General features: G+C 72.0%; 98 protein-coding genes and 1 riboswitch (2 of these 99 cut by a window edge). Of the genes, 53 read left to right on the plus strand and 45 right to left on the minus strand.

All coding sequences use genetic code 11. The features are described from left to right. Positions 1-9, plus strand: partial view of a DUF2550 domain-containing protein gene (locus tag AB0L33_RS13130; protein WP_020207372.1) — the 3' end only. It extends 438 nt beyond the left edge of the window; 9 of the gene's 447 nt are visible here — the last part of the coding sequence; its start codon lies beyond the left edge, outside the window; it ends in the stop codon at positions 7-9. On the opposite strand, the gene AB0L33_RS13135 is transcribed toward AB0L33_RS13130, so the two are convergent. Further along, entirely contained in the window at positions 6-1091 is a 1086-nt protein-coding gene (locus AB0L33_RS13135; RefSeq protein ID WP_365680590.1) for an alpha/beta hydrolase, read from the minus strand. The two genes, AB0L33_RS13130 and AB0L33_RS13135, sit on opposite strands and share 4 nt — an antisense overlap. A gap of 102 nt (positions 1092-1193) precedes the next feature. Here AB0L33_RS13135 and AB0L33_RS13140 point away from each other — a divergent pair, with 102 nt between their 5' ends. Continuing rightward, positions 1194-1940, plus strand: coding sequence for a TetR/AcrR family transcriptional regulator C-terminal domain-containing protein (locus AB0L33_RS13140; protein WP_365680592.1), 747 nt, complete (start codon positions 1194-1196; stop codon positions 1938-1940). An 85-nt stretch (positions 1941-2025) separates the two neighbouring features. On the opposite strand, the gene AB0L33_RS13145 is transcribed toward AB0L33_RS13140, so the two are convergent. The 3 genes from AB0L33_RS13145 to AB0L33_RS13155 all read right to left on the minus strand — a co-directional run bounded on the left by AB0L33_RS13145 (position 2026) and on the right by AB0L33_RS13155 (position 5923). Then, entirely contained in the window at positions 2026-3909 is a 1884-nt protein-coding gene (locus tag AB0L33_RS13145) for a glycoside hydrolase family 18 chitinase (protein WP_365680594.1), read from the minus strand. A gap of 179 nt (positions 3910-4088) precedes the next feature. Beyond that, positions 4089-4739, minus strand: a complete 651-nt coding sequence (locus tag AB0L33_RS13150) for a response regulator transcription factor (RefSeq protein WP_365680596.1) — start codon at positions 4737-4739, stop codon at positions 4089-4091. Then, positions 4736-5923 (minus strand): histidine kinase, encoded by a 1188-nt coding sequence (locus tag AB0L33_RS13155; protein WP_365680598.1) that lies wholly within the window; start codon positions 5921-5923, stop codon positions 4736-4738. Before AB0L33_RS13155 ends, AB0L33_RS13150 begins: the two co-directional genes overlap by 4 nt. 93 nt (positions 5924-6016) lie before the next feature. Here AB0L33_RS13155 and AB0L33_RS13160 point away from each other — a divergent pair, with 93 nt between their 5' ends. Then, positions 6017-6571, plus strand: coding sequence for a hypothetical protein (locus tag AB0L33_RS13160; protein ID WP_365680600.1), 555 nt, complete (start codon positions 6017-6019; stop codon positions 6569-6571). Positions 6572-6581: 10 nt separating this feature from the next. On the opposite strand, the gene AB0L33_RS13165 is transcribed toward AB0L33_RS13160, so the two are convergent. The 3 genes from AB0L33_RS13165 to AB0L33_RS13175 are packed head-to-tail and all read right to left on the minus strand — an operon-like array spanning position 6582 to position 8713. After that, the gene (locus AB0L33_RS13165; RefSeq protein ID WP_365680602.1) at positions 6582-7154 is read right to left on the minus strand and encodes a cob(I)yrinic acid a,c-diamide adenosyltransferase; all 573 of its coding nucleotides are present in this window, start codon (positions 7152-7154) and stop codon (positions 6582-6584) included. 13 nt (positions 7155-7167) lie between these two features. Next, on the minus strand, positions 7168-7917 hold the full coding sequence (locus AB0L33_RS13170) for an ABC transporter permease (RefSeq protein WP_365680604.1): 750 nt from the start codon (positions 7915-7917) through the stop codon (positions 7168-7170). Positions 7918-7933: 16 nt separating this feature from the next. After that, entirely contained in the window at positions 7934-8713 is a 780-nt protein-coding gene (locus AB0L33_RS13175) for an ATP-binding cassette domain-containing protein (RefSeq protein ID WP_365680606.1), read from the minus strand. Positions 8714-8793: 80 nt separating this feature from the next. Here AB0L33_RS13175 and AB0L33_RS13180 point away from each other — a divergent pair, with 80 nt between their 5' ends. The 4 genes from AB0L33_RS13180 to AB0L33_RS13195 all read left to right on the plus strand — a co-directional run bounded on the left by AB0L33_RS13180 (position 8794) and on the right by AB0L33_RS13195 (position 13695). Next, the gene (locus tag AB0L33_RS13180; protein WP_365680608.1) at positions 8794-9435 is read left to right on the plus strand and encodes a TetR/AcrR family transcriptional regulator; all 642 of its coding nucleotides are present in this window, start codon (positions 8794-8796) and stop codon (positions 9433-9435) included. Between the two features lie 132 nt (positions 9436-9567). Then, positions 9568-10416: a 3-hydroxyacyl-CoA dehydrogenase family protein gene (locus tag AB0L33_RS13185; protein WP_365680610.1), complete on the plus strand. Its 849-nt coding sequence runs from the start codon at positions 9568-9570 to the stop codon at positions 10414-10416. Positions 10417-10653: 237 nt separating this feature from the next. Next, positions 10654-10977, plus strand: a complete 324-nt coding sequence (locus AB0L33_RS13190; protein WP_003966237.1) for an STAS domain-containing protein — start codon at positions 10654-10656, stop codon at positions 10975-10977. A gap of 246 nt (positions 10978-11223) precedes the next feature. Next, positions 11224-13695 carry an ATP-binding protein gene (locus AB0L33_RS13195; protein WP_365680613.1) on the plus strand — a complete coding sequence of 824 codons (2472 nt, stop codon included), beginning with the start codon at positions 11224-11226 and terminating at the stop codon, positions 13693-13695. A gap of 66 nt (positions 13696-13761) precedes the next feature. On the opposite strand, the gene nucS is transcribed toward AB0L33_RS13195, so the two are convergent. Next, a complete protein-coding gene (gene nucS / locus AB0L33_RS13200) occupies positions 13762-14433 on the minus strand; it encodes an endonuclease NucS (protein WP_018550058.1) in 672 nt (223 codons plus the stop codon). 266 nt (positions 14434-14699) lie between these two features. Here nucS and AB0L33_RS13205 point away from each other — a divergent pair, with 266 nt between their 5' ends. Next, positions 14700-15092 carry an SCO5389 family protein gene (locus AB0L33_RS13205; protein WP_018102614.1) on the plus strand — a complete coding sequence of 131 codons (393 nt, stop codon included), beginning with the start codon at positions 14700-14702 and terminating at the stop codon, positions 15090-15092. 99 nt (positions 15093-15191) lie between these two features. On the opposite strand, the gene AB0L33_RS13210 is transcribed toward AB0L33_RS13205, so the two are convergent. Then, positions 15192-16232, minus strand: coding sequence for an LLM class flavin-dependent oxidoreductase (locus AB0L33_RS13210; protein WP_365680615.1), 1041 nt, complete (start codon positions 16230-16232; stop codon positions 15192-15194). A gap of 196 nt (positions 16233-16428) precedes the next feature. On the opposite strand from AB0L33_RS13210, the gene AB0L33_RS13215 reads away from it, so the two are divergent. Then, the gene (locus AB0L33_RS13215; protein ID WP_365680617.1) at positions 16429-16758 is read left to right on the plus strand and encodes an ATP/GTP-binding protein; all 330 of its coding nucleotides are present in this window, start codon (positions 16429-16431) and stop codon (positions 16756-16758) included. Between the two features lie 12 nt (positions 16759-16770). On the opposite strand, the gene AB0L33_RS13220 is transcribed toward AB0L33_RS13215, so the two are convergent. From AB0L33_RS13220 to mce, 7 genes are all read right to left on the minus strand, one after another. Then, positions 16771-17634 carry an ABC transporter permease gene (locus tag AB0L33_RS13220; RefSeq protein ID WP_365680619.1) on the minus strand — a complete coding sequence of 288 codons (864 nt, stop codon included), beginning with the start codon at positions 17632-17634 and terminating at the stop codon, positions 16771-16773. Continuing rightward, positions 17631-18818: an ABC transporter ATP-binding protein gene (locus tag AB0L33_RS13225; protein WP_365680621.1), complete on the minus strand. Its 1188-nt coding sequence runs from the start codon at positions 18816-18818 to the stop codon at positions 17631-17633. Before AB0L33_RS13225 ends, AB0L33_RS13220 begins: the two co-directional genes overlap by 4 nt. Positions 18819-18953: 135 nt before the next feature. Beyond that, entirely contained in the window at positions 18954-19733 is a 780-nt protein-coding gene (locus tag AB0L33_RS13230; protein ID WP_365680624.1) for an ABC transporter permease subunit, read from the minus strand. Positions 19734-19735: 2 nt separating this feature from the next. Beyond that, the gene (locus AB0L33_RS13235) at positions 19736-20728 is read right to left on the minus strand and encodes an ATP-binding cassette domain-containing protein (protein WP_365680626.1); all 993 of its coding nucleotides are present in this window, start codon (positions 20726-20728) and stop codon (positions 19736-19738) included. Positions 20729-20817: 89 nt separating this feature from the next. After that, positions 20818-21753 (minus strand): cellulose-binding protein, encoded by a 936-nt coding sequence (locus AB0L33_RS13240; RefSeq protein WP_365680628.1) that lies wholly within the window; start codon positions 21751-21753, stop codon positions 20818-20820. A 186-nt stretch (positions 21754-21939) separates the two neighbouring features. Continuing rightward, positions 21940-25737 carry a polarized growth protein Scy gene (gene scy, locus AB0L33_RS13245; RefSeq protein WP_365680630.1) on the minus strand — a complete coding sequence of 1266 codons (3798 nt, stop codon included), beginning with the start codon at positions 25735-25737 and terminating at the stop codon, positions 21940-21942. A 132-nt stretch (positions 25738-25869) separates the two neighbouring features. Further along, on the minus strand, positions 25870-26298 hold the full coding sequence (mce, locus tag AB0L33_RS13250; protein ID WP_365680632.1) for a methylmalonyl-CoA epimerase: 429 nt from the start codon (positions 26296-26298) through the stop codon (positions 25870-25872). 134 nt (positions 26299-26432) lie between these two features. Here mce and AB0L33_RS13255 point away from each other — a divergent pair, with 134 nt between their 5' ends. The 4 genes from AB0L33_RS13255 to AB0L33_RS13270 all read left to right on the plus strand — a co-directional run bounded on the left by AB0L33_RS13255 (position 26433) and on the right by AB0L33_RS13270 (position 33470). Beyond that, a complete protein-coding gene (locus AB0L33_RS13255) occupies positions 26433-27635 on the plus strand; it encodes an acetyl-CoA C-acetyltransferase (protein WP_365680634.1) in 1203 nt (400 codons plus the stop codon). Between the two features lie 39 nt (positions 27636-27674). Then, positions 27675-28634, plus strand: a complete 960-nt coding sequence (gene meaB, locus AB0L33_RS13260) for a methylmalonyl Co-A mutase-associated GTPase MeaB (protein ID WP_365680636.1) — start codon at positions 27675-27677, stop codon at positions 28632-28634. 120 nt (positions 28635-28754) lie between these two features. Then, entirely contained in the window at positions 28755-31205 is a 2451-nt protein-coding gene (locus AB0L33_RS13265; RefSeq protein ID WP_365680638.1) for a PQQ-binding-like beta-propeller repeat protein, read from the plus strand. A gap of 33 nt (positions 31206-31238) precedes the next feature. Then, a complete protein-coding gene (locus AB0L33_RS13270) occupies positions 31239-33470 on the plus strand; it encodes a protein kinase (RefSeq protein WP_365680640.1) in 2232 nt (743 codons plus the stop codon). 76 nt (positions 33471-33546) lie between these two features. Here the strand turns inward: AB0L33_RS13270 and AB0L33_RS13275 are convergent, their stop codons facing one another. The 4 genes from AB0L33_RS13275 to AB0L33_RS13290 form a co-directional block, all read right to left on the minus strand. Further along, the gene (locus AB0L33_RS13275) at positions 33547-34014 is read right to left on the minus strand and encodes a MarR family transcriptional regulator (protein ID WP_365680643.1); all 468 of its coding nucleotides are present in this window, start codon (positions 34012-34014) and stop codon (positions 33547-33549) included. A gap of 119 nt (positions 34015-34133) precedes the next feature. Further along, positions 34134-34898, minus strand: coding sequence for an AIM24 family protein (locus AB0L33_RS13280; RefSeq protein ID WP_365680645.1), 765 nt, complete (start codon positions 34896-34898; stop codon positions 34134-34136). Beyond that, positions 34895-35545 (minus strand): AIM24 family protein, encoded by a 651-nt coding sequence (locus AB0L33_RS13285; protein WP_365680647.1) that lies wholly within the window; start codon positions 35543-35545, stop codon positions 34895-34897. Before AB0L33_RS13285 ends, AB0L33_RS13280 begins: the two co-directional genes overlap by 4 nt. Then, positions 35545-36177: an AIM24 family protein gene (locus tag AB0L33_RS13290; protein WP_365680829.1), complete on the minus strand. Its 633-nt coding sequence runs from the start codon at positions 36175-36177 to the stop codon at positions 35545-35547. The genes AB0L33_RS13285 and AB0L33_RS13290 overlap by 1 nt, the downstream gene beginning before the upstream one ends. Positions 36178-36425: 248 nt before the next feature. On the opposite strand from AB0L33_RS13290, the gene AB0L33_RS13295 reads away from it, so the two are divergent. After that, a complete protein-coding gene (locus AB0L33_RS13295) occupies positions 36426-36776 on the plus strand; it encodes a DUF3817 domain-containing protein (RefSeq protein WP_018102592.1) in 351 nt (116 codons plus the stop codon). After that, positions 36773-37066, plus strand: coding sequence for an MTH1187 family thiamine-binding protein (locus tag AB0L33_RS13300; protein WP_365680649.1), 294 nt, complete (start codon positions 36773-36775; stop codon positions 37064-37066). Before AB0L33_RS13295 ends, AB0L33_RS13300 begins: the two co-directional genes overlap by 4 nt. 47 nt (positions 37067-37113) lie before the next feature. On the opposite strand, the gene AB0L33_RS13305 is transcribed toward AB0L33_RS13300, so the two are convergent. After that, positions 37114-38097 carry a DUF5937 family protein gene (locus AB0L33_RS13305; protein ID WP_365680651.1) on the minus strand — a complete coding sequence of 328 codons (984 nt, stop codon included), beginning with the start codon at positions 38095-38097 and terminating at the stop codon, positions 37114-37116. A gap of 73 nt (positions 38098-38170) precedes the next feature. Between AB0L33_RS13305 and AB0L33_RS13310 the strand changes: the two genes are divergently transcribed. The 4 genes from AB0L33_RS13310 (at position 38171) to AB0L33_RS13325 (ending at position 42251) form a co-directional block, all read left to right on the plus strand. After that, positions 38171-39550 (plus strand): MFS transporter, encoded by a 1380-nt coding sequence (locus AB0L33_RS13310; RefSeq protein ID WP_365680653.1) that lies wholly within the window; start codon positions 38171-38173, stop codon positions 39548-39550. Positions 39551-39560: 10 nt separating this feature from the next. Beyond that, the gene (locus tag AB0L33_RS13315; protein WP_365680831.1) at positions 39561-40070 is read left to right on the plus strand and encodes a MarR family transcriptional regulator; all 510 of its coding nucleotides are present in this window, start codon (positions 39561-39563) and stop codon (positions 40068-40070) included. 65 nt (positions 40071-40135) lie between these two features. Further along, entirely contained in the window at positions 40136-40471 is a 336-nt protein-coding gene (locus AB0L33_RS13320) for a DUF3817 domain-containing protein (protein WP_365680655.1), read from the plus strand. 79 nt (positions 40472-40550) lie between these two features. Then, positions 40551-42251 (plus strand): methylmalonyl-CoA mutase family protein, encoded by a 1701-nt coding sequence (locus AB0L33_RS13325; RefSeq protein WP_365680658.1) that lies wholly within the window; start codon positions 40551-40553, stop codon positions 42249-42251. Here AB0L33_RS13325 and AB0L33_RS13330 read toward each other — a convergent pair. Next, positions 42227-42886 carry a TetR/AcrR family transcriptional regulator gene (locus AB0L33_RS13330; protein WP_164400279.1) on the minus strand — a complete coding sequence of 220 codons (660 nt, stop codon included), beginning with the start codon at positions 42884-42886 and terminating at the stop codon, positions 42227-42229. The genes AB0L33_RS13325 and AB0L33_RS13330 overlap by 25 nt on opposite strands. 316 nt (positions 42887-43202) lie before the next feature. Here AB0L33_RS13330 and AB0L33_RS13335 point away from each other — a divergent pair, with 316 nt between their 5' ends. The 6 genes from AB0L33_RS13335 to AB0L33_RS13360 all read left to right on the plus strand — a co-directional run bounded on the left by AB0L33_RS13335 (position 43203) and on the right by AB0L33_RS13360 (position 49199). Continuing rightward, positions 43203-44174, plus strand: a complete 972-nt coding sequence (locus AB0L33_RS13335) for a tetratricopeptide repeat protein (RefSeq protein WP_365680661.1) — start codon at positions 43203-43205, stop codon at positions 44172-44174. 678 nt (positions 44175-44852) lie between these two features. Further along, the gene (locus AB0L33_RS13340; RefSeq protein ID WP_365680832.1) at positions 44853-45458 is read left to right on the plus strand and encodes a DUF6230 family protein; all 606 of its coding nucleotides are present in this window, start codon (positions 44853-44855) and stop codon (positions 45456-45458) included. A gap of 96 nt (positions 45459-45554) precedes the next feature. Next, entirely contained in the window at positions 45555-46124 is a 570-nt protein-coding gene (locus tag AB0L33_RS13345) for a DUF6114 domain-containing protein (protein ID WP_365680662.1), read from the plus strand. Then, positions 46114-47403, plus strand: a complete 1290-nt coding sequence (locus tag AB0L33_RS13350; RefSeq protein WP_365680664.1) for a hypothetical protein — start codon at positions 46114-46116, stop codon at positions 47401-47403. The genes AB0L33_RS13345 and AB0L33_RS13350 overlap by 11 nt, the downstream gene beginning before the upstream one ends. 91 nt (positions 47404-47494) lie before the next feature. Then, positions 47495-48451 carry a hypothetical protein gene (locus AB0L33_RS13355; RefSeq protein ID WP_365680834.1) on the plus strand — a complete coding sequence of 319 codons (957 nt, stop codon included), beginning with the start codon at positions 47495-47497 and terminating at the stop codon, positions 48449-48451. Beyond that, the gene (locus AB0L33_RS13360; RefSeq protein WP_365680666.1) at positions 48435-49199 is read left to right on the plus strand and encodes a hypothetical protein; all 765 of its coding nucleotides are present in this window, start codon (positions 48435-48437) and stop codon (positions 49197-49199) included. The genes AB0L33_RS13355 and AB0L33_RS13360 overlap by 17 nt, the downstream gene beginning before the upstream one ends. Before the next feature lie 69 nt (positions 49200-49268). Here the strand turns inward: AB0L33_RS13360 and pyk are convergent, their stop codons facing one another. From pyk to pta, 3 genes are all read right to left on the minus strand, one after another. Next, on the minus strand, positions 49269-50693 hold the full coding sequence (gene pyk, locus AB0L33_RS13365; protein ID WP_365680667.1) for a pyruvate kinase: 1425 nt from the start codon (positions 50691-50693) through the stop codon (positions 49269-49271). A 74-nt stretch (positions 50694-50767) separates the two neighbouring features. After that, positions 50768-52006, minus strand: a complete 1239-nt coding sequence (locus tag AB0L33_RS13370; protein WP_365680670.1) for an acetate kinase — start codon at positions 52004-52006, stop codon at positions 50768-50770. 5 nt (positions 52007-52011) lie between these two features. Beyond that, entirely contained in the window at positions 52012-54084 is a 2073-nt protein-coding gene (gene pta / locus AB0L33_RS13375) for a phosphate acetyltransferase (RefSeq protein WP_365680672.1), read from the minus strand. A gap of 263 nt (positions 54085-54347) precedes the next feature. Here pta and AB0L33_RS13380 point away from each other — a divergent pair, with 263 nt between their 5' ends. Next, positions 54348-55373 (plus strand): ATP-dependent 6-phosphofructokinase, encoded by a 1026-nt coding sequence (locus AB0L33_RS13380; RefSeq protein ID WP_365680674.1) that lies wholly within the window; start codon positions 54348-54350, stop codon positions 55371-55373. Positions 55374-55378: 5 nt separating this feature from the next. Here the strand turns inward: AB0L33_RS13380 and AB0L33_RS13385 are convergent, their stop codons facing one another. The 3 genes from AB0L33_RS13385 to AB0L33_RS13395 all read right to left on the minus strand — a co-directional run bounded on the left by AB0L33_RS13385 (position 55379) and on the right by AB0L33_RS13395 (position 58487). Then, complete coding sequence (locus AB0L33_RS13385; protein ID WP_365680836.1) at positions 55379-56008, minus strand: helix-turn-helix transcriptional regulator; 630 nt, start codon at positions 56006-56008, stop codon at positions 55379-55381. Positions 56009-56205: 197 nt separating this feature from the next. Beyond that, complete coding sequence (locus tag AB0L33_RS13390) at positions 56206-56880, minus strand: response regulator (RefSeq protein WP_365680676.1); 675 nt, start codon at positions 56878-56880, stop codon at positions 56206-56208. Beyond that, positions 56877-58487, minus strand: a complete 1611-nt coding sequence (locus tag AB0L33_RS13395) for an ATP-binding protein (RefSeq protein WP_365680678.1) — start codon at positions 58485-58487, stop codon at positions 56877-56879. The genes AB0L33_RS13390 and AB0L33_RS13395 overlap by 4 nt, the downstream gene beginning before the upstream one ends. Positions 58488-58623: 136 nt before the next feature. On the opposite strand from AB0L33_RS13395, the gene AB0L33_RS13400 reads away from it, so the two are divergent. From AB0L33_RS13400 to trxA, 3 genes are read left to right on the plus strand one after another with little or no spacing between them, the layout of a single operon-like run. Further along, positions 58624-59997: a cation:dicarboxylase symporter family transporter gene (locus tag AB0L33_RS13400; RefSeq protein ID WP_365680838.1), complete on the plus strand. Its 1374-nt coding sequence runs from the start codon at positions 58624-58626 to the stop codon at positions 59995-59997. Positions 59998-60039: 42 nt separating this feature from the next. Continuing rightward, positions 60040-60444: a MerR family transcriptional regulator gene (locus AB0L33_RS13405; protein WP_365680680.1), complete on the plus strand. Its 405-nt coding sequence runs from the start codon at positions 60040-60042 to the stop codon at positions 60442-60444. A 3-nt stretch (positions 60445-60447) separates the two neighbouring features. Further along, a complete protein-coding gene (gene trxA, locus AB0L33_RS13410; protein WP_365680681.1) occupies positions 60448-60780 on the plus strand; it encodes a thioredoxin in 333 nt (110 codons plus the stop codon). A gap of 54 nt (positions 60781-60834) precedes the next feature. Here the strand turns inward: trxA and glgB are convergent, their stop codons facing one another. From glgB to AB0L33_RS13430, 4 genes are all read right to left on the minus strand, one after another. Beyond that, entirely contained in the window at positions 60835-63258 is a 2424-nt protein-coding gene (glgB, locus tag AB0L33_RS13415) for a 1,4-alpha-glucan branching enzyme (RefSeq protein ID WP_365680683.1), read from the minus strand. Positions 63259-63311: 53 nt separating this feature from the next. Then, positions 63312-64703: a maltokinase gene (locus tag AB0L33_RS13420; protein WP_365680685.1), complete on the minus strand. Its 1392-nt coding sequence runs from the start codon at positions 64701-64703 to the stop codon at positions 63312-63314. Positions 64704-64930: 227 nt separating this feature from the next. Further along, positions 64931-66637: a maltose alpha-D-glucosyltransferase gene (treS, locus tag AB0L33_RS13425; RefSeq protein WP_365680687.1), complete on the minus strand. Its 1707-nt coding sequence runs from the start codon at positions 66635-66637 to the stop codon at positions 64931-64933. After that, positions 66634-68667, minus strand: coding sequence for an alpha-1,4-glucan--maltose-1-phosphate maltosyltransferase (locus AB0L33_RS13430; protein WP_365680689.1), 2034 nt, complete (start codon positions 68665-68667; stop codon positions 66634-66636). The genes treS and AB0L33_RS13430 overlap by 4 nt, the downstream gene beginning before the upstream one ends. Positions 68668-69222: 555 nt before the next feature. Between AB0L33_RS13430 and glgP the strand changes: the two genes are divergently transcribed. After that, positions 69223-71826 carry an alpha-glucan family phosphorylase gene (glgP, locus tag AB0L33_RS13435; protein WP_365680691.1) on the plus strand — a complete coding sequence of 868 codons (2604 nt, stop codon included), beginning with the start codon at positions 69223-69225 and terminating at the stop codon, positions 71824-71826. Between the two features lie 112 nt (positions 71827-71938). On the opposite strand, the gene AB0L33_RS13440 is transcribed toward glgP, so the two are convergent. The 3 genes from AB0L33_RS13440 to AB0L33_RS13450 all read right to left on the minus strand — a co-directional run bounded on the left by AB0L33_RS13440 (position 71939) and on the right by AB0L33_RS13450 (position 78108). Next, positions 71939-73981, minus strand: coding sequence for a M4 family metallopeptidase (locus AB0L33_RS13440; RefSeq protein ID WP_365680693.1), 2043 nt, complete (start codon positions 73979-73981; stop codon positions 71939-71941). Positions 73982-74374: 393 nt separating this feature from the next. Beyond that, on the minus strand, positions 74375-76240 hold the full coding sequence (locus tag AB0L33_RS13445; RefSeq protein WP_365680695.1) for an ABC transporter ATP-binding protein: 1866 nt from the start codon (positions 76238-76240) through the stop codon (positions 74375-74377). Then, complete coding sequence (locus tag AB0L33_RS13450) at positions 76237-78108, minus strand: ABC transporter ATP-binding protein (RefSeq protein ID WP_365680696.1); 1872 nt, start codon at positions 78106-78108, stop codon at positions 76237-76239. The genes AB0L33_RS13445 and AB0L33_RS13450 overlap by 4 nt, the downstream gene beginning before the upstream one ends. A gap of 175 nt (positions 78109-78283) precedes the next feature. Here AB0L33_RS13450 and AB0L33_RS13455 point away from each other — a divergent pair, with 175 nt between their 5' ends. The 4 genes from AB0L33_RS13455 to AB0L33_RS13470 are packed head-to-tail and all read left to right on the plus strand — an operon-like array spanning position 78284 to position 81953. Beyond that, positions 78284-79213 carry an ABC transporter ATP-binding protein gene (locus AB0L33_RS13455; protein ID WP_365680698.1) on the plus strand — a complete coding sequence of 310 codons (930 nt, stop codon included), beginning with the start codon at positions 78284-78286 and terminating at the stop codon, positions 79211-79213. 7 nt (positions 79214-79220) lie between these two features. Beyond that, entirely contained in the window at positions 79221-80012 is a 792-nt protein-coding gene (locus tag AB0L33_RS13460; protein WP_365680700.1) for an ABC transporter permease, read from the plus strand. Positions 80013-80030: 18 nt separating this feature from the next. Continuing rightward, on the plus strand, positions 80031-81284 hold the full coding sequence (locus AB0L33_RS13465) for a sensor histidine kinase (protein ID WP_365680702.1): 1254 nt from the start codon (positions 80031-80033) through the stop codon (positions 81282-81284). Positions 81285-81302: 18 nt separating this feature from the next. Next, positions 81303-81953 carry a response regulator transcription factor gene (locus AB0L33_RS13470; protein ID WP_365680705.1) on the plus strand — a complete coding sequence of 217 codons (651 nt, stop codon included), beginning with the start codon at positions 81303-81305 and terminating at the stop codon, positions 81951-81953. Positions 81954-82124: 171 nt separating this feature from the next. Here AB0L33_RS13470 and glgX read toward each other — a convergent pair whose 3' ends face one another. Continuing rightward, positions 82125-84383 carry a glycogen debranching protein GlgX gene (glgX, locus tag AB0L33_RS13475; RefSeq protein WP_365680707.1) on the minus strand — a complete coding sequence of 753 codons (2259 nt, stop codon included), beginning with the start codon at positions 84381-84383 and terminating at the stop codon, positions 82125-82127. A gap of 152 nt (positions 84384-84535) precedes the next feature. Here glgX and AB0L33_RS13480 point away from each other — a divergent pair, with 152 nt between their 5' ends. From AB0L33_RS13480 to AB0L33_RS13500, 5 genes are all read left to right on the plus strand, one after another. Continuing rightward, complete coding sequence (locus AB0L33_RS13480; RefSeq protein WP_365680709.1) at positions 84536-85762, plus strand: Ig-like domain-containing protein; 1227 nt, start codon at positions 84536-84538, stop codon at positions 85760-85762. A 177-nt stretch (positions 85763-85939) separates the two neighbouring features. After that, a complete protein-coding gene (locus tag AB0L33_RS13485; RefSeq protein ID WP_365680711.1) occupies positions 85940-87193 on the plus strand; it encodes an Ig-like domain-containing protein in 1254 nt (417 codons plus the stop codon). Positions 87194-87323: 130 nt separating this feature from the next. Then, entirely contained in the window at positions 87324-88091 is a 768-nt protein-coding gene (locus AB0L33_RS13490) for an enoyl-CoA hydratase-related protein (RefSeq protein WP_365680713.1), read from the plus strand. A 274-nt stretch (positions 88092-88365) separates the two neighbouring features. Next, the gene (locus AB0L33_RS13495; RefSeq protein WP_365680715.1) at positions 88366-88881 is read left to right on the plus strand and encodes an ATP-binding protein; all 516 of its coding nucleotides are present in this window, start codon (positions 88366-88368) and stop codon (positions 88879-88881) included. A 420-nt stretch (positions 88882-89301) separates the two neighbouring features. After that, positions 89302-89517 carry an EF-hand domain-containing protein gene (locus AB0L33_RS13500; RefSeq protein WP_365680717.1) on the plus strand — a complete coding sequence of 72 codons (216 nt, stop codon included), beginning with the start codon at positions 89302-89304 and terminating at the stop codon, positions 89515-89517. Between the two features lie 160 nt (positions 89518-89677). Here the strand turns inward: AB0L33_RS13500 and AB0L33_RS13505 are convergent, their stop codons facing one another. From AB0L33_RS13505 to gcvT, 7 genes are all read right to left on the minus strand, one after another. Then, on the minus strand, positions 89678-90658 hold the full coding sequence (locus AB0L33_RS13505) for a terpene synthase family protein (protein ID WP_365680840.1): 981 nt from the start codon (positions 90656-90658) through the stop codon (positions 89678-89680). Positions 90659-91206: 548 nt separating this feature from the next. After that, positions 91207-92535 carry an SGNH/GDSL hydrolase family protein gene (locus AB0L33_RS13510; RefSeq protein ID WP_365680719.1) on the minus strand — a complete coding sequence of 443 codons (1329 nt, stop codon included), beginning with the start codon at positions 92533-92535 and terminating at the stop codon, positions 91207-91209. Between the two features lie 194 nt (positions 92536-92729). Continuing rightward, entirely contained in the window at positions 92730-94436 is a 1707-nt protein-coding gene (gene metG / locus AB0L33_RS13515; RefSeq protein WP_365680722.1) for a methionine--tRNA ligase, read from the minus strand. A gap of 100 nt (positions 94437-94536) precedes the next feature. Further along, on the minus strand, positions 94537-95919 hold the full coding sequence (locus AB0L33_RS13520) for an L-serine ammonia-lyase (RefSeq protein WP_365680724.1): 1383 nt from the start codon (positions 95917-95919) through the stop codon (positions 94537-94539). Between the two features lie 177 nt (positions 95920-96096). Then, positions 96097-97356 (minus strand): serine hydroxymethyltransferase, encoded by a 1260-nt coding sequence (gene glyA / locus AB0L33_RS13525; protein ID WP_365680727.1) that lies wholly within the window; start codon positions 97354-97356, stop codon positions 96097-96099. Between the two features lie 19 nt (positions 97357-97375). Then, positions 97376-97753, minus strand: a complete 378-nt coding sequence (gene gcvH, locus AB0L33_RS13530; protein WP_365680730.1) for a glycine cleavage system protein GcvH — start codon at positions 97751-97753, stop codon at positions 97376-97378. 101 nt (positions 97754-97854) lie between these two features. Continuing rightward, on the minus strand, positions 97855-98970 hold the full coding sequence (gcvT, locus tag AB0L33_RS13535) for a glycine cleavage system aminomethyltransferase GcvT (RefSeq protein WP_365680732.1): 1116 nt from the start codon (positions 98968-98970) through the stop codon (positions 97855-97857). A gap of 144 nt (positions 98971-99114) precedes the next feature. Continuing rightward, positions 99115-99208: riboswitch (glycine riboswitch) on the minus strand. 184 nt (positions 99209-99392) lie between these two features. Between gcvT and AB0L33_RS13540 the strand changes: the two genes are divergently transcribed. The 10 genes from AB0L33_RS13540 to AB0L33_RS13585 all read left to right on the plus strand — a co-directional run bounded on the left by AB0L33_RS13540 (position 99393) and on the right by AB0L33_RS13585 (position 109883). Next, positions 99393-100076 (plus strand): AAA family ATPase, encoded by a 684-nt coding sequence (locus AB0L33_RS13540; protein WP_365680734.1) that lies wholly within the window; start codon positions 99393-99395, stop codon positions 100074-100076. 125 nt (positions 100077-100201) lie between these two features. Next, positions 100202-100972: an enhanced serine sensitivity protein SseB gene (locus tag AB0L33_RS13545; protein ID WP_365680736.1), complete on the plus strand. Its 771-nt coding sequence runs from the start codon at positions 100202-100204 to the stop codon at positions 100970-100972. A 112-nt stretch (positions 100973-101084) separates the two neighbouring features. Then, the gene (locus AB0L33_RS13550; RefSeq protein WP_365680738.1) at positions 101085-101852 is read left to right on the plus strand and encodes an enhanced serine sensitivity protein SseB C-terminal domain-containing protein; all 768 of its coding nucleotides are present in this window, start codon (positions 101085-101087) and stop codon (positions 101850-101852) included. A 282-nt stretch (positions 101853-102134) separates the two neighbouring features. Beyond that, positions 102135-103127 carry an ABC transporter permease gene (locus AB0L33_RS13555; protein WP_365680740.1) on the plus strand — a complete coding sequence of 331 codons (993 nt, stop codon included), beginning with the start codon at positions 102135-102137 and terminating at the stop codon, positions 103125-103127. Positions 103128-103171: 44 nt separating this feature from the next. After that, entirely contained in the window at positions 103172-104935 is a 1764-nt protein-coding gene (locus AB0L33_RS13560) for an ABC transporter substrate-binding protein (RefSeq protein ID WP_365680742.1), read from the plus strand. Between the two features lie 89 nt (positions 104936-105024). After that, on the plus strand, positions 105025-106014 hold the full coding sequence (locus AB0L33_RS13565; RefSeq protein WP_365680744.1) for an ABC transporter permease: 990 nt from the start codon (positions 105025-105027) through the stop codon (positions 106012-106014). Beyond that, positions 106011-107099, plus strand: coding sequence for an ABC transporter ATP-binding protein (locus AB0L33_RS13570; protein ID WP_365680746.1), 1089 nt, complete (start codon positions 106011-106013; stop codon positions 107097-107099). The genes AB0L33_RS13565 and AB0L33_RS13570 overlap by 4 nt, the downstream gene beginning before the upstream one ends. Beyond that, entirely contained in the window at positions 107096-108310 is a 1215-nt protein-coding gene (locus AB0L33_RS13575; RefSeq protein WP_365680749.1) for a dipeptide ABC transporter ATP-binding protein, read from the plus strand. The genes AB0L33_RS13570 and AB0L33_RS13575 overlap by 4 nt, the downstream gene beginning before the upstream one ends. 18 nt (positions 108311-108328) lie before the next feature. After that, positions 108329-108988 carry a trimeric intracellular cation channel family protein gene (locus AB0L33_RS13580; protein ID WP_365680751.1) on the plus strand — a complete coding sequence of 220 codons (660 nt, stop codon included), beginning with the start codon at positions 108329-108331 and terminating at the stop codon, positions 108986-108988. A gap of 58 nt (positions 108989-109046) precedes the next feature. Then, positions 109047-109883, plus strand: a complete 837-nt coding sequence (locus tag AB0L33_RS13585; RefSeq protein WP_365680753.1) for a thioesterase family protein — start codon at positions 109047-109049, stop codon at positions 109881-109883. A gap of 18 nt (positions 109884-109901) precedes the next feature. Here AB0L33_RS13585 and AB0L33_RS13590 read toward each other — a convergent pair whose 3' ends face one another. Further along, the gene (locus AB0L33_RS13590; RefSeq protein WP_365680755.1) at positions 109902-110537 is read right to left on the minus strand and encodes a TetR family transcriptional regulator; all 636 of its coding nucleotides are present in this window, start codon (positions 110535-110537) and stop codon (positions 109902-109904) included. Positions 110538-110649: 112 nt separating this feature from the next. Here AB0L33_RS13590 and AB0L33_RS13595 point away from each other — a divergent pair, with 112 nt between their 5' ends. The 3 genes from AB0L33_RS13595 (at position 110650) to AB0L33_RS13605 (ending at position 112325) form a co-directional block, all read left to right on the plus strand. Further along, positions 110650-110802 (plus strand): hypothetical protein, encoded by a 153-nt coding sequence (locus AB0L33_RS13595; RefSeq protein WP_361019877.1) that lies wholly within the window; start codon positions 110650-110652, stop codon positions 110800-110802. Further along, entirely contained in the window at positions 110799-111068 is a 270-nt protein-coding gene (locus AB0L33_RS13600) for a DUF4190 domain-containing protein (RefSeq protein WP_365680757.1), read from the plus strand. The genes AB0L33_RS13595 and AB0L33_RS13600 overlap by 4 nt, the downstream gene beginning before the upstream one ends. Before the next feature lie 87 nt (positions 111069-111155). Beyond that, the gene (locus AB0L33_RS13605) at positions 111156-112325 is read left to right on the plus strand and encodes a cysteine desulfurase family protein (protein ID WP_365680759.1); all 1170 of its coding nucleotides are present in this window, start codon (positions 111156-111158) and stop codon (positions 112323-112325) included. Here AB0L33_RS13605 and AB0L33_RS13610 read toward each other — a convergent pair. After that, positions 112322-113002, minus strand: coding sequence for an N-acetylmuramoyl-L-alanine amidase (locus tag AB0L33_RS13610; protein WP_365680761.1), 681 nt, complete (start codon positions 113000-113002; stop codon positions 112322-112324). The genes AB0L33_RS13605 and AB0L33_RS13610 overlap by 4 nt on opposite strands. A gap of 61 nt (positions 113003-113063) precedes the next feature. On the opposite strand from AB0L33_RS13610, the gene mnmA reads away from it, so the two are divergent. After that, positions 113064-113998: the 5' portion of a tRNA 2-thiouridine(34) synthase MnmA gene (gene mnmA / locus AB0L33_RS13615; protein ID WP_365680763.1), read on the plus strand. It continues 196 nt past the right edge of the window; 935 of the gene's 1131 nt are visible here — the first part of the coding sequence; the start codon lies at positions 113064-113066; its stop codon lies beyond the right edge, outside the window.

A 113998-nucleotide genomic window follows, 5' to 3' on the forward strand; every position in this document is an offset into this window, starting at 1 on the left:
GTCGCCTAGCGCCTTACGTCCGATGCCCCCGCGACCGCCGGGCGGACTCGGGTCAGCATCAGCTCCAGGAAGCGGTCCGGGTGCCGGAACGACGCGAAGTGGCTCGCCTCCTCGATGAGCGCGAAGTCCTTGGCCGGTGCCGTGACGGCCTCGTAGAACGCGCGCGCCGGGCCCGGCGGCGTCAGGACGTCCTGCGCCCCCTGGAAGACGAAGAACGGCAGGGCGAAGTCGGTGCCCTCGGCCCCCTCGTCGATCGTCACGGCCTCCGGCGCGACCCGTTCCGAGAAGGTCATCGCGCCCATGTACGCGCGCAGCCCGCGCAGCGTGTGCAGCGGTGAGAACCACAGCGAGCGGACCACCACGGTCTTCATGGTGTCGTAGGTCAGCGGATCGGACGTGGTGACGGTCTTGGCGTGGGCCGCCCACTGCTTCGGGGTCCAGGCGGTCGGGTCGGGGCCCATGGCGAGGGCGGCGGCCAGTTCCTTGCGCTTCCCGGCCGCCCGCAGCCGTGCCAGCAGGGCGTCGAAGGCGCTGTGGTCGCGGCCGCCCCCGTTGATGTTCTGGTCGGTGCCCACGTACGCGGAGTACCGCTCGGGATGGCGGCGGGCCAGCCGCAGTCCGATGACCGTGCCGAACGAGTTGGCCACCAGCAGGACCTTGTCGACGCCCATCCGGGACCGGATGTGGTCGGTGACCTCCAGGGCGTCCTCGTACAGCCGGTCCAGGGTGCATTCCCCCTGGCCGTCGGGGCCGTGGGCGGCGAAGGTGCGGCCCGCGCCGCGCATGTCCCAGCGGACGACGGTGAAGTGCTTCTCCCAGCCCCGGGTGCGCGGCAGGAAGATGTGGTTGGAGGCGCCGGGTCCGCCGTGGATCTCCAGGACGACCGGGTTGGCGCGGTCGTCGCCCCGTACGGAGATCCACTGGTCGATGCCGCCGATCCGGACGAAGCCGGACTCCTCGATCCCGCCCGGGGCGGTGATGCGCAGGGCCCTGGCGGCGGCGGTGCGTCTGATCTGGCGGTAGCCCAGCATCCCGGCGACGGGGCCTGCCACCAGGGTGGCGGCGGATGCGGTGATGAGCGTGGTCAGCACGGCCGACTCCTTAAACTGTTTATGGCATAAGCAGAAGCGTTTAAGGTATATACAGTTGTTCAGGGGGGTGTCAACCATCCGACCGAGACCAGGGAGAACGCGATGGCCGGGGCAGCCGGGAGAGGCAAGCGGGCGGAGCCCAGGGACATGCGGGCGGGCGTCGAACTGCTCTGGGGCGAGCGGGACCGGCCCGCCCGGGGCCCCAAGCCCTCGCTGACCCCGCGGCGGATCGCCGACGAGGCGGTCGCGGTCGCCGACGCGGAGGGCCTGGACGCGGTGTCGATGGGCCGGGTCGCGGCCGGACTCGGGGTCTCCGGGATGGCGCTCTACCGCTATGTGCCCGGCAAGACGGAGCTGGTCGAGCTCATGGTGGAGGTGGTGCTCGCCGGCGTACCCGACCTCACGGACGCGGGCCCGGGGTGGCGGGAGCGGCTGGCGGCCTGGAGCCGCCGGTCCTGGCAGGTGTACGCGGACCACCCCTGGCTGCTCGCGGCCACCGCGATGCGCCGTCAGATCATGGGCCCCCACCAGCTGGGCTGGCTGGACGCGGCACACGCGGCGCTGGAGCCGACGGGGCTCGGCGCGGCGGACCGGCAGCGGGTCGTCCTGCTCCTGATCGGCCAGGTGCGCAGCCTGGCCCAGCAGAGGGCGGACTTCGACGCGGAGCACGCCCGGGAGTGGGGCCGGCTGACCGGTGAGCTCCTGGAACGGCACGCCGACCGGTTCCCCGCGCTCACCCGGGCCATCGCCGCCGGGGCGTTCGAGTCGAACGGCGCCGAGTCGCTGGACTTCGGCCTGGACCGCATCCTCGACGGTGTCCAGGCGCTGATCGCCGAGGCGTCACCGTAAGGGGCGGCGCGGGCACGCGAAAACCGGGGAGACAGGGGGCGGACCTGTCTCCCCGGCGTTTTTCGGGGGTTGAGCCTCTAGGGGGTTACTTGAGGCCGGTGTTCATCGCGCTCACGAGTTCACCGTTGCTGGTGTCCCCGCTGAACTCCCAGAAGAACGCGCCTCCCAGGCCCTGCGTCTTCGCCCAGGCCATCTTGGACTTGATGGTGGCCGGGGTGTCGTAGCTCCACCAGTTGGTGCCGCAGTGGGCGTACGCGGTGCCGGCGATCGTGCCGGTGGTCGGGCAGGTGTTCTTGAGGACCTTGTAGTCCTCGATGCCCGCCTCGTACGTGCCCGGGGCGGCGCCGGTGGCGGTGCCGCCGGGCGCGTCCTGGGTGACGCCGGTCCAGCCGCGGCCGTAGAAGCCGATGCCGAGCAGCAGCTTGGACGCGGGGACGCCCTGGGCCTTCAGCTTGGCGATGGCGTCGGCGGAGTTGAAGCCGGCGATCGGGATGCCGTCGTACGAGTTCAGCGGGGAGTGCGGAGCCGTCGGGCCCTTCGCGTCCCAGGCGCCGAAGAAGTCGTACGTCATCACGTTGTACCAGTTGAGCGACTGCGCGGCGCCGGCGTAGTCCGCCAGGTCGATCTTGCCGCCCTGGGAGCCGTCGGCCGTGATGGCGGCGGTGACCAGGTAGTCCTTGCCGAACTTGGTGCGCAGCGCCGAGGTGAGCTTCTTCAGGGCGTCCGGGCCGCTGGTGTCACAGGTCAGGCCGCAGGCGTTGGGGTACTCCCAGTCGATGTCGATGCCGTCGAAGACATCGGCCCAGCGCGGGTCCTCGACCAGGCTGTAGCAGGAGTCGGCGAACGCGGCCGGGTTCTGCGCCGCCTGGCCGAAGCCGCCGGACCAGGTCCAGCCGCCGAAGGACCACAGCACCTTGATGTGGGGGTACTTCGCCTTCAGCTTGCGCAGCTGGTTGAAGCTGCCGCGCAGCGGCTGGTCCCAGGTGTCGGCGACGCCGTCGACGGACTGGTCGGCGGTGTACGCCTTGTCGTAGTCGGCGTAGGAGTCGCCGATGGTGCACTTGCCGCCCTGGACGTTGCCGAAGGCGTAGTTGATGTGCGTGATCTTCGAGGCCGAACCGGACGTGTCCAGGTTCTTGACGTGGTAGTTGCGCCCGTAGACGCCCCACTCGGCGAAGTAGCCGAGGTTGACCTTGTCGCCGGTCTCGTTGCCGCCGTCGTCACCGCCGCCGGTGGTGTGGACCTTGACCGCGCCGCTGACCGGGCCGGTCTGGCCGGCGGTGTCCCGCGCCTGCACGCTGTACGAGTAGTCCGTGCCCGCGGTGAGGCCGGTGTTGGTGTACGTGGTGCCGGTGACCGTGGCGACGACCGCGCCGTCCCGCAGGACGTCGTAGTTCTTGATGCCCTTGTCGTCGGTGGCCGCGGTCCAGCTGAGCTTCACCGAGGTGTCGGTGATGCCGCTCGCGGTGGGGGTGCCCGGCGCCGAGGGGGCGTTGTCGCCGGGAACGGTGGGACCGCCGTCGCAGGAGGCGCCGTTCAGCGTGCAGTTGGTGGCCGAGCCGCCACCGGAGCCGGTGCCGTTGAAGCCGAAGGAGACGCTGGCACCGGGGGCGATGGTGCCGTTCCAGCCGACGTTCTTGGCGGTCCAGTGGTCGCCCGTGTGGGTGACGGTGGCGTCCCAGGCGGAGCCGACGGCGGTGCCGCTGGGGAAGTCCCACTCGATGGTCCAGGAGCTGAGGGACGTGGTGCCGGTGTTCTTCACCGTCCACTGGCCCTCGAAGCCGGAGCCCCAGTCGGACTTCTTGAGGTACGTGGCCGTGGCGGAGGTCGCCGCCTCGGCGGGGGAGGCCAGGCCGACCATCGCGGCGAGGGGAAGGAGCAGTGCGGAGAGGCCCGCGACGGCTCTGGTTCTGGTGGCTCGACCGGTCCCGAATCTGAATCGGGTCCGGCGGGGGGTCTCAGTGCTCAACGGTGCTCCTCGGGTGAGGTCCGGACATACGGGGTGGTCCGTGAACTGCTGCCCTGCGCCGCCCAGAGCCCGCTTTTGTCATGGCAGGCTCACCGCAGTGTGTTCGGTGAGATTAAGAAGGTCTGGACCAATCGTCAAGAGGTCCAGACCAAAGATCGTGGCCGTCCGCTGAATAAACCTCAGACGCCCAACTCCTGGGCCAGCACCGCCGCCTGGACCCGGCTGCGCAGTTCCAGCTTGCCCAGCAACCGGCTGACGTGCGTCTTCGCCGTCGCCTCCGCCATGGAGAGCCGCTCCGCGATCTCCGCGTTCGACAACCCCTCGCCGAGGCACCCCAGCACCTCGCGCTCCCGCCGGGTCAGCGCCTCCAGCACCGACGCGTCCGGCGCCTGTGCCGCCCGCCCGGGGCCGGTCCCCGCGAACTCCGCGATCAGCCGCCGCGTCACGGCCGGGGCGATCAGCCCCTCGCCGCGGGCCACCGTGCGCACCGCGTCGAGCAGCCCGGCCGCCTCGGTGTCCTTCAGCAGGAAGCCCGAGGCCCCCGCCCGCAGCGCCCCGAACACGTAGGCGTCCAGGTCGAACGTCGTCAGCACCAGCACGTCCGCCAGCCCTTCGCCGGTCACCTGCCGGGTCGCCGACACCCCGTCCAGGCGCGGCATCTGCACGTCCATCAGCACCAGGTCCGGCCGCAGCTCACGGGCCAGCCGCACCGCCTCCTCGCCGTCCCCGGCCTCCCCGACGACCTCGATGTCCGGCGCGCTGCCCAGGATGAGCACCAGCCCCGCCCGTACCGCCGTCTGGTCCTCCGCGACCACCACCCGGACCGTCATGACCCCGTTTCCCCTTCGTCCGCGGGCAGTTCCGCCCGCACCCGCCACGTGCCGTCCACCGGGCCCGCCTCGAACTCCCCGCCGAGCAGCGCCACCCGCTCCCGCATTCCCACCAGACCCGCTCCCGACCCCGGCGCGCGCGGCCCGGCCCGCTCCCCGAGCACGCTGCTCACCTCCACCGTCAGCCGCCGCCCCGCCCGTCCCAGCCGCACCGTGACCGGGCCCGGCGCCGCGTGCTTGAGCGCGTTGGTCAGGGACTCCTGCACGATCCTGTACGCGGCCAGCCCGACCGGCGCCGGGAGGCGCGCCCCGCCGTCCCCGGCGTCCTCCAGCACGAAGCGGAGCCCGGCGTCCGCGGCGGCGGCGCGGTGCTGCTCGACCAGCGCGTCCAGTGAAGCCAGGGACGGCGAGCTGCTGGGCTCGGCGTCGGCGGCTCCGGTGCGCAGCAGCCCGATCAGGCGGCGCATTTCGGCCAGACCCTCGACGCTGTTCTCGCGGATGACCCCGAGGGCGTCGCGCGAGGTCTCCGGGTCGCCGAGGGAGAGCGCGGCGGTGGAGTGGATGGCGATGGCGGACAGGTGGTTGGCGACCAGGTCGTGCAGCTCGCGCGCCATCCGGGCCCGCTCGGCGGTCACCGCCTGGGCGCGGTCCATCTCGGCGAGCAGGGCGGTCTGGTCGGCGCGCAGCCGGGCCGCGGCGGCGGCGTCCCGGTGGTTGCGCACGCTGACCCCGGTCAGGGCGGGCACGAAGACGACGAGGGCGGTCACGATGCCGACGAGCAGGGCCTCGGGGCTGCGCGTCCAGGCGAGCGAGCCGACGGTGACGACGAGGGAGATCAGGAAGGTGATCACCGGGATGCGGCGGGCGGCCGCCGGGGTCCCGTACAGCACCGCCGCGTACATGACGTCGGTGTACATCGCCACGGTGGCCAGGCTGCCGTGGGTGCACTGGTCCGCGACGAGCGCGACGGAGCCGATGGTCAGGGCGGTGCGGGGCGAGGTCCTGCGCAGCAGTTCCGCCGCCGACATCACGACGAGCGGGACGAGCGGCAGGCGGGCGTCCCCGAGGACGTCACCGGTCCGCATGGGGAGGCCGAGCAGCCACAGCATCAGTCCGCCGAGCAGCCCGAGGGCCGCGATGAGCACGTCGTCGCGGTGCGGGCGGGGCAGGGACAGGGTCGGCACTACATCGAAGTATGCAGCCGGCTCTCGTCACCTGGGCCGATGATCCGGGCCCGCGCGGCGGCCAGGCTGGAAGGGAGAGAAAGGGAGCGGACCGTGATCGTCACACTGATCGTCGCCTGCGAGATCGCCTTCTGGGTGCTGCTGGCCGCCGGGCTCGCGCTGCGTTACGGGGCGCGCAAGCCGCGCCTGGGCGCGGCCGTGCTGCTGTGCGAGCCGGTGCTGGAGCTCGTCCTGCTCGCGGTGACCGCCGTGGACCTGAAGAACGGCGCCGAGCCGGACTGGAAGCACGGGCTCGCCGCGGTGTACATCGGCTTCACGGTCGGCCTCGGGCACTCCACCATCAAGTGGGCCGACGCCCGCGTCGCCCACCGGTTCGCCGGTGGCCCGCCGCCGGTGAAGCCGCCGAAGTACGGGAAGGCGCGGGCGGTCCACGAGTGGCGGACCGCCGCCCGCTGGACCGTGGCCGCCGCCACCGCGCTGGCCCTGCTCCAGGCGGCCGTCTGGTACGTCGGCGGTGACGGGGACGTGAGCTCGCTGCGGTCCTGGCAGCGGACGATGCTGCTGGTCATCGGGATCAACCTGGTCATCGCGGCGAGCTACACGCTGTTCCCGAAGCAGGAGCCCAGCAAGGACCCGGCCGGGCGGTGAGCCGTGCCGCTCAGCGCTCGCCGCCCGGCACCCACAGCACGTCGCCGACCTCCTTGTTCGCCACCCGGGCCAGGATGAACAGCAGGTCCGAGAGGCGGTTGAGGTAGGTCGCGGTCAGCGCATTCATCACCTCGCCGTGCACCTCCATCGCCGCCCAGGTGGACCGCTCGGCGCGCCGGACCACGGTGCACGCCTGGTGGAGCAGCGCGGCGCCCGGCGTGCCGCCGGGGAGGATGAAGCTGCGGAGCTTCTCCACCTGTTCCAGGTAGTGGTCGCAGTCGGCCTCCAGCTTGTCGACGTACGACTGCTCCACCCGCAGCGGCGGGTACTTCGGGTCCTGGACCACCGGCGTGGACAGGTCCGCGCCCACGTCGAACAGGTCGTTCTGCACGCGGACCAAGACCTTCACGACGTCCTCGTCCAGCTGCCCGAGAGCGATGGCGGTGCCGATGACCGCGTTGGCCTCGTTGGCGTCGGCGTACGCGGAGATCCGCAGATCGGTCTTGGCGGTGCGGCTCATGTCGCCGAGTGCGGTGGTGCCGGTGTCGCCGGTGCGGGTGTAGATGCGCGTCAGATTGACCATGCGGCCAGAGTAGTTACGCCCCGGCCTTCCGGAAGACACGTGTGCCCACCGTCACGGCCAGCGCGGCGAAGCCGAGGGCGACCAGGACCCCGTACAGCATGTGCCCGGTGGCGTACGAGCCCGCGTACGCGTCCCGCACCGCGTCCACCAGGTAGCGGAACGGCGTGAAGTGCGAGAGGACGTCGAGCCACTTCGGGCCGAGGGTCATCGGCAGCATCAGGCCGGACAGCAGCATGGCCGGCATCGTGAGCGCGTTGATGACGGGCCCGAACTCCTGCGGCGTCGAGACCCGCATCGCGAGCGCGTACGAGAGCGAGGCCAGCGAGACCGTCAGCAGGCCGACGAAGACGAAACCGGTCAGCACCCCGGCCAGCGGCGCGCGCAGCCCCATCAGTACGGCGACGAGCACCAGCAGCACCGCCTGGAACACGAAGAGCAGCGCGTCCCGCAGCACCCGGCCCAGCAGCAGCGCCGCCCGGCTCAGCGGGGTCACCCGCATCCGCTCGACCACACCGGTCGACTTGTCGATGATGAGGCCGAACCCGGCGAACGAGGCGCCGAACAGGCCGAGCTGGAGCAGCAGTCCGGGCACCAGGATCTGCCAGGAGTCGGTGTCCCCGCCGAGCGGCAGTCCGGTGAGCAGGGGGCCGAAGAAGAGCAGGTAGAGCAGGGGCATCAGGATGCCGAAGAGGATCTGGAACCTGGAGCGCAGGGTCTGGCGGGCGTAACGCCCGAAGACCAGCGCGGTGTCGTGCAGCAGCATGGCGTTCCTGAGGGGGTCAGACCGCGAGGGGAGCGGTGTCGGCGGCGGGGCGGCGTCCGGTGAGGGCCAGGAAGGCGTCCTGGAGCGTGGCGTCGGGCGAGCCCGCGTAACGGGTCTTCAGCGCGGCCGGGGTCCCCTCCGCCGCCACCAGGCCGCCGTCGATGACGACGAGCCGGTCGGCGAGCGCGTCCGCCTCGTCCAGGTAGTGCGTGGTGAGCACGACGGTGGTGTCGTGCGCGTCGCGCAGCCGGCGCACCAGGTCCCAGAGGTCGGCGCGGCTGCCCGGGTCGAGCCCGGTGGTCGGCTCGTCCAGGAAGAGCACGGCGGGACGGTGGGTGAGCCCCATCGCGATGTCCAGGCGGCGGCGCTGGCCGCCGGAGAGGGTCGCGGTCCGCCGGTCGAGCAGCTCCGACAGGCCGAGTTCCCGGGCGAGTTCGGCGGCCCGGGCGATCGCCGCCGCCTTGCCGAGCCGGTACATCCGGCCCTGGGTGACCAGCTCCTCCCGCACGCTGGTGTGGGGGTCGACACCGCCCGACTGGGCGACGTACCCGCACTGCGCGCGTACGCCCGCCGGGTCGGCGACCAGGTCGCGACCGGCGACGGTGGCCGCGCCGCCGGTGGGGGAGAGCAGCGTGGTGAGCATGCGCAGGGTGGTCGTCTTGCCCGCGCCGTTGGGGCCGAGCAGGCCGACGATCTCGCCGGCCGCGACGGTGAGGTCGAGGCGGCGGACGGCCTCGACGGGGCCGGACTTGCCCATGAAGGTCCGGGCGAGCCCGGACGTGCTGATGACGGTCATGGCCTCCACGAAAACAGAGTCACTGAAAAAATGCAATGACTCCAAATTTGCTCGAACCCCAGACGATCTACGATGGACCCATGGCTGAGGGACTCAGGGAGCGCAAGAAGCGGCAGACCAGGCAGCACCTCTCGGACGTGGCCACCGGCCTCTTCCTGGAACGGGGCTTCGACGCGGTGACGATCGCCGAGATCGCCCACGCCGCCGACGTCTCGGTCAACACCGTGTACAACTACTTCCCCGCCAAGGAGGACCTGTTCCTGGACCGGAGCGCGGGCGTCGTGGAGCGCCTCTCGCGGTACGTCAGGGGCCGCGACAAGGGCGAATCCGCGGCCGACGCCGTGCTGCGGGAGCTGCGCGTCCAGGTCGAGGGCGTGTCGCCCACCGTCGGCCTGATGGACGGGTACGCCCGCTTCATGCGGGTCATCGAGGAGGCCGACAGCCTCAAGGCCCGCCTCTGGCACATCCAGCAGGAGGCCGCGCAGCACCTGGAGGCCACCCTCGTGGAGGTGAGCGGCGCCGGGGCGGGGGACCGGACGCCCGTCCTGGTGGCCGGTCAGCTCTCCTGGGTCCACGGCACGCTCATGGGGTACATCGGGCAGGAGATGGTGGCCGGCGGCAAGCCCGCCGAGGTGTCCAGGCGCGCGCTCGTCCTGCTGGACGACATCGAGGACCTGCTGGGCGAAAAGGTGCTCAACTACGCCCGGCGCGCCGCCGAATGACGCCCCCTGGTGTGATGTCCGTCATTTGAGACGTGACGCGCATCTCTTCGCGGCCCCAGCGCCCGCCCCGGGTACTAACCTCCGCCGGAGGGCATGGACCAGAACCAGCGACACATACAGAGGGGTGCCAACGTGGCCAGGAAGCTCGCCGTCATCGGAGCCGGACTCATGGGGTCCGGCATCGCGCAGGTCTCCGCCCAGGCCGGCTGGGACGTCGTGCTGCGCGACGTCACCGACGAGGCCCTGACCCGCGGCCGCGACGGCATCAAGGGCTCCTTCGACAAGTTCGTCGCCAAGGGCAAGCTGGACGCGGCCGACGCCGAGGCCGCGCTGGGCCGGATCACCACGACCACCGACCTGGACGCCGTCGCCGACGCGGACATCGTGGTCGAGGCCGTCTTCGAGAAGCTGGAGGTGAAGCACGAGATCTTCCGGTCGCTCGACAAGATCGTCCGGGACGACGCCGTGCTCGCCTCCAACACCTCCGCCATCCCGATCACCAAGATCGCGGCCGTGACGGAGCGCCCGGAGCGCGTCGTCGGCGTGCACTTCTTCTCGCCGGTCCCGATGATGCAGCTCTGCGAGCTCGTACGCGGCTACAAGACCAGCGACGAAACCCTGGCCGCCGCGCGGGAGTTCGCCGAGTCCGTCGGCAAGACCTGCATCGTCGTCAACCGCGACGTGGCCGGCTTCGTCACCACCCGGCTGATCTCGGCGCTCGTGGTCGAGGCCGCCAAGCTGTACGAGTCGGGCGTCGCCACGGCCGAGGACATCGATGTCGCGTGCAAGCTCGGTTTCGGCCACGCGATGGGGCCGCTCGCGACCGCGGACCTCACCGGCGTCGACATCCTGCTGCACGCCACGAGCAACATCTACACCGAGTCGCAGGACGAGAAGTTCGCCGCCCCTGAGCTGATGCGCCGGATGGTCGATGCAGGTGACATCGGGCGCAAGAGCGGGCAGGGCTTCTACACCTACTGATCATTTTCGGTCCGGTCCGGCTGATCCGCTGTCAGCCGCACCGGGTGCCGTTCGGGGAACGCCGTCCGGATCCACCGGGTCCACCAGCGTTCGCGACCCTTCCACATCACTCCTCGGAGTGAATTCGGTATCGGTTCGCTTACAGACGGCAACTACCCTGTCGCTGCCGCAGTCAGTTGGGGCAGAGACAGTTTCGGACAGACGGACCGGGCCACGGAGCATTCCAGGGGAGCGCATATGCACATCAGGGGCGACCACGCCGAGCTGGTCGTCGGGGGCCGCCTCGACGTCCGAAGCGCGGCGGACGCCCGTACGGTCCTGCACTCGGCCGTGGACGACGGCGTCGGCGATCTGGTGCTCGACCTGACCGAGCTGGATTCGTGGGACGCCACCGGTCTCGGCGTCATCATGGGCGCACACCGCAGGGCCGGGCGCGCCGGACGGCGTCTCGTGCTGCGCGGAGTGCCTCCGCAGATGCAGCGCCTCCTGGTGGCCACGCGGCTGCACCGCATCCTCGCCATCGAGGGCGGGATCGCGGCGGAGTCCCTGCCCCGCGTCTGAGGGCCGTACGGGAACACCCCGTGCCCCCTCGGTGACCGTACGGCGAGAGGGCACACAATCCTCACGAGACCGTGATCTCGGGGCGGCGCGCCACCCCGGATGGTCGTGGATACTGTGCGAAGGTTTAGGGTTCGGCCGTCTGCCGATAGACGGACCCGACCCGGCGGACACCGGACCGTGGGCGGCATCTGGACGTGCGAGGCCGGGAGGGACAACCGCGCTCGACGCGTCTTGGGAGCTTTGGCGATGGACCCGATACACCGGGGGCCGGAAGAGTTCGGCCACGACAGCAAGGACTTCGCCGAGGAGGCCGGCCGACGCCGCCCCTCCCGCGATCCACTGACCCCGGATTTCGGTCAGCAAACGCCGCAGCAGGTCCGCATGGTCACCCTCGTCACCGGCGACCTGAAGCTCACCGTCAACCCCGTCGACGGCAGCGAGGTCGAGCCGTGCCCGCCCGGTGAGCGGCCCTCGGCACCCGTCCGCCGCACCCCCGCCGAGCGCGCCGCCCGCGCCCGCGCCGCGACGCCCCCCGTCCCGCCCGGCCCGACCGCGCCCCGGCTCCCGCTGCTGCGGCGCGACGAGGAACGCGAACGGCTGACCCGCCTCCTCGCCCGCGGCCGCTCCGTCCGGCTCACCGGACCGGCCGGTTCCGGCCGTACCGCCCTGCTCGACGCCGTCGCCGCCGACTGCGCGGACTTCGCGCCCGACGGGGTCGTCCGCCTCAGCGGCCACAAGCGCACCGCCACCGATCTGCTCCACGCGCTCTTCGACGCCGTGTACGACGCCCCCCTGCACCGGCCGGACCGTGCGCTCCTGCTGGAGACGCTGCGCACCACCGGGGCCGTCGTCGTCCTGGACGACCTGGAGTTCGGCGGCGCAGCCCTGGACGAACTCCTCGACGCGACCCCCGAGTGCGCCTTCCTCCTCGCCGCCACGCCCGAGGTCGCCGCGCCCGGCGCCGACTCCGCACTCGAAGAGGTCTTCCTCACCGGCCTCGACCGCGCCACCTCCCTCGACCTGCTGCGCAAGGTGGTCGAACGGCAGCTCACCGAGGAGGAGGCCAACTGGGCCGGAGACCTCTGGTTCGAGTCCGAGGGTCTGCCCCTGCGCTTCGTCCAGGCCGGTGCGCTGCTGCGCCAGCGCGACCAGCTGCGCACCGACGCCTCCGCGTACGACGAGTACGGCTATCTGGAGAACCGGCCCGCCGACGCGCCGCCCGCGCCCGAGGCGGGCGGGGAGTCCGATGTGCCGCTGCCCAGCCTCGGCGAGGGCGCGGCGCCCGCGAGCCTGCTCGCCTCCCGGCTGAGCGAAGCCGCCCGCGACACGCTGCGGTTCGCGGTGGCCCTCGGCGGCGAGGTGCCGCACCAGGCCCATCTGCCCGCCCTCGTCGGGGACACCCACGCCGACGCCGCCCTCGGCGAGCTGGCCGGCTGCGGGCTGCTCTCCCCGTCCGGCTCCCGCTACCGGCTGGCCGCCGGGGTCCTGGCCCAGCTGGCGGCGGCCGGTTACGAGGACGACGCCGCCGACCGCGCCCGCACCGCCGCCCAGCACTACGCCTGGTGGACCGGTCACCCCTCGGTCACCCCCGAACGGGCGGCCGCCGAGGCCGACGCGATCGTCGCCGCCATGAGCCGGCTGGTGCCGGGGGAAGCGGCCGGAGGGACGAGCGCCGCCGTGCTCCTCGCCCGCAGCGCGGCGCCCGCCTTCGCGGCCGGGCTGCTCTGGGGGGCCTGGGAGCGGGCGCTCCGGATCGGCCAGGAGGCCGGACGGCTCGCCGGGGAGGTCGCGGAAGAGGCGTACTTCCACCACGAGTTGGGCGTCCTCGCCCTCTGCACCGGTCACCCCGACCGGGCCAGGGCGGAGCTGGAGACCGCGATCAGCATGCGCGGGGCGCTCGCCGACAAGAGCGGCGCGGTGGCCGGGCGGCGGGCGCTCGCCCTGGTCGAGGACCGGGCCGCGGGCCGGCCGGAGGGCGACGGGTCGTTCGAGGCGTCTCCGCCGCTGGGGGTGCCGGCCGTCGTGCCGGTCTCGATGACGAGTGCGTTCGCCGACACCGCCGTGGTGCCCCGGCAGGAGCCGATGACGGTGCCCGTGCCCGCGCCGGCCGCGGGCGGCGGAAAGGGTGCGGCGCGGGGCGGGCCGCTGGCCCTCATCGGCGGCGCCCGGCGCAATCTGGTCGCCGCCGGGGCGGGCGTGCTGCTGGCCGGGGTGCTCGGCACGGTGGTGACGCTCGGGCTGACGTCGAGCAGCGACCCGCAGGGCGGGGCCGGTACGTCGACCGAGCAGGAGCTGCCGGACGACGACAGCATCTACGACGACGGTGACGTGGAGACCGGGGAGCCGGCGGACGGGCCGTCCACCACCGCGGCCCCCTCGGGGTCCGCGTCCTCGTCGGCCTCGGTGACGCCGTCCGCCACGGGGACCGGGTCGGCGCCTGCGGTGTCGCCCTCGGCTTCGTCCTCGGCGCCGGGTACGCCGTCGTCCCCGGGTTCGCCGTCGTCGCCCCGGGCGACGGAGTCGTCCCACAAGCCGTCGACGTCCTCGTCGCCGACGCCCACGAAGTCGGCGTCCTCGCCCACGCCCACGGAGACCGCGACGGACTCGCCGAGCCCGGGGGAGACGGAGACGGACGAGCCGGATCCGGACGAGCCGGGAACCCCGGAGCAGGCGAGCGGCTCCTCCGACGCAGCCGGCGGCAGCCCTTCCGGGGAGTAACCCTGAGAGGGCGCCGACCCCCGGCCCGAAGGCATCACGCGAGCGAAGGGCCCACCGGGCCCCCGCTCAGAACAGGCGCAGCTTGTCGTCCTCGATGCCTCGCATCGCGTCGTAGTCCAGGACCACGCAGCCGATGCCGCGGTCCGTGGCGAGGACCCTCGCCTGCGGCTTGATCTCCTGGGCGGCGAAGATGCCCTTCACCGGGGCCAGGTGCGGGTCGCGGTTGAGGAGTTCGAGATAGCGGGTCAGCTGCTCGACGCCGTCGATGTCGCCGCGCCGCTTCAGTTCGACGGCCACCGTCTGCCCGTCCGCGTCGCGGCACAGGATGTCGACCGGGCCGATGGCCGTGAAGTACTCGCGGCGGATCAGCGTGTAGCCCTCGCCCAGTGTCTCGATGCGGTCCGCGAGCAGTTCCTGGAGGTGCGCCTCGACGCCGTCCTTGATCAGCCCCGGGTCGACGCCCAGCTCATGGCTCGAGTCGTGGAGGATTTCCTCCATCGTGATGATCAGTTTTTCGCCCGCCTTGTTCACCACGGTCCAGACGCCCTCGGTGTCGCCGCTGCCCTCCTTCAGGGTGCAGGGCGGCGACATCCAGTTGAGCGGTTTGTACGCCCTGTCGTCGGCGTGAATCGATACGCTCCCGTCCGCCTTCACCAGGATGAGGCGGGGAGCGGAGGGCAGGTGGGCCGTGAGCCGGCCGGCGTAGTCCACGGAGCAGCGGGCGATGACGAGACGCATGGTCGGCAACGCTACTCGACGTCGGGGGCCCGGCGCGATTCACCCATCCGTCACTCCCGTCCCTTCCGGAGTTGTCGCTTTCTGTCTTGCCCCTCTTTGAACCCCTTCGTTATTGGCCGGTTGTGTTCCCAATCTCCTGGTGCGGCCCGGACTGCGCCCTTACCGTGGAAGCGGGAGGTCGTCGTGCGTGCACGCTGCGTCGTCGTCGGCCTTCTTCCCTGCCCGTAAGGCTCCGGCAATCCGCCGGGGCCGCGAGAGGAGAACCCATGTCGCTCGACGTCTCACCGGCTCTGTTGGAACAGGCCGAGCGAGGCGAGGTCGACGAAGCCGACTTCGTCGACTGCGTCCGGACCTCCCTGCCCTACGCATGGGAGATGATCAGCTCGTTGGTGGCTCAGCTGAAGGTCGACGGCGGGGAGTTCGCCGACAACCAGACGCCGCCGCCCAACGAGCAGGCACGTGGTCAGCTGCTGCGCGCGCTCGCGAGTGATGCGATACGCGGAGCGCTGCAGCGGCACTTCGGGGTGCGTCTCGCATTCCAGAACTGCCACCGCGTCGCGGTGTTCCCGCTGGACGCCTCGGTCGACGACCGACTGGCCAAGTTCACCTCGGTGAGGGGCCAGTTGCTCAACCAGTCGCCCGAACTACGGGACTGCTGAACGCTTCCGTCGCCGTTCCGGGCCGCGGGAGGTGCAACTGGTCCGGGGCGGCGGCTCCGTAAGCACACCGCCGTACACCCTTCCGTCCGTGCGCGGGGGTCATTCGAGGAGTGGCCGTACCTCCGTGCCCAGCCGCGCTACGTTCTCCTCCGTGGCGACGAGATCTCCTGAACCCTCCACCAGGAGCGCGAAGCGGGTGATGCCCGTGCGCTCGGCGGTCACCGCGAGGCGCTCGGCCGCCAGCTCCGGCGTGCCCACCGGATGAAGGCCGCACAGCAGCTCCGCGTACCCGACGGGGTCCCGCATGACGCGGTGCCGGCCGTCGACGGTGACGTGCGCGCCGAGCCCCTGGCGCAGCCAGCCCGGCATCGCCTTCACCAGCGTCTCGACGGCGTCCTCGGTGCGGTCGGCGATCTGGGCCACCCCGGCCGAGACGTGCCCCGCCCCGCGCACCTTCTCCGGCGCATGGCCGGCCGCCAGCGCCCGGGACCGCCAGAGCGCCACCATCTCCGCCTTCTCCTCGTCCCCGCAGTGCATGCCGAGCAGCATCGGCAGACCCCGGTCGGCGGCGAGCTCCACGGTCTTCCGCGAGGTGCACGCGACGATCACCTCGGGCCCGGCCCCCTCCGCCCCGTCCGCGCCGATCAGCTCGTCGGCCCGGGGCACGACCGCGACCTCGCGGAAGGCGTACCGCTCGCCCCGGCCGGCCACGCGCGGCTCGCGCAGCCAGTCGAGCAGCAGCCCCAGGGACTCCGGGAACCCCTTCTCGTACGCCTCCAGGCCACCGCCGAACACCTCCAGGTCCACCCAGGGACCGCCCCGGCCGACCCCCAGGCTGAACCGGCCGCCGCTGGTGAGATGGAGCAGCGCGGCCTGCTCACCGAGCGCCACCGGATGCTGCGTGGGCAGCACGCTCACCGCCGTACCGACGCGGATGCGGCGGGTCCGGCCGAGCAGCTGCGCGGCCAGGGTGACGGCGGACGGGCAGACCCCGTACGGCACGAAGTGATGCTCGGCCAGCCAGACCGAGTCGAGCCCGGACTCCTCGGCGACCTCGGCGGACCGGATGGCGCGGTGCAGCGCCTCCCCCGGCCCCTGGCCCGGAAACTGGGCCGCCAGTACGAACGTTCCGACACGCATCGCCAATTGCCTCCTTGCGGCCGACGCGGCTCCCCTACTGGCATCAACGTCTGACACGTGCCAAAGGCACGGTCCGGCGCGGAGTTGTTGCGATTTTCCGGTAACCCGTCGCGCCGCGAAGCCGGAGATTCGGGTACCCCGCCCGAATGGCCCTACGCTGGACGGGTCCCGCCCCGCTCGTTCCGTGAGGTGAAACGTGTCCCCGCGCCGCAACCGCCCCCGAGGCGGCGAGAGCCGCAACGACAGTGCGAGCGATTCGGGCGACCGGTACGGCGGGGGAGGACGTACGGAGGAATGGCAGGGCGAGGAGTGGTCGGTGCGCCCGGTCAGCGGCGCGAGCGCGGCGGGCAAGCGCTACCGCTGCCCCGGCTGCGACCAGGAGATCCCGTCCGGTGTCCCGCACCTGGTGGCCTGGTCCGAATACGGCGGGGTGGACGACCGCAGGCACTGGCACAAAGCCTGCTGGAACGCGAAGGACCGCCGCACCACGAAGGTGCAGCGGTCCCGGAACGCGCCTCGCTACTGAGGTGGCGCGGCCTCAGACGTCGCGCTGGTTCATCGAGATGTAGGCCCCGCCCATGGCGACCGCCGTCACGCCGATGATGATCCACAGCGGATCCCAGCCCGACGGGCCGGACGTCGTGACCGCACTGTCGTAGAAGACGCTCAGCTGGTTCGGGACCGAGTACTCCAGCAACGTGTCCCGAAGCCCCTCCAGCGAGCTCGCGAACATGAAGAGCGCCATCACGAGCGGGAGCAGCACCACGCCGATCATGATCGTGATCGCCCCGGCCGAGTGCCGGATCAGCGCGCCGACCGCGAGCGCCAGCAGCCCCAGCGTGGCCACGTAGAGCCCGACGCCGACCGTGGCGCGCAGCCACTCCTCGCCGCTCGGGGACCGCGCGTCCAGCATGGACGACTGGATCAGGGCGACCACCGACGTCATCACCGTGGTGAGGACGAAGGTGAGCAGGAAGAAGACGAGCGCCTTGGCGCCGAGCACCCGGCCCCGGCTCGGGCAGGCCGTCAGCGTCGTACGGATCATGCCGGTGCCGTACTCCGAGGCGATCGTCATCACGCCGAGCGTGATCACGCAGATCGTGCCGAGCAGCACCCCGAAGAAGCCGAGGCTGAGGACCGGGGTCCCGTTCATGCTGGAGTCGGACGCGGAAACCGCCACGGCCGTGAGCACCCCGATGACCAGCAGCAGCGCGGTCATGACCCCGAGCGTCCACATGGTCGAGCGGACGGACCGGATCTTGGTCCACTCCGAGGCGATCGCGTCCCCGAGCGTCGCGGGACGCAGCGGGATCGGCGAGGTGTAGAACCCTTGCTGCTGCTGGTACCCCTGCTGCGGCGCGGGCTGCTGGTACGGCGCCTGCGGCGTCGGCGGCGTGGTCATCGGGGGTCCTCGCTGGTCTCGCGCTTGGTCAGGTCTGCGGGGGCGGGGGCCTCGGCGGGCGCCGCCGGGGCGGGAGCGGTGGGGGCCGGAGGCACGGGCGCCTGGGCCGGTGCGCCGGCGGCGTACGGGTTCTGTCCGGGCGGCGGCGGGGCGAACCAGCCCTGCTGCGGCACGTCCGGCACGGGCTGCTGCGGCGGCGGCGCGTAGCCCGGCTGCTGCCCGTAGCCGGGATGCGGCGGCTGCTGCTGGAGGTGGGCCCGCTGGTCCGCCGTCGAGCGGTAGTCCACGGCGCCCTGCGTCATCCGCATGTACGCCTCCTCCAGCGACGCCTGGTGCGGCGAGAGCTCCCACAGCCGGACGTCCGACTCGTGGGCCAGGTCGCTGATGCGGGGGAGCGCCAGTCCGGTGACCCGCAGTGCGCCGTCCGGCTCCGACAGGACCCGGCCGCCCGCCTCGGTCAGCGTGGCGGTCAGCTTCTCGCGCTGCTCCGGGGTCTCGTCCGGGACGCGGACCCGGGCGAAGTCCGCCGAATTGGCCGAGATGAAGTCCTTGACGCTCATGTCGGCCATCAGTTGGCCGCGCCCGATCACGATCAGGTGGTCGGCGGTGAGGGCCATCTCGCTCATCAGGTGCGAGGAGACGAAGACCGTGCGGCCCTCGGACGCCAGCATCTTCATCAGATTGCGGACCCAGAGGATGCCCTCCGGGTCGAGGCCGTTGACCGGCTCGTCGAACAGCAGCACCTGCGGGTCGCCGAGGAGCGCCGCCGCGATGCCGAGGCGCTGCCCCATGCCCAGCGAGAAGCCCTTGGAGCGCTTGCGGGCCACGTCCTGGAGGCCCACGACGCCCAGCACCTCGTCCACCCGGGCCTCCGGGATGCCGGCCAGCTGGGCGAGCGAGAGCAGGTGGTTGCGGGCGCTGCGCCCGCCGTGCACGGCCTTCGCGTCGAGCAGGGCGCCCACCTGGCGGGGTGCGTTGGGCAGGCTCCGGAAGTCGTGGCCGCCGATGGTGACGCGGCCGGACGTCGGCCTGTCCAGGCCGAGGATCATGCGCATGGTGGTCGACTTGCCGGACCCGTTGGGACCGAGGAACCCGGTGACGGCCCCCGGCCGCACCTGGAAGGAAAGGTTGTACACGGCCGTCTTCGCGCCATAGCGCTTGGTCAGGCCGACTGCCTCGATCATGCTCCAGCCCCATCGACTTATCTGTCGTCGGGGCACACGCCGTCCGGCCGTACGCCCCCGTAAGAGTTAGGAGGATATCCGCGCCCTGACGGTTCCGGCCAAGTCGTTACGGGGGCGAGTCCCGCGCCGCCCCGCTCAGGCGTCGCGCTTCTTGAGCACGAGGAAACCGCCGAGCACCGCGGCTGCCACCCAGCCCACCATGATCAGCAGCCCGGCCCACGGCCCGTACGGCGCCGGATCGCTGTTCATCGCGTCCGGCACCACCTGCATGATCTTGGAGCCCGCCTGGTCCGGGAAGTACTGGGCGACCTTCTTGGCACCCGGCACCGCCGAGAGGATCTGCGAGACCAGGAAGAAGAACGGCATCAGGATGCCCAGCGACAGCATGGAGCTGCGCAGCATCGCCGCCACCCCCATGGAGAACAGCGCGATCAGCCCCATGTAGAGGCCGCCGCCGACGACCGCGCGCAGCACGTTGTCCGCGCCGATGTCCGTACCGTGGTCGCCCAGCAGCGCCTGGCCGAGGAAGAACGTGACGAAGCTGGTGAGCAGGCCCACCACCAGCGCGAGGGCCCCGGCCACCAGCATCTTGCTGAACAGGAAGGTCGCCCGCTGCGGCACGGCCGCCAGGGAGGTGCGGATCATGCCGGAGCTGTACTCCGTACCGACGACGAGCACCCCGAACACCACCATCGCCAGCTGGCCGAGGATCATCCCGGAGAAGCTGATGAACGTCGGGTCGAAGGTCAGCCGCTCCGCCTCGGAGAGATCGTCGAACTGGGCGTTCATCACGGCGCACAGGGCCGCGCCCATCGCCACGGTGACCAGGAACGCCGAGATCAGCGTCCAGGTGGTGGAGGAGACCGTGCGGATCTTGGTCCATTCGGAAGTGAGGACCGCGGGGACCGAAGCCATCGTCACGCCCCCTCTCCGCCGCCGGGCCGCCGGACCCAGCCCTCGCCCCACTGCGGGCCCCCGGGAGCCGGTGGCGCGCCGCCGCCCGGCTCCGAGTGCGCGTGGTATTCGACCGCGCCCGCCGTCATCTGCATGAACGCCTCCTCCAGCGACGCCCGCTGGGCGCTCAGCTCGTGCAGCGTGATGCCGTGCCGGGCGGCCAGCTCGCCCAGGTCCTCGGTGGTGGCACCGTCCACCTCCAGCGTGCCGCCGTCCGCCTCGACGGCGACGACGCCCTCCTGGTGCAGCACGTCCCGCAGCCGCTCCTGCTGCGGGGAGCGCAGCCGGACGTAGCTGCGCGAGTTCTCCTGGATGAAGTCGGCCATCGACGTGTCGGCGAGCAGCCTGCCCTGGCCGATCACGATCAGGTGATCGGCCGTCAGCGCCATCTCGCTCATCAGGTGCGAGGAGACGAAGATCGTCCGGCCCTGCGAGGCGAGCGTCTTCATCAGGTTCCGGATCCAGTGGATGCCCTCGGGGTCGAGACCGTTCACCGGCTCGTCGAACATCAGGATCCGGGGGTCGCCGAGCAGCGCCGAGGCGATGCCCAGGCGCTGGCCCATGCCGAGCGAGAAGCCCTTGGACTTCTTCCGCGCCACCGCCGTCAGGCCGACGGTCTCCAGCACCTCCGCCACCCGCTGTTCGGGAATGCGGTTGCTCTGCGCCAGACAGAGCAGATTGTTGTACGCGCTGCGCCCGCCGTGCATCGCCTTGGCGTCCAGGAGCGCCCCGATGTACTTCAGCGGTTCGGAGAGCTCGCGGTAGTGCTTGCCGTCGATCCGCACGGAGCCGCTGGTCGGGTTGTCGAGATCGAGCATCATCCGCATCGTGGTGGACTTGCCCGCCCCGTTGGGTCCCAGAAAACCCGTCACCATTCCCGGTTTGATCACGCACGACAACTGGTCGACGGCGACCTTGTTCCCGTACCTCTTCGTGAGGCCATCCAGCTCGATCATGCGTTCACGCTAGAACGGCCGCGTGCCCGGCGCCACCACAAAGGCGGTACCGGGCACGCGGGCGGGCCGTGCGGTGCTGCTTCCCGGGGTCAGCGGGTCTGCTGGGCCGGGACGCCGCGGGAGGCGGGCTCCTCGTCGGGGGTGCCGGCGGCGGCCACCGCGGCACCGGTCAGCGTGGCCAGCATCTCGCGGACGTTGGTCAGCTGCGCGTTGATCGAGTCGCGGCGGTTGGTGAGGGCCGCGAGCTCGCGCTCCGACTCGCTGCGGATGCGGTCGGCCTTCGCGTTGGCGTCCGCCACGATGTCCTCGGACTGGCGCTGCGCGGTCTCCACCGTCTGACGGGCCCGGCGCTCGGCGTCCGTGCGCAGCTTCTCGGCCTCCAGGCGAAGCTGCTCGGCGCGGTGCTCGATCTCGGCGAGGCGCTTCTCGGCCTTGGCCTGACGGGACGCGAGGTCGCGCTCCGACTGGTCGCGGCGCTTGGCCAGGTTGGTCTCGAAGTCCGCGGCGGCCTGGGCGGCCTTGGCGCGGGTCTCCTCGAAGAGGGCGTCGGCCTCCTCGCGCTTCTGCGCCGCGTCCTTCTGCGCGTCGGCGCGCAGCGCGGTGGCCTCACCCTTGGCCTTGTCGACGATGCGGACGCCGTCGTCCTCGGCCTTGGCCTTGCGCTCGGCGGCGAAGGTCTCGGCGTCGTTGCGCACCTGCTGCGCGGCGGACTCGGCGAGCTCACGGTGCTGCTCGGCGGCGCGACGGGCCTCCTCGCGCAGGTCCTTCGCCTCCTCCTCGGCCAGGCGGAGGATCTTCTCCACACGCGCGCCGAGACCCGCGTACGACGGCTCCGCGTCGTTCACCTGGGCCTGGGCGTTCTGCGTTTCGAGGTGCAGCTCCTCGATGCGCTTTTCCAGCGATGTGATGCGGGCGAGAGCACTATCACGGTCGGCGACGAGCTTGGTAATGCGGTCATCCACCTGACCGCGGTCGTAACCACGCCGCACGAGTTCGAAGCCGAAGGGGGAGGAAGGGTCACTCATGGGGTTCCTGTCGAAGTGAGACCGGTGAGGTGATAGAGGGAATCCTAGGGGCCGAAACGGCGTGTCATCGAGCAGATGCCAGTTTGATCTGCAGAATGACACCCCTTTTGAGTGGCGAACACGCCCTACCCCTTGCCACTCGGACGAATGACGGTCCACGCGGAACCACGGACGACGTCCGGACGGCTACCCGGCGGACTGCTTGCCACTCGATCGAGTGCCTGCCGTGGCCCCGGCCTTGACGCCGCCGGCCGGTGCGGAGCCCCCGCCCTTGCCGCCCGCCGCGGGGGTCTCGAAAGACTCCAACGCTTCCAGCACGTCCTGGACACGGGAGATCTCCGTGTTGATGTCCTCGCGCCGGCGCACCAGGACCTCCAGCTCGTGCCGGCCCTCGTCCACCATCCGCTTGGCCTCCGCCTCGGCGTCCGCCCGCAGCTTCTCGGCCTCGCGCACCAGGCTGGCCTTCTTCTGCTCGGCCTCCTTCAGCAGCGACTCGGCCCGCTTCACGGCGGCGATCCTGACCTTGCTCGCCTCCGAGTTGGCGTCCGCCAGCAGCTCCTTGGCCTTCGCCGCGGCCTCCTCGCGCTGTTCGGTGGCGGCCTTGATCAGCTTGTCGACACGCTCGCCGACCGTCTTGACCTGCTCGGCCGTCTCCCGGCGCGCCCGGTCGTGCAGCTCCTGGACCTCGGTCTCCGCCCGGGTCTTCAGCTCCTCGGCCCGCTCCCGGATCTGCGTCGCGTCCCGGCGCGCGCCGACCAGTAGCTCGTCCGCGTCCGTCCGGGCCCGCTCCACCAGCGAGTTCCCCTCGACCGTCGCCTCGGAGGTGATCCGCACGGCCTCCTTGCGCGCCGCGCCGACCATCACGTCCGCCTGCTCCTCGGCCTCCGTGGCGGCGCGCAGCGCCTCCTCCTGAGCCTTGGCGATGAGCTGGTCCGCCTGCTCCGCCGCGTCCGCCCGGCGCTTCGACGCCGCCTCGCGCGCCTCATCCAGGAGCCGGTCCGCCTCCTGGCGCGCCTCGGCCCGCATCTGCTCGGCCGCCGCCTCCGCGTCCGCCCGCAGCCGCTCCGACTCCTCCCGGGTGCGCGCCGCGTGCTCCTGCGCGGACCCCACCGTGGCCGAAGCCTCCGCGCGCATCCGCTCCGCGTCGCCCGCCGCCTCGTCCACGGTCCGGGCTGCCTGGCGCTCCGCGTCCGTGCGCAGCCGCTCCGCCTCGGCGGTCGCCTCCGACACCAGCAGGTCGGCCTGGGCCGCCGCCTCGGTCCGCATCCGGTTGGCGTCCTCGCGGGCCTCCGCCCGGCTGCGCGCCGCGTCCTGCTCGGCGGACGCCAGCGCGTCCGACGCCTCGGTGCGCATCCGCTGGCTGTACTCGGCGGTGTCCGCCCGCAGCCGCTCGGACTCCGCGATCGCGTCGGAGACCGTACGCTCCGCCATCGCCTTCGCGGCGTCCGTCTCCTCCCTGGCCACCTGGCGGATGCGCGCGGCGTCCTCGCCCGCCCGCTCCCGCTCGGCGTGCGCGTCGGCCCGCAGCCGGTCGGCCTCCTCCTGGGCCTCCGACTTCGTCCGCTCCGCGACGTGCTCCGCCGTCGAGCGCAGCCCGGCGATCTCCGCCTCGGCCTGCTCCTGGAGCCCGCTGACCGAGTCCCGCACCTGCTGGGCGGTCTGCTCGGCCGCCGCGACCAGCTCGGCCGCCCGGGTCTCCGCCTCGCCGGTCAGGCGCTGCGCCTCGGCCTGCGCCTCCTCGACCCGCTTGCGCGCCGAGGCCAGCAGCTCCTCGCTCTGCTCACGGGCGCGCTCGCGCTCCTGGTTCGCCTCCGAGCGGGCCGCGTCCAGCGTCTCCTCGGCGGCGCGCCGGCGCCGGTTCGCCTCCTCCTGGGCGGCGGCCAGCGCCTCGGCGGCCTCCGCGCCGACCCGCTCCGCGGCCGCCGCGGCCTCCGACCGCATCCGGTCGGCGCTCTCCTGCGCCTCGGTCCGCAGCCGCTCCGCCTCGGTGGCGGCCTCGGTGCGCAGCCGTACGGCGACGGCCTCGCCCTCCGCACGCGACTGCGAGGCGTCCGCCGCGGCCTCGTCGCGCAGCCGCAGGGCCTCGGCCTCCGCCTGCTCCTGGAGCGTCCGCAGCCGCTCGGCGGACTCCGCGCGCAGCCGCTCGGACTCCTCACCGGCCTCGCGCCGGATGCGCTCCGCCTCCGCACGCGCCTCGCCCAGCGCCTGCTCGGCCGCGGCGAGCCGGGTCCCGGCCTCGTCCTTGAGCCGGGTCAGCTCGTCGGCCGCCTCCGCCTGCCGGGCCGCGACGGCGAGCTCCGTCTCCTCGCGCAGCGCGGTCGCCGCCTCCTCGGCAGCGGTCCTCGCCGCCGCGGCCTGCTCCTCGGCCTCGGTGCGCAGCTGCTCGGCCTCGGCCCGGGCCCGGTCGAGCGCTTCCTCCGCCTGCTTGCGCAGCGCGGCGGCCCGCTCCGTCGCCTCGGTCCGTACCCGCTCGCCCTCGGCGGTCGCCGTACCGCGCAGCTCCTCCGCGTCGGCCTTGGCCTTCGCGAGCAGCTCCTCGGCGGTCTTCGCGCCCTCCTCGATCTGCTGAAGGGCCTCGCGGCGGGCCTCGCCCCGGATCCGCTCGCCCTCCGCGACCGCCTCGGCCCGCAGCTGCTCGGCCTCGCCGCGGAGCCGGCGCGCCTCCTCCTGGAGCTCGACCGTCTTGGCCCGGTACTCCTTGGTGTCGTCCTTGGCCGCGCCCTTGAGCTGGTCGGCCTGCTCGGCCGCCTCGCCGCGCAGCCGGTCCGCCTCGGCCTCGGCCTCGCGGCGGATGCGCTCGGCCTCCTCGCCCGCCGCCCTGGTGGCCGCCTTCGCGTCCTCGGACGCCTTGGTCAGGATCTCCTCGGCGGACCGGGCGGCCTTCGCGAGCTGGGCCGCCGCGTCCTCGGCGGCGGCGGTGCGCGCGGCCTCGGCCGCCTCCGCGCGCAGCCGCTCGGCCTCGGCACGGGCGTCCGCGAGCGCCTGCTCCGCCTCCGCCTTGAGGGTCTCGGACTCCTTGGTCGCCTCGCCGACCAGCCGGGCGATCTCGGACTTGGCGGTCCGGGTGCGCTGCTCGTTCTGCGACTCGGCCGACGCCAGCCGCTTGACCGCGGCCTCCTTGGCCTCGGCGAGGACCTTCTCGGCCTCCAGTCGTGCCTCGCGCAGCCGGGTCTCGGCCTCCTGCATGCGCTGCTCGGCGGCCCGGTTCAGCTCGGCGGTCTGCTGCCGCGCCTGCTCGGTCTCCGCGGTCGTCGTCTGCCGCAGCTGCTCCGCGTGGCTGGTGGCCTCCTGCGCCTGGCCGGCCGCGGCGCCGAGCATCCGCTCCGCGTCCTTGCGGGCCCGCATCAGGATCGCCTCCGCCTCGGCCCGGGCGGCCTCCGCCTCGGAACCGACGCGCTGACGGGTCTCCTCGGTCAGCCGGGCCGCCTCGGCCCGGGCGGCGGCGAGCGCCTGCTCGGCCTCGGCCCGGGACTCCTCCATCAGGCGGCGCGCCTGCGACTCCGTCCGGGCCCGCAGCTGCTCGGCCCAGGCGACGTTCTCGTTGACGTGGGACTCGACGGTCTGGCGGCGTTCCGCCAGCTCCTGGTCGAGCTGCTGGCGGCGCTGCACCGCCTCGTTGTGCAGCTCGGCCTGGAGGCGGGCCTGGTGCTCGGCATGCTCCTGGAGGATGCGCTGGGTCTGCGCGCGGGCGTCGCGCAGCTCGCGCTCGGCGTCGCTGCGCAGCTGCTCGGCCTGGACCTGGGCGTTCCGGAGCAGCTGCTCGGCCTGATAGCCGATGTCCGCGCTGTCGTAGGCGGGACGCATCGCCAGACTGCGCCGTGCCTCGTGCAGCTTGGCGCGCAAGACCTCGACCTGGTAGCCGAGGTCCTCGGCGTGCTGGACGGCCTTCTCCCGGTCGGTCCTGAGCCGGTCCATCTCGGCCTCGAACCGCGAGAGATGGTCGTCTTCAGCTCGGTGGCTCTCCTGGCGTTCGTAGCCCCGCACTGCGCGGTCCCATCCTTCCCCGAGCTCTCATCGTTCGGGGAATGGTGACAGATCAACGGCTGGGGACGCGGCGCGCCCCCGACCCGGCCCCGGCCCGGAAGAGCCCACTCTACCGGGCGGGTATGGCCGGGGTCAGTGCTCCTTCTTCGCCGTGACCAGTTCGGTGAGGACGCCGTGGCAGTCCTTGGGGTGGAGGAAGGTGATCCTGGAGCCCATCGAACCCGTCCTGGGCTCGTCGTACAGCACCCTGACCCCCTTCTCGCGGATGTCCGCCGCGTCCGCGTCGACGTCCGCCGTGCCGAAGGCGATGTGGTGCACGCCCTCCCCGTTCTTGGCCAGCCACTTCCCCACGGCGGAGTCGTCCCGGGTGGGCTCCAGGAGCTGGAGGTACGAGGCGCCGCCGTCGGACGTATCGTTGATCTTGAGCATGGCCTCGCGTACGCCCTGCTCCTCGTTGACCTCGGAGTGGAAGACCTCGAACCCGTAGGTCGAGCGGTAGAACTCGACGGTCTTGTCGAGGTCGAAACAGGCGATCCCGATGTGGTCGATTCGCGTCAGCATGGGGACAGTGCAGCGTGCTCCCGACGGTTACGCAAGGTGCGCGCGATCACACTCGCGGGCGGATGACGGGGCGGGTACCGCTCAGTACATTCAAGTAAACCCTCGTTCACATCTACTCCAAGGGGCTGTGCCTCATGTCAGGAACGACCGGTACCACCTCCGTGATCGTCGCGGGCGCGCGGACGCCCATGGGCCGGCTCCTCGGCTCCCTGAAGACCTTCTCCGGCGCCGACCTGGGCGGCATCGCCATCAAGGCGGCGCTGGACCGGGCCGGCATCGGCGGCGACCAGGTCGAGTACGTGATCATGGGCCAGGTGCTCCAGGCCGGCGCGGGCCAGATCCCCGCCCGCCAGGCGGCGGTCAAGGCCGGCATTCCGATGAACGTCCCCGCGCTCACCGTGAACAAGGTGTGCCTCTCCGGGCTCGACGCCATCGCCCTGGCCGACCAGCTCATCCGCGCCGGTGAGTTCGACATCGTCGTGGCCGGCGGGCAGGAGTCCATGACGAACGCCCCGCACCTGCTCCCCAAGTCCCGCGAGGGCCACAAGTACGGCGCGATCGAGATGCTCGACTCGATGGCGTACGACGGTCTGACCGACGCCTACGAGAACATCCCGATGGGGGAGTCCACCGAGAAGCACAACACCCGCCTCGGTCTCGACCGCGCCGCCCAGGACGAGATCGGCGCCCTCTCCCACCAGCGCGCCGCCGCCGCCCAGAAGAACGGTCTGTTCGAGGCCGAGATCACCCCGGTCGAGATCCCGCAGCGCAAGGGCGACCCGGTCCTCTTCGCCAAGGACGAGGGCATCCGCCCGGAGACCACCGTGGAGTCCCTGGGCAAGCTGCGCCCGGCCTTCGCCAAGGACGGCACGATCACCGCGGGCACCTCCTCGCAGATCTCCGACGGCGCCGCCGCGGTCGTCGTCATGAGCAAGGCCAAGGCCGAGGAGCTGGGCCTGGAGTGGATCGCCGAGATCGGCGCCCACGGCAATGTGGCGGGCCCGGACAACTCGCTCCAGTCGCAGCCGTCCAACGCCATCCGGCACGCCCTGAAGAAGGAGGGCATCGGCGTCGAGGATCTGGACCTCATCGAGATCAACGAGGCGTTCGCGGCCGTCGCCGTCCAGTCGATGAAGAACCTCGGCGTCACCCCGGACAAGGTCAACGTCAACGGCGGGGCGATCGCGCTCGGCCACCCCATCGGCATGTCCGGCGCCCGCGTGGTGCTGCACCTGGCCCTGGAGCTCAAGCGGCGCGGCGGCGGCACCGGTGCGGCGGCGCTGTGCGGCGGCGGCGGCCAGGGCGACGCGCTGATCCTGCGCGTGCCGGGCAAGTAGAGCGGTACGGGAACGAGCGGTGAGCGGAACGGAGCGGTGATGGTGGACGTCCCCACCCTGGTGGAGCAGGCCCGCGCGGGCGGACCCCGGGCGGTGGCCCGGCTCATCTCCCTGGTGGAGGGTGCCTCGCCGCAGCTGCGCGAGGTGATGGCGGCCCTCGCGCCGCTGGCGGGCAGCGCGTACGTGGTCGGCCTGACCGGTTCGCCGGGCGTCGGCAAGTCCACGTCGACGTCGGCGCTCGTCTCCGCGTACCGGAAGCAGGGCAAGCGGGTCGCGGTGCTCGCCGTCGACCCGTCCTCGCCGTTCTCCGGCGGGGCGCTGCTCGGCGACCGGGTCCGGATGTCGGACCACGCGTCCGACCCGGGCGTCTACATCCGCTCCATGGCGACCCGCGGCCACCTCGGCGGGCTCGCCTGGGCGGCCCCGCAGGCGATCCGGGTGCTGGACGCGTCGGGCTTCGACGTGATCCTGGTGGAGACCGTGGGCGTCGGCCAGTCCGAGGTGGAGATCGCCTCGCAGGCCGACACCTCGGTCGTCCTCCTCGCCCCCGGCATGGGCGACGGCATCCAGGCCGCGAAGGCGGGAATCCTGGAGATCGGCGACGTGTACGTGGTGAACAAGGCGGACCGGGACGGCGCGGACGCCACCGCCCGCGAGCTCAACCACATGCTGGGCCTCGGGGAGTCCCGGGGGCCCGGCGACTGGCGGCCGCCGATCGTGAAGACGGTCGCCGCCCGGGGCGAGGGCGTGGACGAGGTGGTCGAGGCCCTGGAGAAGCACCGGGCCTGGATGGAGGAGCGCGGTGTCCTCGGCGAACGCCGGGCGGCCCGCGCCGCCCGCGAGGTCGAGACGATCGCGGTCACCCGCCTCCGCGAACGCATCGGCTCCCTGCACGGCGACCGCCGCCTGGACGCCCTGGCCGAACGCATCGTGGCGGGCCGGCTCGACCCGTACGCGGCGGCGGACGAGCTGGTGGCGGGGCTGACGGGCGAGGGCTGACGGCCGGACCCTCCCGGACGCGGCGTGCGGGCCGCGTCCGGGAGGGGCGTACGCGCCTCAACTCCCGCGCCCCCGTGGCAGGATGGCCGCCGGTCATGCGCACGAGGGGGGAAGTGCCACATGCTCGGTCCGCTCAGGGACGACTCGCCCAGGACCATCGGCCCGTACACGATCCGGGCCCGGCTGGGCGCGGGCGGCATGGGGGAGGTGTTCCTCGGCGACCGGGGCGGTTCCACCGCGCCCGCCGCGGTCAAGACCGTCCGGCGCGACGTGGCGCAGGACCCCGGCTTCCGCGACCGCTTCCGCCGCGAGATCGCCGTCGCCCGGTCCGTCACCGGCGCCCACCTCGCCCCGCTGCTCGACGGGGACGCCGATGCCGACGTGCCCTGGCTGGCCACCGCGTACGTGGCCGGGCCGACGCTCTCCGCAGCCGTGCGCGGGGCGGGCGCGCTGGACGAGGCCGAGGTGCGCATGCTGGGCGCCGGGCTCGCCCGCGCGCTGGCGGCCGTGCACGCGGCGGGGATCGTGCACCGGGACGTGAAGCCGGGCAATGTGATGCTCGCCGCCGACGGGCCCCGCCTCATCGACTTCGGGATCGCCCGGGACACCGGTGCCACCCCGCTGACCACGACCAGCCGCATGGTCGGCAGCCCCGCCTTCATGTCCCCGGAGCACGTCGCGGGCAGCGGACGCGTCGTCCCGGCCTCCGACGTCTTCTGCCTGGCCTCCGTGCTCTGCTTCGCCGCCACCGGCCGCGACCCGTTCGGCGACGGGCCCGTGGCGGCCGTCCTGTACCGCGTCAAGTACGTCGAGGCCGACCTCGCGGACGTGCCGGACGGGCTGCGCGCGGTCCTGGCGGACTGCCTCACCCCCGACCCGGCCGCCCGCCCCACCGCCGCCGCCCTCGCCGAACGGCTCGCGCCCGGCGCCGCCTCCGGCTGGCCCGCCCCGGTCGGCGCGCAGATCGCGGAGTACGGACGGGAGCTGGCGCGCGTCACCGCGCTGGACGGCCCCCTGCTGCCCGGCTACACGCCCACCCGGGCCGAGCCCGGGACCCCGCCCGCCCCGCACCGGCCGCCCGTCGTGCCGCCCGTGCACCTCGCCCCCACCGAGGGCCCCGGACTCCCCGCGGCCCCGCGCCGCCGACGACGGGGTCTCATGGCCGCGCTGGTGGCCCTGGTCCTGCTGGGCGCGGCGACCGGCGGGTACCTGGGGTGGCGCGAACGCGGCGGCGGACCCGCCGAGGCGTCACCGGGCGGCGCGGCGACGGTGGTGGCGGGCGTGGGCGAGAAGGGCGGCCCGGACGCGTCGGGGACCGTCCCCTACGGCCGTGACGTACGCCCCGCCGGCTGGAAGAAGCCCTGGCGGGGTGCGTTCGCCGAGCCCCCGCTCGGCTGCTCGGCCGGCCGGGACGTGCTCGTGTGCCGGCTGGTCGGCGGCACGTACGAGGCGCTGTCGGCCGCCGACGGGCACCAGCTGTGGACGTTCGACTCGGGCCAGGAGATGTCCGGCCGCCAGGCGGGCTACGGGCCCAGCGGCGCGTTCTTCATGCCGGCCGGGGCCACCCTGCCCACGGTGTACGACGACACGGTCCTGCTCGCCGCCGGCGAACGCCTGCACGCGCTGGACGCCCGTACGGGAAAGGGGCGTTGGGAGACCAGGGCGGGCGCGGCCCTGGCCCTGGAGAGCGCCCCGCTGGTCGTCGGCGACCTCGTCTTCGCGGCCGCCTCGGCGTCCGAGGGGGCCGAACTCGCCGCGTACGACCGGAGGACGGGTACCGAGAAGTGGCGGAAGCGGCTGGCGGAGGAGGACATCGCCAACGCGCAGAAGGGCAACTTCTGGCCCGTCGCCACCGACGGCGAGGTGGTGTACGCGATCGGCCTGGAGGGGCCGCAGGCCTTCCGCCCCGCGGACGGCAAGCTGCTCGGCACGGCCGGGGGCGACGCCACGCAGAAGTCCACGAACTCGGGCTGCGCGGACCTGAGGGTGCGCGGCGCCTCCGCCTTCTGCACGACGTACGTCCCCAACGACGAGGGGGACTCCGGCTTCGGCGAGGACGTCGCCGTGCTCCGGTTCACGGCCGGCGACCTCAGGTCCGAGGGGCGGCTGAAGCTGGACGCCGGGCTGGTGTCCGGCGCGGCGCTGACCGCGGTGGACGACCGGGTGGTCGTGCTGAGCCGGGGCGACGAGTACGTGGAGAGCGTGCCCGACGAGATCGACGTGGTGAGCCGGGCGGACGGCCGCACCCTCGGCCGCTTCCCGCTGACGCTCCACCCCGAGGAGGGGACGAGCAACCCGGTCTCCGCCCCGCTGATCGTCGCCGACACCGTGGTCTGGGCGGACACCTCGGCGCTGTACACGGTGGCCGTGCGCCCCGACGGCACGCTCGGCCCCCTGAAGAGGACCGGGATCGCGGGCGCCCCCGGCCCGAGTGCCACGCCCGACTACGACCGGGCCCAGGGCATCGAACTGGGCAGGGAACTGCTCGCGCCCCGGGTGCTGCCCGTGGGCGGGGTGGTGCACATCGTGTACGACGACGGCACGGCGGTCTCCGTACGGCTGCCGGACTGAACCGTCCCCACCCCGAACGGAGGAGAGCGCACAGTGATCCAGCCGCTGCCGCCCGGGCGGGCCCGGCTGACCGGCCCCTACCAGTTGCTCGGGCTGCTCGGCGCGGGCGGCATGGGCGAGGTCTATCTCGCCCGGCCCGTGGGCGGCCCGCCGGGGCTCGTCGCCCTCAAGACCGTCCGCCCCGACCTGGACCTGGACGACGGCTTCCGGGTCCGCTTCCGCCGCGAGATCGCCGCCGCCGAGGCCGTCCGCAGCCCGCACACCGCCGCGCTGGTGGACGGCGACGCGAGCGCCCGGCTGCCGTGGCTGGCCACCGAGTACGTGCCGGGGCCGTCGCTCGCCGAGGCGGTGGCCCGGGGCGGACCGCTTCCCGAACCGGTGGTGCGGGCCCTCGGCGCCGGTCTCGCCCTGGCCCTCGCGGACATGCACGCCGTACGCGTCCTGCACCGCGACCTGAAGCCGGGCAACGTGCTCCTCGGGCCGGACGGGCCCAAGGTCATCGACTTCGGGATCGCCCAGGCGTTCGACGCCACCCAGCTCACCCGCACCGGCGTCGTCGTCGGCAGCCCCGGCTACATCTCGCCCGAGCACGTCAACGGCTCCCGGGCCCTGGTGCCCGCGTCCGACGTGTTCTGCCTGGGCGCGGTGCTGGCGTTCGCGGCGACCGGCCGCGGGCCCTTCGACGACTCCGACATGGCCGCCGTGATCTTCCGGATCTCGCGGGGCGAGGCCGAGCTCTCTCGCGTACCGCCCGCCCTGCGCCCGCTGATCGAGGCGTGCCTGCACACCGACCCGGCGGCCCGGCCCGCGCCCGGCCGCCTGGCGGAGCTGCTGCTGCCGGAACGGCCCGCGCCGGGCGCCTTCCCGTGGACCGACGCGGTACGGGGGCAGCTGGCCGCCCACGCGGCGGCGGCCGGTGCCTGCGCACGGGCGGCGGGGCCCGCACCGGCCGCCCCGCCGCTCCCGCCGCACCACCCGGCGTTCGCCCGCACTCCGGCCGTCCCGGTCGCGGTGCCCGGGGCCCGGAAGCGCGGCAGGCGGCTGCGGCTCGGGCTCGCCGCGCTGGCGACGGCGGGGTGCGTCGCCCTCGGCGCGGTCCTCCTCCCGGGGCTGTTCTCCGGTGACGACGGACGGGACGACGCGGCCGGGGGCGCCCGGCCGACGGCGTCCGCGGGCGCGGGACGGGTCGTTTTCCCCGGCGCGGACCCGGGCCGCACCGGTGACTTCGGCACGGCGGCTGCCGACGTCGCCACCCGCCCGGAGGGCTGGCGGACCTGGCACACCCAGGTGGACGACGGCCGGGTCGAGTGCGTGCACGCCGGCGCGTCAGTGGTGTGCGCGGGCCCCCGCCGGATCACCGCCCTGGCGGCGGCGGACGGCAAGCGGCTGTGGCGCGGCGCGCGGACGGAGTCCGGTCCCACGTCGGTGGCGGCGGTCCTGGACGGCACGGTGTACGCCTTCGAGGGCGGCGCGCTGGTGGCGCGGGCGCTGTCCGACGGCGCCGAGAAGTGGCGCGACCGGCTGCCGGACGGGGTGGCCGCGGTGGACTCCGCGCAGTCGGGCGACACCCTGTACTACGCCACGAGGGCGCGCGGTTCCGCGACGGGCCGGCTGACCGCGCGCCGCCTCACGGGCGGCCGGGACCGGATCTGGGACGAGGAGTGGCGGGAGACCTCGGAGACCCCCGAACTCCTCCTGGACGACGGCCGCCTGGTCGCGGCGGGCGACGCGGTGACGGTCCTGAAGGCGTCGGACGGGGCCCGCGTAGCGGAGTCCGGGACGCCGTGCCGCACCCCGGCCCTGAAGGGGCGCCGGCTCCTCTGCGCGAGCGCGGACGGCCTCACCGTGCTCGACGTGACGTCCCCCGGGAAGCGGCGCACGCTCCTGCCCGGCGTGAACATCGCGTACCGCCCCGCGCTGGCGTCCGGTGACACGGTCGTGGTCAGCAGCGCGGACCGGATCTACGGGGTGGACCTGGCGTCCGGCGGGACGCGGTGGTCTACGTGCGACTGCGACGAGGCCATGGCCCAGTCGGGCGCGCCGTTCGTCGTCGGGGACCGCGCGGTGATCGTGCAGGGCTACGGTCCGGCGGCGGTGCCGCTCGCGTCGGAGGGCGAGGTCCTGCCGAGGGGCGGCGAGGTCAAGGGCTGGCCGAAGCCGGCGATGGAGCGCTTCGACCCGGCGACGGTGTCCTTCGTCGCCCAGGGCGACACGGTGCTCGCCGGCTTCGAGAACGGCACGGTGCTGTCGGCGTACGCGCCGTGACCGGGGCGGTCGCGGGGGCGCTGCCCCCGAACCCCCGCTCCTCAACCGCCGGAGGGGCTTGAGCGTCCCTCCGCCCCTACCGCTGGCCCCGCAAGTGCTCCGCGACCGGCGTCAACGCCGCCCGCAGCTCCGCCAGGGCCTCCGGGGACAACAGGTCCACGAAGTGACGGCGCACGGACGCCACGTGGTGCGGCGCCACCCGCCGCATCGTCTCCGCCCCCTCCTCCGTCAGCACCGCGTACAGCCCCCGCCGGTCCGACTCGCAGTTCTCCCGCCGGACCAGACCCGCGCTCTCCATGCGCGTGATCTGGTGCGAGAGCCGGCTCTTGGACTGCAGGGTCGCGCCCGCGAGGTCGCTCATCCGCATCCGGCGGTCGTCCGACTCCGAGAGGTTGACGAGGATCTCGTAGTCGTTCATGGTCAGGCCGAACGGCTGGAGGTCCTTCTCCAGCTGGTGGGTCAGCAGTCTGCTGACGTCCAGGTGGGTGCGCCAGGTGCACTGCTCGGCATCGCTCAGCCAGCGGGTGGCCGTCTCGGTCTCCATGTATGGATTCTACCTAAGAAGTTGAAAGCCGGACGAAGTCTGGGGATGTGACACCCGGCACCGCGCACGCGGGCCGCGCCGGGCGCAGGCATTCGACGTCACACTCCGCAGACTACCGTTCACAAACCGAAGCGACGCTGGAGGTCTCCCAGCTGACCGGGGGCCCGGGGGGTCTGCCCCGGCCCCGCGCCGCCGCCCGGCACTCCCGCCTGGTGCGGCACCGCCCCCGTCGGCTGTTCGGCCATCAGCTGCTCGGAGGACTGGAGCAGCACCGTACCGGCGCCGACGAACTCGAACTGGTGCTCCTCGCCCGAGGCGCCGCCGATCCCGGTCAGCCCGCGCAGGCCGCCGAGGAGACCGGTCATGTAGCCGTGGTCGTAGTGGTGGCAGGGGGACGGGCAGTCCGCCCAGCCGACCAGTGCCTGCGGGTCCACCCGCAGCGGGGGCTCCATGAAGACCACCGGCCCGTTGGACGCGGCGACGAACTTGCCGGTGCCGATCAGCGTCAGGAAGCCGGGCACGATCGACTGCTTCAGCGCCAGCGACGGCTGGTACGCGAGCAGGTTGCCGGACCGGATGGTCAGGTTCCCGTCGTCCAGGTCGTAGGAGTTCACGTCGAACGCCCGGTCCGCGAGCAGCATCTTGCCGCTGCCCTCGGCCACCACCCAGTCGCTCGCGTGCAGCGGGGAGTGGAAGCTGGCGCGGACCAGCCGCTCGAAGCGGCCGTGCCCGATGCCGTCGAAGTTGATCTGCCCGTAGTAGGCGATCATCTTGCCCTTCTGGAGGAACCACTGGCTCCCCTTGAGTTCCACGCAGAAGGTGTACGCGTTGACGTTGTCGTCCGCCGGCAGCGTCATCGGGTCGAAGACCACGGGCCCGTTCACAGCTTCTCCTCCGACGCCTGGACGTACACCGCACCGCTGCCGCTCAGCTCCAGCTGGAAGCCCTCGCCCGAGCCGCGGCCCACCATCTCGCGCCATCCGAGCGCGGTGGAGAGCTTGTTGCGCACGTCGCCGTGGTGGGCGACGTACGCCTGGGGATCGACGTGCACGTCGCGGCCCGGCGCGATCGGCAGCTCGATCACCCCGCCGTGCGCCATGACGGCCACCGCCCCGTGCCCCTGGAGCGTCGTGGTGAAGAGGCCCTGCCCGGTCACCTGACCGCGCACCATGCCCATCACCCCGCCCTGCGAGCCCATGAACATCGTGCCCTGCTGCAGCGTGCCGTCGAAGGCGAGCAGCCGGTCCGCCTCCACGTAGAGGGTGTCCCCGGAGAGGTTGATCACGTGGATGTGGTGGCCGCCGTGGCCGAACATCACCGTGCCGTTGCCCTCGACCGTCATCAGCGGGGTGGCCTCGTTCGCCAGCCGGCGGCCGATCATCGACCTCATCCCGCCCTGGCCGCCCTGGATGTTCGGGGTGAACGCCACCTCGCCCCGGTACGCCAGCATCGCTCCGCGCTGGCTGAACATCTTCTGGCCGGGGACCACCGTCGCCTCGACCATCTTCGAGTTGATCTCACGGAACGGCATCAGACGTTCCCCCCGATCGTGTTCCGCTCGCTGGGCTGCACGTAGACCAGTCCGTCGCCCTCGAACCGGATCTGGAAGGACTCGCCGGAGCCCTCGCCGATCAGCGTCCGGAAGTTCACCCCGGACTGGAAGTTCTGCTGGAGGTTGCCCTGGTGGGCGATGTACGCGCCCGGGTCCACGAACAGCGGGTACTGGGGGGAGACCCGTAGCACCACGGCCGTGCCGTCCGACATGATCGCCGCCTGCCCGGTCCCCTCGACGGTGGTGGTGAACAGGCCGTTGCCCGTCGCCCCGCCGCGCAGGCCGGTGAACGTGGTGCCGGTGCGCAGCCCCGCGTCGGTGCAGAGCAGATTGCTCGCCTCGACGTACAGCTTGTCGCCGTGCAGCGTGACGAGGTTGACCTCGCTCGCCCGGTCCGCGAAGTAGCAGGTGCCCTGCCCGGTCACCTGCATGACCGCCATCGACTCACCGGTCAGCCTGCGGGTCACCATCCCGCGCAGTCCCTCACCGCCGCCCGTCATCTTCTTGAACGTCATCTGGCCCTCGTACGCGACCATCGAGCCGTTCTTCGCCTTGACGGCATCGCCTGCCAGATCGACGGCGAGCGTCTTGTTTCCCTCAAGCCGGAACATTGCCACCCGGCGAAAATAGCCGCAGCCGCCACCGCCGGAACAGGGGCAGTCGGGCCATCGGGCCCCCGTGACCGCCTCTGATACGCATCCGGTACGGGACCCGGACACGACGGGGACGTACGCCCCGCGGAACACCGGGCGGGGGCGACGGGACCCGCCGCCGGACGTGCCCGCCCGCGATGTCACAATGGATGCCGCTTGTGCGTGCGTTCACAAGCTGTCACGCCCCTCCCACCGAAGGTGCCCCCGTGGACATCAAGACCGCCACCGCCCTGCACCGGCTGCGCCTCATCTCGATTCCCGAGGCGCTGTCCTTCCCGGCGCTGATCCTCTTCGGCTCGGTGCTGAGCCGGGTCTCCGACATCGACTTCCTGATGATGCCGCTGGGCATGCTGCACGGCGTGCTCTTCGTGATCTACGTCGTGCTGCTGCTCGACGTGTGGGCGAAGACCAAGTGGCCGCTGAAGCGCGTCGCGTTCTTCTTCCTGCTGTGCGTGCTGCCGTTCGGCGGTCTGTACGGGGACAAGGTGCTCAAGCGCTACGAGGCGGACAGCGTCATCGCCGCCCGGGCCCGCCGCGAAGGCACGGTCAGCGCATGATCGTCGCCTTCTCCGTCAGCCCGCTCGGGGTCGGCGAGGACGTCGGCGAGTACGTCGCCGACGCCGTCCGGGTCGTCCGCGAGTCGGGGCTGCCGAACCGCACGGACGCCATGTTCACCTCCATCGAGGGGGAGTGGGACGAGGTCATGGAGGTCGTCAAGCGCGCGGTGGCCGCCGTCGAGGCGCGGGCCGGCCGGGTCTCCCTGGTCCTGAAGGCGGACATCCGTCCCGGGGTCACGGACGGGCTGACCTCCAAGGTCGAGACGGTCGAGCGCTACCTCGCGGAGTGACCCCCGCACCTGTGACGAGCCCCTGCCGGTCCCGGCGGGGGCTTCCGTCATTCCGGCACGGCGAGGGCGATCCCCAGCGGCGTCCGCTCGTACAGCACCTGGTGCCCGTAGCGCCGTGAGGTCAGCAGCCCCGCCGCTCGCAGCACCGACAGGTGCTCCGACACGGACGACGGCGCGAGGCCGAGCCGGTGGGCGAGCGCGCTCGTCCCCGCGGGCTCGTCCAGCGCGCACAGCACGTCCGCCCGCGCCCGCCCGAGCAGCCGCGCCAGCGCCTCGGGGGTGCTCGCGCCCGGCTCCGTCCACAGGCCCCCGATGCCACGCGCCGGATAGACGACGGCCGGGAGCCAGGGGTCCTCGAAGCCGCCGACCGTGGCCGGCCAGACGAAGACGGACGGCATCAGCACCAGACCCTGGCCGCCCAGCACCCGGGAGTGCAGGCTCTTCGTGTCGGAGATGGTCAGCGTCGAGCCCGACCAGCTCAGCCGGGGGCTCAGCTCACCGAGCAGCCGCTCGAAACCGACCGCCGCCAACCGCCGCGAGTGGTACGCCACATCGGCCTCCAGGAGCGCGCGCAGCCGGGGCCAGTGCGGCGCGACCAGCACCTCCCAGGCCCGCTCCAGCAGGTCCGCCAGCTCCCGCAGGCTCCGCACCGGATCGGCCAGCAACGCCTGCCCGGCGGGCGAACCCAGCGCCCCCGGCCGGCCTCGGAGCGAGGTCGCGATGTCCTGCCGGACCAGCTCCGGAGCGACCGCCCGCACCGCCGCGATCTCCTCCTCGAAGGAGGCCAGCGGCCCCACGGGCGGCGGCGAGAAGAAGTCCGGACAGTGCCCGCCGTCCGGCATCAGCAGCCACAGCGGCCCGAGTTCGAGCCCGGCCGCCGCGTCCCGGATCCGGCGCAGCCACGGCAGGTGGTAGCCCTGCTGCTCCGGCCGCGCCAGCACCCGCACCGCCGCCTGGGTCTCCCAGAGCGGGGAGACGGCGAAACGGCAGCGCAGCAGGTCGCTCCCGTCGAAATGCAGCTGGGAGGACATCGGCGCACCCCGGAAGATTCGGCTGGGGCCGAAAGTCTACGGCCCGGGCGCCCCGGTCCCGCAGGCTGCGCCCATGCCGAGAGACACCACCGATCCCCGGGCGGGCCACCACACCCCCGACAGCCCGGACCCCGCCACCGCCGGACCGGCCGTTCTCCCGGCCCCGCCCCCGGAGCGCCCCGGCCCCCCCGACCCGAGCGGGCCGGCCGCGCCCCGGGGGTACCGCGCGGTCTTCGCCGTGCGCGAGTTCCGGGCGGTCTTCGCCGCACATCTGCTCTCGCTCCTCGGCGTCGTCGTCAGCGAGCTGGCGCTCACCGTCCTCGTCTACGACCTCACCTCCTCGCCCCTGCTCAGCGCCCTGACCTTCGCGCTCGGCATGCTGCCGTACCTCGTCGGCGGCACCCTGCTCGGCGGGGTCGCCGACCGCTTCCCCGCCCGCCGGGTCCTGGTCACCTGCGACCTGGTCTGCGCGGTCTGCGTCGCCGTGATGGTGCTGCCGGGCACCCCGGTCGCCGGGCTGCTGCTGCTGCGCTGCCTGGTCGCCGCCGTCTCGCCGGTCTTCACCGGGACGCGGATGGCCGCGCTCACCGACATCCTCGGCGAGGGCGAGCTGTTCGTGCTGGGGCGCTCGCTGCTGCGGATCGTCTCGCAGGGGTCGCTGCTCGCCGGGTTCGGCGTCGGCGGGGTGCTGCTGACCGTGCTCACGCCGCGCGGTGCGATCACGATCACCGTCGGCACCTTCCTCTGCTCGGCGGCGCTGCTGCGCCTCGGCACCCGTGACCGGCCCGCCCGGGCCCGCGAAGGCGGCGGCGGTCTGCTGGGGGAGTCCCTGTCCGGTGCCCGGCTGGTCCTCGGCCACCGCCGCCTCCGGGCGCTCCTGCTGCTGTTCTGGCTGCCCCCGCTGTTCGTCGTCGCCCCGGAGGCGGTCGCCGCGCCGTACGCGGACGAGATCGGCGTCGGCCCGGCCGCGCTCGGGCTGCTGATGTGCGCCATGCCCGTCGGCCACATCGCCTCCGAGCTGTACGCCGGCACCGCGCTGCGCCCGCGCACCCGGGAACGGATCGTGCTGCCGCTGGCCGCCGCCGGGCTGCTGCCCCTCGCGGCGTACGCGCTGACGCCGGGCGTCGCCGTGGCGGCCGTCGCACTGGTGGTCACCGGGGCCTCGTCCGCGTACGTCATCGGCCTCGACCAGTGGTTCGTCGCCGAGGTCCCCGAGGAGCTGCGCGGGCGGGCCATGACGCTGCTCACCGCGGGGCTCATGACGATCCAGGGCGTCGGGATGGCGCTCACCGGGCTCGCCGCCGAGTTCTTCCCCGTCCACCTGGTGGTCGCCGGGGCGGCCGTCCTCGGCACGCTCTGCCTGCTCGCGCTCGTCGCCGAGGTCCGCAGGACGGCACCCGGGCCCGGGACCGAAGTGCGAGACGGGGAGGACCGGCAAGTTCCCCATGGGTAAGGTCGTGGCCGTGCCGAAGCCGCTCAGCCTTCCCTTCGATCCCATCGCCCGCGCCGACGAGCTCTGGCAGCAGCGCTGGGGCCCGGTCCCGTCCATGGGGGCGATCACCTCGATCATGCGGGCGCAGCAGATCCTGCTCGCCGAGGTCGACGCCGTCGTCAAGCCGTACGGGCTGACCTTCGCGCGGTACGAGGCGCTGGTGCTGCTCACCTTCTCCAGGGCGGGCGAGCTGCCGATGTCCAAGATCGGCGAGCGGCTGATGGTCCACCCGACGTCCGTGACGAACACGGTGGACCGCCTGGTGCGCTCCGGCCTGGTCGACAAGCGCCCGAACCCGAACGACGGGCGCGGCACGCTGGCCTCCATCACGGACAAGGGCCGCGAGGTCGTGGAATCGGCCACCCGGGACCTGGTCGCCATGGAGTTCGGGCTCGGGGTGTACGACGCCGAGGAGTGCGCCGAGATCTTCGCGCTGCTGCGCCCCCTGCGCATCGCCGCGCAGGACTTCGAGGAGATCTGAGAGGCGCCGTTCCGGTGCCCGGCCCGCTGCAAGATCGCCCCGGACGTCCGGTTACGCTCGTTGGCATGAAACGCAGTGTGCTGACCCGATACCGGGTGATGGCTTACGTCACCGCCGTCATGTTGCTGATCCTCTGCGTGTGCATGATCTTCAAATACGGCTTCGACAAGGGCGAGGGCCTGACGTTGGTCGTCTCCCAGATCCACGGCGTGCTGTACATCATCTACCTGATCTTCGCCTTCGACCTGGGCTCCAAGGCGAAGTGGCCCGTGGGCAAGCTCCTCTGGGTGCTCATCTCGGGCACGATCCCGACGGCCGCGTTCTTCGTGGAGCGCAAGGTCGTCCGCGAGGTCGAGCCGCTGGTCGCGGACGCGTCGCCCGCGGCCCCGGCGAACGTCTGACACCACCGAACCGCCCCGCGCGAAGCGCCGGGCGGTTTGTCATCGACATTTACTAGGACGTCCTAGTAAATTGGAGGGCATGGACGCTGACGCGATCGAGGAAGGCCGCCGCCGCTGGCAGGCCCGTTACGACAAGGCCCGCAAGCGTGACGCGGACTTCACCACGCTGTCCGGGGACCCGGTGGAGCCGGTGTACGGCCCCCGCCCCGGGGACGCGTACGAGGGCTTCGAGCGGATCGGCTGGCCCGGCGAGTACCCCTTCACCCGGGGGCTCCACCCGACCGGCTACCGGGGCCGCACCTGGACCATCCGCCAGTTCGCCGGCTTCGGCAACGCCGAGCAGACGAACGAGCGCTACAAGATGATCCTGGCCGCGGGCGGCGGCGGCCTCAGCGTGGCCTTCGACATGCCGACGCTGATGGGCCGCGACTCCGACGACCCCCGCGCGCTCGGCGAGGTCGGCCACTGCGGCGTCGCCATCGACTCCGCCGCCGACATGGAGGTCCTGTTCAAGGACATCCCGCTCGGTGACGTCACGACGTCGATGACGATCAGCGGCCCGGCGGTCCCGGTCTTCTGCATGTACCTGGTCGCCGCCGAACGGCAGGGCGTCGACCCGGCCGTCCTCAACGGCACGCTCCAGACCGACATCTTCAAGGAGTACATCGCGCAGAAGGAGTGGCTGTTCCAGCCCGAGCCCCATCTGCGCCTCATCGGCGACCTGATGGAGCACTGCGCGAGCTCCATCCCCGCGTACAAGCCGCTCTCCGTCTCCGGCTACCACATCCGCGAGGCCGGGGCGACGGCCGCGCAGGAGCTGGCGTACACCCTCGCCGACGGCTTCGGCTACGTGGAGCTCGGCCTCTCCCGCGGCCTCGACGTCGACACCTTCGCGCCCGGCCTGTCCTTCTTCTTCGACGCGCACCTCGACTTCTTCGAGGAGATCGCCAAGTTCCGCGCCGCCCGCCGCATCTGGGCCCGCTGGATGAAGGAGACGTACGGCGCGAAGACCGACAAGGCCCAGTGGCTCCGCTTCCACACCCAGACCGCCGGGGTCTCGCTCACCGCCCAGCAGCCGTACAACAACGTCGTACGCACGGCCGTCGAGGCCCTGTCCGCCGTCCTCGGCGGCACCAACTCGCTGCACACCAACGCCCTCGACGAGACCCTGGCACTCCCCTCCGAGCAGGCCGCCGAGATCGCGCTGCGCACTCAGCAGGTGCTGATGGAGGAGACCGGCGTCGCCAACGTGGCCGACCCGCTGGGCGGTTCCTGGTACGTGGAGCAGCTGACCGACCGCATCGAGGCCGACGCCGAGAAGATCTTCGAGCAGATCAAGGAGCGCGGCACCCGCGCCCACCCGGACGGGCAGCACCCGGTCGGCCCGATGACCTCCGGCATCCTGCGCGGCATCGAGGACGGCTGGTTCACCGGCGAGATCGCGGAGTCCGCGTTCCGCTACCAGCAGGCCCTGGAGAAGGGCGACAAGAAGGTCGTCGGCGTCAACACGGCGCACGGCTCGGTCACCGGCGACCTGGAGATCCTGCGCGTCAGCCACGAGGTCGAGCGCGAGCAGGTGCGCGTCCTCGCGGACCGCAAGCGGGGCCGCGACGACGCCCGGGTCAGGAGTGCCCTCGAAGCGATGCTGGCCGCCGCCCGCGACGGCTCCAACATGATCGCCCCGATGCTCGACGCGGTCCGCGCGGAGGCGACCCTCGGCGAGATCTGCGGCGTCCTGCGCGACGAGTGGGGCGTCTACACGGAGCCCGCGGGCTTCTGACGTACCGGCTGGCCGGCGGCGGCGCCCAGGCCCGCCAGCAGGAGCAGCGTGAAGCGCCGGGCCCAGTCGGCATCGACGGGCTCGGCGCTCACCAGGGTCCGGTGCACCACCGCACCGGCGATCACATCGAAGATCAGGTCCGCCGTCAGGTCCGCGGTGGCCTCGTCCGGCTCGACGGGCAGCTCGCCGCGCTCCTGCGCCCGCCGCCGCCCCTGGAGCACGAGCCGCTTCTGCCGGTTCACGATCGAGTCGCGGATGCGGGCCCGCAGCGCCTCGTCCCGCGTCGACTCGGCGACCACCGCCATCAGCGCGGTCCGGGTCTCCGGCCGGTCGAGCAGCGCGGCGAACTGGAGCACGACCGCCTCCACATCGGCGGCGAGGCTGCCCAGGTCCGGCATCTCCAGCTCGTCGAAGAGGACCGCGACCGCGTCCACGACCAGCTCGTTCTTGCCCGCCCAGCGCCGGTAGAGGGTCGTCTTGGCGACCCCGGCCCGCGTTGCCACGTCCCCCATGGTCAGCTTCGACCAGCCGAGGTCCACCAGCGAGGCTCTCGTCGCCTCCAGGATCGCCTCGTCGGCCTCGGCGCTGCGCGGGCGTCCCGATCGTGCGGGTTTGGGGTGGCTGCGGCTGAGCATGCGGCGACCATACCCGCCAGTAGGTAAATCCGACCGGCCCCGGAAGCCGTGAGACAGATCACCGAACACTCTTGTGCGTGAGGGGGCGCGGCCAGTTACGCTACGGGTCGTAGCGTAAGGCGACGGTCCGGACCGTCGCAGTCGCCACGAACGAACGACAGCCACAGGCGCCGGGTGGGGACCGGGCGCCGAACCGGGTCCTTGAGGGGCCCCGGACCGTGTCTGTCCGTCCACCCCGCACACCGGCGGGGCCGCGGACGGGCGCGGTTCACGTATCGCTTTCCGGAACGGCGCACCGAAGGGGGAGGATGTACGCATGCAGCCCAGAAACATGTCCATGAGCGGCGTCGTCGACCTCGCCGCGGTGAAGGCGGCCGGAGAGGCCAAGGCGAAGGCGGAGCAGGCGCGCGCCGAGTCCGCACGCCAGGGCGGCCCCGCGGCCGTCCCCGCGTCCTCCCTCGTGATCGACGTCAACGAGGCGGACTTCGAGAACGACGTCCTGCAGCGCTCCGCCGAAGTGCCCGTCGTCATCGACTTCTGGGCCGAGTGGTGCGAGCCGTGCAAGCAGCTGGGCCCGCTCCTGGAGCGCCTGGCCCACGAGTACAACGGCCGCTTCCTGCTGGCCAAGGTCGACGTCGACGCCAACCAGATGCTGATGCAGCAGTTCGGCATCCAGGGCATCCCGGCGGTCTTCGCGGTCGTCGCCGGACAGGCACTGCCCCTCTTCCAGGGCGCGGCCCCCGAGGCCCAGATCCGGCAGACCCTCGACCAGCTGATCCAGGTCGGCGAGGAGCGCTTCGGCCTGACCGGCATCGCGGTCGACCCGTCGGCGGCCGGTGAGCCGCAGGCGGCGGCCCCGGCGCCGCCCGGCCCGTACGACTCCCTGCTGGAGGCGGCCGCCCGGGCGCTGGACGCCAACGACTTCGCGGGTGCCGTCCAGGCGTACAAGAACGTCCTGTCCGACGACCCGGCCAACACCGAGGCGAAGCTGGGCCTCGCCCAGGCCGAGCTGCTGTCCCGGGTGCAGGCGACGGACCCGCAGAAGGTGCGCACCGAGGCGGCGGAGAAGCCGGCCGACGCGGACGCGCAGATGGCGGCGGCCGACCTCGACCTGGTCGGCGGCCACGTCGAGGACGCCTTCGGGCGGCTCGTGGAGACCGTGCGCCGCACGTTCGGCGAGGACCGCGACCGGGTCCGGCTGCGGCTGCTCGACCTCTTCGAGGTGATCGGCCCGGAGGACCCGAGGGTCGGTGCCGCGCGGACCGCGCTCGCGCGCGTCCTGTTCTGATCCGGTCTGTCCGATCCGATTGTTCTGAACTGACAACACGGCCGCGGCGGCCCCCGGGCGCCGCGGCCGTTTTCGCGATCAGGCGATAAGTGAGGGCCCTGCTTTACCAAATCTTGATAAAAGCACGGCCTGTTACTCGCAGTAAATCGATCTTTGCGGTCTGTCCTGTTTCGATCGCTCTTCCTCCCTTTCGTCCGTCGGCTCGGGACAACCCTGTGTGGCCGCTTGGTGCCAGCAGGTCGTGGCCCGGTTATGGGGGCGTTACCAGTGAGTAACGAACCCCCTTGTGTCCCGGCCGGGAATGGACCACGATCGGCCACGCTCGGTCCAATAACGCCAGTCCGGCTGCCAGTCGGGAGCGGCGGCTCCGTTGGGTCCCCACCGGGCGGGCCGGCGGCAGTGGCGCCGGCTCCGGACAGGGGGGTTCCTGCCGGTCGGCAGGGCCTGTCCGATCGGGTCGCGCACACGCGCGGCCAGTGGTTGTCGCTCGGGGGTGATCGCCGGTGAAGCGGACGCGCTACAGCCTCCGTTCGCGGGCGTTCTCCTTTCCGAGGACGTAGCACTTCTCCCATCCCAGGTCGGGCAGGATGCCTGGCCGGAGATGTACGTCCGAGAAGGAGGAAAAGTATGAGTTCCCAGGTTCGCGGTGGCACGAGATGGAAGCGTTTCGCTGTCGTCATGGTGCCGAGCGTCATAGCCACCGCCGCCGTCGGCGTCGGTCTGGCTCAGGGCGCGCTCGCCGCGTCCTTCAGCGTGTCGGGCCAGGAGTTCAAGGTCACGGCGCAGGAGCTGAACGGCGAGGGCTTCGTCCAGTACGGCAGCATCGCGACCGAGGACGGCGCCGACCCCACGAAGGACAACGGCAAGGCACACGCCGTGGCCGTCTCCGGGTTCCGTCACGCCACCATCACCAACATGTGCCAGTCGGTGGTCACGCCCAACCTGCCGTTCGGGCTGGGCAGCATCACGCTGCGGCTCAAGGCGGGCGACCCGAAGGACACCGACAAGAAGGTCGACGCCACCGGGCTCTACCTCGACGTCTCGGAGCTCAAGGGTGACGCCGAGTTCGGCAACATCGACATCGGTGTGCGCTCGGGCGACCTGAAGAACCCGGGCATCCAGCCCGACGCCGGGAAGTACGTCAACCCGAACGGGTTCGCGCAGCGGGCGGACACCGCCAAGCTGACGGGTGTCCAGCAGCGGGCGTGGGCCACCACGGCAGGAACGTTCAAGCTGCCTGGCCTGAAGCTGTCGCTGTCCAAGGGCGTCAACGAGTGCTACTAGGGCACTAGCCCGGGCGGCCGGGGGCGCACCACGGGTCCCCGGCCGCCCACCCTTCTCCTTCTCACAGCAGTACCGGTTCCCAGGGAGCTGTTTTCCATGAGCCCCGAATCCCAAGGGCAGAACGAGCACTACCTCTCCGTCGCCCGGCGAGGCTTCCGCACCTGGCGGGGTGACCGGCCGTTCTGGGCCGGACTGTTCACCATGCTGGGCGGCGTGCCCATCATGTACTTCCCGTACGCGAACATGCACCTCGGAAACGTGACGCTGGCGATGTCCACCACGGCCGGGGCCGGTTCGCTGATCATCGGTGTCCTGCTCGTCACGCTGGGCCTGACGATGTGGTTCCACAGCATCGTCCGCGTGTTCGCCGGTGTCGCGGCGATTCTGCTGGCCCTCATCTCCATACCCGTCGCCAACATCGGCGGCTTCCTCATCGGCTTCATCTTCGCCCTGCTCGGCGGCGCGCTCTCCGTGTCCTGGGCCCCGGGCGTACCCCCGTCGGAGGCGGAGCCCGCTTCCGCCGAGGAGGCCCCGGAGACCGTCTCGTTCGCGAAGGACGAGCCGCTTCCCGAGGGCGCGCTGCACGGCGCGGGCATCCCCGAGCAGCAGGCTGCCCCGTACGACACCACGGTCGAGACCGAGGGCGGGAGGCACCGTGCGGGGTGACGACGAGCAGATGAACGGCGCGGACGAGAGCGGGACCCGGGAACGCAGAGGTCCCCGCCACGCCGCCCCCAGGAAGTCGCTGCTGACGAAGCTCCACATGCCCGCGGGCAAGAAGGCGTTCGCGCTCGCCGCGATGCCGACGGCGGTCTTCGTCGGGATGGGCCTCACGCCCCGGCTGGCGATGGCCGACGACTCGACGGACATCCCCTTCGCGCCCGGCCCCTGCGTCACGCGCTCGGACGAGCCGAGCGAGTCGGCGGACCCGACGCCGTCCGCGTCGAAGACGCCGTCCCCCGCCACGAGCGAGAGCGCGAAGCCGGCGCCGGGAGCGACCGGCGATGCGACCCCGAAGCCCACGGCCACGGGCTCGGCGGACGACACCGCGAAGAGCACCGACACCGCGAAGAAGAGCACCGACGCCGCACCGGCCGAGACCCCGGCCGCCACGCCGTCGCCCACGAAGACGACGAATCCGCTCGACCCGCTGGGCCTCGGCGACGCGCTCAAGGACCTCTTCGACGGCCCGGACAAGGAGACGGCGAGCCCGTCCCCGAGCCCCACCACGGCCTCCCCGAAGCCGTCCGCGTCCCCCTCGGAGGACACCAAGGACGAGGCTCCGGCGAAGCAGACCACCGACGCGGCCAAGGGCACGGTCGACCAGACCACCGAGGCCATCCGCGAGGCGGCCGGCAAGGCGGGCCGGACGGTCGAGGAGCTGGACGAGGACGTCAAGGGCACCGACGCCAAGAAGGACGAGGACATCCCGGACGGCGCCAAGGAGCCGTTCCCGTGCCCCACCGCGGACCCGGAGGCCCTGGCCAACGCGAAGCTGGAGCCGGGCATCCCCAACCTGCCCACCGACCCGTGGATCCTGGAGAGCTCGCTGCTCACCCTGAACGGGCTCGACTACAAGGGCATCGTGGAGGTGCGCACGGGCGACGGCGCCACCAAGAAGGTGCTGAAGTTCACCGCGTCCTCGATCGACATCAAGGACCTGCACCAGAAGACGACCGGCCCGATCCCGGGCACCACGGGCCACGTGCAGGCGCGCAAGGGCTCCACCTCCACCATCCGCAACGGCACGGTGACGATGTACACGGAGGAGCTGAAGGGCAACCTCTTCGGCCTCATCCCGATCACCTTCAGCCCGGAGACCCCGCCCCCGCTCAACGTTCCGTTCGCCTTCTTCACCAAGGTGAAGGTCACCCAGGCCGGCCAGTTCGGCGGCACGCTCACCGTCCCGGGACTGCACAACTACTTCACCGAGGACGGCGTCTGACGCCGCTCGGTAGCATGGCCACGGCCCGCCGCCCCACGGGGTGCGGGCCGTCGCCATGCTCGTCAAGGTCTGCGGGGGACAGGTGAGTTCGTTGTACGCGGCACAGCCGGGGGAAGCGCGTATCGCAGCGGGGGACGGACCGGGAGTCGGGGTCTACCGGCCCCGGTTCTTCGATCCGGGGGAGGACCACTTCGGGCGCATCCGCGCCGAGCACGCGTTCCAGTCGCTGACGGAGTCCACCAAGGCCGGTACGGCGCACCGCACCGGGATCTACCTCACGCCCGTCACCCGCGAGGGGGACGCGCTGCACTTCCGGCTGCTCCGGTGCTCCACGAACCTCTCGGGGCCGACCGAGAACTTCCGCGCGACCGACACGGAGATCGTCGACGCGCTGAACCGGGAGGCGGCCACGCTCTTCCGGGACCACGCGCCGCTCAACCACGTGCTGGCGCAGACGTACCACAACACCCGCGCCACCACGGAGCGGAAGCAGACCAAGGCCCGGATCTCGTCGCACGCCGACAAGACCAAGGACATGCCCCGCAACGGCATCATGGCCTTCTGCACCTTCTACGACCGGCTCGACGGGCTGAGCCCCATGGCCGACGACCCCCGTGACTACGGCGTGGGCCGCGCCAGCGCGCTGACCCGGCTGCGCTTCCGGCTCAAGGACCCGGCCGCCGAACGCGAGGACCGGCCCGCGCAGTTCACGCTGACGCTCCACCCCGGGTCCGTCTTCTTCATGCCGCTGTCCACCAACCGCCTGTACACGCACGAGGTCCGGCCCTCCACGCTGAACGCCGAGCACCTGCCGACCCGGCTGGGATACGTGGTGCGCTGTTCGAGCACCGAGGCCGTGCACCGTGACGGGCGTACGTACCTCAAGGGCGCCGCGGGCCCCGTGGAGCTGGAGCAGCCCACCGAGGCGGGCATGGCGGAGCTGCGCGGGCTGTACGCCGAGGAGAACCGGTCCACCTCGTTCATCGAGTACGGCGACCGGTTCCGCTTCAGCATGAACGCGGGGGATTACCGTGCTCCCCGGATCTGAGGACATCGTCCGGTGCTCGCTGCCGGGGGAGGGGGACCGCTTCGCGGAGCTGTGTGCTGCGACGCCCATGGAGGACGTCGGGAAGGGCCGGAAGGGCGCCGTGCTCACCAGGCCGGACGCGGAGGGCGGCGTACCGCTCGTACGGACGACCACGCGGTACGCGCGTCCCGCGCTGCGCTTCCGGGACGTACACGAGCGGCTGGCCCGGGAGGTGCGCGAGCGCGCGGGGCTCCCGGCCGCCTTCGACAACGCGCTGGCCGAGCGTTACACGAGCGCGTACACGACGATGGGGCGCCACTGCGACCAGGCGCTCGACCTGGCGGACGGCTCGTACATCGCGGTCTTCTCCTGCTACCGGGACCCGGAGGCGGACCCGCGCCGGAAGCTGGTCTTCGAGGCGAAGGAGCAGCCGGACGCCGGGGTGCTGGAGATCCCGCTCGTCCACAACGGCGTGGTCGCCTTCTCCGTGGCGGCCAACCGGCGCCTGAGGCACCGGATCGTCGCGGACCCGGCGGGCGGGCCGGGGGACAACGAGTGGCTGGGCCTCACGTTCCGGACGTCGAAGACCCTCCTCCGCTTCCGCGACGGGGTGCCGTACCTCCCGCAGGGCGTACCGCTCACGCTCGCGGACGAGGAGCGGGCGCGCGCGTTCTACGGGCTGCGGCGCCGCGAGAACGGCGAGACGGACTTCGCGTACCCCGCGCTGAGCTGCACCGTCAGCGCGAGCGACCTGCTGCCGCCGGTCTGAGCCCGGATGCGGCGGTGCCCCCGGTCCCGGAGCGCTCCGGAACCGGGGGCACCGCCCACGACGGGCAGGTCAGCCCTGGCCGCCCAGGTGGTGGACGCGGACCATGTTGGTCGTGCCGGGGACGCCGGGGGGCGAACCGGCCGTGATGACCATCGTGTCACCGGCGTTGTAGCGGCCGAGCTTCAGCAGCTCCGAGTCGACCAGGTCCACCATCGCGTCCGTGTTGTCCACGTGCGGGACGACGTGCGCCTCGACGCCCCAGCTGAGGGCCAGCTGATTGCGGGTGGCCTCGTCCGTGGTGAAGGCCAGGATCGGCTGGGCGGCGCGGTAGCGGGACAGACGGCGGGCGGTGTCACCGGACTTGGTGAAGGCGACCAGCGCCTCGCCGCCCAGGAAGTCCGCGATCTCGCAGGCCGCGCGGGCCACCGAACCGCCCTGGGTGCGGGGCTTCTTGCCCGGCACCAGCGGCTGGAGGCCCTTGGAGAGCAGCTCCTCCTCGGCGGCGACCACGATCTTCGACATGGTCTTGACGGTCTCGATCGGGTACGCGCCGACCGAGGACTCCGCGGAGAGCATGACCGCGTCCGCGCCGTCCAGGATCGCGTTGGCGACGTCGGACGCCTCGGCGCGGGTCGGGCGGGAGTTGGTGATCATCGACTCCATCATCTGGGTCGCCACGACCACCGGCTTGGCGTTGCGCCGGCACAGCTCCACCAGGCGCTTCTGCACCATCGGGACCTTCTCCAGCGGATATTCGACGGCGAGGTCGCCACGGGCGACCATCACACCGTCGAACGCCATGACGATGCCCTCCATGTGCTCGACGGCCTGCGGCTTCTCCACCTTGGCGATGACGGGGACCCGGCGGCCCTCCTCGTCCATCACCTTGTGGACGTCCTTGATGTCGTTGGCGTCCCGGACGAAGGAGAGCGCGACCAGGTCGGCGCCCATGCGGAGCGCGAAGCGCAGGTCCTCGACGTCCTTCTCGGACAGGGCCGGGACGTTGACCGCGGCACCCGGCAGGTTGATCCCCTTGTGGTCGGAGATCACCCCGCCCTCGATGACGATGGTGTGGACCCGGGGGCCGTCTACGGAGACGACCTTGAGCTCGACGTTGCCGTCGTTGATCAGGATCGGGTCGCCCTTGGCGACGTCACCGGGCAGGCCCTTGTAGGTCGTGCCGCAGATCGACTTGTCCCCGGGGACGTCCTCGGCGGTGATGACGAACTCGTCCCCGCGGACCAGCTCGACCGGACCCTCGGCGAACTTCGCCAGGCGGATCTTCGGGCCCTGGAGGTCGGCGAGCACGCCGACCGCCCGCCCGGTCTCGGCGGCGGCCTTGCGGACCCGGTCGTAACGACCCTGGTGTTCCGCGTGGGAGCCGTGACTGAAGTTGAAACGGGCCACGCTCATGCCGGCCTCGATCAGAGCGACGAGCTGCTCGTGGGAGTCGACGGCGGGGCCGAGGGTGCAGACGATTTTGGAACGGCGCATGAGGCGGATCCTATCGGTTTGTTTCACTGCGGAATATTCCGGCTGGTGGAAGATACAAAAGGGCGGGGGGCCGCTCAGTTGTCGACCAGTGCGAAGGTCTGGGTGGCGATCTCCAGCTCCTCGTCGGTCGGCACCACGGCGACCGCGACCCGGGCGTAATCCGGCGAGATCAGCCGCGGCACGCCGGACCGTACGGCGTTGAGATCCGCGTCCACCGCGAGGCCCAGCTCCTCCAGACCGGCGATGGCAGCCTCCCGTACCGGGGCGGAGTTCTCGCCCACCCCCGCCGTGAAGACCACGGCGTCCACCCGGCCGAGCACCGCCGAATAGGCGCCGATGTACTTCTTCAGCCGGTGGACGTAGATGTCGAAGGCGAGCGCGGCACGCTCGTCGCCCTCGTCCACCCGGCGCCGGATCTCCCGCATGTCGTTGTCACCGCACAGCCCCACCAGGCCGCTCTTCTTGTTGAGCAGGACGTCGATCTCGTCCGCCGACATCCCCGCCACCCGCTTCAGATGGAAGGTGACGGCCGGATCGATGTCCCCGGACCGGGTACCCATCACCAGCCCCTCCAAGGGGGTCAGGCCCATCGACGTCTCCACGCACCGCCCGCCCGCGACCGCCGACGCGGACGCCCCGTTGCCCAGGTGCAGCACGATGACGTTGACGTCCGCCGGCTCCTTGCCCAGCAGCTCGGCCGCCTTGCGGGAGACGTACGCGTGCGAGGTGCCGTGGAAGCCGTAGCGGCGGATGCGGTGGGCGTCGGCCGTCTCCACGTCGATCGCGTACCGCGCCGCGTACTCCGGCATCGTCGTGTGGAACGCCGTGTCGAACACCGCCACCTGCGGCAGGTCCGGGCGCAGCGAACGGGCGGTGCGGATGCCCGTGATGTTGGCCGGGTTGTGCAGTGGTGCCACGGGGACCAGGCGCTCGATCTCCTTCAGGACCTCGTCGGTGATCACGGTCGGCTCGGTGAACCGGAGGCCGCCGTGCACCACCCGGTGCCCGATCGCCGCCAGCTCGGGGGAGTCCAGGCCGAGCCCGTCGGCGGCCAGCTCCTCGGCCGCCGCCTTCAGTGCCTCGTCGTGGTCGGCGATCCGGCCCTCGCGCTCCCGGGGCCCGCCGCGGCCGGGCGGCGGGGTGTGCACGAGCCGGGAGGTCTCCTCGCCGATCCGCTCGACCAGACCGGACGCCATCCGGGAGCGGTCGTCCATGTCCAGCAGCTGGTACTTCACGGAGGACGAGCCGGAGTTGAGCACGAGCACCCAGCCCGGCTTCCGGGCCGCCGCGTCTTCGGTGTTCGGGGTGGTCATGCGGGTCACTCCTCGCCCTGGGCCTGGATCGCCGTGATGGCCACGGTATTCACGATGTCCTGCACGAGCGCGCCCCGGGACAGGTCGTTGACCGGCTTGCGCAGCCCCTGGAGGACCGGGCCGACCGCCACCGCGCCCGCCGAGCGCTGCACGGCCTTGTAGGTGTTGTTGCCGGTGTTGAGGTCCGGGAAGATCAGGACCGTCGCCTGCCCGGCCACCTCCGACTCCGGCAGCTTGGTCGCGGCCACGCTCGGCTCGACCGCCGCGTCGTACTGGATGGGACCCTCGATCCTCAGGTCCGGGCGGCTCCCGCGCACCCGGTCCGTCGCCTCGCGCACCTTGTCGACGTCGGCGCCGGTGCCCGAGGTCCCGGTCGAGTACGACAGCATCGCGATCCGCGGGTCGACGCCGAAGCGGGCGGCCGTGGCGGCGGACTGCACGGCGATGTCCGCGAGCTGCTCGGCGTCCGGGTCCGGGTTGACCGCGCAGTCGCCGTACACCAGCACCTTGTCGGCGAGGCACATGAAGAAGACCGAGGACACGATGGACGCGTCCGGCTTGGTCTTGATGATCTCGAAGGCGGGCCGGATGGTCGCCGCCGTGGAGTGCACCGCGCCGGAGACCATCCCGTCGGCCAGGCCCTCCTGCACCATCAGCGTGCCGAAGTAGTTGACGTCCGACACCACGTCGTACGCCAGCTCGACCGTCACCCCGCGGTGCGCCCGCAGCTGTGCGTACCGCTCGGCGAACGACTGGCGCAGCTCCGAGGTCTGCGGGTCGATGAGCTGGGTCCCGGCCAGGTCGATGCCGAGGTCGGCGGCCTTCTTGCGGACGACGTCCGGGTCGCCGAGCAGCGTGAGGTCGCAGACGTCCCGGCGCATCAGCACGTCGGCCGCGCGCAGCACGCGCTCCTCGGTGCCCTCCGGCAGCACCACCCGGCGCCGGTCCGCGCGCGCCTGCTCCAGCAGCTCGTGCTCGAACATCATCGGCGTGACCCGGCCGCTGCGGGCGACCGAGATCCGGTCGAGGAGGGCGGCGGTGTCGACATGGCGCTCGAAGAGGCCGAGCGCGGTCTCCGCCTTGCGCGGGGTCGCCGCGCCCAGCCTGCCCTCCAGGGCGAAGAGCTCCGCGGCGGTGGGGAAGGAGCCGCCGGCCACCGAGACGACCGGGGTGCCCGGTGCGAGCCGCGCGGCCAGCGTGAGTATCTCCTCGCCGGGCCGCTCGTCCAGGGTCAGCAGCACCCCGGCGATCGGCGGCGTCCCGGCGCTGTGCGCGGCGAGCGAGCCGACCACCAGGTCCGCGCGGTCCCCGGGCGTCACCACCATGCACCCCGGGGTCAGCGCCTTCAGCAGGTTCGGGAGCATCGCCCCGCCGAAGACGAAGTCCAGCGCGTCCCGGGCGAGCCCGGAGTCGTCGCCGAGCAGCACCGTGCCGCCCAGGGCCGCGGTGATCTGCGCGACCGTCGGCGCCGAGAGGGCCGGCTCGTCCGGCAGCACCGAGCAGGGGACCGGCAGGGTCGCGGTGAGGCGTTCCGCGACGACGTCCCGGTCGGCGGGGGCCACCCGGTTCACGATCATCGCGAGCACGTCGCAGCCCAGGCCCGAGTACGCCCGGTACGCGTTGCGGGTCTCGGCGCGCACCGACTCCGCGTTCTGGTCCTTGCCGCCGACCACCGCGATCACCGAGGCGCCGAACTCGTTGGCCAGCCGGGCGTTGAGCGCCAGCTCGTCCGGGAGCTGGGTCGCGGCGAAGTCGGTGCCGAGGACGAGGACCACCTCGTAGTCGACGGCCACCCGGTGGAAGCGCTCGACCAGCCGGGAGACGAGTTCGTCGGTGCCCTGCTCGGCCTGGATCGCGGACGCCTCGTGGTAGTCCATCCCGTAGACGGTGCCCGGGTCCTGGGAGAGCCGGTAGCGGGCCCGCAGCAACTCGAACAGCCGGTCGGGGTCGTCGTGGACCAGGGGGCGGAACACCCCGACCCGGTCCACCTGGCGGGTCAGCAGCTCCATGACGCCCAGGTCCACGACCTGGCGGCCGTCTCCCCGGTCGATCCCGGTCACGTACACGCTGCGCGTCACGCGTGCTCTCCCGTCGTCTCTGGTCCGGTATGGTGCCCGGTTCGAGTGGTAATCGCCCGTTTGACGATACCCGTGGGGGCGGAGGGGCCGCCCGCCGGACGACCGCCCCGCGAAGGCGCCCGCGGGCCGCCCCGGAGCAGCCGGGAGCGCGAGCCGCACGCCCGGCGTGGGACACTCGTCGTGACTCACGGTACGGGGGAGGCGGAAGAAGCCCCCGTACCGGATGCCAACGGACGGGCCCAGCGAGCAGGAGATACAGCAGGATGCGCATCGGAGTTCTCACCGCAGGCGGCGACTGCCCCGGCCTGAACGCAGTGATCCGTTCGGTCGTCCACCGGGCCGTCGTCGGCCACGGCGACGAGGTCATCGGCTTCGAGGACGGCTTCAAGGGCCTCCTCGACGGCCACTTCCGGCCCCTCGACCTGAACGCGGTCAGCGGCATCCTCGCCCGCGGCGGCACCATCCTCGGCTCGGCCCGCCTGGAGCGCGCCCGGCTGCGCGAGGCCGCCGAGAACTGCGCCGAGCTGAGCCGCCGTTACGGCATGGACGCGCTGATCCCGATCGGTGGCGAGGGCACGCTCACCGCCGCCCGGATGCTCGCGGACGCCGGAATGCCCGTCGTCGGCGTCCCGAAGACCATCGACAACGACATCTCCTCCACCGACCGCACGTTCGGCTTCGACACCGCCGTGGGCGTCGCGACAGAGGCCATAGACCGTCTGAAGACCACCGCCGAGTCCCACCAGCGCGTGATGGTGGTCGAGGTGATGGGCCGCCACGCGGGCTGGATCGCGCTGGAGTCCGGCATGGCCGGCGGCGCCCACGGCATCTGCCTCCCCGAGCGCAAGTTCGAGGTGGACGACCTGGTCAAGATGGTCGAGGAGCGCTTCGCGCGCGGCAAGAAGTTCGCCGTCATCTGCGTCGCCGAGGGCGCGCACCCGGCCGAGGGCTCCATGCCGTACGCCAAGGGCGAGATCGACCAGTACGGACACGAGCGGTTCCAGGGCATCGGCAACCGGCTGGCCGTCGAGCTGGAGAAGCGGCTCGGCAAGGAGGCCCGCCCGGTCATCCTCGGCCACGTCCAGCGCGGCGGCACGCCGACCGCGTACGACCGCGTCCTCGCCACCCGCTTCGGCTGGCACGCGGTGGAGGCCGCGCACCGGGGCGACTTCGGCCGGATGACCGCGCTGCGCGGCAACGACATCGTGATGGTCCCGCTCGCCGAGGCCGTCACCCAGCTCAAGACGGTCCCGCTGGACCGGATGCACGAGGCCGAGTCGGTCTTCTGAGCCCGTTACGCCGGGAGGCCGGCCGCCTCCCAGAAGCGGGGCACGATCCCGGCGAGGAAGGCCCGGCCCTCCTCGCCGGTGTTGCCCGGCCGGTCCGTGCCCGCGCTGCTCCAGCTCAGCGTGGAGACCATCAGCGCCTGGTAGTCGCCGTGCAGCCGCTCCAGGACCTCCTGGACGCGGCGCCGGTCCACCGGCGCCACCTTGGCCACCGGCCGCGCGTACGCCTGCCACCGCGTCGTCACCGCGCTGCGCAGCAGGTCCGCCAGCTCCTCCTCGCGCCCCGTCGCCGTCACGAAGTCCGCGGGCGTCAGGCCCAGCGCCTCGCTCAGCGCGGCGGACTGGCGCTCGTTGCCCCGCCAGCGCCCCGACTCCTCCATCCGCAGATACGCGGAGGCGGCCATCCCCACCCGGGCGGCCAGCTCGTCCGGCGACAGCTCCCGGGAGACCCGGTGCTCGCGCAGGCTGCGCGCGGCCGTCAGCAGCTCGCCCGGGGCGCACCACAGCACCCCGGCCAGTGCGGTGAGTTCGTACTCCGAGGGGAGCGCGAGCCCACGCTCCCAGGCGGCCACCGTCTCGGCGGTGATCCGTAGTCCGTACTGGGCGCCGAGGCCGTAGGCGACGTGGCCGGGAGCCATGCCCAGGGCCTCGCGGAGTCTTCGCGCGGCGGGGGCGTCGAAAGGCGGAGAGGGGTGCACGGGGACACCGTAAGGAGGCGGGAGTTCCGCTGACTACGGTGTGTTCGCCCGAGAACACGGCTCATAGGAAGGTCCTAGGCACAAAAGCCGCACCACGGGACCGGTCGTCCGTTCGGTGCCCCTCCGGCCGCCCCGGATCAGCGTCCCTCCGGCCGCCAGCGGTAGTGCAGCTCGGGCCGCCCCACCTGCCCGTACTGCGGACTGCGCACCGCCCGCCCCGCCGTCACCAGGTGCTCCAGATAGCGGCGCGCCGTGATCCGCGAGATCCCCAGCTCCAGGCCCGCCGCCGAGGCCGTCAGGCCGTCCGGGGCCGCCCGCAGCGCGCCGGTCACCGACTCCAGGGTCGGACCGCTCAGCCCCTTGGGCAGCCGGGCCGGCCCCGGGGCCCGCAGCGCGGCGAGCGCCCGGTCCACCTCGTCCTGCCCGCTCGCCTCACCGGCCGCCGCCCGGAACTCCGCGTACCGCACGAGCCGGTCCCGCAGCGTGGCGAAGGTGAACGGCTTCAGCACGTACTGCACGACGCCCAGCGAGACCCCCTCCCGGACCACGCCCAGGTCACGGGCCGAGGTCACCGCGATCACGTCCGCCGAGTGCCCGGCCGCCCGCAGCGAACGCAGCAGCTGGAGCCCGTGCCCGTCGGGCAGATAGAGGTCGAGGAGCAGCAGGTCGACCGGGGTGCGCTCCAGCGCCCGGACCGCCTCGGCGCGCGAGTGTGCCACGGCGGCCACCGCGAAGCCCGGCACCCGGCCCACGTACAGCCGATGGGCGTCCGCCGCGACCGGGTCGTCCTCGACGACCAGCACCCGGATCACGCCTGCACCCCCGCCGTCAGCGGCAGCCGTACGGTGAACTCCGCGCCCCCGTCGGGCCCCCGCTCCAGCGTCACCGTCCCGCCGCCCCGGTGCGCCGCCTGCCGGACCAGGGCCAGGCCGAGGCCGCGCCCCGCGCCGTGCGTCGACCAGCCGGCCCGGAAGACCTCGGCCGCGTCCGCCGGGTCGACCCCGGCCCCGTTGTCCGCGACCCGCAGCAGCAGTTCGCCCCCGTCGGCGAGCGCGGTGACCGTGACCCGGCCGCGCCGGCCGGGCACGGCCGCCTCCCGGGTCACGGCGTCCACCGCGTTGTCGATCAGGTTGCCGAGGACGGTCACCAGGTCGCGGGCGGGGAGCGACGCGGGCAGGGCGCCGTCGTCGATCAGGCTGTTCTCGGCGAGCACCAGCTCCACGCCCCGCTCGTTCGCCTGGGCCGCCTTGCCGAGGAGCAGGGCCGCGAGCACCGGTTCGGCGACCGCGCCCACCACCCGGTCGGTGAGCGCCTGGGCCAGCTCCAGTTCGGCCGTGGCGAAGCCCACCGCCTCGTCCGCCCGGCCCAGCTCGATCAGGGAGACCACGGTGTGCAGCCGGTTCGCCGCCTCGTGAGCCTGGGAGCGCAGCGCCCGCGTGAAGCCGCGCTCCGAGTCCAGCTCCCCGGACAGCGCCTGGAGCTCGGTGTGGTCGCGCAGGGTCACCACGGTCCCGCGCCGCTCGCCGCCGACCACCGGACGGGTGTTGACGACGACGACCCGGTCCGCCGTCAGGTGCACCTCGTCCACCCGCTCCTCGGAGGCGAGCAGCGCCCCGGTCAGCGGCGCCGGCAGATCGAGGTCGGCCACCCGGCGGCCGACGGCGCCCGGGGCGAGGCCCAGCAGTTCCCGGCCCGCGTCGTTGACCAGGGCGATCCGGCGCTGCCCGTCCAGCATCAGCAGCCCCTCGCGCACCGCGTGCAGGGTCGCCTCGTGGTAGTCGTGCATCCGGCTCAGCTCCGCCGCGTTCATCCCGTGCGTGTGCCGCCGCAGCCGCGCGTTGATCACGTACGTGCCGAGCCCGCCGAGCACCAGGGCCGCGCCGGCCGCCAGCGCCAGGGCGCCCAGCTGCGCCCGCACCTGCGAGGAGACCCGGTCCACGGTGATGCCCGCGCTGACCAGGCCGGTGATCCGGCCGCCGTCGCGGACCGGGGTGACCACCCGGATCGAGGGCCCGAGCGTGCCGGTGTACGTCTCCGAGAAGGTCTCCCCGCGCAGCGCCCGCGCGGTGTGCCCGAGGAAGGTCTCACCGATGCGGTCGGCGTCCGGGTGCGTCCAGCGGACCCGGTCCGGGCTCATGATCGTGATGAAGGCGATCCCGGTGTCCTTCCGCACCCGCTCCGCGTACGGCTGGAGCGCGGCGGACGGGTCGTCGCTGCGGATCGCCTCCCGGACGGACGGCGATCCGGCCACCGAGAGGGCCACCGCCCGCGCCTGCCGCTCCGCCGTCTCCTCGGCCTGGCCGCGCCCGGAGACGTACGCGAAGAACGCGCACCCCGCCACGACCGCCGCCACCAGCACCACCTGCCACGCGAACAGCTGGCCGGCCAGGCTGCGCGGTCGGGTACGGGGAAAACGCATGCCGGTAAGTGTGCCTGGCCGAAAACGTATGAACGAAATGCACGCAAGGGTGACCGCCGTCACAGCGGGCGGGATAGTCGCCGGGACCCCCGGCACGGGGGTGGGACGACGACGACCCGAGGAGACCCCCGTGGCAGTGAACGCCGCCGAAGCGGAACGCAGCAAGCCGGACCGCACGAAGTACCTGTATCTCGCCGTGATCGTGGCCGTGGGCCTCGGCATCCTCGTGGGCTTCGTCGCCCCCGACGCCGCCGTCGAACTCAAGCCCATCGGCACCGGGTTCGTGAACCTCATCAAGATGATGATCTCGCCGATCATCTTCTGCACGATCGTCCTGGGCGTCGGCTCGGTCCGCAAGGCCGCCAAGGTCGGCGCCGTCGGCGGCCTCGCCCTCGGCTACTTCCTGGTCATGTCCACGGTCGCGCTGGCCATCGGCCTGATCGTCGGCAACATCCTGGAGCCCGGCTCCGGGCTCCACATCACCGAAGCGGTCCGGGCCGCCGGTGAGAAGCAGGCCGAGGGGGCCGGCGAGTCCACCACGGACTTCCTGCTCGGCATCATCCCGACCACGCTGGTCTCCGCCTTCACCGAGGGCGAGGTCCTCCAGACCCTGCTGATCGCCCTGCTCGCGGGCTTCGCGCTGCAGGCCCTGGGACCCGCCGGGGAGCCGGTGCTGCGCGGCATCGGGCACATCCAGCGCCTCGTCTTCCGCATCCTCGCCATGATCATGTGGGCGGCGCCCGTCGGCGCGTTCGGCGCGATGGCCGCGGTGGTCGGCGAGACCGGCGTGGACGCGCTGAAGTCCCTCGCGGTCATCATGATCGGCTTCTACGTCACCTGCGCGCTCTTCGTCTTCGTGGTGCTCGGCGCGATCCTGCGCCTGGTCGCGGGGATCAACATCTTCAGGCTGCTGGGATACCTCAGCCGCGAGTTCCTGCTGATCCTGTCCACCTCCTCCTCGGAGTCGGCGCTGCCCCGGCTGATCGCGAAGATGGAGCACATGGGCGTCAGCAAGCCCGTCGTCGGCATCACCGTGCCGACCGGCTACTCCTTCAACCTGGACGGCACCGCGATCTACCTCACGATGGCCTCGCTGTTCATCGCCAACGCGACCGGCGACCCGCTGAGCATCGGCGAGCAGATCTCCCTGCTGGTCTTCATGGTCATCGCCTCCAAGGGCGCGGCGGGCGTCACGGGCGCCGGCCTCGCCACCCTCGCCGGCGGCCTCCAGTCGCACCGCCCCGAACTGGTCGACGGCGTCGGCCTGATCGTCGGCATCGACCGCTTCATGAGCGAGGCCCGCGCCCTGACCAACTTCGCGGGCAACGCGGTCGCCACGGTCCTCGTCGGCACCTGGACCAAGGAGATCGACCGCGAACGGGTCGGCCAGGTCCTCTCCGGCGCGATTCCCTTCGACGAGAAGATGCTCAGCGACGAGGGGCCCGCCGAGCCGTACGTCCCCGAGGCCCGGGACGGCGGCGAGGACCGGCCCTCGCTCAGCAAGGTCTGACGCCCTTGCCTTGACGTCGGCGTCAAGGATTACGGTCGCGGTATGCGAATCGGGGAGCTGGCCGAACGGGCCGGGACGACGACGCGGACGCTGCGCTACTACGAGTCGCGCGGGCTGCTGCCCGCGCGGCGCGCGGTGAACGGCTACCGCACGTACGACGAGGGCGACCTCAGGCTGATCCAGCAGATCCGGACCCTCCAGGACTTCGGGTTCGACCTGGAGGAGACCCGGCCCTTCGTGGAGTGCCTGCGCGCCGGGCACCCCGCCGGGGACGCCTGTCCCGCCTCGCTCGCCGTCTACCGGCGCAAGCTCGACGAGCTCGACCGGCTCATCGAGCAGCTGCGGGCCGTCCGCACGGAGGTGGGCGCCCAGCTGGCCCGCGCCGAGCTGGAGGCGTCCGCCGAGCTGCCCGGCGGCCCCGAACCACGCTGCGAACTGGGAGGATGACAGATGATCCACGTCACGGGCGTCGACGAGCTCACCGACGAGACCTTCGACGCCGAGGTGCTGGGGGAGACCCGGCCCGTCCTGGTGGAGTTCACCGCCGACTGGTGCGGCCCCTGCCGCCAGCTCGCCCCGGTCCTGGGCGCCATCGCCGAGGAGGAGCGCGAACGGCTCCGCGTCGTCCAGATCGACGTCGACCGCAACCCGGGGACCAGCACCCGGTACGGCGTCCTCTCGATGCCGACCCTGATGGTGTTCCGGAACGGCGAACCGGTGAAGTCCTTGGTCGGCGCCCGCCCGAAGCGGCGGCTCCTCCAGGAGCTGGAGGATGTCCTCTGAACCGCCCGAGGGGGCGGGGCCACCGCGGCCCCGCCCCCTCGTCGCGTCACCGCGTCACGCCGGTTTGAACCACACCGTCGCCAGCGGCGGCAGCGTCAGCGACACGCTCGACGGCCTGCCGTGCGACGGGACGTCCTCCGGCTTCAGCGGCTCCTCGTTGACCACCCCGCCGCCCCCGTACCGGGCCGCGTCCGTGTTCAGGACCTCCGCCCACAGCCGGGGCCCCTCGGGCACCCCGAGCCGGTAGTCGTGCCGCACCACCGGCGAGAAGTTGGAGACCGCCAGCAGCGGCGCGCCCTTCGCGTCGTGGCGCAGGAAGGCGAACACGTTGTCCTCCGCAGCGCCCCCGTCCACCCAGGCGAAGCCCTCCGGGCGGGTGTCGCGCTGCCAGAGCGCGGGCGTCGCCGCGTACACCCGGTTGAGGTCGCCCACCAGGTCCCGCACCCCGCGGTGGTCGCCGGCCGCCTCGTACGACGGGTCCAGCAGCCACCAGTCCGGGCCGTGGCCCTCCGACCACTCCGCGCCCTGCGCGAACTCCTGGCCCATGAAAAGCAGTTGCTTGCCCGGATGGGCCCACATGAAGCCCAGGTAGGCGCGGTGGTTGGCGCGCTGCTGCCACCAGTCGCCGGGCATCTTGGAGACCAGCGCCTGCTTGCCGTGCACCACCTCGTCGTGCGAGATCGGCAGCACGTAGTTCTCGCTGTACGCGTACACCATCGAGAACGTCATCTCGTTGTGGTGGTACTTGCGGTGCACCGGCTCCTTGGAGACGTACACCAGCGAGTCGTGCATCCAGCCCATGTTCCACTTCAGCCCGAAGCCGAGCCCTCCGTGGTCGGTGGCCCGGGTCACGCCGTCCCAGGCCGTCGACTCCTCGGCGATGGTGACCACGCCCGGATTGCGCCGGTAGACCGTGGCGTTCATCTCCTGGAGGAAGGCGACCGCGTCCAGGTTCTCCCGCCCGCCGAACTCGTTGGGCGACCACTGGCCGTCCTCGCGCGAGTAGTCCAGATAGAGCATGGAGGCGACCGCGTCCACCCGAAGCCCGTCGATGTGGAACTGCTCGCACCAGTACGTGGCGTTGGCGACCAGGAAGTTACGGACCTCGGCCCGCCCGTAGTCGAACTCCAGCGTCCCCCAGTCCGGGTGCGCGGCCCGCCTCGGGTCCTCGTGCTCGTACAGCGGCCGGCCGTCGAACTCCGCGAGGGCCCAGTCGTCGCGCGGGAAGTGCGCCGGCACCCAGTCCATGATCACGCCGATCCCGGCCCGGTGCAGCGCGTCCACCAGGAAGCGGAAGTCGTCCGGCGAGCCCATCCGGGAGGTCGGCGCGTAGAAGCCGGTGACCTGGTAGCCCCAGGAGCCGCCGAAGGGGTGCTCCGACACCGGCATCAGCTCGACGTGCGTGAAGCCCAGCTCCTTGACGTAGGCGGGCAGTTGCTCCGCCAGCTGCCGGTACGAGAGACCGGGCCGCCAGGACGGCAGGTGCACCTCGTACACCGAGAACGGCGCCTCGTGCACCGGCACGTTCCCGCGGTTCGCCATCCACTCCTGGTCCTGCCACACGTGGTGCGCGGCCGTCACCACCGAGGCGGTGGCGGGCGGCACCTCGGTGTGCCGGGCCATCGGGTCCGAGCGCATCGTGTGCGAACCGTCGGGACGGCAGACGTCGAACTTGTACAGCGCGCCCTCCCCGGTCCCCGGCAGGAACAGCTCCCACACCCCGGACGAGCCCAGCGACCGCATGGGGTGGCCCGTGCCGTCCCAGTAGTTGAAGTCACCGCACACCCGCACGCCCCGGGCGTTCGGCGCCCACACCGTGAACCGCGTCCCGGCGACCCCCTGGTGCTCCATCGGCCGCGCCCCCAGCGCGGTCCACAGCTCCTCGTGCCGGCCCTCCCGGATCAGGTGCAGATCCAGCTCCCCGAGCGCCGGCAGGAAGCGGTACGGGTCGTGGACCTCGATCTCGTTGTCGTCGTACGCCACCAGCAGCCGGTACTCCGGCACCGAGGGCAGCGGCAGCACCCCGGAGAACAGTCCGTCCCCGTCGCTGTGCAGCGGCGCCCGCAGCCCCTTCGCGAGCACGGTGACCGACCGGGCGAACGGGCGCAGCACCCGGATCTCCACCCCGTCGTCCACCGGGTGCGCGCCCAGCAGGCCGTGCGGGTCGTGGTGCTCGCCGGCCAGCAGCCGGCCCCGGTCGGCGTCGTGCAGCGGGGTGGCCGGGCGCAGCTCCTGGCTGCCGGCGCTGCGGGGCCCCGGCGGCACGGCGGCCTTCCTCGCGCGCTTGGCCGGGGCGGCGGCCCCCGTGGCGGGGGTCTTCTTCGCGGCGCGCTTCTTCGCGGGCGGCCCGGCCTGCGGTGAGGACAGCGTGGCGGCGATCGGTTCCCCGTCGAGCGGGAGCTCCGCGGGCGCGGTGGAGACGGCGGGTGTGGTGGGGACGGCGGGCTCGGACTTGCGGGACGGCTTGCGGGCGGTCACAGGGACAGCCTCCTCGGAGGTGTTGGCGGGGCGGTACGGGGAACGAGGCATCCTCAGCCGGAGACCGAGGCCAGGCGGTGGATCGCGGCCATCGGGACCGGCAGCCAGTCAGGCCGGTGCCGGGCCTCGTACAGCACCTCGTACACCGCCTTGTCGGTCTCGTGGGCGCGCAGCAGCTCCGGCTCGGCGCGCGGGTCGGTGCCCGCCGCCTCGGCGTAGCCGTCGCAGTAGGCGTCCCGGCAGCGGGCGGCCCACTCGGGCTTCCAGGGCCGGTGCGAGCGGGCCGCGTAGTCGAAGGAGCGCAGCATCCCGGCCACATCGCGCACCGGGGGCTGCGGGCTGCGGCGCTCCGGGAGCGGCCGGGCCGGCTCGCCCTCGAAGTCGATCAGCGACCAGAAGCCGTCGGCGGCGCGCAGGGTCTGGCCGAGGTGGAGGTCGCCGTGCACCCGCTGGGCGGCCCAGCTGCGCCCCCGGTGCCCGAGCGCGGCGACCGCGTCGAAGGCGGTGCGCAGCCCGGGGACGTACGGGACCAGCTCCGGGACCGCGTGGGCGGCGGCCTCCAGGCGCTCCACCATGGCGGCGGCCAGCTCGTCGGTCTGGGAGCGGCGGAGCACCGGGGTGGGCAGGGCGGCGGCGAGCGCGGTGTGCACCTCGGCGGTGGCCCGGCCCAGCGCCCTCGCCTCGGCCAGGAAGTCGTGCCCGGTGGCGAGGGCGCGCAGGGCCAGCTGCCAGCCGTCCTGGGCGCCGCGCAGGAAGGGCTGGAGCACCCCGAGCGTCAGCCGCTCCGGCGTCGCCGCCTCGAACCAGGCGACCGGGGCCGGGACCCGCCCGCACCCCTCGCGGGCGAGCGCGAGCGGCAGCTCCAGGTCGGGGTTGGTGCCCGGGAAGACCCGGCGGAAGATCTTCAGGATGTACGCGTTGCCGTACACCAGCGAGGAGTTGGACTGCTCGGTGTCGAGGACCCGGGGCGGCAGGTCCTCCGGGATCGGCTCCGCGCCCCGGTCGAAGCGGACCGCGCCGAGCCGGCCGGGGGTGCGCAATCGTTCCAGCAGCAGTGAGGCGAGGCGCGCGTCGTGCAGCCCGTCGTAGACCGCGAGCCCGGCCAGCGGGCCGTCGGGCACCCGGCCGATGGCGGCGGGCGCGAGGTGCTGGGGCAGCGCGGAGCGGACGCCGAGGAGCAACTGGTAGCAGTCCACGGGCGGCTGGGCGGGCATCGTGGGCTGGTGGACCCGCACCAGCAGGTGCAGGAGCCCGGGGGTCGCCCCGTCGCCGCCGTCCACCGGCAGTATCTCGGTGGCCGAGACGAGCGAGAAGGCGGTGATGGGCCGTCCCTTGCCCGCGAACCACCGCTGCCGGGGCAGCCATTCGTGGAGCAGCGGTCCGAGAGACGGGATCAGGGCTGTGCTGTTCGCCAGGGTGACCTGAGCGGATGCAGCCTCCGACATGGCATCGCGTCCTTTCCCCGGGCACACCACAGGATGCGAAGAGTGTCCCGGATTGCGGCATTGGCTGTCCGGCTGTGCGGGACGTGTCGGGTCAGGATGATCCGTACGGACTCGACATGAGGGGATAGAAACGCCAGGAGAATCCAGGAAGCCTCCTGAACCACCCGGTATGGGGGCGAGTGCCCGGTGTGGGACGGTGGAAACCGCCCCACACCGGGCCGTACGCGTCAGCTCGGCGGCGCGTCCTTGCGCAGCCGGAACCAGTAGAAGCCGTGTCCCGCGAGAGTCAGCAGGTAGGGCCACTGACCGATGGCGGGGAAGCGCACCCCGCCGATCAGCTCCACCGGATGACGCCCGTTGAAGGACCTGAGGTCGAGCTCCGTCGGCTGTGCGAACCGCGAGAAGTTGTGGACGCACAGCACGAGGTCGTCCCCGTGCTCACGGGTGAAGGCGAGCACGGCCGGGTTCGAGGACGGCAGTTCGTTGTAGGTGCCGAGGCCGAACGCGGGGTTCTGCTTGCGGATCTCGATCATCCGCCGGGTCCAGTGCAGCAGTGAGGACGGGGAGGCCATCGACGCCTCGACGTTGGTGACCTGGTAGCCGTAGACCGGGTCCATGATCGTGGGGAGGTAGAGCCGCCCCGGATCGCTGGAGGAGAATCCGGCGTTGCGGTCCGGCGTCCACTGCATCGGGGTGCGCACGGCGTCCCGGTCGCCCAGCCAGATGTTGTCGCCCATCCCGATCTCGTCCCCGTAGTAGAGGATCGGGGAGCCCGGCAGCGAGAGCAGCAGGCCGGTGAACAGCTCGATCTGGTTGCGGTCGTTGTCCAGCAGCGGCGCCAGCCGGCGGCGGATGCCGATGTTGGCGCGCATCCGCGGGTCCTTGGCGTACTCCGCGTACATGTAGTCGCGCTCTTCGTCCGTGACCATTTCGAGCGTCAGCTCGTCGTGGTTGCGCAGGAAGATGCCCCACTGGCAGTTGTCCGGGATCGCCGGGGTCTTCGCCAGGATTTCGGAGACCGGGTAGCGGCTCTCGCGCCGTACGGCCATGAAGATGCGCGGCATCACGGGGAAGTGGAACGCCATGTGGCACTCGTCCCCGCCGGACCCGTAGTCGCCGAAGTAGTCCACGACGTCCTCGGGCCACTGGTTGGCCTCGGCGAGCAGGACGGTGTCCGGGTAGTTGGCGTCGATCTCCTTGCGGACCCGCTTGAGGAAGTTGTGGGTCTCCGGCAGGTTCTCGCAGTTGGTGCCCTCGCGCTGGTAGAGGTAGGGCACCGCGTCGACGCGGAAGCCGTCGATGCCCAGGTCCAGCCAGAAGCGGAGCGCGGAGATGATCTCCTCCTGCACCGCCGGGTTCTCGTAGTTGAGGTCGGGCTGGTGCGAGAAGAACCGGTGCCAGTAGTACTGTTTGCGCACCGGGTCGAAGGTCCAGTTGGACGTCTCGGTGTCCACGAAGATGATCCGGGCGTCCTGGAACTGCTTGTCGTCGTCGGCCCAGACGTAGTAGTCGCCGTACGGCCCGTCGGGGTCGGTCCGGGACTGCTGGAACCACTCGTGCTGGTCGCTGGTGTGGTTCATGACGAAGTCGATGATCACGCGCATGCCGCGCTGGTGCGCGGCGTCCACGAACTCCACGAAGTCGGCGAGGTCGCCGAACTCCGGCAGCACGGCGGTGTAGTCGGAGACGTCGTAACCGCCGTCGCGCAGCGGTGACTTGAAGAAGGGCGGCAGCCAGAGGCAGTCGACCCCCAGCCACTGGAGGTAGTCGAGCTTGGCGGTGAGCCCCTTCAGGTCTCCGATGCCGTCGCCGTTGGAGTCCTGGAAGGACCGGACGAGTACCTCGTAGAAGACGGCACGCTTGAACCAGTCGGGATCGCGGTCCTTGGCCGGGGTGTCCTCGAACGTGTCGTGGACGGGCTCATTGACGATCATGGTGTGGGTGACCCTCCGGTCGGCGGGGACGGTCGCAGGACGGCGATGTGCGCGGGCGTGACGCCCGGCTCCAGGCGCACGTAGAACGTCCTGCCCCAGTGATAGGAAGTGCCGGTGAGCTCGTCGCGCACCGGCACGCTCTCGTGCCGGTCGAGGCCGAGTTGCGGCATGTCCAACGAGACGGTCGCCTCCTGGGTGTGGTGCGGGTCGAGGTTGACGACCACCAGAAGGATGTTCGAACCGGAACGCTTGCTGTACGCGATCACCGCGTCGTTGTCCGACGCGTGGAAGTGCACGTCACGCAGCTGCTGCAGGGCCGGGTGGCGGCGCCTGATCCGGTTGAGCGAGGTGATGAGCGGGGCGAGCGAACGGCCCTCACGCTCTGCGGCTTCCCAGTCCCTGGGCCGGATTTCGTACTTCTCCGAGTCGAGGTACTCCTCACTGCCGTGCTGGACCGGGGTGTTCTCGCACAGCTCGAACCCCGCGTACACCCCCCAGGAGGGGGAAAGGGTCGCCGCGAGCACCGCCCTGGCCTCGAAGGCGGGCCTGCCGCCCTCCTGAAGGTATCCCGGAAGGATGTCGGGGGTGTTCACGAAGAAATTCGGCCGCATGAACGCGGCGGTCTCACCGGCCAGTTCGGTCACGTAGTCGGTGAGTTCCTGACGGGTGTTCCGCCAGGTGAAATACGTGTACGACTGCTGGAACCCGATGGCGCCCAGGGTGCGCATCATCGCCGGCCGGGTGAATGCCTCGGCCAGGAAGATCACATCGGGATCGGTGCGGTTGATCTCCGCGATGACCTTCTCCCAGAAGATCACCGGTTTGGTGTGCGGATTGTCGACGCGGAAGATCCGTACCCCACGCTCCATCCAGAACCGCAGGATGCGGACGCTCTCCGCGACGATGCCCGGAAGATCCTTGTCGAAGGCGATCGGGTAGATGTCCTGGTATTTCTTCGGCGGATTCTCCGCGTACGCGATCGAACCGTCCGCCCGGTGCTGGAACCACTCGGGGTGCTTCTCCACCCACGGATGGTCCGGCGAGCACTGGAGGGCGAAATCCAGGGCCACTTCGAGGCGCAGGTTGCGGGCCGTCTCCACGAAATGGACGAAGTCCTCCAGCGTGCCCAGATCCGGGTGGACCGCGTCGTGCCCGCCCTCCGCCGAACCGATCGCCCAGGGCACCCCCACGTCGTGCGGGCCGGGCGTCAGCGAGTTGTTCGGGCCCTTGCGGTGCGTCGTGCCGATGGGGTGGATGGGCGGCAGGTAGACCACGTCGAAGCCCATCGCGGCGACCGCCGGAAGCCGCTCGGCCGCCGTCCGGAAGGTGCCGCTGACGAGCCGCGGCCGCTGCGGCTCGGCGGCCTTGGCACCCCGGCCCTTGCGCGGCTTCGGGGTCTCGTACCGGGCGCCCTCGGAGCGCGGGAACAGCTCGTACCAGGAGCCGTACAGGGCGCGCCGGCGCTCCACCACCAGCGGGTGCGGACGGGATGCGGTGACCAGCTCGCGCAGCGGGTGGCGGTCCAGCGCCGCCCGGGCCTCCGGTGCCAGGGCGGCCGCGAGGCGCGCCTCGGCCGGCCGGGACTCGTCGCGCAGCGCGTCCACCGCCGCGAGCACCGCCTCCCGGCCGTCGCGCTTCGGGACGCCCTCGGCGGCGCGCTCGTACAGCTCGGCGCCCTCGGCGAGGACCAGCGCGGTGTCGATGCCCGCCGGGATCTTGATCCCCGCGGCGTGGCGCCAGGTGGCGACCGGGTCGCTCCAGGCCTCGACCGTGTACGTCCAGCGGCCCTCGGAGTCCGGGGTGACCTCGGCGCCCCAGCGGTCGGTGCCCGGCGCCAGCTCGCGCATCGGCGTCCAGGGGCCCGGACGCCCGCTCGGGCTGCGCAGCACCACATTGGCGGCCACCGCGTCGTGGCCCTCGCGGAAGACGGTCGCGGTGACCTGGAAGGTCTCACCCGCAACGGCCTTGGCGGGCCTTCTGCCGCAGTCGACGAGCGGATGGACGTCGAGAACGGGAATGCGACCGATCATGGAATCACCTGGGGGCTGGAGCTCGGACTCGGCAAAGTGGGCAGCGTGCGCCGAAGGCTGAACGCGCGCGCCGCGAAGGTGGGGATGCGTCCTTTCTAGCCGCTCAATGGATGACTGGTGGGGTGTGGGCATGGCCGCTCCTGTGCGCGTTCACTCGAATGGCAGTCCAAACAGGTCGTATACGAACCGGGGGGACCGATCACCGAGGGCCAGGCAATGAATCACATGCGTGCCGGAGAAGCCTTTCCCCGCCATGTGGTGGGCCAATCCGGTGATATGTCATCTGCTCGGTCGTACGGGGATGTGGGAATGGGCGCCACCCGGCAGCTTTCCCTGTGCCGCGAAGGCCCACAAGACCGAATGAGGAGAAGGAATCGGCCATTACGCCTGTGACGTGCGGGCCCGGTGAAGCCTGCCGGGACGGGGGAGGAGCACGGGAAATCCGGGCGCCGTGTCCGGCCCGCCGGGGACACGGCTACCGTCGAGGGTGACGGAGCGGCGCACATGGAGGTGCGTCCCGCTCGGATTCGTACGTCCCCTGTAAAGGTGGAATGCGTGAAGGCCATTCGTCGATTCACCGTGCGTCCCGTCCTTCCGGACTCCCTCCAACCCCTCAGCGGCCTGGCGCGGAACCTGCGCTGGTCCTGGCACACCGAGACCCGCGAGCTCTTCCGGGCCGTCGACCCGGCGGCCGGCTCCGGCGCGGAGTGCGACCCCGTACGCCTGCTCGGCTCCGTGTCCGCGGGGCGGCTCGCCGAGCTCGCCCGGGACGAACCGTTCCTGCGCCGGCTCGCCGAGGCGTCCGCCGGCCTCCGCGCCTACCTCCAGGGCCCCCGCTGGTACCAGGAGCGGCGCGAGCAGGACGACGCGCTCCCCGCCGCCATCGCCTACTTCTCACCGGAATTCGGGGTGACCGCCGCGCTGCCCCAGTACTCCGGCGGGCTCGGCATCCTCGCCGGGGACCACCTCAAGGCCGCCAGCGACCTGGGCGTGCCCCTCATCGGCGTCGGGCTGCTCTACCGCCACGGCTACTTCCGGCAGAGCCTGTCCCGGGACGGCTGGCAGCAGGAGCACTACCCCGTCCTCGACCCCAACGAGCTGCCGCTCACCCTGATCCGCGAGGCCGACGGCACTCCGAGCCAGGTCGTCCTGGACCTCCCCGGCGGCCGGACCCTGCACGCCCAGATCTGGCAGGCCCACGTCGGCCGGGTCCCCCTGCTCATGCTCGACTCCGACGTCGAGGAGAACGCCCCCGGCGAACGCGAGGTCACCGACCGGCTCTACGGCGGCGGCAGCGAGCACCGGCTGCTCCAGGAGATGCTGCTGGGCATCGGCGGCGTCCGCGCCGTGCGCGCGTACTGCCGGCTCACCGGCCACGCGGCCCCCGAGGTCTTCCACACCAACGAGGGCCACGCCGGCTTCCTCGGCCTGGAGCGCATCCGCGAACTCGTCGCGACCGGGCTGGACTTCGACGCCTCGGTGGAGTCCGCCCGGGCCGGCACCGTCTTCACCACCCACACCCCGGTCCCGGCCGGAATCGACCGGTTCGACCGCGAACTCGTCGCCCGGCACTTCGGCGAGGACGGCGAACTCCCCGGCGTCCCCGCCGAACGCGTCCTGGAACTCGGCGCCGAGACCTACCCCGGCGGCGACCCGGGCGTGTTCAACATGGCGGTCATGGGGCTGCGGCTGGCCCAGCGCGCCAACGGCGTCTCCACGCTGCACGGCGCGGTCAGCCGGGAGATGTTCGCCGGGCTCTGGCCGGGCTTCGACGCGACGGAGGTCCCGATCACCTCCGTCACCAACGGAGTCCACGCACCGACCTGGGTCGCCCCGGAGGTCTACCGGCTGCGTGCCGAGTCGGGGGGCTCCCCGGGCCGCTGGGACTCCGTCGCGGACATCCCGGCCCGCCGGCTCTGGGACCTGCGCCGCACCCTGCGCGAACAGCTGGTGGCCGAGGTCCGGCAGCGGCTGCACGCCTCCTGGCGCCACCGGGGCGCCCAGCCCGCCGAGCTCGGCTGGATCGACGGCGTGCTCGACCCGGACGTCCTCACCATCGGCTTCGCCCGCCGCGTCCCCTCGTACAAGCGGCTGACGCTGATGCTGCGGGACCGGGACCGGCTGCGGGCGCTGCTGCTGCATCCGGAGCGGCCGGTCCAGATCGTCGTCGCGGGCAAGGCCCACCCGGCCGACGACGGCGGGAAGCGGCTGATCCAGGAGCTCGTCAGGTTCGCCGACGACGCCCGGGTCCGGCACCGGATCGCCTACCTGCCCGACTACGGGATGGCGATGGCCCAGAAGCTCTACCCGGGCTGCGACGTCTGGCTGAACAACCCGCTGCGCCCGCTGGAGGCGTGCGGCACGAGCGGGATGAAGGCCGCGCTCAACGGCTGTCTCAACCTCTCCGTGCTGGACGGCTGGTGGGACGAGTGGTTCGAGCCGGACTTCGGCTGGGCGATCCCGACGGCCGAGGGCGCCGCGCTGGACGAGGACCGGCGCGACGACCTGGAGGCGAACGCCCTGTACGAGCTGATCGAGGAGCGGGTCGCCCCGCACTTCTACGAGCGCGGGGACGAGGGGCTGCCCGGCCGCTGGATCGAGATGGTCCGCCGCACGATGGGCACCCTGGGGCCCAAGGTGCTGGCCGACCGCATGGTCGCGGAGTACGTGGAGCGGCTGTACGCCCCCGCCGCGCTCGCCCAGCGCTCGCTGGACGTGCCCCGGGCGCGGGAGCTGGCGGGCTGGAAGGCGAAGGTCCGGGCCGCCTGGCCGAGGGTGGCCGTCGACCACGTGGAGGCGGTGACACCGACCGCCTCCGGTGCGACGGCGGAGCTGGGGTCCACCCTGGCGCTGCGGGTCCGGGTCTCGCTGGGCGCGCTGGCGCCGGACGACGTGGAGGTGCAGGCGGTGGCCGGACGGGTCGACTCGGCCGACGCGATCTCGGACGCCCAGGTCTTCCCGCTGAAGCCGGCGGGCGGTCAGGACCTGGAGGGCCACTGGCTGTACGAGGGCCCGCTCGCCCTGGACCGCACGGGGCCGTACGGCTACACCGTGCGCGTGCTGCCCGCCCACCGGCTGCTGGCGAGCGGCGCGGAACTCGGCCTGGTCGCGCAGCCGACCGGGGCCACGGGTGACGGCGGCGGCGTGCTGCTGCGCTGACCTCCGCCCGGCATGCCGGAACCGCCCGGGGCGCTGTCTCCTCCCGGGCGGTTCCGTGTCAGCGGCGGGTCATGCGGTGACCCGCGCGGTGGGGGGGTGGCGCGGCGGGGGTTCAGAAGGTCAGCTTGAAGCTGTTGATCTTCCCGGTGTCCCCGCTGTAGACGTCCTGGACCTTCAGCTTCCAGGTGCCGTTGGCGACCTCCGACGAGGCGTTGACCGTGTAGGTGGTCTGGACGTTGTCCGCCGAGTCGGTGGAGGACGAGTTCTTCAGACGGTAGGTGCTGCCGTCCGGCGCGACCAGGTCGATGACCAGGTCACCGCGGTAGGTGTGGGTGATGTCCACACCGACCTTGAGGGTGCTCGGGGCGTTGCCGGTGCGGCCGGTGACGGTGACCGAGCTGGTGACGGCGGAGCCGGCGTCAGGGATGGAGACCGCGGTGGAGTTCTCGAAGACGGTGCCGGTGCCGGGGTCGGTGCCGCCGGAGCGCGCACCGACGTTGATGCCGGCCCAGGCGTCCTGGACGGCCTTGTACTCGGCGCTGGTCGTGCCGTACAGCTCACCGGCCGCCGCGAGGGTGCCGGTCCGGGCGCCCGCGTAGTTGGTGGTGGAGGTGAACTTGGTGGTCAGCGCCTTGAACCAGATCTGCTCCGCCTTCGCGCGGCCGATGCCGGTCACCGGCAGGCCGTCCGAGGTGGGGGAGTTGTAACTGACGCCGTTGATGGTCTTCGCGCCGCTGCCCTCGGACAGCAGGTAGAAGAAGTGGTTGGCCGGGCCCGACGAGTAGTGCACGTCGATGTTGCCGATGCCCGAGTACCAGGCGTCCTTGGAGATGCCGTCGCGGCTCGGCTTGTCCTGGTAGCGCAGCGGCGTGCCGTCGCCGTTGATGTCGATCTTCTCGCCGATCAGGTAGTCACCCGGGTCGGCCGAGGTGTTGGAGTAGAACTCGACGGCGGTGGCGAAGATGTCGCTGGTCGCCTCGTTGAGGCCGCCGGACTCGCCGCTGTAGTTGAGGCCGGCCGTGTTCGAGGTGACGCCGTGGCTCATCTCGTGGGCCGCCACGTCCAGCGCGGTCAGCGGGTTGGCGTTGCCGCTGCCGTCGCCGTACGTCATGCAGAAGCAGCTGTCGTCCCAGAACGCGTTCACGTAGTTGTTGCCGTAGTGGACGCGGGAGTACGCGCCGACGCCGTCACCCTTGATGCCGGTGCGGCCGTGCACGTTCTTGTAGTAGTCCCAGGTCTCGGCCGCGCCGTAGTGGGCGTCCGCCGCGGCGGTCTCCGCGTTCGACGCGCTGCCGTTGCCCCAGACGTCGTCGGCGCCGGTGAAGAGGGTGCCCTTGCCGGACGTGCCGTGGTTCAGGTTGTACGTCTTGTGGCTGCCGCGCGCGGTGTCGGTCAGGTTGTACGAGCCGGACGACCCGGAGGTCCCCAGGGTGACCTGGCCGCTGTACTCGGTGTTGCCGACGCCGTTCTCGATGGCCTGCCACTCGTAGAGCTTCGCTCCGGTGGAGGCGTCCGTGATGACGTGCAGCGCGTTCGGGGTGCCGTCCTCCTGGAGGCCGCCGACCACCGTCTCGTACGCCAGCTGCGGGGTGCCGGAGGCCATCCAGACGACCTTGCGGGGCGCCTTGTCGGCCTCCGCCCGGTCCGAACCGGCCGCCTTGGCCGCACCGAGCGCCTGCTTGGTCGCCGCCGCCGGGGCGATGTCCGCTACCGTGCTCACGGCCTTCAGCTGCGCGGTGGTGGCGCGGGACGCCTTGACGACGCTCTCCGTCGCGCCGGCCTTGGTCTCCTGGACGACCAGGTCGCCGCCGAGGACCGGGAGGCCGTCGAAGGTGCGCTCGTAACGGGTGTGCGTGGTGCCGTCGTTGTCCTGGATGACGTCGCGGACGACGAGCTTCTCCTGGGACCCGAGGCCGAGCTCCTTCGCCGTGGCCGCCCGGCTCGCGTTGGCCTCGCGGATCAGCTCGGCGCGCTGCGAGGGCGAGAGCCGCTTGGGCAGGGCGCCCGGGTTCGCCTTGGCGGCGGTGGCGGTCCTGGTGGTGCCGTGGTCCGGGGCGGCGGAGGCCGATCCGGTCTGGGCGCCCACGGCGAGGAGGGCGGTCGCGGCTATGAGGGCGCCGGTCGCGGTGGCACGACGGCTGTGCGTGGATCTCACGCGGACTCCTTCTGCGAGGGGGGTACCGGCGGCTGGGTGAGCCGACCGGGCAGAGCAAGCAGAGCGCGGAACGGGGTGAAGAGTGTCAGGAGTCGGCCATCCCTGTCAGGACCGCGTCAACAACTTGGCCGGAATTCGTTCGTTGCCAGAAGATGCGTGTTCGTTAAGCGGACGTTTCGCGGGTGGTCGTGCCGGCATGCCGAGGGGTCGTCCGGGAACTTGTGCCGCCCGAAAGCGCAGGGCCCGTCGGGGTTGCGCGCCGAGGAGCGGAGTGCGACGCGAATGTGAACAAGCGGAAAGTTCCCACCTGTCGAGACAGTGGGCAGGCGTGGCTCGATCCGGCCGCCCGCCCCCGGTGCAAAAGGGGCGGACGGCCGGGGCGGTGCCGGGCCGTCAGGCCAGGCTCTCCCGCCAGGCGCGGTGCAGACCGGCGAAGCGGCCCGTGCCCGCGATCAGCTCGGCCGGCGTGCCGTCCTCCACGATCCGCCCGCGCTCCATCACGAGGACCCGGTCCGCGACCTCCACGGTCGAGAGCCGGTGCGCGATGACCACCGCGGTGCGGCCGTGCAGCACCGTGTCCATGGCCTGCTGGACCGCGCGCTCACCGGGGATGTCCAGCGAACTGGTCGCCTCGTCCAGGATCAGCACCGCCGGGTCGGCCAGCAGCGCCCGGGCGAAGGCCACCAACTGCCGCTGCCCCGCGGAGATCCGGCCGCCCCGCTTGCGTACGTCGGTGTCGTAGCCGTCGGGCAGACCGGCGATGAAGTCGTGCGCGCCGATCGCCTTCGCGGCCCGCTCGATCTCCTCGCGGCTCGCCTCCGGGCGGCCGATGGCGATGTTCTCCGCGACCGTCCCGGAGAACAGGAACGCCTCCTGGGTCACCATCACGACCCCGCGCCGCAGTTCGGGCGTGGCCAGGTCGCGCAGGTCGGTGCCGTCCAGCAGGACCCGGCCCGCGCTCGGGTCGTAGAACCGGGCCAGCAGTTTGGCGAGCGTCGACTTGCCGGCCCCCGTGGAGCCGACCACGGCCACCGTCTGCCCGGCCGGGATCGTCAGGTCGAACCGGGGCAGCACCTCGCCGCCCGTCCGGTATCCGAAGCTCACCCCGTCGAAGACGACCTCGCGGCCCGGCCGGTCCCCGGCCCCGGGCGGCAGCGCACGGGGCTCCAGCGCCTCCGGGACCGTCGGCGCCTGGGCCAGCAGCCCGGCGATCTTCGTCAGCGAGGCCGCCGCGGACTCGAAGGAGTTGAGGAACATGCTGAGCCGGTCGATCGGGTCGTACAGCCGCCGCAGATAGAGCACCACCGCGGCCAGCACCCCCAGCGCGAGACCGCCGTCCGCCACGCGATAGGCGCCCCACAGCACGATTCCGGCCACCGCGGTGTTGGCGACGAGCCGCGACCCGACGACGTACCGCGCGTTCTCCAGCATCGCGTCGCCGTTGGCGGCCCGGTGCCGCGTGTTCAGCTCCAGGAAGGCCGCGTCGTTCACCGGCTCGCGGCGGAACGCCTGGACCGGCCGGATGCCGTTCATGGTCTCCGCGAACTTCACGACGACCGAGGCGATCGCCGTCGAACGGGCCGCGAAGATCACCGAGGAGCGCTTCCGGTAGAGCCGCACCAGCAGATACAGCGGCAGGAAGGACGCCACCGCCGCCGCGCCCGTCGCCAGGTCCAGCCAGAGCAGCACCACGGCGATGGACGCGAACGACAGGACGATGTGGATCAGCTCCTGCAGCCCCTCCTCCAGCAGCTCCCGCAGCGACTCCAGGTCGGTCGTGGACCGCGAGATCAGCCGGCCCGAGGTGTACCGCTCGTGGAAGTCCACGCTCAGCGCCTGCGCGTGGCGGAAGATCCGGCCGCGCAGGTCCAGCAGGACGTCCTGGCTGACCCGCGCGGACAGCTGGATGAACGCGTACTGCAGGGCGCCCGAGAACACCGAGCAGAGGGCGTAGCCCAGCGCCACGGCGATCAGCGGCCCGTAGTCGTCGTCCCGGAAGGCGGGCACCCCGCTGTCGATGGCGTACGCCACCAGCAGCGGCCCGGCCTGCACCGCGGCCTGCTGCAACAGGATGGCCAGCGCGGACGCGGCCACCCGCCCCCGCATCGGCCGCAGCAGCGAGGCGAGCAGCTGCCGGGTGGCGCCCCGCGGGGTCGGCAGGTCGTCGCGGTCGAAGGGGTCCCCGGGGGCCGTCCGCCGGTCCTCCGGGCTGCCGGGTTCGGCGGGCTCGGCGGGCCGTCCGGTCGTGGTGCTGGTCATCGGGTGCTGCCCTCCTCGGCAGGGGCCTTCGCGCCCAAGGGGTCGGTGCGGTCGGTGTCGGGCACGGGCTGCTCCGGTACGGCCTCGGCCGCCGCGTCGCCCGACGTGCCCGCGCCCGACATCAGCCAGGCGTACTCCGCGTTGGTGCGCAGGAGTTCCTGATGGGTGCCGATCGCGCTGATGCGGCCCCCGGACAGCAGTGCCACCCGGTCCGCGAGCATCACGGTCGACGGCCGGTGCGCGACCACCACCGCCGTCGTCTCCGCCAGGACCTGCCGGAGCGCCGCCTCCACCAGGGCCTCCGTGTGCACGTCGAGCGCGGAGAGCGGGTCGTCGAGGACCAGGAAGCGCGGCCGCCCCACCACCGCCCGGGCCAGGGCGAGGCGCTGGCGCTGGCCGCCGGACAGGCTCAGGCCCTGCTCGCCGACCTCCGTGTCCACGCCGTGCGGCAGCTCCCGCACGAAGTCGGCCTGGGCGACCGAGAGCGCCCGCCGCAGCTCCTCCTCGCCGGCCCCCTCGGCACCCATCAGCACGTTCTCCCCGACGCTCGCCGAGAACAGCGTCGGCTCCTCGAACGCCACCGACACCAGCTCCCGCAGCCTGGCCCGCGGCATGGCGGTGATGTCCTCGCCGTCCAGGGTGATCCGCCCGGCCGTCGCCTCGTACAGCCGGGGCACCAGCGAGGTGAGCGTGGTCTTGCCGGACCCCGTCGCGCCGACCAGGGCCATGGTCTCGCCGGGCCGGACGTGCAGGTCGACGCGGTCCAGCACCGGCGCCGAGCCCTCCTCCGCGTCGGGATAGCGGAATCCGACGCCCTCGAAGACCATGCCGCCCGCCCCGGGTTCCCCGTGCGAGGCCGGCTGCCCGGTGTCGTCCTCCTCCTCGGCGTCCATCACCTCGAAGTACCGTTCGGTCGCCGTGGCCGCCTCCTGGCTCATCGCCAGCAGGAAGCCGATCGACTCCACGGGCCAGCGCAGCGCGAGCGCCGTGGAGAGGAAGGCGACCAGGGTGCCCGCCGAGAGGCCGCCGTCGGCGACCTCGATCGTGCCGAACACCAGGGCGGCCCCGATGGCGAGTTCGGGGAGCGTGGTGATGAGGGTCCAGATCCGCGCGAGCAGCCGGGCCTTGACCAGCTCCGTGCCGCGCAGCTTCCCGGCGAGTGCCCGGAAGGCGTCGGACTGGCTGCGGTGGCGTCCGAAGCCCTTGATGATGCGGATGCCGAGCACGCTCTCCTCGACCACGGTGGTCAGGTCGCCGACCTGGTCCTGGGCGCGGCGCGCGACGGCGGCGTACTTCGCCTCGAAGGCCGAGCAGACGATCACGAGCGGGACGACCGGGGCGAGCAGCACCAGGCCGAGCGTCCACTCCTGGAACAGCAGGACCACGAAACCGACGAGGATCGTGGTCGCGTTGACCAGCAGGAAGGTCAGCGGGAAGGCCAGGAACATCCGGACCATCATCAGGTCGGTCGTCCCGCGCGAGAGCAACTGCCCCGAGGGCCACCGGTCGTGGAAGGCCACGGGCAGCCGCTGGAGGTGCCGGTAGAGGTCCGCCCGCATCGACGCCTCGACCCCGGCCAGCGGACGCGCCACCATCCACCGCCGCACCCCGAACAGCACCGCTTCGGTGATCCCCAGGAGCAGCAGGTACAGCGCGCCGAGCCAGACCCCGCCCGGGTCCCCGTCCGCGACCGGGCCGTCCACGATCCACTTCAGGACGAGCGGGATCACCAGGCCCAGACAGGAGGCGACGATCGCCACCAGGGCGGCCCCGAAGAGCCGGACCCGTACGGGCTTCACGTACGGCCACAACCGCAGCAGGGAGCGCACGGCCGACCGGTCCTTGGGTTCTACATGTTCCTGGCGCATCAGGGAGGAGCCTACGGTCCGTCCGGATATCGGTCCTGCGGTTTTATCCCGCCCCCGGCGCACCGACGACCGCGCGCCCCGTAGGGGTCGTAGGGGACATCAACCGATCGGCCGATGCCGGTTCGAGCGCGATGGCCGATACCGGGGCGGGCCCGGCGGGCGGATGCTCGGTGCCATGGCAATCATCGAAGCGAACGGGGTGCGCAAGTCCTACGCCGGCCGCCCCGTGGTCGACGGCGTGAGCTTCGCCGTCGAAGAGGGGGAGATCTTCGGGATTCTCGGCCCCAACGGCGCGGGCAAGACCACCACCGTCGAGTGCGTCGCGGGTCTGCGGGTCCCCGACGCGGGCACCGTCCGGGTCGCCGGGCTCGACCCGGTCGCCGACCGCGACCGGGTGACCGGACTGCTCGGCACCCAGCTCCAGGAGAGCGAACTCCAGACCAGGATCACCGTGCGCGAGGCCCTGGACCTATACAGCGCCTTCTACCCCCGGCTCGCCGACTGGCGCCCGCTCGCCGAACGGCTGGGCCTGGGCGCCAAGCTGGACACCCGCTTCCACCGCCTCTCCGGCGGTCAGAAGCAGCGGCTGTCCATCGCGCTCGCCCTCGTCGGCCGGCCCCGCGTGGTCATCCTGGACGAGCTGACCACCGGCCTGGACCCGCGCGCCCGGCGCGACACCTGGCAGCTGATCGAGGACGTCCGGGACGGCGGCGTCACCGTCGTGCTCGTCACCCACTTCATGGAAGAGGCCCAGCGCCTCTGCGACCGCATCGCCGTCATCGACCGGGGGCGCGTCGTCGCGCTCGACACCCCGGCCGGTCTCGTCGCCGGCGCCGACGGCTCCACCGTCATCTCCTTCACGCCCTCCGCACCGCTGCCCGCGGCGGAACTCGCCGGCCTGCCCGGTGCGGTGTCGTGCGAGACCGAGGACGGCCGGGTCGTCATCAACGGCACCGACGAGACCGTCAACGCCGTGATCTCGCTGCTGGCCCGGCTCCGCGTCACCGCCCACCGCCTGCGCGTCTCCGAGGCCACCCTGGACGACGCCTTCCTCGACCTCACCGGCCCCGCCGACGGGCCCGGCCGCACAGAACGGGCTGCCTGAGATGGCCATGGCCACAGCGCACACCGCACCCACCGCCCCCGCGCCCCGCGCCACCGTGCCCGGCGCGACGCTCGCCGTCCTCAAGGCGGAGACCCGGCTCTTCCTGCGCGAACCCGGCAGCCTCTTCTGGATCATCGTCTTCCCGGCCGCGCTCCTGGTGATCCTCGGCCTCGTCCCGTCCTTCCGGGAGCACGACGACGGGCTCGGCGGCCGGCGCGTCATCGATCTGTACGTGCCCGTCGCGGTGCTGCTCGCCATGATCATGTCCGGGCTCCAGGCGATGCCGCCCGTGCTCACCGGCTACCGCGAACGCGGCATCCTGCGCCGCATGTCCACCACACCGGTGCGGCCCGCCGCGCTGCTCGGCGCCCAGATCGCGCTGCACGGCGCGGCCGCGCTCGTCTCCTCCCTGCTGGTCGTCACCGTGGGGCGGACCGCCTACGGGGTGCGGCTGCCCAAACAGCCGTTCGGCTATCTGCTGGCGCTCCTGCTCGCGGTCGCCTGCGTCCTGGCCATCGGCTCGCTGATCTGCGCGCTGTCGCGCACGACGAAGATCGCCGCCGCCGCGGGCTCGCTCGTCTACTTCTCCATGATGTTCACGGCGGGCGTCTGGGTCCCCGTCCAGGCCATGCCCGACGCCCTGCGCCGCGTCGTCCAGGCCACCCCCTTCGGCGCCGCCTCCCAGGCCCTGGACCAGGCCGCCCGTGGCTCCTGGCCGAGCTGGGCCTACCTCGGTGCTGTCGCCGCCTGGGCCCTCGCGGCCGGGTGGACCGCCATCCGCACCTTCAGGTGGCAGTAGCCGGGGGAGACTTCCCGTATGAGCGCACACGTCACGACGGCCGAGCAGTGGTGGGGCCGGTTCTTCCGGTACGGCCCGTACGGGCTGCTCGGCCTGGCCACCGTCGTCTCGGCCGTCTCCCGGAACCTCGTCATGTCCCCGGCCGACGAGCGCGCCGCCGTGGTGCTCCTCCCGGCGGCGGTCGTCCTCCAGCTGTGGTGGTCCCGCACCGCGCCCGGCGCCGGTCCGAGGATCGGGGTCTGCTACTTCACCGTCCGCACCCTGCTGGCCCTCGCGCTCACCTGGTGCAACCCCTTCTTCTCCATCTACGCGGTGCTCGGCTACTTCGACGCCGCCCGGATCCTCCCGCGGCGCGGCATCCGGCCCGGCCTGCTCGCGGTCGCCGTCATCATGGCGGGCGCCCAGAGCGGCAGCACCCTGCCGCCCGCCACCCTGATGAACTGGGTCGTCTTCGGCGTCGTCCTCGCCGTGCACGCCACGCTCACCATGGTCTTCGCCCAGATCGGCGACCGGGAGGCCGAGCAGGACCGGGCCCGCACCAGGACCATCACCGCCCTGGAGACCGCCAACGCCCGCCTGGAACAGGCCCTCGCGGAGAACGCCGGGCTGCACGCCCAGCTCCTCGTCCAGGCCCGCGAGGCCGGGGTGGCCGACGAGCGGAGCCGACTGGCAGCCGAGATCCACGACACCATCGCCCAGGGCCTCACCGGCATCATCGCCCAGCTCCAGGCGGCGGCCTCCACCGCCGACACCGAGCCGGACCTCGCCCGCGAACACCTCGACCGGGCCGCCGACCTCGCCCGGCACAGCCTCGGCGAGGCCCGCCGCTCGGTGCACAACCTGCTCCCCGCGGCGCTCGAACACGACGACCTGCCCGGCGCACTCAAGAAGACCGTCGCCACGTGGTCCGAACGCACCGGAGTGCGCGCGGAGTTCACGGTCACCGGCACCGTCACGCCCCTGCACGACGAGGTCGGCGCCACCCTGCTCCGCATCGCCGAGGAGGCCCTGGCCAACGCCGCCCGGCACGCCGGGGCGTCCCGGGCCGGGGTCACCCTCTCGTACATGGGCGACGAGATCACGCTCGACGTCCGCGACGACGGCCGCGGCTTCGACCCGGCCGCGCTGCCGCCGTACCGGGGCGCGGGAGGATTCGGCCTCGGCGGCATGCGCTCGCGCGCCGAACGCATCGCGGGCACCGTCGAGGTGGAGACCGGACCCGGCCTCGGCACGGCGGTCAGCGCCCGGGTCCCGCTGGTGCCGCACGGCTGACCCCGTACCGTTGTCCTCATGGACCGGGAACCCGCGCGCGTCATCACGCTGATCGTCGTCGACGACCACCCCGTCGTACGGGACGGACTGCGCGGGATGTTCGCCGCCGCACCGGAGTTCCGGGTGCTCGGCGAGGCGGCCGACGGGGTCGAGGGCGTCGAGATGGCCTTCCGGCTCGACCCCGACGTGGTGCTGATGGACCTGCGCATGCCCGGCGGCGGCGGGGTCGCCGCGATCACCGAGCTGACCCGGCGCGGTGCCCGCTCCAAGGTCCTCGTCCTCACCACGTACGACACCGACTCCGACACCCTCCCCGCGATCGAGGCGGGCGCGACCGGCTACCTCCTCAAGGACGCGCCCCGCGAGGAGCTGTTCACCGCCGTCCGGGCCGCCGCCGAGGGCCGGACCGTCCTCTCACCGGCCGTCGCGTCGCGCCTCGTCTCGGCGGTGCGCGCCCCGGCCGCCCCGGGCAACGAGACGCTGTCCGCCCGGGAGCGCGAGGTGCTGGCGCTCGTCGCCCGGGGGACCTCCAACCGGGAGATCGCCGCCGAGCTGTTCATCAGCGAGGCCACCGTGAAGACCCACCTCACCCACCTCTTCGCCAAGCTCGGCGTCAAGGACCGCGCCGCCGCCGTGGCCGCCGGCTACGACCGCGGCATCCTGGGCTAGGGGGTGCCTTGCCGGTCAGGGCCGGGGCCGCGGTGTCTGGCACGGCACCTCGCGGCGTTGTCGTCAGTCAGCAACGCTCCGCGTTGCCTCCATCCTCCGCCTTGCGGTGCACCGCACCAGACACCGCGGCCTGATCCGGCCCTGACCGGCAAGGCACCCCCGCCCGGTCCCTCACTCCCGTACGCGCAGCAGCAGCACCGACCGCTCCGGCACCGCCAGCCGCTCGCCGCCCCGGTGCACCGTGCCCGGGGGGTCCGCCTGGTCCTCGCGCGAGGTGTCCAGGACCAGTTCGTACGAGTGCGCCCACGGCGGGCCCGGCAGCAGGAAGTCCGCCGGTTCGTGGCCCGCGTGCAGGACGGCCAGGAAGCTGTCGTCGGTCACCTGCTCGCCGCGCGCGTCCCGTCCGGGGATGTCCCGGCCGGAGAGGTAGAGGGCCACCGTCGCGGCCGGGGCGTACCAGTCGGCCTCCGTCATCTCCGCGCCCGCGCCGGTGAACCACGCCAGGTCCCGCAGCCCGTCCGGGGCCTGCGGCCGGCCGGAGAAGAACGCCCGGCGGCGCAGCACCGGATGGCGGTGGCGCAGCGCGAGCACCCGCGCGGTCAGCGCCGCCAGCTCCCGCCACTCGGGCCGCTCCAGCAGCGACCAGTCCACCCAGCCGGTCTCGTTGTCCTGGCAGTACGCGTTGTTGTTGCCGCCCTGCGTACGCCCCATCTCGTCGCCCGCGACGAGCATCGGGACGCCGGTCGACAGGAGCAGCGTGGTGAGCAGGTTGCGCAGCTGGCGGCGGCGCAGCGCGTTGACGTCGGCGTCGTCCGTCTCGCCCTCGGCGCCGCAGTTCCACGCCCGGTTGTCCGAGGTGCCGTCCCGGTTGTCCTCGCCGTTGGCCTCGTTGTGCTTCTCCTGGTAGCTCACCAGGTCGCGCAGGGTGAACCCGTCGTGCGCGGTGACGAAGTTGACCGAGGCGTACGGGCGGCGCCCGCCCCACGCGTACAGGTCGCTCGACCCGGTCAGCCGGTAGCCGAGGTCCCGTACGTCGGGGAGCGCGCCGCGCCAGAAGTCCCGCACGGTGTCCCGGTAGTGGTCGTTCCACTCCGTCCACAGCGGCGGGAACGCCCCCACCTGGTAGCCGCCGCTGCCCACGTCCCAGGGCTCGGCGATGAGCTTGACCCGGCGCAGCACCGGGTCCTGGGCGATCACCGCGAGGAACGGGGAGAGCATGTCCACGTCGTGCATGGAGCGGGCCAGCGCCGCCGCCAGGTCGAAGCGGAAGCCGTCGACGCCCATCTCGGTCACCCAGTACCGCAGCGAGTCCGTGATGAGCCGCAGCACGTTCGGCTGGACGACGTGCAGGGTGTTGCCGCAGCCGGTGTAGTCCGCGTAGCGGCGGGCGTCGCCCTGGAGGCGGTAGTAGCCCCTGTTGTCGATGCCGCGCAGCGACAGCATCGGGCCCAGCTCGCCCGCCTCCGCGGTGTGGTTGTAGACGACGTCGAGGATGACCTCGATGCCCGCGTCGTGCAGCGCGCGCACCATCCGCTTGAACTCGCCGACCTGGCCGCCCGCCGTGCCGCTCGCCGAGTAGCCGGCGTGCGGGGCGAAGTAGCCGATGGAGTTGTAGCCCCAGTAGTTGCGCAGCCCGCGCCGCAGCAGGTGGTCCTCGTGCGCGAACTGGTGCACCGGCAGCAGCTCCACCGCCGTCACCCCGAGGTCCTTCAGATACCCGGTCGCCGCCGGGTGGGCGAGCCCGGCGTAGGTGCCGCGCAGCTCCTCCGGGATGCCCGGGTGCCGCTGGGTGAAGCCCTTCACGTGCAGCTCGTAGATGACGGAGTCCGCCCACGGCGTCTTCGGCCTGCGGTCGTCGGCCCAGTCGTCGTCGTCGTGGACGACGACCCCCTTCGGCACGTACGGGGCGGAGTCCCGCTCGTCCCGGACGGTGTCCGCGAACCGCTGGTCGGGCCAGTCCCTCACATGGCCGTACACCTCGGCCGGAAGGGTGAATTCGCCGTCCACGGCCCGGGCGTACGGATCGAGCAGCAGTTTCGCCGGGTTCCACCGGGCGCCCGTCCACGGGTCCCACCGGCCGTGCACCCGGTATCCGTACCGCCGGCCCGGCCGCACCCCCGGCACGAAGCCGTGCCAGACCTCGTGGGTGAGCTCGGTCAGGGGGAGCCGGGTCTCCGTGCCGTCCGCCTCGAAGAGGCACAGCTCGACGGCCTCCGCGCCGCCCGCCCAGAGCGCGAAATTGGTGCCCGCCACCCCGTCGGGGCCGGTCCTGAAGCGGGCGCCGAGCGGCATCGGCGCCCCCGGCCACACCGCGGGCGGGCGCGGCCGGGGCGTCGCGGCGGCGACCGCCTCCGCCACGGCCCCGGCCGCCCCCGCCGCCGTCCCGGCGTCCGCCTTCGGTACTGCTTCCTGCTCGGCTGCGCTCGACACCTGCTCGCCTCCCGCGGCTCGTGGGACCGGCACCGGAAGGGGGTGTGCGGCGTCCCGGCCGCGGCTCCCCGAGTGCGGCCGTCCCCTCTGTTCTGCCCACCGGGCGGCCCGCACTCACGTTTCCCCCGGGCCGCCGCCGTCGTTGGGGGGACATGACTGACGTAGCGAAGAAGGCAGGGACGCCCCCGTACGCCGCATCGCACGGGCGGTGCCTGCTCGTCGTACTGGCGCTGCTGGCCGTGCTGACGGGCTGTTCGGGGGCCGGTTCGTTCATCGGCGGCAAGGGGAAACCGCAGGAGGCCATCCGGGTCATGCCCGCCGACCGGGCCGAGGGGGTCCGGGCGGACGCCAGGGTCGGCGTCGAGGTGCCCGACGGCCGGCTGGAGAGCGTCCGGGTGCGGCGGATCGAGGACGCGCGGGAGCAGGAGGTGCCGGGCCGGATCGCCGAGGACGGCCACTCCTGGGCACCGGCGAAGGGGGCGCGGCTCGGTCTCGCCGCCAAGTACAGCGTCGACGTGGTCGCGGTGGACGGCGGCGGCCACCGCGCGGCCCGGCACACCACCTTCACTACCGCCGTCCCCAAGGACCGCTTCATCGGCTACTTCAAGCCGGAGAACCGCTCGACCGTGGGCACCGGCATGATCGTCTCCTTCGAGTTCAACCGCCCCGTCACCCGGCGCGGGGCGGTGGAGCGGGCGATCCGGGTGACCGCCGATCCGCCGGTGGCCGTGGCGGGGCACTGGTTCGGGAAGAGCCGCCTGGACTTCCGCCCCGAGGAGTACTGGCAGCCCGGAACCGAGGTCACCGTGGACATCGGGCTGGCCGACGTGGAGGGCGCGCCGGGGGTGTACGGCAGCCAGCGGAAGACCGTGCGCTTCACGGTGGGCCGGGAGCAGATCTCCCGGGTGGACTCCGCCGCGCACACGATGGAGGTGCGCCGGGACGGGCAGTTGGTCTCCACGGTCCCGGTCACCGCGGGTTCGCCGACGACCACCACGTACAACGGGAAGATGGTGGTGAGCGAGATGCACGAGGTGACGCGGATGGACGGGCGGACCGTCGGCTTCGGCGGCGAGTACGACATCAAGGACGTGCCGCACGCCATCCGGCTGACCAAGTCCGGCACCTTCCTGCACGGCAACTACTGGTCCGACGACGACGTCTTCGGCTCCACCAACGTCAGCCACGGCTGCATCGGGCTGCGGGACGTCCAGGGCGGCAGCGGCTCGACCCCGGCCGGCTGGTTCTTCGACCGCACCCTCATCGGGGACGTGGTCGAGGTGGTCAACTCCCCAGACAAGACGGTCGCACCGGACAACGGACTCGGCGGCTGGAACATGGACTGGACCAAGTGGCGGGCGGGTTCAGCGCTCCGGTAGCGGGGCGGTGGAAGCCCGCCGCCACTTGGGACGGAACGGTGACAATTCCGAGAGGATCTGCCCGCAGTCGGTGTGATTATCTCTTTGCTGAGCGCGCGTGTGCAGTGCGCGGGGGCGGGAACCCACGGGTTCCCCGGGCCTTGGCGGGGCCAGGCCGTGTGAGGGGAGACGACCACATTGAACGGGCAGCCGATATCGGGGACATCGGCCGGAACGGGCGGCAGACGGCGGCTGCGGGGAGCCACCGGTCTGCCGGCCCTGGCGGTGGGTGCGCTGTTGCTTCTGGTGACGGCGTGCGGCGGGGGCGACGCCGACGGGGGCAGCGCTGACGGCAAGGCGGGCGGGGTCAAGAACCAGGACACCAGCGCCTCGCAGGCGGTGGTGACCGTCGCGCCCAAGGACGGGACCGACGACGTCGCGACGAGCGGCGCGCTGAAGATCACGGCCGCCCGGGGGAAGCTGACGGTCGTCAAGGTCTCGGACCCCAAGGGCGCCGAGGTCGAGGGGAAGATCGCCGCGGACGGCGCCAGCTGGGTGCCCGACCAGCACCTGGCATCGGCGACCAAGTACAAGGTCCACGCGGTGGCCAAGGACGCCAAGGGCCGTGAGTCCGCGAAGGACACCTCCTTCACCACGCTCGTCCCCAAGAACACCTTCATCGGCCAGTACACCCCGGAGGACGGCTCGACGGTCGGCGTCGGCATGCCGGTCTCCATCCACTTCACCCGGGGCATCACCGACCCGGAGGCCGTCGAGAAGGCCATCAAGGTCACCGCCGAGCCCGCCGTCCCCGTCGAGGGCCACTGGTTCGGCAACGACCGCCTGGACTTCCGCCCCGAGCAGTACTGGGCCGCCGGCACCAAGGTGACCGTGAAGCTCAACCTCGACGGCGTCGAGGGCCGGCCCGGGGTCTACGGCAAGCAGGCCAAGACCGTCTCCTTCACCATCGGCCGCAGCCAGGTCAGCACCGTGGACGCGAAGTCGCACCGGATGAAGGTCGTCCGGGACGGCAAGCAGATCAAGGACATCCCGATCTCGGCGGGCGCCCCGGCCACCACCACGTACAACGGCCAGATGGTCATCAGCGAGAAGCTGCGGGTGACCCGGATGAACGGCGACACCGTCGGCTTCGGCGGCGAGTACGACATCAAGGACGTGCCGCACGCGATGCGCCTGTCCACCTCGGGCACCTTCATCCACGGCAACTACTGGGGCGGTCCCGGCGTGTTCGGCCACGCCAACACCAGCCACGGCTGCGTCGGCCTCCAGGACGTGCGCGGCGGCGGCAGCTCCTCCATGCCGGCGGCCTGGTTCTTCAACAACTCGCTCATCGGCGACGTCGTCGTGGTGAAGAACTCGCACGACAAGACCATCAGCCCGGACAACGGCCTCAACGGCTGGAACATGAGCTGGTCGGAGTGGACCAAGTAGGTCCGCACAGCACACCGCGGCGGGCCCGGCACCGAGATCCACGGTGCCGGGCCCGCCCGCGTCCGCCGTGACGCACGGCACCGCCCCGCCCCGTGCCGCCCAACGGTTAGCGTTGGTTAACCTGCACCCCATGACCGTAACCCTCGAAGTAAGCGGCGGCGTCGGCACCATCCGGCTGGACCGCCCGCCGATGAACGCCCTGGACGTCGCGACCCAGGACCGGCTGCGCGAGCTCGCCGAAGAGGCGTCCCGGCGCGACGACGTGCGCGCCGTGGTGCTCTACGGCGGCGAGAAGGTGTTCGCGGCGGGCGCGGACATCAAGGAGATGCAGGCGATGGACCACGCGGCCATGGTGCTGCGCTCCAAGGCCCTCCAGGACTCCTTCACCGCCGTCGCCCGCATCCCCAAGCCCGTCGTCGCGGCCGTCACCGGCTACGCGCTCGGCGGCGGCTGCGAGCTGGCCCTGTGCGCGGACTTCCGCATCGCCGGGGACAACGCCAAGCTCGGCCAGCCGGAGATCCTGCTCGGCCTGATCCCGGGCGCGGGCGGCACCCAGCGGCTCGCCCGTCTGGTCGGCCCGGCCAAGGCCAAGGACCTCATCTTCACCGGCCGTCACGTCCGGGCGGACGAGGCCCTGACGATGGGGCTGGTGGACCGCGTCGTGCCCGCCGCCGAGGTGTACGAGCAGGCGCACGCCTGGGCGGCCGGGCTGGCGAAGGGCCCGGCGCTGGCGCTGCGCGCGGCCAAGGAAGCCGTCGACGCCGGCCTGGAGACCGACATCGACACCGGCCTCACGATCGAACGGACGTGGTTCGCCGGTCTGTTCGCCACGGAGGACCGGGAACGCGGCATGCGCAGCTTCGTGGAGGAGGGTCCGGGCAAGGCGAAATTCCTCTGACCGAAAGGTGGTTGAAGCCCCGACCGAACGCCGTTGGAGAACGAGAACGGGCGCGTTCATCCGTGCGGGCGGATTAGCGAAACCTTAAGGCAACCTCAAGGACGGCCACTCCCGGAGCCTCGCCGAACCCCGCCAGAAGCGCTGTTTCCGCAGGTCAGATGGGCTGTTTTCAGGTGCTCAGTGCCACTGACATATGCCGGAAGCCCCTCGGGGAACGACTGATTACGGGTCGCGTATTCCCCCGGAACGGCCCCGGAAGGCCCGCCGTGCGGCCATGATGGTGTGCATGGCGGGCCTGGAGGGTGTGGAGCAGCCGCGACCGCGCAGCAGCGCGACAGCGGCACGGAGATTGCCGGCCGTCGAGGACGAACAGGCGTTCAAAGCGCTGGAGTTGTTCGGAAACCCGACGGAGGAAGAAGTCCGGCTGCTCTCCCGTCCGGAGTCCGCGGCCACCGCCCGCCGGCTCACCGCGTGTGTCGTCCTGCACCAGTGGGCGCTCTCCTCGCAGGCCGCCGAACACGCCGTCCTGCTCGTCTCCGAACTCGTCGGGAACGCCGTGCGGCACACCGGTGCCCGGGTCTTCGGACTGCGCATGCTGCGCCGCCGCGGCTGGATCAGGATCGAGGTGCGCGACCCCTCGCGCGGGCTGCCGTGCCTCATGCCGGTCGGCGAGATGGACATCAGCGGCCGCGGCCTCATGCTGGTGGACAAGCTCTCCGACCGGTGGGGCGTGGACCTCTTACCCCGGGGCAAGACCACCTGGTTCGAGATGCGCATCTCCGACCGCTGACCCCGCCCCTCCGCGGACCGGTCCCGGGCAGACAGAAGCCCCCGTGTCGGCCGTGGTGCGGCGCCTCGGGGGCTTCTGTGGGGGGACCGTGAAATGGGGGGTGTGTTCACGGCCGCTCATGACGACCTGGCCCGGGTCAATGGGGGTCGTGTCATCGACTATGACAGACGGAAGAGTCCCCGGCCAAAGCCGCACACTTCGCATAATGCGACATATTTGGACATTTCATTGATGAAACGCAGGTGTGGTGGGTCACGTGCCTGGAAATCAATGAATATTCATGGGTTCACACGCATGATCCATTGATCGTCCACGATATGGACGGCGAGTCCTCGGTTCGCTTCCCCTCCCACGCACCGGCCCGCCCGGGGCGCCCGATAATCTGAGCCCCGTCAGACAGTCATACGAAGGGGCGGAACAGTGGCGGACATCGAGTCGGCGCGCAAGGCGTTCGAGCGGTACGACCTGAACGGCGACGGGCTGATCTCGGCCGCCGAGTACAAGAGCGTCATGGCTCAGCTGGGTGACCCGTACGTCACCGAGCCGGTCGCGCAGGCCGTGATCAACTCCCACGACGCGAACGGCGACGGACTCCTCACCTTCGAAGAGTTCTGGGCCGCGCAGAACAAGGGCTGATCCGGGACAGGCGCCGGGGCCACCGGTTCCGGCCATGGGTGGCCTTCCCGGCCCCGTTCGGGGAGCGCGGGGGCGGTGCGGCGAGAAATGTCCGGAAATCGCTGATGCCGCCCCGCGCGCCGGGCCCGGTCACCACCCCGCCCGCCCCCGCCCGGTCCCGTCAGGCCGCGAAATTACGGGACATCGGGCCGTCTTCCTCGATCTCCGTCAGCTCCGGGCGGGTGTAGCGCTCGGCGCGGGCGTGGTAGTCGAAGTCCCCCCGTACGAGCCCCCGGTAGTCCAGGACGCAGCGCTCCAGGGCGATGCGTGTCGGGCCCTCGATTCCGGCCGCCTCGATCTCCTGCACGAGTTCCTTCTCGGCCCGCTGCACCCGGTCCGCGATGCGGCCGAGCAGGATTCCGGCTTCGTCCACCGCCTCCTGGAGCGTGCAGCCCCGGTCGCGCTGGAGCAGCCGGACGGTGTTGTGCTCGTATCCGAGCACCGCCTCCTTCTCGAACGAGCAGATGTCGTTGCAGAGCCCGGAATGGTCGGCCACCGCGTTTCGAAGCGCGATATAGGCGGGAAGGCTCCGGGCGGATTCCGGGAGGTCGATTCCGGCAGTGATCTCGTGCAGATCCAGGAACGGCTGCATCGCCACGGAATCGCGGCGGTGCTTCACGAAGTCGGCGGTGCTCGGCACATGGCCCGCCGCCCGGTCCACGGCCTCCGCGTAGTACGTCCACAGCCAGGCCGCGGTGTCCCGCCGGAACTGCCGCACCCAGTGCGCCGGACGGTCCACGCAGGTCCGGGCGAGCAGTTCGTCCAGCGCGTGCTCCATGCGACCGACGGGGGCCCGCACCCCGTCCAGGACGTCCACCAGACGCCCGATCGCGCTCTCGCACAGCCGGGGGTCGCGCCCGGCCGGGCCGTCGTCGAACTCGTCGTCCACCAGGAAGGCCCAGAAGAGCCACTGGCAGAACAGGTCCAGGTGCTTCTGCGAGGCCCGGGGGAATATCAGCGAAATCCAGAGTTCCGGGCGGGTCCGGATCATCTTCTTCACGGCCACGGGTGACAGGACGAGTCCACTGGCCTCCGCCCATTCCCAGGCGGCATTCTTCGTCTTCTCAACTCCCGGATGACATCCCGCACTTTCGAACGGCATGTGGAATTCGGGAAGCGCGATCTTGCTCATGGTGCACCTCGTCGTGACGATAAGAACAGGGCAGGGGGGTGCGCGAGACGGATACGCGCACGCGGAACGCGCGACGACGAATGGCGGACCACCGAGCGGCCGGGCGGCAGCGGCCCGCGCCGGAACGGCGGGAGCGCGCTGGGATCGGAGGCGTGCCGCGACGGAGCCCGCCGCACCGGCGATCCGGTGCGGGTGCGGCGGGCGGTCACCATCGGGCCCCCCGCCGCCCCTCCGGCCGGCCGTACGCGGTCCGTACGGCCGGATCACGCCGTGGGCGTGCCGGGCAAGGGGCGGCTGGCATGGCTGTCCTCTTTCCTCCGCGCGCACCGGGCGGCCGGAGCCCGGCCCGGGGCAGCGCACCGCCTGACGTGCGCGGCGGTCGCGTCACCACTCGTCACGTCCAGTGAACTCCCCGCGGGCGACGGAGGGAAGGAGCAGGTGACCGAAAATGTGTGATCGACATGAACTCCTGCGCGGTTGTGAGCAGTTGGCGTACTCCTGGGGTGTTCCCGGGCGGGTCAGTTGTAGCCGAAGCCCGCCGGGAGCGGCGACGGCTCGAAGAGGCGGGCCGGAACGGCCTCGGCGAGCGCCCGGTAGCCGGCCGGGTTCAGGTGCAGGTGGTCGCCGACCTCCAGGGAGGCGCGGAGCGCCGTGGGCCGGTGCGGATCGCGGACCGCCCGGTCGAAGTCCAGCACCGCGTCGAACCGGCCACTGGTGCGTATCCAGGTGTTGACCCTCTGCCGCGCCTCCTCGCGGTACCCGTCCGGATCGTCGTAGCCCGTGTTGCCGCCGAAGGGCGTCAGCGTCGCCCCGTACACCCGGATGCCCTGGGCGTGGGCGCGGGTGATGATCTGGTCGTACGCGGTGATGACGGCCTCGGCCGTGCGCTTCTGGGCCGCCGGGGTGGCGTCCGCCGTGCCGATGTCGTTGACGCCCTCGAAGACGATCAGCCGGTCCGTCCCGCTCTGCGCCAGGACGTCGCGGTCGAGCCGGGCCAGCCCGTTGGGGCCCAGCCCGTCGGCGAGCAGCCGGTTCCCGCCGGCCGCCTGGTTGACCACGGAAGTGCGGTCCGTCAGCCGCCGCTGGAGCGCGTCCGGCCAGCGGTCGTTGCCGTTGGTCGTGGAGCCCCGGCCGTCCGTCAGGGAGTCCCCGAGCACGGCAGTCGCCGACGTGGTGGACCGGGCCCAGACCTCGACGCCGCTGAGCAGGTACCAGTGGTCGGTGGTCGTCGCGCCGGGCAGGTCCGTGTCCCGTACGTGGTCGCCCCGCAGCAGGTACGAGGTCGTGCGGGAGCCCGGGTGCGAGGTGAGCGCGGTGGACGCCTGCCCGGTCGCCAGGTAGACCGTCGCCGTGAGGTTGGACCCGGGGGCGACCCGGAAGTCCAGCGGGTCGGAGACGGCCTGCGCCCCGGCCGGTACGTCGATGGACGGCGAGCCCCGGAAGGTCACCTTGTGAGAGGTCCCCGGGCGGATCGCCCCGGTCCCCGCCTTCCCGTCCAGCGGGAGGGCCACGGAGACCTCGGTGATCGGCAGCACCGCGCCGCCGAACGCGTTGGAGAACCGCAGCCGGATGTGGTCGCCGCCCGCCGAGACGTGGACGGTCTGCCGCAGCGTCGTGTCCGTGAGTACGGAGTCGTCGCCGGTGAAGGGGCCCGGGGGCATGTTCGACGGCTCGGTCAGCTGGGGCATCGACGTCCAGGTGCTGACCCAGTGCGCGCCGTGCTCCCGGGGGCCGGGTGCATCGCCCGAGTGCGCGTCACCGGCGCCGAGGGCCGGGGAGACGGCGGCGAGGGTGGCGCAGAGCGCCCCCGCGGTGATCAGGCTGAGGAGCGACGTTCTTCGGTTCATGGCGGTGTTCCCTCTGCGTGGTGGGTTCTCCATGCACACGTGCGTGCCCCGGCCGGGCACGCGGCAGATTAGCGTCACCGGAACTTTCGGTCAATGGTTCGAAATATTTCGACGTCCGAGCGCGCGGGGTCCCGGAACGCGAAGTCGCCCGGCCGGAAGGACCCGGCCGGGCGACGACGTACGACGGTGCGGGACTACTGGGCGCCGAAGCGCGAGCGCCACGCCTCCAGGTCCTCGTCGGTGATCTTGGCGAAGAGCACCGGCGGCACCGTGAAGGCGGTCCCGGCCGGCACGGACGCCAGGGCGCGGGCCTCCTCGGCGCTCACCCAGGTCGCCGTGTCGTCCGCCAGGGCGAACGCCTCGCGCATGGCCCGCGCGGAGGACGGGATGAACGGCTCCGAGACGACCGCGTACAGGTGGATCAGGTTCATCGCGGTGCGCAGCGTGAGCGCGGCGCCCTCCTGGTCGGTCTTGATCTCCAGCCAGGGGGCCTTCTCCTCCAGGTAGGAGTTGCCCGCGCTCCACAGCGCGCGCAGCGCCTGGGCCGCCTTCCGGAACTGGAGCGCCTCCATGTGGCCCTCGTACTCGGCGAGCAGCCGCGCGATCTCCTCGCCCAGCTTCCGCTCGGCCTCCCCGGCCTCCTTGCCCGCCGGGACCTCGTCGCCGAACCGCTTGCGCGAGAAGGACAGCACCCGGTTCACGAAGTTCCCGAGGGTGTCGGCCAGGTCCTTGTTGACCGAGGTGGCGAACAGCTCCCAGGTGAACGACGTGTCGTCCGACTCGGGGGCCTGCGCCATCAGGAAGTAGCGCCAGTAGTCCGCGGGCAGCAGTTCGAGGGCCGTGTCCGAGAAGATGCCGCGCTGCTGCGACGTCGAGAACTTGCCGCCGTAGTAGTTCAGCCAGTTGAACGCCTTGACGTGGTCGACCCGCTTGACCGGCTCCCGGGTGCCGATCTGCATCGCCGGGAACATCACCGTGTGGAACGGGACGTTGTCCTTGGCCATGAACTGCGTGTACCGGACGTCGGACGCGTCGTACCACCAGGACTTCCAGTCCCGGGTCTCCGGCTCCAGGTCCGCCCACTCCTTCGTCGCCCCGAGATACTCGATGGGGGCGTCGAACCAGACGTAGAAGACCTTGCCCTCGGCCGCCAGCTCCGGCCAGGTGTCCGCCGGGACGGGCACGCCCCACTCCAGGTCACGGGTGATCGACCGGTCGTGCAGGCCCTCGGTGAGCCACTTGCGGGCGATCGAGGACGCCAGGTGCGGCCACTCGTCGCTCGTCTTGTCGATCCACGCCTCGACCTCGCCGGACAGCTTCGACTGGAGGAGGAAGAGGTGCTTGGTCTCCCGGACCTCCAGCTCGCTGCTGCCGCTGATCGCGGAGCGCGGCTCGATCAGGTCCGTCGGGTCCAGCACGCGGGTGCAGTTCTCGCACTGGTCGCCGCGCGCCTTGTCGTAACCGCAGTGCGGGCACGTACCGACGATGTAGCGGTCCGGCAGGAAGCGGTCGTCGGCGATCGAGAAGACCTGGCGGATCGCCCGCTCCTCGATGAAGCCGTTCTCGTGCAGCTTCCGGGCGAAGTGCTGGGTGATCTCGCGGTTCTCGGCGGAGGAGCTGCGCCCGAAGTAGTCGAACGCGAGCCCGAACCCGTCGTAGACCGCCTTCTGCGCGTCGTGCTGCTGCGCGCAGAACTCGGCCACCGGCAGCCCGGCCGCCTTCGCGGCCAGCTCCGCCGGGGTGCCGTGCTCGTCGGTGGCGCAGATGTACAGCGCCTCCTCGCCCCGCTGGCGCAGATACCGCGTGTAGACGTCCGCCGGGAGCATCGACCCGACCAGGTTCCCCAGGTGCTTGATCCCGTTGATGTAGGGAAGCGCGCTGGTGATCAGGTGTCGAGTCATCGTCGGATGCTCCCAGTTTCTAAGGTGCCGGTGCCTCTGTCGCAGGCCGTTTGCATCTTATCGAATGGGGGAGAGCCCCCTTTACCGGATTTCCGGCGCCTCAGCACTCGATGATGTTGACCGCGAGCCCGCCCCGGGCCGTCTCCTTGTACTTGACGGACATGTCCGCGCCGGTCTCCTTCATCGTCTTGATGACCTTGTCGAGGGAGACCTTGTGGCTGCCGTCGCCGCGCAGGGCCATCTTGGCCGCCGTGACCGCCTTCACCGCGGCCATGCCGTTGCGCTCGATGCAGGGGATCTGGACGAGGCCGCCGACCGGGTCGCAGGTGAGGCCCAGGTTGTGCTCCATGCCGATCTCGGCGGCGTTCTCCACCTGCTCGGGGGTGCCGCCCAGGACCTCGGCGAGGGCGCCGGCGGCCATGGAGCAGGCGGAGCCGACCTCGCCCTGGCAGCCGACCTCGGCGCCGGAGATGGAGGCGTTCTCCTTGAACAGCATGCCGATCGCGCCCGCCGCCAGCAGGAAGCGGACGATGCCGTCCTCCTTCTCGGCCTCCGTGCAGCCGCCCGCGGCGAAGTTCATCCAGTAGTGCAGGACGGCCGGGATGATGCCGGCCGCGCCGTTCGTCGGGGCGGTGACCACCCGGCCGCCCGCCGCGTTCTCCTCGTTGACCGCCATCGCGTAGAGGGTGATCCACTCCATGGCGTGCGTCTGGGGGTCGCCCTCCGCGCGCAGCTGGCGGGCGGTCTTCGCGGCGCGGCGGTGCACCCTGAGACCGCCGGGCAGGACGCCCTCGCGGGACATCCCGCGCGTCACGCACGCCTGCATGGCCCGCCAGATGCCGAGGAGCCCGGAGCGGATCTCCTCCTCGGTGCGCCAGGCGCGCTCGTTCTCCAGCATCAGCGAGGAGATCGAAAGACCGGTCTCGCGGGCCAGGCGCAGCAGCTCGTCGCCGGTGCGGAAGGGGTGCTTCAGGACCGTGTCGTCGAGCACGATCCGGTCCTCGCCCACGGCGTCCTCGTCCACGACGAAGCCACCGCCGACCGAGTAGTAGGTCTTCTCCAGGAGCAGGGCGCCGTCGGTGTCGTACGCGAAGACGGTCATGCCGTTGGCGTGGTACGGGAGCGCCTTGCGGCGGTGCAGGACGAGCTGCTCGTCCGCGTCGAAGGGGATCTCGTGCATGCCGAGCAGGTTGATCCGGCCACCGGTGCGGATCGCCTCGACCCGCTCGTCGGCCGTCTCGACGTCCACGGTGCGCGGGGACTCGCCCTCCAGGCCGAGCAGGACCGCCTTGGGGGTGCCGTGGCCGTGGCCGGTGGCGCCGAGGGAGCCGTACAGCTCGGCCCTGATCGAGGCGGTGTGGGCGAGCAGGCCCTCGTTCTTCAGGCGGCGCGCGAACATGCGGGCGGCGCGCATGGGGCCGACCGTATGGGAGCTGGACGGGCCGATGCCGATCGAGAACAGGTCGAAGACCGAGATGGCCACGGGGTGACTCCTAAGGGTTGGTAGACGCCGTTGTCTGCCGGGTGGTGCGGTACGGGCGCGGGCGGCCCGGAGTGCAAGAGACAAAGCGGGGGACAGCGCGGGGACAAGGGACGGGGCACCGCGCCCACTGTTCAGTGTGCGGGTGCCCCTCCCAAAGGCGCGAATGCGCCGGGTCGGCTACTTCAGGCCGGGGTACAGCGGGAACTTCTCGGCGAGCGCGGCGACCCGGGCCTTCAGGCCGTCCGCGTCGTAGGACGGCTTGAGGGCCGAGGCGATGATCTCGGCGACCTCGGTGAAGTCCTCGGCGCCGAAGCCGCGGGTGGCCAGGGCCGGGGTGCCGATCCGCAGGCCGGAGGTGACCATCGGCGGCCGCGGGTCGTTGGGGATGGCGTTCCGGTTGACCGTGATGCCGATCTCGTGGAGCCGGTCCTCGGCCTGCTGGCCGTCCAGCTCGGAGTTGCGCAGGTCCACCAGGACCAGGTGCACGTCGGTGCCGCCGGACAGGACGGAGACGCCCACCTCGGTGACGTCGGGCTGGACCAGGCGCTCGGCCAGGATGCGGGCGCCCTCCAGGGTGCGCTGCTGGCGCTCCTTGAACTCCTCGCCCGCCGCGACCTTGAACGAGACCGCCTTGGCCGCGATCACGTGCTCCAGCGGGCCGCCCTGCTGGCCCGGGAAGACCGCCGAGTTGATCTTCTTGGCGAGCTCCTGGGTGGAGAGGATCACACCGCCGCGCGGACCGCCGAGGGTCTTGTGCGTGGTGGTGGTGACGACGTGGGCGTGCGGCACCGGGTTCGGGTGCAGGCCCGCGGCGACCAGACCGGCGAAGTGCGCCATGTCGACCATCAGGTACGCGCCGACCTCGTCCGCGATGCGGCGGAAGGCGGCGAAGTCCAGCTGGCGCGGGTAGGCGGACCAGCCGGCGACGATCAGCTGCGGCTTGGACTCCTTGGCCAGGCGCTCGACCTCGGCCATGTCCACGACACCGGTGTCGTCCACGTGGTACGGGACCACGTTGTAGAGCTTGCCGGAGAAGTTGATCTTCATGCCGTGGGTCAGGTGACCGCCGTGCGCCAGGTTCAGGCCCATGATCGTGTCGCCCGGCTTCAGCAGCGCGAACATCGCGGCGGCGTTCGCCTGCGCACCGGAGTGCGGCTGGACGTTCGCGGCCTCGGCGCCGAAGAGCGCCTTGATCCGGTCGATCGCGATCTGCTCGACCACGTCGACGTGCTCGCAGCCGCCGTAGTAGCGGCGGCCGGGGTAGCCCTCGGCGTACTTGTTGGTCAGGACGGAGCCCTGTGCCTCCATGACCGCGACCGGAGCGAAGTTCTCCGAGGCGATCATTTCGAGCGTGGACTGCTGGCGCAGGAGCTCGGCGTCGACGGCGGCGGCGACGTCCGGGTCCAGCTCGTGGAGGGAGGAGTTGAGAAGCGACATCAGGTGGTCCCTTGGGGTCTCAGTTGCCGGAGAACTCGGTGTACTCGTCGGCGGAGAGCAGGTCCTTCGGCTCCTCCGCGACGCGTACCTTGAACAGCCAGCCGCCTTCGAACGGAGCGGAGTTGACCAGCGACGGATCGTCCACGACGTCCTGGTTGAACTCCGTGATCACACCGGTCACCGGGGAGTACAGGTCGCTGACCGACTTGGTCGACTCCAGCTCACCGCAGGTCTCGCCCGCGGTCACCTCGTCGCCGACCGCGGGAAGCTGCGCGTAGACGACGTCACCGAGCGCGTTGGCCGCGTGCTCGGTGATGCCGACCGCGGCCACACCGTCCTCGGCGGGCGACAGCCACTCGTGCTCCTTGCTGTACCGCAGCTGCTGGGGGTTGCTCATGGTCTGAATTCTCCTGTACGCGGGGAGTGCGGATGAACGATGGTCTTACGGTGTGAGACGGGACCGCGTCACGTACGCGGCACCGGCCGGGTCCTACGGTTCTACTTCTTGCGCTTGTAGAAGGGGAGCGCCACGACCTCGTACGGCTCGTGGCTGCCTCGGATCTCCACCGCGACTCCGGCGGTGCCCGGCTCGGCGTGCGCCGCGTCGACGTACGCCATGGCGATCGGCTTGCCCAGCGTGGGGGAGGGGGCGCCGGAGGTGACCTCGCCGATGACCTCGCCGCCGGCGACGACCGGGAATCCGGCGCGCGGCACCCGGCGGCCCTCGGCGACCAGGCCGACGAGCTTGCGGGGCGGGGCGGTCTCGGCGCGCTCCGCGGCGGCCTCCAGCGCCTTGCGGCCGACGAAGTCGCCGTCCTTCTCGAACTTCACGACCCGGCCGAGCCCGGCGTCGAACGGGGTCAGCGAGGTCGTCAGCTCGTGCCCGTACAGCGGCATGCCCGCCTCCAGGCGCAGCGTGTCACGGCAGGACAGGCCGCACGGGATCAGGCCGTGCGCGGCGCCCGCCTCGGTGAGCGCCTTCCACAGCTGCTCGGCGTGGCCGGGCGCGACGAACAGCTCGAAGCCGTCCTCGCCGGTGTAGCCGGTACGGGCGATCAGCGCGGGGACCCCGGCGACGGTGCCGGGCAGACCGGCGTAGTACTTCAGGCCGTCCAGGTCGGCGTCGGTCACCGCCGCGAGGATCGCCGGGGACGCGGGGCCCTGCACGGCGAGCAGCGCGTACGCGTCGCGGTCGTCGCGGACCTCGGCGTCGAAGCCGGCGGCGCGCGCGGTCAGCGTGTCCAGGACCAGCTGGGCGTTGCCGGCGTTGGCGACGACCATGTACTCCGTGTCCTGGAGGCGGTAGACGATCAGGTCGTCCAGGATGCCGCCGTCCTCGGCGCAGATCATCGTGTAGCGGGCCCGGCCGGTCGAGACCGTGCCGATGTTGCCGACCAGCGCGTAGTTCAGCAGGTCCACGGCCTGCGGGCCGGTGACCGTGATCTCGCCCATGTGGGACAGGTCGAAGAGGCCGGCCTTCGTGCGGACGGCGTTGTGCTCGTCGCGCTCGCTGGCGTAACGCAGCGGCATGTCCCAGCCCGCGAAGTCGGTCATCGTGGCGCCCAGCGAACGATGCAGGGCATCGAGGGCAGTGTGGCGGGGGGTGCTGCTCATGAAACGGACTCCCAGGGCATGACGACGGCGAGGACGATCCCTCCCCATCTGTCATCGGAACCTGAGAGGTTCGCCGAGAGACCCCGCGGGGGTCCGGCTTGCACCTTGGGTGGAGCCGCAGGGCGGCTCGCTTTTCAGATCTGCCTCATCCACGCGGTACGGGGCCTGAGAGATTCAAGGGAGGATCTTGCTCCTTCGGCGCCCGGCACGGTGACCGGGACTCTCCCGCGCGGATTCAAGCGGCCTGTATGCAGTTGGCGGGGTCATCATCGCACGCATTCCGGGGGAGCGGGGCCCCGGCACCGGTGGGGCCCGTCACGCTTCCGCGGCGGGTCGGACGGTTGTGCCGCATTACCTTTTCTTTACACTTCCGGGGTAGGTACCGATCCTGCACGCGTCGGCCGTACGGCCAGGGGGAGGCGATGACGTTGCGCTACGCGACGACCGCGGGAACCACGAGCACCGCGCTGCCCGCGCAGTCCGGCTCACCGCCCCGGCGGGCGGTGGGCACGCACCCGCCCGTCGTCCGCGACCTGCGCGGCCGGGCCGGGCGCGGTCCGCGCGCCCTGTGCTTCGCCGCCGGGGACGTCGTGGTCGTCTCCGGGCTTCCCGGCAGCGGCAAGTCCACGCTGATCTCCCGCACCGCCCCGGCGTACGCGGTCGACTCCCAGGACACCCGGGACCGCTGGGCCCGCCGGATGCCCCGCTTACTCCCGTACGTCCTCTACCGCCCGCTCGTCCGCCTCTCCCACTACCGGGGCCTGCGGCGGGTGCTGCGCTCCGGCGCCTTCGTCGTCGTGCACGACTGCGGGACGCAGAGCTGGGTCCGCGCCCTGCTCGCCCGCCATGCCCGGCGCCGGGGCGGCGTGCTGCGTCTGGTCCTGCTCGACGTCTCCGCCCGGACCGCGCGCGAGGGCCAGCGCGAGCGCGGCCGGGGCGTCTCCGCGTACGCCTTCGCCCGGCACCGCAGGGCCGTGGGGCGGCTGCTGCGCGACACCGAGGCGGGGCTGCTGCCGCGGGGCTGCGGCTCGGCGGTGCTGCTGGACCGCGAGGCGGCCGGGGCGCTCACGCGCATCACGTTCGCAGACGCACAGACCGACGGCTGAAAACGGACCGTCCAACGGCCGGACAGTAGCCGGGCACCAGCGGTTTCCGGACAGCCCCGGGGAGCGACGGACGTCCGGGGAGGCCGTACCCTCTTGCTGCACGGCAACGGGGCGAGAGGGAAGCAGTGGACATTCCGGCACAGGCCGGGAGCCTGCCGCAGGGCGGCTGGCCGGCCAATGAACTCGAAGAGGTGCTGGGCGCCTCGCTCGGCACCCCGGAGGCGGGCGGCCGCCTGCTGGAGGTGCTCGGCCGCAGCCACGTCTGGGTGCCCTTGCCCAACGGCGGCGGACCCGGCGCCCGGGACCTCGACCTGCCCGCGATGGAGATCGACGGCGCCGCGTACGTCCCCGTCTACAGCTCCGAGCACCAGTTCCTCACCTGCGTCGGCGACCGGATGTCCTTCACCATCGCCCCCGCCGTCGAGTTCGCCCGCGGGCTGCCCCCGCAGCTCGGCATCGCCGTCAACCCCGGCGGCGCCGTCGGCCTGCCGCTGCCCCCGCCCGCCGTCGCCGAGCTGTGCCGGGCCGGGCGCACCCCGCTCGACGGCCCGGCGACCGGGGGCCGGGTCCGGCTGTACGAGCCGGACTGGAAGGAGGAGCCCGTCGACTTCCTGGCCGCCGCAGCCGGCGAGTTCCAGGAGAGCGGCGTCGTCAGCACCGCCCGCCGGGTCCTGGCCAGCATCGAGGGCGACGACCCCGTGCTCTTCGTCGGCGTCGAGTTCGCCACCTGGGACGGCGCCGGACAGAGCGCCCCGATGGAGGCCCTGGGCCGGGCACTGGGCCGCGTCGCGGTGCCGTGGCCGGTCAACCTCGTCCTCCTCGACGTGGCGCAGGACCCGGTCGCCGACTGGATGCGCGAGCGGGTGCGGCCCTTCTACACGCGCGCCCCGCAGTGACGGGACGGCCGCGGCGTCAAGCCGGTGACAGCGCGGCCGCATAAGCTGGTTTGATGGCTGAAGGCCGATGCCCGGTGGCCGAAGCAGAGGATCTACGAGGGGCGGGACCAGGGTGAGTGCGTCAGGCACCGCGGCGGCCGGTCAGGTCGAGCACATGCTGCGACAGGTCGCGCCCGGGCGCTACGACGCGTACGAGGCGCTGCTCCGGGCCCTGGCATCCGGCCGGGTCTGGATGCTCCTGTGGCACGGCCGCCCCGGCGCCCCCGACGCCCAGTACGGGAACATGGAGGTCGACGGCCTCGGCTACGCCCCGTGCGTCACGTCCCCCCAGGAGCTCACGGCCAGCGGCTGGAGCCGGGACCACGAGGTCGTCGCCGGACTGGACATCGCGCGCTCCCTCTACCCCGACCGCTGGGGCGTCTGGCTCAATCCGCACGCCCCGGGCGGCGGTGTCGGCGTCCCGTGGCTGGACCTGCGCCGCATCGCGACCGGCCTCGACCGGATGCCCGCCGGGCCGCTGCGCATCAGCGAACCCGCCGTCGACATCCCGCAGTTCTACGCCCAGCTCACGCAGAACGCCCACCACACCCCCGCGATCCGCTCGCTGCGCCGCGCCTGGGTGCAGCCCGCGCTCGGCGTCCCGTACCTCGCCGTCGGCCTCGATCTGTACGACACGAGCCGGCCGTCCGTCGACGCGGTGCGCGCGATGATGCGGCAGTCGGTCGGCGCCGTCCCCGAGGGCCTGCCCGTCTCCACGGTCGCGATGTCCGACGAGTACGACCCGGTCGCGATGTGGCTGCGCGTCAACTCCCGTCCCTTCTACGACCGCGAGGCGCACGCCGCGCCCGGTTACGGCTACCCCCAGGCGCCCGCGTACTGATTCCGCGTCAGACCCCGGCTAATCGGGGGCATTGGGGCACTTCGGCGTTCGTGCGCGAAGTGTTCGTTATCGCTGATTTGCGACCGACAGGCCCGATTGCCGATCCCGGCTGTTCGGATACCGGAAGCATTCAGACGTCATCACGTTTGAGCAAACATTCCCCGTCAGGTCTGGCGGGTGTGCGCGAAGTGGCTGAAGACTCCCACGCAACTAGCTACGTACGAGCCGCTACCGCGGCGGTCACGGGCCGGCCACCGCCGGCCGAGAGGGGTCTCCAGCGCGATGACGGCACCTATCGAGACCACCAGGGCGGATGCGCGGCCCGAAGCGGTGCTGGAAGGCGCGGGCCGCAAGGAGATCGAGGGCCGTTCGCTCGGCCGCATCGCCTGGACCCGGTTCAAACGGGACAAGGCCGCCATGGCCGGTGGCATCGTTGTCGTCCTGCTGATCCTGACCGCGGTGCTCTCCAAGCCGCTCCAGTCGCTGCTGGGGCTCGACCCCAACGCGTTCAACCAGAGCCTGGTCGACCCCGTCATGCTGGCGCCCAAGGGAAGCTTCGGCGGGATGAGCTGGGACCACCCGTTCGGCGTCGAGCCGCAGACCGGCCGCGACATCTTCGCGCGCATCCTCGAAGGCTCCTGGGTCTCGCTCGTCGTCGCCGTCGGCTCCACCCTGCTCTCCGTCGCCATCGGCGTCGTCATGGGTGTCGTGGCCGGGTTCTACGGCGGCTGGGTGGACAGCCTCATCAGCCGGCTGATGGACACCTTCCTCGCCTTCCCGCTGCTGCTCTTCGCGATCTCCATCTCCGCCTCCCTCCAGGGCAACGCCTTCGGGATGGAAGGGCTCACGCTGCGGATCGCGGTCCTGATCTTCGTGATCGGCTTCTTCAGCTGGCCGTACATCGGCCGCATCGTGCGCGCGCAGACGCTGTCGCTCCGCGAGCGCGAGTTCGTGGAGGCCGCCAGGTCGCTGGGCGCCCGCGGTCCGTTCATCCTCTTCCGCGAGCTGCTGCCCAACCTCGTCGCGCCGATCCTCGTGTACGCGACGCTGCTGATCCCCACGAACATCCTCTTCGAGGCGGCCCTGTCCTTCCTGGGCGTCGGCATCGCCCCGCCGCAGGCGTCCTGGGGCGGCATGCTCACGCAGGCGGTCGACCTCTACGAGGTGGACCCGATGTTCATGGTCATTCCCGGCATGGCGATCTTCATCACCGTGCTGGCCTTCAACCTGCTGGGGGACGGGCTGCGTGACGCACTCGACCCTCGTGGCAAGTAAACGCGGCAGTGCCGCACAGGACTAGCGAGGGGGCTTTCCTCAGCATGCAGAACAGAAAGACAGCGGCGCTCATAGCCGTCGCGATCGCGGTGTCGCTGGGCGCCACGGCGTGCAGCAAGGACTCGGACGGCGGCAGCGGCAAGGGCGGCGGCGGCAGCAGCGCCAAGGCCGACGCCGGTCTGACGAGCATCGTCAACGCCAGCGACAAGAAGGGCGGGACGGTCACCTACGAGCACACCAGTGGCCCGGACTCCCTCGACCCCGGCAACACGTACTACGGCTGGGTGCAGAACTTCTCCCGCCTGTACGCCCGTTCGCTGGTGACCTTCAAGCCGGCCGCCGGCAAGGACAGCCTCACGGTCGTCCCCGACCTCGCCACCGGCCTCGGCAAGGCGAGCGCGGACGCCAAGACCTGGACGTACACGATCCGCAAGGGCGTGAAGTTCGAGGACGGCTCCGAGATCACCTCGCAGGACGTCAAGTACGCCGTCGAGCGCTCCAACTTCGCGCCGGAGGCCCTGTCCAACGGCCCGACGTACTTCAAGGCGTACCTCGACGGCGGCGACAAGTACAAGGGTCCGTACAAGGACAAGTCCGCCGAGGGTCTGAAGTCCATCGAGACCCCGGACAAGTACACGATCGTCTTCCACCTCAAGAAGCCGTTCGCGGACATGGACTACCTGGCCGCGTTCTCGCAGACCGCGCCGATCCAGCAGAAGGCCGACACGGGCGCCAGCTACGTCCAGAAGATGGTCTCTTCGGGTCCGTACAAGTTCTCGGCGTACGACGAGAGCAAGGGCGCGACCCTGGTCCGCAACCCGGAGTGGGACCCGAAGACGGACCCGATCCGCAAGGCGCTGCCGGACCGGATCGAGCTGAAGTTCAACGTCAACCCCACCACCGTTGACGAGCACCTGCTCAACAATGAGACCACCGCGGACATCGCGGGCACCGGTCTGCAGTCCAAGACCCAGCCCAAGGTCCTGGCCAAGGCGTCGGAGAAGGCGAAGACGGACAACCCGTACGCCGGCGCCCTGCAGTACCTCGCGCTGAACGTCAACGTGAAGCCGTTCGACAACGTCGAGTGCCGCAAGGCCGTCCAGTACGCCGTCGACAAGCAGAGCATGGTCGACTCGATCGGCGGCTCGGTCAAGGGCGACCCGGCGAGCACGGTCATCCCCCCGACCGTCGCCGGCTACAAGAAGTTCGACCTGTACCCGACCGAGGGCAGCAAGGGCGACGCGGCCAAGGCCAAGGAGCACCTGGCCAAGTGCGGTCACCCGGACGGCTTCAAGACCACGCTGACGGCGCGCTCCGACCGTCCTGACGAGGTCACCGCCGCCACGCAGCTCCAGAACAGCCTGAAGGCGATCGGGATCACCGCCGAGATCAAGCAGTTCCCGGCGGACAAGTACTTCACCGACTTCGCGGGCGTTCCGGCCTGGGTCCACAAGAACAACGCGGGCATGATGATGATGGCCTGGGGCGCCGACTGGCCGACCGGCTTCGGCTTCCTCGACCAGATCGTCAACGGCTCGGCCATCAAGCCCTCCGGCGGCACCAACCTGATGGAGCTCAACGACAAGGGGATCAACGACCTCCTCGTCAAGGGCATCGGCACGGTCGACACCACGCAGCGCAACGCCACGTGGGGCGAGGTCGACCAGAAGGTCATGGAGAACGCCTCGGTCGTTCCCCTCTTCTACCGCAAGAACCTGCTCTACCGCCCGGACTCCGCGGCGAACGTCACCGTCACCGACGCGTACCTCGGCATGTACGACTACGTGCTCATGACGTCCACCAAGTAGCGCCTGTTCATCAAAAGCATCCCCTGAAAGGCAGGTGAAGGCGCCGGGCGGCGGGGTTACCCGCCCCACCCGCCCGGCGCCGCACGGCTGTGGCTGCGTATATCATCCGACGCGTATTCGCCGCGGTGTTGCTGCTGCTGGTGGTCAGCGCAGTCACGTTCGCGATCTTCTTCCTGGTCCCCCGCCTCGGCGGGCAGACCCTCGACTCCATGGCCGCCCAGTACGTGGGGAAGAGCCCGGACCCCGACGTCATCGCCGCGGTCAAGAAGAACCTGGGGCTGGACCAGCCCCTGTACCTCCAGTACTGGCACTTCATCAAGGGCATCGTGGTCGGCGCCGAGTACCAGTTCGGCCCGGACCCCGTCACCTGCAACGCCCCCTGCTTCGGTTACTCGTTCAAGACCCACACCGAGATCTGGCCGCAGCTCGTGGACCGGGTCCCGGTCACGCTCTCGCTGGCCGTCGGTGCCGCCGTCATCTGGGTCGTCTCCGGTGTCGCGATCGGCGTCGTCTCCGCGCTGAAGCGGGGCTCGCTCTTCGACCGCCTCTCCATGGGCGTCGCCCTCGCCGGTGTCTCGCTGCCGATGTTCTTCACCGGCCTGGTCGTCCTGGCGCTCTTCGGCAACGGGGAGTACGTGCCCATCACCGAGGACCCGGTCGCCTGGGCGGGCAGCCTGGTCCTGCCCTGGTGCACGCTCGCCCTGCTCTACTCCGCGCTCTACGCCCGGCTCACCCGGGCCGGGATGCTGGAGACGATGAGCGAGGACTACATCCGCACCGCGCGCGCCAAGGGCCTCCAGGAACGCAAGGTGGTCGTCAAGCACGGGCTGCGGTCCGCGCTCACCCCGCTGGTCACCATCTTCGGCATGGACTTCGCGCTGCTCCTCGGCGGCGCGGTCATCACCGAACGCGTCTTCTCCTTCCAGGGGCTCGGCGCCTTCGCGATCCAGGGCGTGACCACCGCCGACCTGCCCAAGGTGATGGGCGTGACGCTGGTCGCGGCCTTCTTCATCGTCATCTGCAACCTGCTGGTGGACCTCGTGTACGCCGCGATCGACCCCCGGGTGAGGCTCTCATGAGCGGCGTGACCAAGAAGGACTCCCAGACGGACGGGACCGTCCCGGCCCCGCGCCCGGGCGACGGCCGCCCGTTCCTCTCCGTACGCGACCTCAGCGTCCACTTCGACACCGACGACGGCCTGGTCAGGTCCGTGGACGGGGTCAGCTTCGACCTGGAGGCCGGCCGGACCCTCGGCATCGTCGGCGAGTCCGGCTCCGGCAAGTCCGTCACCTCGCTGGGGGTCATGGGGCTGCACACCTCGGAGCGGGCCCGCATCGGCGGCGAGATCTGGCTCGACGGCGAGGAGCTGATCGGCTCGGGCGCCGAGCGCGTACGACGGCTGCGCGGCCAGAAGATGGCCATGATCTTCCAGGACCCGCTGTCCGCCCTGCACCCGTACTACACGATCGGCGCGCAGATCGTGGAGGCCCACCGGGTCCACCACAAGGTCGACAAGAAGGCCGCCAGGAAGCGCGCCATCGAGATGCTGGACCGGGTCGGCATCCCCGAGCCGCACCGCAGGTTCGAGGACTATCCGCACCAGTTCTCCGGCGGCATGCGCCAGCGCGCGATGATCGCGATGGCCCTGGTCAACAACCCGCAGCTGCTCATCGCCGACGAGCCGACGACCGCCCTCGACGTCACCGTCCAGGCGCAGATCCTCGACCTGATCCGCGATCTGCAGAAGGAGTTCGGCTCCGCCGTCATCATGATCACCCACGACCTCGGCGTCGTCGCCGAGATCGCGGACGACATCCTCGTGATGTACGCGGGACGCTGTGTCGAGCGCGGCTCCGCCGAGAAGGTGTTCTACGAGCCCCAGCACCCGTACACCTGGGGCCTGCTCGGCTCGATGCCGCGGATCGACCGGGAGCAGACCGAGCGGCTGATCCCCGTCAAGGGCTCGCCGCCCAGCCTCATCAACGTCCCGCCGGGCTGCGCCTTCCACCCGCGCTGCCCGTACGCCGACGTGCCGCCCGACAACATCACCCGCACCGAGCGTCCGGAGCTGCGACAGGTCGGCGACGGGCACTTCTCCGCGTGCCACATGTCGCCCGAACAGCGCGACCGGATCTGGACCGAAGAGATTGCGCCGAAGCTGTGACTGAGCTGAACAAGAAGACTCCCGCGCCCGCCGCGGCCGGGTCGGACGGGTCCGGCCCCGAACCGCTCCTCAAGGTCGACGGCCTGGTCAAGCACTTCCCGATCACCAAGGGCGTGCTGAAGCGGAAGGTCGGTGCGGTCCAGGCCGTGGACGGGCTCACCTTCGACGTGCGCCCCGGGGAGACCCTGGGCGTCGTCGGCGAATCGGGCTGCGGCAAGTCGACCATGGGCCGGCTGGTGACCCGGCTGCTGGAACCGACCGGCGGCAAGGTCGAGTTCCAGGGCCGCGACATCACCCATCTGTCCGCCGGACGGCTGCGGCCGATGCGGCGCGACATCCAGATGATCTTCCAGGACCCGTACGGCTCGCTGAACCCGCGCCACACGGTCGGCGGAATCGTCTCGACCCCCTTCCGGCTCCAGGGCGTCAAGCCCGAGGGCGGCGTGAAGGCGGAGGTCCAGCGGCTGCTGGAGCTGGTCGGGCTCAACCCCGAGCACTACAACCGCTATCCGCACGAGTTCTCCGGCGGCCAGCGCCAGCGCATCGGCATCGCCCGGGCGCTCGCCCTGAAGCCGAAGCTGGTCGTCGCGGACGAGCCGGTCTCCGCGCTGGACGTGTCGATCCAGGCGCAGGTGGTGAACCTGCTGGACGACCTCCAGGACGAGCTGGGCCTGACGTACATGATCATCGCGCACGACCTGTCGGTGATCCGCCACGTCTCGGACCGGATCGCGGTCATGTACCTCGGCAAGATCGTCGAGCTGGCGGACCGCAAGTCGCTGTACGAGGCGCCGATGCACCCGTACACGAAGGCGCTGATGTCCGCGGTGCCCGTGCCGGACCCGCGCAGGCGCGGTGCCAAGAGCGACCGCATCCTGCTCAAGGGCGATGTCCCCTCGCCGATCTCGCCGCCCGCCGGCTGCCGGTTCCACACCCGGTGCTGGAAGGCGACCAAGGTCTGCGGGACGACCGAACCGCCGCTGCTCCGGCTGAAGACCGGGCACCAGGTGGCCTGCCACCACCCGGAGAACGGCGAGGACCAGGTGCCGGGCGACGCCCCGCTGGTCGCGGACGTCATCACGGTCCGGTCGGCGCCCGCGGAGGAGCCGGTGAAGGAGCCGGTGAAGGAGGCGCCCGTGACGGAGGCCCCGGAGGAGCCCGCGCCGGCCGCCGAGCCGTCCGAGCCCGCCCCGGACGGTACGAAGGAGTAGTACGGGCACAATTGCCCGGTGCTCACCGAACTGTTCACGCCCTCCGTCCAGCACGCGCTCGACATCGTGGGGATCTTCGTCTTCGCGATCTCGGGCGCTCTGCTCGCCGTACGCAAGAACTTCGATGTCTTCGGCATCGCGGTGCTCGCCGAGGTGACCGCGCTGGGCGGAGGGCTCTTCCGTGACCTGATCATCGGCGCGGTGCCGCCCGCCGCCTTCACGGATCTCGGGTACTTCACCACCCCGCTGCTCGCCGCCGGGCTGGTCTTCTTCCTGCACCCGCACGTGGAGCGCATCCAGGTCGGGGTGAACGTCTTCGACGCGGCCGGTCTCGGCCTCTTCTGCGTCACCGGCACGGTGAAGGCGTACGACTACGGGCTCGGCCTCACCTCGTCGGCGGCGCTCGGCCTGGCCACGGCGGTCGGCGGCGGCGTGCTGCGGGACGTCCTGGCCAACGAGGTGCCCTCGCTGCTGCGCTGGGACCGGGACCTGTACGCGGTGCCCGCCATGGTGGGCGCCACCATGATCGTGCTGTGCATCCGCTTCGACGCGCTCAACGCCCTGAGCAGCGGCGCGGCCGTGGTCACCGCGTTCGTCCTGCGGCTGCTCGCGCTCCGCTTCCACTGGCGGGCCCCGCGCGCCTACAACCGGCGCTCGGCGCGGGCGGACGAGGCGTGAACGACGCGGGCCAACAAAAAGCTACCGCTCAGTAATACAATCGGTGTACGGTGCCTCCATGGCACAGGCAACCATCGGGGACAGCGAGTTCGACCGGGACACCGCGGTCACCCTGCGCGAAGAGGGCGTCTACGACGCGGAGCTCTCGGCGGGCTGGACGATCATCCAGGCCGTCAACGGCGGCTACCTGCTGGCGATGCTGGGCCGCGCGCTCGGCGAGGCCCTGCCGCACGCGGACCCGTTCTCGGTCTCCGCGCACTACCTCACCGCCTCCGTGCCCGGTCCGGCGGTGATCCGGACCCAGACCGTCCGCACCGGCCGCACCCTCTCCACGGGTCAGGCGTCGCTCTTCCAGTACGCCGAGGACGGCACCGAGGTCGAGCGCATCCGTGTCCTCGCCACCTACGGCGACCTGGACGCGCTCAGCGACGACGTCCGCACCTCCGCGAAGCCGCCGGCCATCCCGCCGCGCGAGCACTGCCTCGGCCCCGGCGACGGGCCGGCGCCGATCCCGGGCAGCTCCGCGATCACCGACCGGCTCGACATCAAGCTGGACCCGGCGACCATCGGCTGGGCGATCGGGCAGCCCTCCGGCAAGGGTGAGATGCGCGGCTGGTTCGGTCTTGCCGACGGGCGCGACCCCGACGCGCTCTCCCTGCTGCTCACCGTGGACGCCCTGCCGCCGACCTCGTTCGAGCTGGGGCTCAAGGGCTGGACGCCCACCATCGAGCTCACCACGCACGTCCGCTGCCGCCCGGCCCCGGGCCCGCTGCGCGTCTCCATCACCACCCGCAACCTGGCGGGCGGCTTCCTGGAGGAGGACGCCGACGTCTGGGACAGCGCCGACCGCCTGGTCGCCCAGTCCCGCCAGCTCGCCCGGGCCCCGCGGGGCTGACCCGCCCGGCCCTTCCTCTCAGGCGCCCTGTGCCGGCTCGTCGAGCCAGTGCAGGGCGCCTAGTGCGATGAGCCGCAGCCGGCGCCCCGCCGTGCGGGCCACCCGCTCGTCGTCCCCCGGGCCCGCGTCCAGCAGGGCCGACGCGGTGATCACCATGTGGTCCACATAGAGGCCGCCGAGCATCAACAGGTCCTCCTCGGCCCAGCCCCGGAACTCCGGCTCCGCCGCGAGGGCCGCCGCCACCTCCTCGGCGAACAGCCGCAGCTGCGCCGCGATGGCCTCGCGGACCGGGCCGACCCCGCCGTGCTGCTCCCGCGCGATGAAGCGGAAGTGTGCGGGCTGCTCCCGTACGTGACGCCGTATCAGCTCCACGCTGCGGTCGAGCCGGAGCTCGCTGTCGCCGGTCTCGGCGAGTATCGCGCCGATCATGCCGTGCAGGCTGCCCAGGGTCTGCTCGACCAGGGCGACCCCGAGTGCGGGCACGCTCGCGAAGTGCCGGTAGAAGGCCGTGGGTGTGATGCCGGCCGCCCGGGTCACCTCGCGCAGCCCGAGGCTGCTCAGGCTCTGCTCCTCCAGCAGGCCGAGGGCCGCGTCCAGCAGCGCCTGGCGCGTGCGCAGCTTCTGGTGCTGGCGGACCCCCGCCGTGTGACTCATGCCATTCAGTAAACAACTGTTCTCCGGGGTGGGGAAGGGGCACCCGGGTTTAGACTCAAGAGTCAGTGAACAGTCGTACTCTCAATGGTCCGTCCGCACGGAAAGGCCGAACATGATCGTCCTCGTCGCCGCCCTGCTCCTGCTGGGGATCGTGCTGGGAGCGGTGGCCCAGATCCCGCTTCCGCTGTCGCTCGTCCTCGGCGCCCTCATCGGCTGCTGGCTGCTGGTCTTCGCCGTACGCGAGCGGGCGCGGGGGTCCCGGTGAGCGCGCCGGTCCAAGCCGCCCCGCGCTCCCGCCGGGACGCCGACGGCCTCGCCGTCGCCTCGTTCGTGCTCGGCCTCGTCGGCCTGCTGGTGATGAACCTCCTGCTGGGCCCCGCCGCCATCGTGATGGCCCTCGTGGCCCTGGCCCGCTCCACCACCCGGCGCGCCCGCGCCTTCCTCGGCCTCGCGCTCGGGGTCGCCGACCTGGTGGTCCTCGCCTTCCTGGTCACCGGAAACGGCCTCGTCTCCTGGGGCCTCGGCGGCTGACCCGCACCGCCGCACGCGGTGCGCGGGCCGTGGGACCCCATGCGCCCGCCGTACGCCCCGCCGCGGGCTCGTAGAATCGAGCCCACCATGGCTTACCTCGACCACGCCGCGACCACGCCGATGCTTCCCGAGGCGATCGCGGCGATGACCGCGCAGCTCGCCGTCACGGGCAACGCGTCCTCACTCCACGCCGCCGGGCGCCGGGCCCGCCGTACCGTCGAGGAGTCCCGGGAATCCCTCGCCGACGCCCTCGGCGCCCGCCCCAGCGAGGTGGTCTTCACCTCGGGCGGCACCGAGGCGGACAATCTCGCGGTGAAGGGCCTGTACTGGGCCCGCCGCGACGCCGACCCCCGCCGCACCCGGGTCCTCGCCAGCCCCGTCGAGCACCACGCCGTCCTCGACGCCGTCGACTGGCTGGCCGCCCACGAGGGCGCGACCGTCGAATACCTCCCCGTCGACCGGTACGGGCGCGTCCACCCCGAGGCGCTGCGCGAGGCGGTCCTGCGTGACCCCGGCGACGTCGCGCTGATCACCGTCATGTGGGCCAACAACGAGATCGGCACGATCCTGCCGGTACGCGAACTGGCCGAGGTGGCCCGCGAGTTCGACATCCCGATGCACGCCGACGCGGTCCAGGCGTTCGGGCAGCTCGACGTGGACTTCGGGGCCTCCGGGCTCGCCGCGATGACCGTCAGCGCGCACAAGATCGGCGGCCCGACGGGGGTCGGCGCGCTGCTGCTCGGCCGTGATCACACCCCGGTGCCCGTGCTGCACGGCGGCGGCCAGGAACGCCACGTCCGCTCCGGCACCCTGGACGTGGCGGGCATCGCCTCCTTCGCGGTCGCCGGGAGGATCGCGGCCGACCGGCGCGAGGAGTTCGCCCGGGAGACCGGCGCGCTCCGCGACGAGCTGGCCGCCGCCGTCCTGGCGGAGGTTCCCGACGCGCTGCTCGGCGGCGACCCGGCACCGGGCGGCCGTCTCCCGGCCAACGCGCACTTCACCTTCCCCGGCTGCGAGGGCGACTCGCTCCTGCTGCTCCTGGACGCCCAGGGCATCGAATGCTCCACCGGCTCCGCCTGCACCGCCGGGATCGCCCAGCCCAGCCATGTGCTGCTCGCCACGGGCACCGATCCGGACCTGGCCCGGGGCACCCTGCGCTTCTCGCTCGGCCACACCTCGACCGGGCAGGACGTCCAGGATGTCGCCCGCGCGATCGGCCCGGCGGTGGAACGGGCGCGCTCGGCGGGGCTGAGCTAAGCCTTGCCGGTCCTCCCGGACGTGGCCGCGCGGCGGACCAGCTCCATGTAGCGGTCCCAGTCCCAGCCGCGGCCCGGGTCCGTGTGGTCGGCGCCCGGGACCTCCACGTGCCCGATGATGTGCTCACGGTCCAGCGGGATGCCGTACCGCCCGCATATCGCCGCGGTGAGCTTCGCCGACGCTCCGTACATCGCGGCGGTGAAGTCCTGCGGGCGCTCCACGAAGCCCTCGTGCTCGATGCCCACGCTGCGTTCGTTGTACGAGCGGTTGCCCGCGTGGAACGCCACGTCCAGCTCGCGGATCATCTGCGTCACGTGTCCGTCCTTGCGCACCACGTAATGCGCCGCCGCCCGGTGCCCCGGGTCCTGGAAGGCGCGGACCGCGCTGCCGAAGCTGCCCTGCGTGACGTGGATGACCACGCGGTCGATGCCGTAGTCGTCGGGGCGGTCGGCCCGCCGCCAGTTCGCCTCCGAGGCGGCCACCCACTTCGCCCCCGCGTAGTCCACCGCCCCCGGTGTGCGCGGCTTCTCCACGCCCGGCAGCCGCCACCAGGCCCGCTTCAGCCGGTCCCGCGCCAGCGCCGCCGTGCCCACGGCCGTGACGGCGCCCCCGATCAGCACCGAGCGCCGGCTGATCCCGGTCCCGGTGCCGTCGCCGTCCGTCCCCTTGGTCCCCATGTGACGGACAACGCTTATCCGCGAGCTTTCGGTTCCCGCCCCCACGTACCCTGGTGGGGCTATGACTGAGACTCCCCAGCGCCCCCTCCGCGTGCTCGCCGCCATGTCGGGCGGTGTCGACTCCGCCGTCGCCGCGGCGCGCGCCGCCGAGGCGGGCCACGACGTGACCGGTGTCCACCTCGCCCTCTCCGCGAACCCGCAGTCCTTCCGGACCGGCGCCCGGGGCTGTTGCACCATCGAGGACTCCCGGGACGCCCGCCGCGCCGCGGACGTCATCGGCATCCCCTTCTACGTCTGGGACCTGGCGGAACGCTTCCGCGAGGACGTCGTGGAGGACTTCGTCGCCGAGTACGAGGCGGGGCGCACCCCCAACCCGTGCCTGCGCTGCAACGAGAAGATCAAGTTCGCCGCGCTCCTCGACAAGGCCCTCGCGCTCGGCTTCGACGCGGTGTGCACCGGCCACTACGCCACCGTGGTCACCGGCGCGGACGGCAATCGGGAGCTGCACCGCGCCTCGGACATGGCCAAGGACCAGAGCTATGTGCTCGGCGTCCTGGACGAGCGCCAGCTCGCCCACGCGATGTTCCCGCTCGGCGACACCCTCACCACCAAGGACGAGATCCGCGCCGAGGCGGAGCGCCGGGGCCTCGCGGTCGCCAAGAAGCCCGACAGCCACGACATCTGCTTCATCGCCGACGGCGACACGCAGGGCTTCCTGGCGGACCGCCTCGGCGGCAAGGCGGAGGGCGACATCCTGGACGAGTCCGGTGCGAAGCTCGGCACCCACGAGGGCGCCTTCGGCTTCACCATCGGCCAGCGCAAGGGCCTGCGCATCGGCCACCCGGCCCCCGACGGCAAGCCGCGCTACGTCCTGGACATCTCCCCGGTGAACAACACGGTGACCGTCGGCCCCGCCGAGGCCCTGGACGTCACCGCGCTCACCGCGATCAGGCCCCGCTGGTGCGGAACCCCTCCGTCCGGCCCTGGCACGTACAC

Origin of the sequence: Streptomyces sp. NPDC052299, from assembly GCF_040679335.1 — a bacterium.
Lineage (GTDB): Bacteria > Actinomycetota > Actinomycetes > Streptomycetales > Streptomycetaceae > Streptomyces.

What these genes read in the sequence shown, in the direction of transcription:
- AB0L33_RS13140 (WP_365680592.1), top strand. Translation starts at nt 1,194, where the DNA reads ATGGCCGGGGCAGCCGGGAGAGGCAAGCGGGCGGAGCCCAGGGACATG.
- AB0L33_RS13150 (WP_365680596.1), bottom strand. Translation starts at nt 4,739, where the DNA reads ATGACGGTCCGGGTGGTGGTCGCGGAGGACCAGACGGCGGTACGGGCG.
- AB0L33_RS13165 (WP_365680602.1), bottom strand. Translation starts at nt 7,154, where the DNA reads ATGGTCAATCTGACGCGCATCTACACCCGCACCGGCGACACCGGCACC.
- AB0L33_RS13170 (WP_365680604.1), bottom strand. Translation starts at nt 7,917, where the DNA reads ATGCTGCTGCACGACACCGCGCTGGTCTTCGGGCGTTACGCCCGCCAG.
- AB0L33_RS13175 (WP_365680606.1), bottom strand. Translation starts at nt 8,713, where the DNA reads ATGACCGTCATCAGCACGTCCGGGCTCGCCCGGACCTTCATGGGCAAG.
- AB0L33_RS13180 (WP_365680608.1), top strand. Translation starts at nt 8,794, where the DNA reads ATGGCTGAGGGACTCAGGGAGCGCAAGAAGCGGCAGACCAGGCAGCAC.
- AB0L33_RS13190 (WP_003966237.1), top strand. Translation starts at nt 10,654, where the DNA reads ATGCACATCAGGGGCGACCACGCCGAGCTGGTCGTCGGGGGCCGCCTC.
- AB0L33_RS13195 (WP_365680613.1), top strand. Translation starts at nt 11,224, where the DNA reads ATGGACCCGATACACCGGGGGCCGGAAGAGTTCGGCCACGACAGCAAG.
- nucS (WP_018550058.1), bottom strand. Translation starts at nt 14,433, where the DNA reads ATGCGTCTCGTCATCGCCCGCTGCTCCGTGGACTACGCCGGCCGGCTC.
- AB0L33_RS13205 (WP_018102614.1), top strand. Translation starts at nt 14,700, where the DNA reads ATGTCGCTCGACGTCTCACCGGCTCTGTTGGAACAGGCCGAGCGAGGC.
- AB0L33_RS13210 (WP_365680615.1), bottom strand. Translation starts at nt 16,232, where the DNA reads ATGCGTGTCGGAACGTTCGTACTGGCGGCCCAGTTTCCGGGCCAGGGG.
- AB0L33_RS13220 (WP_365680619.1), bottom strand. Translation starts at nt 17,634, where the DNA reads ATGACCACGCCGCCGACGCCGCAGGCGCCGTACCAGCAGCCCGCGCCG.
- AB0L33_RS13225 (WP_365680621.1), bottom strand. Translation starts at nt 18,818, where the DNA reads ATGATCGAGGCAGTCGGCCTGACCAAGCGCTATGGCGCGAAGACGGCC.
- AB0L33_RS13230 (WP_365680624.1), bottom strand. Translation starts at nt 19,733, where the DNA reads ATGGCTTCGGTCCCCGCGGTCCTCACTTCCGAATGGACCAAGATCCGC.
- AB0L33_RS13235 (WP_365680626.1), bottom strand. Translation starts at nt 20,728, where the DNA reads ATGATCGAGCTGGATGGCCTCACGAAGAGGTACGGGAACAAGGTCGCC.
- AB0L33_RS13240 (WP_365680628.1), bottom strand. Translation starts at nt 21,753, where the DNA reads ATGAGTGACCCTTCCTCCCCCTTCGGCTTCGAACTCGTGCGGCGTGGT.
- mce (WP_365680632.1), bottom strand. Translation starts at nt 26,298, where the DNA reads ATGCTGACGCGAATCGACCACATCGGGATCGCCTGTTTCGACCTCGAC.
- AB0L33_RS13255 (WP_365680634.1), top strand. Translation starts at nt 26,433, where the DNA reads ATGTCAGGAACGACCGGTACCACCTCCGTGATCGTCGCGGGCGCGCGG.
- meaB (WP_365680636.1), top strand. Translation starts at nt 27,675, where the DNA reads ATGGTGGACGTCCCCACCCTGGTGGAGCAGGCCCGCGCGGGCGGACCC.
- AB0L33_RS13265 (WP_365680638.1), top strand. Translation starts at nt 28,755, where the DNA reads ATGCTCGGTCCGCTCAGGGACGACTCGCCCAGGACCATCGGCCCGTAC.
- AB0L33_RS13275 (WP_365680643.1), bottom strand. Translation starts at nt 34,014, where the DNA reads ATGGAGACCGAGACGGCCACCCGCTGGCTGAGCGATGCCGAGCAGTGC.
- AB0L33_RS13285 (WP_365680647.1), bottom strand. Translation starts at nt 35,545, where the DNA reads ATGCCGTTCCGTGAGATCAACTCGAAGATGGTCGAGGCGACGGTGGTC.
- AB0L33_RS13290 (WP_365680829.1), bottom strand. Translation starts at nt 36,177, where the DNA reads ATGTTCCGGCTTGAGGGAAACAAGACGCTCGCCGTCGATCTGGCAGGC.
- AB0L33_RS13300 (WP_365680649.1), top strand. Translation starts at nt 36,773, where the DNA reads ATGATCGTCGCCTTCTCCGTCAGCCCGCTCGGGGTCGGCGAGGACGTC.
- AB0L33_RS13305 (WP_365680651.1), bottom strand. Translation starts at nt 38,097, where the DNA reads ATGTCCTCCCAGCTGCATTTCGACGGGAGCGACCTGCTGCGCTGCCGT.
- AB0L33_RS13310 (WP_365680653.1), top strand. Translation starts at nt 38,171, where the DNA reads ATGCCGAGAGACACCACCGATCCCCGGGCGGGCCACCACACCCCCGAC.
- AB0L33_RS13320 (WP_365680655.1), top strand. Translation starts at nt 40,136, where the DNA reads ATGAAACGCAGTGTGCTGACCCGATACCGGGTGATGGCTTACGTCACC.
- AB0L33_RS13325 (WP_365680658.1), top strand. Translation starts at nt 40,551, where the DNA reads ATGGACGCTGACGCGATCGAGGAAGGCCGCCGCCGCTGGCAGGCCCGT.
- AB0L33_RS13330 (WP_164400279.1), bottom strand. Translation starts at nt 42,886, where the DNA reads ATGCTCAGCCGCAGCCACCCCAAACCCGCACGATCGGGACGCCCGCGC.
- AB0L33_RS13335 (WP_365680661.1), top strand. Translation starts at nt 43,203, where the DNA reads ATGCAGCCCAGAAACATGTCCATGAGCGGCGTCGTCGACCTCGCCGCG.
- AB0L33_RS13340 (WP_365680832.1), top strand. Translation starts at nt 44,853, where the DNA reads ATGGTGCCGAGCGTCATAGCCACCGCCGCCGTCGGCGTCGGTCTGGCT.
- AB0L33_RS13345 (WP_365680662.1), top strand. Translation starts at nt 45,555, where the DNA reads ATGAGCCCCGAATCCCAAGGGCAGAACGAGCACTACCTCTCCGTCGCC.
- pyk (WP_365680667.1), bottom strand. Translation starts at nt 50,693, where the DNA reads ATGCGCCGTTCCAAAATCGTCTGCACCCTCGGCCCCGCCGTCGACTCC.
- AB0L33_RS13370 (WP_365680670.1), bottom strand. Translation starts at nt 52,006, where the DNA reads ATGACCACCCCGAACACCGAAGACGCGGCGGCCCGGAAGCCGGGCTGG.
- AB0L33_RS13380 (WP_365680674.1), top strand. Translation starts at nt 54,348, where the DNA reads ATGCGCATCGGAGTTCTCACCGCAGGCGGCGACTGCCCCGGCCTGAAC.
- AB0L33_RS13385 (WP_365680836.1), bottom strand. Translation starts at nt 56,008, where the DNA reads ATGGCTCCCGGCCACGTCGCCTACGGCCTCGGCGCCCAGTACGGACTA.
- AB0L33_RS13395 (WP_365680678.1), bottom strand. Translation starts at nt 58,487, where the DNA reads ATGCGTTTTCCCCGTACCCGACCGCGCAGCCTGGCCGGCCAGCTGTTC.
- AB0L33_RS13405 (WP_365680680.1), top strand. Translation starts at nt 60,040, where the DNA reads ATGCGAATCGGGGAGCTGGCCGAACGGGCCGGGACGACGACGCGGACG.
- trxA (WP_365680681.1), top strand. Translation starts at nt 60,448, where the DNA reads ATGATCCACGTCACGGGCGTCGACGAGCTCACCGACGAGACCTTCGAC.
- AB0L33_RS13420 (WP_365680685.1), bottom strand. Translation starts at nt 64,703, where the DNA reads ATGTCGGAGGCTGCATCCGCTCAGGTCACCCTGGCGAACAGCACAGCC.
- treS (WP_365680687.1), bottom strand. Translation starts at nt 66,637, where the DNA reads ATGATCGTCAATGAGCCCGTCCACGACACGTTCGAGGACACCCCGGCC.
- AB0L33_RS13430 (WP_365680689.1), bottom strand. Translation starts at nt 68,667, where the DNA reads ATGATCGGTCGCATTCCCGTTCTCGACGTCCATCCGCTCGTCGACTGC.
- AB0L33_RS13445 (WP_365680695.1), bottom strand. Translation starts at nt 76,240, where the DNA reads ATGACCAGCACCACGACCGGACGGCCCGCCGAGCCCGCCGAACCCGGC.
- AB0L33_RS13450 (WP_365680696.1), bottom strand. Translation starts at nt 78,108, where the DNA reads ATGCGCCAGGAACATGTAGAACCCAAGGACCGGTCGGCCGTGCGCTCC.
- AB0L33_RS13455 (WP_365680698.1), top strand. Translation starts at nt 78,284, where the DNA reads ATGGCAATCATCGAAGCGAACGGGGTGCGCAAGTCCTACGCCGGCCGC.
- AB0L33_RS13460 (WP_365680700.1), top strand. Translation starts at nt 79,221, where the DNA reads ATGGCCACAGCGCACACCGCACCCACCGCCCCCGCGCCCCGCGCCACC.
- AB0L33_RS13465 (WP_365680702.1), top strand. Translation starts at nt 80,031, where the DNA reads ATGAGCGCACACGTCACGACGGCCGAGCAGTGGTGGGGCCGGTTCTTC.
- AB0L33_RS13470 (WP_365680705.1), top strand. Translation starts at nt 81,303, where the DNA reads ATGGACCGGGAACCCGCGCGCGTCATCACGCTGATCGTCGTCGACGAC.
- AB0L33_RS13480 (WP_365680709.1), top strand. Translation starts at nt 84,536, where the DNA reads ATGACTGACGTAGCGAAGAAGGCAGGGACGCCCCCGTACGCCGCATCG.
- AB0L33_RS13490 (WP_365680713.1), top strand. Translation starts at nt 87,324, where the DNA reads ATGACCGTAACCCTCGAAGTAAGCGGCGGCGTCGGCACCATCCGGCTG.
- AB0L33_RS13495 (WP_365680715.1), top strand. Translation starts at nt 88,366, where the DNA reads ATGATGGTGTGCATGGCGGGCCTGGAGGGTGTGGAGCAGCCGCGACCG.
- AB0L33_RS13505 (WP_365680840.1), bottom strand. Translation starts at nt 90,658, where the DNA reads ATGCCGTTCGAAAGTGCGGGATGTCATCCGGGAGTTGAGAAGACGAAG.
- AB0L33_RS13510 (WP_365680719.1), bottom strand. Translation starts at nt 92,535, where the DNA reads ATGAACCGAAGAACGTCGCTCCTCAGCCTGATCACCGCGGGGGCGCTC.
- metG (WP_365680722.1), bottom strand. Translation starts at nt 94,436, where the DNA reads ATGACTCGACACCTGATCACCAGCGCGCTTCCCTACATCAACGGGATC.
- glyA (WP_365680727.1), bottom strand. Translation starts at nt 97,356, where the DNA reads ATGTCGCTTCTCAACTCCTCCCTCCACGAGCTGGACCCGGACGTCGCC.
- gcvH (WP_365680730.1), bottom strand. Translation starts at nt 97,753, where the DNA reads ATGAGCAACCCCCAGCAGCTGCGGTACAGCAAGGAGCACGAGTGGCTG.
- gcvT (WP_365680732.1), bottom strand. Translation starts at nt 98,970, where the DNA reads ATGAGCAGCACCCCCCGCCACACTGCCCTCGATGCCCTGCATCGTTCG.
- AB0L33_RS13540 (WP_365680734.1), top strand. Translation starts at nt 99,393, where the DNA reads ATGACGTTGCGCTACGCGACGACCGCGGGAACCACGAGCACCGCGCTG.
- AB0L33_RS13555 (WP_365680740.1), top strand. Translation starts at nt 102,135, where the DNA reads ATGACGGCACCTATCGAGACCACCAGGGCGGATGCGCGGCCCGAAGCG.
- AB0L33_RS13560 (WP_365680742.1), top strand. Translation starts at nt 103,172, where the DNA reads ATGCAGAACAGAAAGACAGCGGCGCTCATAGCCGTCGCGATCGCGGTG.
- AB0L33_RS13570 (WP_365680746.1), top strand. Translation starts at nt 106,011, where the DNA reads ATGAGCGGCGTGACCAAGAAGGACTCCCAGACGGACGGGACCGTCCCG.
- AB0L33_RS13585 (WP_365680753.1), top strand. Translation starts at nt 109,047, where the DNA reads ATGGCACAGGCAACCATCGGGGACAGCGAGTTCGACCGGGACACCGCG.
- AB0L33_RS13590 (WP_365680755.1), bottom strand. Translation starts at nt 110,537, where the DNA reads ATGAGTCACACGGCGGGGGTCCGCCAGCACCAGAAGCTGCGCACGCGC.
- AB0L33_RS13595 (WP_361019877.1), top strand. Translation starts at nt 110,650, where the DNA reads ATGATCGTCCTCGTCGCCGCCCTGCTCCTGCTGGGGATCGTGCTGGGA.
- AB0L33_RS13605 (WP_365680759.1), top strand. Translation starts at nt 111,156, where the DNA reads ATGGCTTACCTCGACCACGCCGCGACCACGCCGATGCTTCCCGAGGCG.
- AB0L33_RS13610 (WP_365680761.1), bottom strand. Translation starts at nt 113,002, where the DNA reads ATGGGGACCAAGGGGACGGACGGCGACGGCACCGGGACCGGGATCAGC.